The sequence below is a fragment of the Streptomyces sp. NPDC097617 genome, assembly GCF_044761485.1.
In the GTDB taxonomy this organism is placed as follows: Bacteria; Actinomycetota; Actinomycetes; order Streptomycetales; family Streptomycetaceae; genus Streptomyces.
Window position 1 is genome coordinate 1 of the sequence record NZ_JBIWCL010000016.1, and the last position, 115343, is coordinate 115343.

At 71.5% G+C, this 115343-nt stretch carries 83 protein-coding genes, 5 pseudogenes and 1 riboswitch; of the genes and pseudogenes, 45 read left to right on the plus strand and 43 right to left on the minus strand.

Going from position 1 to position 115343, the window contains the following annotated elements:
* From ACIQZO_RS24150 to pglX, 8 genes and pseudogenes are all read left to right on the plus strand, one after another.
* A pseudogene (locus tag ACIQZO_RS24150) lies at positions 1-2190 on the plus strand (hypothetical protein); the annotation flags it as partial.
* A gap of 31 nt (positions 2191-2221) precedes the next feature.
* Positions 2222-5191, plus strand: coding sequence for an RNaseH domain-containing protein (locus ACIQZO_RS24155; RefSeq protein WP_403629482.1), 2970 nt, complete (start codon positions 2222-2224; stop codon positions 5189-5191).
* 98 nt (positions 5192-5289) lie between these two features.
* Entirely contained in the window at positions 5290-5412 is a 123-nt protein-coding gene (locus ACIQZO_RS24160; RefSeq protein WP_403629484.1) for a hypothetical protein, read from the plus strand.
* Positions 5413-5777: 365 nt separating this feature from the next.
* Positions 5778-10223: a BREX system serine/threonine kinase PglW gene (gene pglW, locus ACIQZO_RS24165; RefSeq protein ID WP_403629486.1), complete on the plus strand. Its 4446-nt coding sequence runs from the start codon at positions 5778-5780 to the stop codon at positions 10221-10223.
* 133 nt (positions 10224-10356) lie between these two features.
* Positions 10357-10854 carry a hypothetical protein gene (locus ACIQZO_RS24170; RefSeq protein ID WP_403629488.1) on the plus strand — a complete coding sequence of 166 codons (498 nt, stop codon included), beginning with the start codon at positions 10357-10359 and terminating at the stop codon, positions 10852-10854.
* On the plus strand, positions 10851-12266 hold the full coding sequence (locus ACIQZO_RS24175) for a KGGVGR-motif variant AAA ATPase (protein ID WP_403629490.1): 1416 nt from the start codon (positions 10851-10853) through the stop codon (positions 12264-12266). The genes ACIQZO_RS24170 and ACIQZO_RS24175 overlap by 4 nt, the downstream gene beginning before the upstream one ends.
* A complete protein-coding gene (locus tag ACIQZO_RS24180) occupies positions 12263-13753 on the plus strand; it encodes a hypothetical protein (protein WP_403629492.1) in 1491 nt (496 codons plus the stop codon). Before ACIQZO_RS24175 ends, ACIQZO_RS24180 begins: the two co-directional genes overlap by 4 nt.
* A gap of 102 nt (positions 13754-13855) precedes the next feature.
* Complete coding sequence (pglX, locus tag ACIQZO_RS24185) at positions 13856-17662, plus strand: BREX-2 system adenine-specific DNA-methyltransferase PglX (protein WP_403629494.1); 3807 nt, start codon at positions 13856-13858, stop codon at positions 17660-17662.
* Between the two features lie 61 nt (positions 17663-17723).
* Here pglX and ACIQZO_RS24190 read toward each other — a convergent pair whose 3' ends face one another.
* Positions 17724-17921 carry a DUF397 domain-containing protein gene (locus ACIQZO_RS24190; RefSeq protein WP_403629497.1) on the minus strand — a complete coding sequence of 66 codons (198 nt, stop codon included), beginning with the start codon at positions 17919-17921 and terminating at the stop codon, positions 17724-17726.
* On the opposite strand from ACIQZO_RS24190, the gene ACIQZO_RS24195 reads away from it, so the two are divergent.
* The 6 genes and pseudogenes from ACIQZO_RS24195 to ACIQZO_RS24220 form a co-directional block, all read left to right on the plus strand.
* Positions 17914-18315: an ATP-binding protein gene (locus tag ACIQZO_RS24195; protein ID WP_403629499.1), complete on the plus strand. Its 402-nt coding sequence runs from the start codon at positions 17914-17916 to the stop codon at positions 18313-18315. The two genes, ACIQZO_RS24190 and ACIQZO_RS24195, sit on opposite strands and share 8 nt — an antisense overlap.
* A 121-nt stretch (positions 18316-18436) precedes the next feature.
* Positions 18437-22393, plus strand: coding sequence for a hypothetical protein (locus ACIQZO_RS24200; protein ID WP_403629501.1), 3957 nt, complete (start codon positions 18437-18439; stop codon positions 22391-22393).
* Positions 22390-25266 carry a BREX-2 system phosphatase PglZ gene (gene pglZ, locus ACIQZO_RS24205; RefSeq protein ID WP_403629504.1) on the plus strand — a complete coding sequence of 959 codons (2877 nt, stop codon included), beginning with the start codon at positions 22390-22392 and terminating at the stop codon, positions 25264-25266. Before ACIQZO_RS24200 ends, pglZ begins: the two co-directional genes overlap by 4 nt.
* The gene (gene brxD / locus ACIQZO_RS24210; protein WP_403629506.1) at positions 25263-26639 is read left to right on the plus strand and encodes a BREX system ATP-binding protein BrxD; all 1377 of its coding nucleotides are present in this window, start codon (positions 25263-25265) and stop codon (positions 26637-26639) included. Before pglZ ends, brxD begins: the two co-directional genes overlap by 4 nt.
* A complete protein-coding gene (locus ACIQZO_RS24215) occupies positions 26636-28792 on the plus strand; it encodes a DEAD/DEAH box helicase (protein WP_403629509.1) in 2157 nt (718 codons plus the stop codon). Before brxD ends, ACIQZO_RS24215 begins: the two co-directional genes overlap by 4 nt.
* An 88-nt stretch (positions 28793-28880) precedes the next feature.
* Positions 28881-29126, plus strand: a pseudogene (locus ACIQZO_RS24220) (DNA-binding protein); the annotation flags it as partial.
* A gap of 172 nt (positions 29127-29298) precedes the next feature.
* On the opposite strand, the pseudogene ACIQZO_RS24225 reads toward ACIQZO_RS24220, so the two are convergent.
* A pseudogene (locus ACIQZO_RS24225) lies at positions 29299-30119 on the minus strand (MFS transporter); the annotation flags it as partial.
* Between ACIQZO_RS24225 and ACIQZO_RS24230 the strand changes: the two are divergent.
* From ACIQZO_RS24230 to ACIQZO_RS24240, 3 genes and pseudogenes are all read left to right on the plus strand, one after another.
* Positions 30120-30365: pseudogene (locus ACIQZO_RS24230) on the plus strand (thioredoxin family protein); the annotation flags it as partial.
* Positions 30366-30624: 259 nt separating this feature from the next.
* Positions 30625-31737 carry an ImmA/IrrE family metallo-endopeptidase gene (locus tag ACIQZO_RS24235; protein WP_403629512.1) on the plus strand — a complete coding sequence of 371 codons (1113 nt, stop codon included), beginning with the start codon at positions 30625-30627 and terminating at the stop codon, positions 31735-31737.
* A 3-nt stretch (positions 31738-31740) separates the two neighbouring features.
* Positions 31741-32904 (plus strand): hypothetical protein, encoded by a 1164-nt coding sequence (locus tag ACIQZO_RS24240; protein WP_403629515.1) that lies wholly within the window; start codon positions 31741-31743, stop codon positions 32902-32904.
* A gap of 19 nt (positions 32905-32923) precedes the next feature.
* On the opposite strand, the gene ACIQZO_RS24245 is transcribed toward ACIQZO_RS24240, so the two are convergent.
* Positions 32924-33541 (minus strand): hypothetical protein, encoded by a 618-nt coding sequence (locus ACIQZO_RS24245; protein WP_403629517.1) that lies wholly within the window; start codon positions 33539-33541, stop codon positions 32924-32926.
* 1127 nt (positions 33542-34668) lie between these two features.
* Between ACIQZO_RS24245 and ACIQZO_RS24250 the strand changes: the two genes are divergently transcribed.
* Entirely contained in the window at positions 34669-35463 is a 795-nt protein-coding gene (locus tag ACIQZO_RS24250; protein WP_403629520.1) for a hypothetical protein, read from the plus strand.
* 275 nt (positions 35464-35738) lie between these two features.
* Here the strand turns inward: ACIQZO_RS24250 and ACIQZO_RS24255 are convergent, their stop codons facing one another.
* Positions 35739-37076 (minus strand): class I SAM-dependent RNA methyltransferase, encoded by a 1338-nt coding sequence (locus ACIQZO_RS24255; protein WP_403629522.1) that lies wholly within the window; start codon positions 37074-37076, stop codon positions 35739-35741.
* Positions 37077-37171: 95 nt separating this feature from the next.
* The gene (locus tag ACIQZO_RS24260; protein WP_403629525.1) at positions 37172-39250 is read right to left on the minus strand and encodes an APC family permease; all 2079 of its coding nucleotides are present in this window, start codon (positions 39248-39250) and stop codon (positions 37172-37174) included.
* A gap of 231 nt (positions 39251-39481) precedes the next feature.
* On the opposite strand from ACIQZO_RS24260, the gene ACIQZO_RS24265 reads away from it, so the two are divergent.
* Complete coding sequence (locus ACIQZO_RS24265; protein ID WP_403629823.1) at positions 39482-40150, plus strand: potassium channel family protein; 669 nt, start codon at positions 39482-39484, stop codon at positions 40148-40150.
* Positions 40147-40809 carry a TrkA family potassium uptake protein gene (locus tag ACIQZO_RS24270; protein ID WP_030016274.1) on the plus strand — a complete coding sequence of 221 codons (663 nt, stop codon included), beginning with the start codon at positions 40147-40149 and terminating at the stop codon, positions 40807-40809. Before ACIQZO_RS24265 ends, ACIQZO_RS24270 begins: the two co-directional genes overlap by 4 nt.
* A gap of 249 nt (positions 40810-41058) precedes the next feature.
* On the opposite strand, the gene ACIQZO_RS24275 is transcribed toward ACIQZO_RS24270, so the two are convergent.
* The 7 genes from ACIQZO_RS24275 to ACIQZO_RS24305 all read right to left on the minus strand — a co-directional run bounded on the left by ACIQZO_RS24275 (position 41059) and on the right by ACIQZO_RS24305 (position 47727).
* The gene (locus tag ACIQZO_RS24275) at positions 41059-41814 is read right to left on the minus strand and encodes a DUF3159 domain-containing protein (RefSeq protein WP_403629527.1); all 756 of its coding nucleotides are present in this window, start codon (positions 41812-41814) and stop codon (positions 41059-41061) included.
* Positions 41815-41817: 3 nt separating this feature from the next.
* The gene (locus tag ACIQZO_RS24280; RefSeq protein WP_403629529.1) at positions 41818-42237 is read right to left on the minus strand and encodes an OB-fold nucleic acid binding domain-containing protein; all 420 of its coding nucleotides are present in this window, start codon (positions 42235-42237) and stop codon (positions 41818-41820) included.
* A gap of 24 nt (positions 42238-42261) precedes the next feature.
* Positions 42262-42948 carry a response regulator gene (locus ACIQZO_RS24285; protein ID WP_403629531.1) on the minus strand — a complete coding sequence of 229 codons (687 nt, stop codon included), beginning with the start codon at positions 42946-42948 and terminating at the stop codon, positions 42262-42264.
* Positions 42945-45584, minus strand: coding sequence for a DUF4118 domain-containing protein (locus ACIQZO_RS24290; protein ID WP_403629533.1), 2640 nt, complete (start codon positions 45582-45584; stop codon positions 42945-42947). Before ACIQZO_RS24290 ends, ACIQZO_RS24285 begins: the two co-directional genes overlap by 4 nt.
* A gap of 229 nt (positions 45585-45813) precedes the next feature.
* Positions 45814-46596: a DUF3710 domain-containing protein gene (locus ACIQZO_RS24295; protein WP_403629534.1), complete on the minus strand. Its 783-nt coding sequence runs from the start codon at positions 46594-46596 to the stop codon at positions 45814-45816.
* Position 46597: 1 nt separating this feature from the next.
* A complete protein-coding gene (dut, locus tag ACIQZO_RS24300; RefSeq protein ID WP_403629537.1) occupies positions 46598-47143 on the minus strand; it encodes a dUTP diphosphatase in 546 nt (181 codons plus the stop codon).
* The gene (locus ACIQZO_RS24305) at positions 47143-47727 is read right to left on the minus strand and encodes a PaaI family thioesterase (protein WP_403629540.1); all 585 of its coding nucleotides are present in this window, start codon (positions 47725-47727) and stop codon (positions 47143-47145) included. The genes dut and ACIQZO_RS24305 overlap by 1 nt, the downstream gene beginning before the upstream one ends.
* 58 nt (positions 47728-47785) lie before the next feature.
* Between ACIQZO_RS24305 and ACIQZO_RS24310 the strand changes: the two genes are divergently transcribed.
* Positions 47786-48250: a DUF3093 domain-containing protein gene (locus ACIQZO_RS24310; RefSeq protein ID WP_403629543.1), complete on the plus strand. Its 465-nt coding sequence runs from the start codon at positions 47786-47788 to the stop codon at positions 48248-48250.
* A 53-nt stretch (positions 48251-48303) separates the two neighbouring features.
* On the opposite strand, the gene ACIQZO_RS24315 is transcribed toward ACIQZO_RS24310, so the two are convergent.
* The 4 genes from ACIQZO_RS24315 to ACIQZO_RS24330 form a co-directional block, all read right to left on the minus strand.
* On the minus strand, positions 48304-49236 hold the full coding sequence (locus ACIQZO_RS24315) for a hypothetical protein (protein ID WP_403629546.1): 933 nt from the start codon (positions 49234-49236) through the stop codon (positions 48304-48306).
* A 12-nt stretch (positions 49237-49248) separates the two neighbouring features.
* Complete coding sequence (locus ACIQZO_RS24320) at positions 49249-49545, minus strand: DUF4193 domain-containing protein (RefSeq protein ID WP_030008769.1); 297 nt, start codon at positions 49543-49545, stop codon at positions 49249-49251.
* 381 nt (positions 49546-49926) lie between these two features.
* Positions 49927-51171 carry a sensor histidine kinase gene (locus ACIQZO_RS24325; protein WP_403629549.1) on the minus strand — a complete coding sequence of 415 codons (1245 nt, stop codon included), beginning with the start codon at positions 51169-51171 and terminating at the stop codon, positions 49927-49929.
* A 5-nt stretch (positions 51172-51176) separates the two neighbouring features.
* Complete coding sequence (locus ACIQZO_RS24330) at positions 51177-51830, minus strand: response regulator transcription factor (protein WP_030008767.1); 654 nt, start codon at positions 51828-51830, stop codon at positions 51177-51179.
* Positions 51831-52076: 246 nt separating this feature from the next.
* On the opposite strand from ACIQZO_RS24330, the gene ACIQZO_RS24335 reads away from it, so the two are divergent.
* Entirely contained in the window at positions 52077-52256 is a 180-nt protein-coding gene (locus tag ACIQZO_RS24335) for a hypothetical protein (RefSeq protein WP_403629551.1), read from the plus strand.
* Positions 52257-52442: 186 nt separating this feature from the next.
* On the opposite strand, the gene ACIQZO_RS24340 is transcribed toward ACIQZO_RS24335, so the two are convergent.
* Both ACIQZO_RS24340 and ACIQZO_RS24345 read right to left on the minus strand, forming a co-directional pair.
* On the minus strand, positions 52443-53243 hold the full coding sequence (locus ACIQZO_RS24340) for an inositol monophosphatase family protein (protein ID WP_403629826.1): 801 nt from the start codon (positions 53241-53243) through the stop codon (positions 52443-52445).
* A 14-nt stretch (positions 53244-53257) separates the two neighbouring features.
* Entirely contained in the window at positions 53258-54415 is a 1158-nt protein-coding gene (locus ACIQZO_RS24345) for a ferrochelatase (protein ID WP_403629554.1), read from the minus strand.
* Positions 54416-54589: 174 nt separating this feature from the next.
* Here ACIQZO_RS24345 and ACIQZO_RS24350 point away from each other — a divergent pair, with 174 nt between their 5' ends.
* Complete coding sequence (locus ACIQZO_RS24350) at positions 54590-55846, plus strand: MFS transporter (RefSeq protein WP_403629557.1); 1257 nt, start codon at positions 54590-54592, stop codon at positions 55844-55846.
* Positions 55794-57125: a D-arabinono-1,4-lactone oxidase gene (locus tag ACIQZO_RS24355; RefSeq protein WP_403629560.1), complete on the plus strand. Its 1332-nt coding sequence runs from the start codon at positions 55794-55796 to the stop codon at positions 57123-57125. Before ACIQZO_RS24350 ends, ACIQZO_RS24355 begins: the two co-directional genes overlap by 53 nt.
* A gap of 39 nt (positions 57126-57164) precedes the next feature.
* On the opposite strand, the gene ACIQZO_RS24360 is transcribed toward ACIQZO_RS24355, so the two are convergent.
* Positions 57165-57968 (minus strand): hypothetical protein, encoded by an 804-nt coding sequence (locus ACIQZO_RS24360; RefSeq protein WP_403629563.1) that lies wholly within the window; start codon positions 57966-57968, stop codon positions 57165-57167.
* 521 nt (positions 57969-58489) lie between these two features.
* Here ACIQZO_RS24360 and sepH point away from each other — a divergent pair.
* Complete coding sequence (gene sepH, locus ACIQZO_RS24365; RefSeq protein WP_403629566.1) at positions 58490-59515, plus strand: septation protein SepH; 1026 nt, start codon at positions 58490-58492, stop codon at positions 59513-59515.
* 45 nt (positions 59516-59560) lie between these two features.
* Here sepH and ACIQZO_RS24370 read toward each other — a convergent pair whose 3' ends face one another.
* Positions 59561-60406: a sulfurtransferase gene (locus tag ACIQZO_RS24370; RefSeq protein ID WP_403629567.1), complete on the minus strand. Its 846-nt coding sequence runs from the start codon at positions 60404-60406 to the stop codon at positions 59561-59563.
* Between the two features lie 176 nt (positions 60407-60582).
* Here ACIQZO_RS24370 and ACIQZO_RS24375 point away from each other — a divergent pair, with 176 nt between their 5' ends.
* Positions 60583-61368, plus strand: coding sequence for a VOC family protein (locus ACIQZO_RS24375; RefSeq protein WP_403629569.1), 786 nt, complete (start codon positions 60583-60585; stop codon positions 61366-61368).
* A gap of 2 nt (positions 61369-61370) precedes the next feature.
* On the opposite strand, the gene ACIQZO_RS24380 is transcribed toward ACIQZO_RS24375, so the two are convergent.
* Positions 61371-62639 carry an MFS transporter gene (locus ACIQZO_RS24380; RefSeq protein ID WP_403629572.1) on the minus strand — a complete coding sequence of 423 codons (1269 nt, stop codon included), beginning with the start codon at positions 62637-62639 and terminating at the stop codon, positions 61371-61373.
* A 172-nt stretch (positions 62640-62811) separates the two neighbouring features.
* Here ACIQZO_RS24380 and ACIQZO_RS24385 point away from each other — a divergent pair, with 172 nt between their 5' ends.
* From ACIQZO_RS24385 to ACIQZO_RS24410, 6 genes are read left to right on the plus strand one after another with little or no spacing between them, the layout of a single operon-like run.
* Complete coding sequence (locus ACIQZO_RS24385; RefSeq protein WP_403629574.1) at positions 62812-63840, plus strand: ABC transporter substrate-binding protein; 1029 nt, start codon at positions 62812-62814, stop codon at positions 63838-63840.
* Positions 63830-64942, plus strand: coding sequence for a FecCD family ABC transporter permease (locus tag ACIQZO_RS24390; RefSeq protein WP_403629576.1), 1113 nt, complete (start codon positions 63830-63832; stop codon positions 64940-64942). The genes ACIQZO_RS24385 and ACIQZO_RS24390 overlap by 11 nt, the downstream gene beginning before the upstream one ends.
* Positions 64939-65805 (plus strand): ABC transporter ATP-binding protein, encoded by an 867-nt coding sequence (locus ACIQZO_RS24395; RefSeq protein ID WP_403629578.1) that lies wholly within the window; start codon positions 64939-64941, stop codon positions 65803-65805. The genes ACIQZO_RS24390 and ACIQZO_RS24395 overlap by 4 nt, the downstream gene beginning before the upstream one ends.
* The gene (locus tag ACIQZO_RS24400) at positions 65802-66638 is read left to right on the plus strand and encodes a Rossmann-like domain-containing protein (RefSeq protein ID WP_403629580.1); all 837 of its coding nucleotides are present in this window, start codon (positions 65802-65804) and stop codon (positions 66636-66638) included. The genes ACIQZO_RS24395 and ACIQZO_RS24400 overlap by 4 nt, the downstream gene beginning before the upstream one ends.
* Positions 66635-67651: a GHMP kinase gene (locus tag ACIQZO_RS24405; protein WP_403629582.1), complete on the plus strand. Its 1017-nt coding sequence runs from the start codon at positions 66635-66637 to the stop codon at positions 67649-67651. Before ACIQZO_RS24400 ends, ACIQZO_RS24405 begins: the two co-directional genes overlap by 4 nt.
* Positions 67572-68579: a pyridoxal-phosphate dependent enzyme gene (locus tag ACIQZO_RS24410; RefSeq protein WP_403629584.1), complete on the plus strand. Its 1008-nt coding sequence runs from the start codon at positions 67572-67574 to the stop codon at positions 68577-68579. The genes ACIQZO_RS24405 and ACIQZO_RS24410 overlap by 80 nt, the downstream gene beginning before the upstream one ends.
* An 88-nt stretch (positions 68580-68667) precedes the next feature.
* Here ACIQZO_RS24410 and ACIQZO_RS24415 read toward each other — a convergent pair whose 3' ends face one another.
* From ACIQZO_RS24415 to ACIQZO_RS24430, 4 genes are all read right to left on the minus strand, one after another.
* A complete protein-coding gene (locus tag ACIQZO_RS24415) occupies positions 68668-69318 on the minus strand; it encodes a thymidine kinase (RefSeq protein ID WP_403629587.1) in 651 nt (216 codons plus the stop codon).
* A 79-nt stretch (positions 69319-69397) separates the two neighbouring features.
* Entirely contained in the window at positions 69398-70600 is a 1203-nt protein-coding gene (locus ACIQZO_RS24420; RefSeq protein WP_403629590.1) for an alkaline phosphatase family protein, read from the minus strand.
* On the minus strand, positions 70600-71199 hold the full coding sequence (locus ACIQZO_RS24425) for a DUF5998 family protein (protein ID WP_402663809.1): 600 nt from the start codon (positions 71197-71199) through the stop codon (positions 70600-70602). The genes ACIQZO_RS24420 and ACIQZO_RS24425 overlap by 1 nt, the downstream gene beginning before the upstream one ends.
* Before the next feature lie 50 nt (positions 71200-71249).
* Positions 71250-74027 carry a GNAT family N-acetyltransferase gene (locus ACIQZO_RS24430; protein WP_403629592.1) on the minus strand — a complete coding sequence of 926 codons (2778 nt, stop codon included), beginning with the start codon at positions 74025-74027 and terminating at the stop codon, positions 71250-71252.
* 184 nt (positions 74028-74211) lie between these two features.
* Between ACIQZO_RS24430 and ACIQZO_RS24435 the strand changes: the two genes are divergently transcribed.
* Positions 74212-74493 carry an HPr family phosphocarrier protein gene (locus tag ACIQZO_RS24435; RefSeq protein ID WP_403629595.1) on the plus strand — a complete coding sequence of 94 codons (282 nt, stop codon included), beginning with the start codon at positions 74212-74214 and terminating at the stop codon, positions 74491-74493.
* Positions 74494-74838: 345 nt separating this feature from the next.
* Here the strand turns inward: ACIQZO_RS24435 and ACIQZO_RS24440 are convergent, their stop codons facing one another.
* The 4 genes from ACIQZO_RS24440 to ACIQZO_RS24455 form a co-directional block, all read right to left on the minus strand.
* The gene (locus ACIQZO_RS24440) at positions 74839-75522 is read right to left on the minus strand and encodes a GntR family transcriptional regulator (RefSeq protein ID WP_403629596.1); all 684 of its coding nucleotides are present in this window, start codon (positions 75520-75522) and stop codon (positions 74839-74841) included.
* A 202-nt stretch (positions 75523-75724) separates the two neighbouring features.
* The gene (locus ACIQZO_RS24445; RefSeq protein WP_403629599.1) at positions 75725-76528 is read right to left on the minus strand and encodes a M23 family metallopeptidase; all 804 of its coding nucleotides are present in this window, start codon (positions 76526-76528) and stop codon (positions 75725-75727) included.
* A 12-nt stretch (positions 76529-76540) separates the two neighbouring features.
* Positions 76541-76700, minus strand: a riboswitch (cyclic di-AMP (ydaO/yuaA leader).
* Positions 76701-76917: 217 nt separating this feature from the next.
* Positions 76918-78285: a M16 family metallopeptidase gene (locus tag ACIQZO_RS24450; RefSeq protein ID WP_403629829.1), complete on the minus strand. Its 1368-nt coding sequence runs from the start codon at positions 78283-78285 to the stop codon at positions 76918-76920.
* A 20-nt stretch (positions 78286-78305) separates the two neighbouring features.
* On the minus strand, positions 78306-79649 hold the full coding sequence (locus tag ACIQZO_RS24455) for a M16 family metallopeptidase (RefSeq protein WP_403629601.1): 1344 nt from the start codon (positions 79647-79649) through the stop codon (positions 78306-78308).
* Between the two features lie 264 nt (positions 79650-79913).
* Between ACIQZO_RS24455 and ACIQZO_RS24460 the strand changes: the two genes are divergently transcribed.
* From ACIQZO_RS24460 to ACIQZO_RS24470, 3 genes are all read left to right on the plus strand, one after another.
* Positions 79914-82370, plus strand: a complete 2457-nt coding sequence (locus ACIQZO_RS24460; protein WP_403629604.1) for a DNA topoisomerase (ATP-hydrolyzing) subunit A — start codon at positions 79914-79916, stop codon at positions 82368-82370.
* Between the two features lie 99 nt (positions 82371-82469).
* Complete coding sequence (locus tag ACIQZO_RS24465; RefSeq protein WP_403629606.1) at positions 82470-84533, plus strand: restriction endonuclease; 2064 nt, start codon at positions 82470-82472, stop codon at positions 84531-84533.
* Positions 84534-84599: 66 nt separating this feature from the next.
* Complete coding sequence (locus ACIQZO_RS24470) at positions 84600-86240, plus strand: IS1182 family transposase (protein ID WP_403629832.1); 1641 nt, start codon at positions 84600-84602, stop codon at positions 86238-86240.
* A 168-nt stretch (positions 86241-86408) separates the two neighbouring features.
* Here ACIQZO_RS24470 and ACIQZO_RS24475 read toward each other — a convergent pair whose 3' ends face one another.
* Complete coding sequence (locus ACIQZO_RS24475) at positions 86409-87545, minus strand: CobW family GTP-binding protein (RefSeq protein WP_403629609.1); 1137 nt, start codon at positions 87543-87545, stop codon at positions 86409-86411.
* Between the two features lie 24 nt (positions 87546-87569).
* Entirely contained in the window at positions 87570-88736 is a 1167-nt protein-coding gene (locus ACIQZO_RS24480; RefSeq protein ID WP_403629611.1) for a citrate synthase, read from the minus strand.
* 65 nt (positions 88737-88801) lie between these two features.
* Here ACIQZO_RS24480 and ACIQZO_RS24485 point away from each other — a divergent pair, with 65 nt between their 5' ends.
* Entirely contained in the window at positions 88802-90052 is a 1251-nt protein-coding gene (locus tag ACIQZO_RS24485; RefSeq protein ID WP_403629614.1) for a citrate/2-methylcitrate synthase, read from the plus strand.
* Here the strand turns inward: ACIQZO_RS24485 and ACIQZO_RS24490 are convergent.
* Together ACIQZO_RS24490 and ACIQZO_RS24495 are read right to left on the minus strand one after the other, a co-directional pair.
* Complete coding sequence (locus tag ACIQZO_RS24490; RefSeq protein ID WP_403629850.1) at positions 90049-90687, minus strand: hypothetical protein; 639 nt, start codon at positions 90685-90687, stop codon at positions 90049-90051. The genes ACIQZO_RS24485 and ACIQZO_RS24490 overlap by 4 nt on opposite strands.
* A 992-nt stretch (positions 90688-91679) precedes the next feature.
* A pseudogene (locus ACIQZO_RS24495) lies at positions 91680-92531 on the minus strand (BTAD domain-containing putative transcriptional regulator); the annotation flags it as partial.
* Here ACIQZO_RS24495 and ACIQZO_RS24500 point away from each other — a divergent pair.
* The 5 genes from ACIQZO_RS24500 to ACIQZO_RS24520 all read left to right on the plus strand — a co-directional run bounded on the left by ACIQZO_RS24500 (position 92530) and on the right by ACIQZO_RS24520 (position 96606).
* A complete protein-coding gene (locus tag ACIQZO_RS24500) occupies positions 92530-93201 on the plus strand; it encodes a hemerythrin domain-containing protein (protein WP_403629617.1) in 672 nt (223 codons plus the stop codon). The pseudogene ACIQZO_RS24495 and the gene ACIQZO_RS24500 sit on opposite strands and share 2 nt — an antisense overlap.
* A gap of 70 nt (positions 93202-93271) precedes the next feature.
* Positions 93272-93694: a DUF4267 domain-containing protein gene (locus ACIQZO_RS24505; protein ID WP_403629619.1), complete on the plus strand. Its 423-nt coding sequence runs from the start codon at positions 93272-93274 to the stop codon at positions 93692-93694.
* A 30-nt stretch (positions 93695-93724) separates the two neighbouring features.
* Positions 93725-94219 (plus strand): cupin domain-containing protein, encoded by a 495-nt coding sequence (locus ACIQZO_RS24510; protein WP_403629621.1) that lies wholly within the window; start codon positions 93725-93727, stop codon positions 94217-94219.
* Positions 94220-94306: 87 nt separating this feature from the next.
* Positions 94307-95908: an ATP-binding protein gene (locus tag ACIQZO_RS24515; protein ID WP_403629624.1), complete on the plus strand. Its 1602-nt coding sequence runs from the start codon at positions 94307-94309 to the stop codon at positions 95906-95908.
* On the plus strand, positions 95905-96606 hold the full coding sequence (locus tag ACIQZO_RS24520; protein WP_403629626.1) for a response regulator: 702 nt from the start codon (positions 95905-95907) through the stop codon (positions 96604-96606). Before ACIQZO_RS24515 ends, ACIQZO_RS24520 begins: the two co-directional genes overlap by 4 nt.
* Before the next feature lie 6 nt (positions 96607-96612).
* Here ACIQZO_RS24520 and ACIQZO_RS24525 read toward each other — a convergent pair whose 3' ends face one another.
* The 3 genes from ACIQZO_RS24525 to ACIQZO_RS24535 all read right to left on the minus strand — a co-directional run bounded on the left by ACIQZO_RS24525 (position 96613) and on the right by ACIQZO_RS24535 (position 100985).
* Positions 96613-98205, minus strand: coding sequence for a cation acetate symporter (locus tag ACIQZO_RS24525; protein ID WP_403629629.1), 1593 nt, complete (start codon positions 98203-98205; stop codon positions 96613-96615).
* Positions 98202-98690, minus strand: a complete 489-nt coding sequence (locus ACIQZO_RS24530) for a DUF485 domain-containing protein (protein WP_403629631.1) — start codon at positions 98688-98690, stop codon at positions 98202-98204. The genes ACIQZO_RS24525 and ACIQZO_RS24530 overlap by 4 nt, the downstream gene beginning before the upstream one ends.
* A 174-nt stretch (positions 98691-98864) precedes the next feature.
* Entirely contained in the window at positions 98865-100985 is a 2121-nt protein-coding gene (locus ACIQZO_RS24535) for a type IIA DNA topoisomerase subunit B (RefSeq protein WP_403629634.1), read from the minus strand.
* Positions 100986-101433: 448 nt separating this feature from the next.
* Here ACIQZO_RS24535 and ACIQZO_RS24540 point away from each other — a divergent pair, with 448 nt between their 5' ends.
* A complete protein-coding gene (locus ACIQZO_RS24540; protein WP_030016583.1) occupies positions 101434-101667 on the plus strand; it encodes a hypothetical protein in 234 nt (77 codons plus the stop codon).
* 109 nt (positions 101668-101776) lie between these two features.
* On the opposite strand, the gene ACIQZO_RS24545 is transcribed toward ACIQZO_RS24540, so the two are convergent.
* The 7 genes from ACIQZO_RS24545 to ACIQZO_RS24575 form a co-directional block, all read right to left on the minus strand.
* Positions 101777-102703, minus strand: a complete 927-nt coding sequence (locus ACIQZO_RS24545; protein WP_403629636.1) for a serine protease — start codon at positions 102701-102703, stop codon at positions 101777-101779.
* Between the two features lie 102 nt (positions 102704-102805).
* Entirely contained in the window at positions 102806-104389 is a 1584-nt protein-coding gene (locus tag ACIQZO_RS24550) for an RNA polymerase sigma factor (RefSeq protein WP_403629639.1), read from the minus strand.
* Positions 104390-104761: 372 nt separating this feature from the next.
* The gene (locus ACIQZO_RS24555; protein WP_403629642.1) at positions 104762-105703 is read right to left on the minus strand and encodes a FadR/GntR family transcriptional regulator; all 942 of its coding nucleotides are present in this window, start codon (positions 105701-105703) and stop codon (positions 104762-104764) included.
* 136 nt (positions 105704-105839) lie between these two features.
* Positions 105840-107621, minus strand: a complete 1782-nt coding sequence (locus ACIQZO_RS24560; RefSeq protein WP_403629644.1) for an ATP-binding cassette domain-containing protein — start codon at positions 107619-107621, stop codon at positions 105840-105842.
* 137 nt (positions 107622-107758) lie between these two features.
* On the minus strand, positions 107759-108505 hold the full coding sequence (locus tag ACIQZO_RS24565; RefSeq protein WP_403629646.1) for an NUDIX domain-containing protein: 747 nt from the start codon (positions 108503-108505) through the stop codon (positions 107759-107761).
* A gap of 120 nt (positions 108506-108625) precedes the next feature.
* Positions 108626-110614: a glycogen debranching N-terminal domain-containing protein gene (locus ACIQZO_RS24570; protein WP_403629649.1), complete on the minus strand. Its 1989-nt coding sequence runs from the start codon at positions 110612-110614 to the stop codon at positions 108626-108628.
* 209 nt (positions 110615-110823) lie between these two features.
* The gene (locus ACIQZO_RS24575) at positions 110824-112089 is read right to left on the minus strand and encodes a DUF4192 domain-containing protein (protein ID WP_403629650.1); all 1266 of its coding nucleotides are present in this window, start codon (positions 112087-112089) and stop codon (positions 110824-110826) included.
* Positions 112090-112209: 120 nt separating this feature from the next.
* Here ACIQZO_RS24575 and ACIQZO_RS24580 point away from each other — a divergent pair, with 120 nt between their 5' ends.
* Both ACIQZO_RS24580 and ACIQZO_RS24585 read left to right on the plus strand, forming a co-directional pair.
* Complete coding sequence (locus ACIQZO_RS24580; RefSeq protein ID WP_403629652.1) at positions 112210-114369, plus strand: RecQ family ATP-dependent DNA helicase; 2160 nt, start codon at positions 112210-112212, stop codon at positions 114367-114369.
* 214 nt (positions 114370-114583) lie between these two features.
* Positions 114584-115213: a hypothetical protein gene (locus ACIQZO_RS24585; protein ID WP_403629654.1), complete on the plus strand. Its 630-nt coding sequence runs from the start codon at positions 114584-114586 to the stop codon at positions 115211-115213.
* Positions 115214-115343 lie beyond the last annotated feature (130 nt).

Here is a 115343-nt window from a genome sequence, read left to right on the forward strand (position 1 = left end):
CTCACGAAACTCAGCCGTGAACACCCGACGCTTCTCCGCCATGACTCTCAACTTCCCCTGCAGTCACGGACTCCACGCTACGAGGGGAGACTCACACCCGCCTATCAGGCCGCTGACGCCACCGTCATCGTCACCAACCACCACAATTTCATCCAAGGCACCATGCGCGTGGGCATTCAGATTGATGGCCGCCCAGTCCGGTCCGTCAACGTCCGCGAGTTTGTGCTCCGCGCCAGCGACTTCGTCATTATTGACGAGATCGACGCTTTCCAGGCCGTGGCCGTCGACCGCTGTGCCTCCACGGTGGACCTGCACTCACGACGACCTTGGACCGCGGAGCCGCAGGTCCTCGACACTGCGGCCAAGCACCTTCCTCTGCGCTTCGAGGACCAACTCATCGAGCCGGTCAGCCACGTCCGGCTCATGGCCGAGTCATTGCTGACCGGCCTTTGCACCAAGGCATTCCGCCTCAACCACCACGACGATGCACGGGTCTCAAAGTTGCGGCACGAGTACGACTACGAGGGGTGGCGCCTTCCCCGGTCCAAGGATCGCGAGCTGATCAGCCTTCTGTTCCCCGAGTATCAGGTCAGCGATGGGCAGCCAATCCCCGCCGAAGCTGTTCACCGCCTGGATGCCCTCGTGCCGGCTCCCGATCTCGGCGAGGACGACGAGGCAATTTCTGCACCCATGAGGCTGGCCCCCGAATGGGAACGGGTCAGCAGCATCCTGGGGGCAGTCGTATCCCCTCGCGGCATCAACCAGCGAGACGCCATCAAGCTCCGTCTCCACGAAGCACTTGCTCCGAAGATCGATGACGGCCGCGCACGCAACCGCGCCATCGACCACCTCCTCATCCGCTCACTGATGAAGGAGCTGGACTCATCACTCTCGGTTCTGCGCGACACTGCCCAGTCCCTTCGCCATTCCGGACTGCTCACAGCAAATCGCATCATCGATGCGATGCGCGCTGGCGGTGTAGCCGACGTGCTCCCGCACGGAACGATCGGCAGACCGATCAACGGCTACCGGGTCACGGGCATGAAGAACCCGGAGAAGGATGCCAAGCTCTCCACCCAGCACATGGCTGGCGACCCTCACACCTACGTGTCGGAACTCGGCGGGCTGGTCTCGCTGATCACGGCTGGCGTGGAGCGGCCCGTCTTCGGGCTCTCCGCCACGGCGTACTTTCCCCAGGCGGTCAAGGAACACGTCCACGCACCCGTCATGTGGTGGATGACCGACGCGCAAGAAGAGTCCATCCTGGTCGAGTCGTCAGCTGTCACCTACGGAAGCGGACACCGTAGAGCTGGAGAACGCATTCCAATTGCGGGGCAGTTCCCCTCCGACAAACCCGAAGCCCTCCGCGAAGTCGGCGAACGTCTGTACGAGACGCAGCTGGCCAAGAAGCTCGCGCGCCTGGCCAAATCTGACCACGCCCGCGCTCGCGTGATCCTCACAGCGAACAGCTACGAGCAGTGTGGGCACATCGCCACCGGCCTCGCCAAAGCAAAGGGACTTTCGCACCGGGTGTGTGTCCTCGTTCGCGAGGAAGACCGCCTCAGCAACGTCCGCCATCTCCCCGACCCATCGCTGGTGCGCCGCATCACCGTCGAAGAGGTGGAGGAGTTCCCTCAATTCGGCGACATCCTCGTCGCCCCGCTGGCTAACATCGCCAGAGGACTGAACATCGTCGTCAATCTCCGCTCAGCCATCCACTCCATCTACCTATGTGTGAGGCCGCCGTTGATCATCGACGACCCCACCTGGATGTACGGAAGCGTCAACGCAGCAGGCATCAACGCTCTGCTTCTGCCTGGCGCTTCGGACCCCATGCAGGCTCTCCAAGCAGCCCGAACTGCATCACGCGAGCACCTGAGTACCATTCTGCGTTCGTCGCCGCAGCTGTCGACCATGGATCTCGTTCTCCAGGAGCAGATGGTCGCCGGAATGCTGGTATCCCTCATCCAGCTCGCGGGTCGCGCACGACGTGGCGGTACGAACATGGAACTGCACTTCGTGGACTACGCCTTCCAAGACGAGACCTGGAGCTCCGACCTGGCCAGCATCATCGGACGAATGAGCTCCCGGTGGCTGCCGGAAGAACGACGCCAGATGGCCGAACTGTACGGCGAAGCGGTCAATGCCTTCTTGACGTACGCGGGTGTCGACCTCGCCCTCTCCGCATAGCCCAACGCTTCTCCCGAAAGAGATCACAGCCTTGAGCGACAACACCGCCACCCTCCCGAGCACCCTCACCCTGCGCTGCACCCCTGAACTCGTCGAGGGCCAGAAGGTGTACGTACGGCTCTTCCCGCGCAGTGTCAGGGATGAATGGGAGAAGGTGAAAGACGACGGAGACGGTGAACAGAGGGGCCAGCAGCACCCGGACGAGCGCAAGAACCTGCCGTACTCAACGGCGCTGACCTACCTGAAGTTCAAGACCGGCGGGTACGTTCACTTGGACCGGTATCTCAACTTCCTGGTCTCGCTGGAGAAGATCGACGATGACACACTGCGTCACGTCTTCCGGTGCGTCGTCGGGTACAGCAAGGGACTCAACACCGACCAGGCAATTCTTCTCGACGTGCCGCCGGTGGCCGATGCCATCGCGAACACGCCCGAGCAGGAGTTCGAGATGGCACGCTTCCTCAAGCCTGTACAAGACAGGCAGCCGAAGTGTCCCGACTGGATGTACGTGGCCGTCCCCTGGGTAATCTCCAAGAAGCTTGCCGAGAAGAAGTTCACCATCTACGACCTCGTCCCGATCACCGAGCAAGTCGCCGCCAAGGAGAGGGACGGCTCCGCCAAGCTCGACGCCGACGGCAACCAGGTCTACAAGAACCGCACGACCGGCTGGAAGGCCAACCCGAACAAGAGGGAAATCACTTACCTGCCCGACAGCAGGGGCGGCCTAATTGCCTGGGACCATCCCTTCGGCCGCAAGTACAACCGCCGCGACGACGCCACCGAGGTCAACAAGGCCACCATGGCCCAGTACGCGATGTCGCGGCTGTCAGTGGTCATGAAGACCGAGCCCAACGTCGTCCACCCTGTCGTCTTCCTCGACGCCCACGTCACGCGCGTCCACAGCAACATGGTCCACGCCAAGTCCAGCCACATCTACCAGGGCAGCGACGGCCTTCCCATCCTGCACACCGAGCTCGTACGCAGCGGCAGTGTCCGAGCAGTCAACCAGCGCGCACTTGAACTGCTCGCGCGCGACGAGATGGACATCAGCCTCCTCCAAGCGCTGCAGACTCGCCTGGCGGAGGAACGGACCGTCCTGGAAAAGGCTGCCAAGGAAGGGGAATTCCCCTCCTTCATCACCCCGGATCCCGGCGTGCTCCGCCCTCTTATGGCTAAGAACGACAACTTCGCCGTCGGCACAGGGCCGGGAACCCTCCACCTTCGTCTCCTCGCAGAACACGTCTCCAAGATGCTGGGTAAGAAGGCCAGCTGGGTCGACTTCACCGTTGAACCGATGACGTTCGAGCCCCGCCCCACGGACAAGAACAAGATGGCCCCGCAGGAGCGTGCAAGCCGCATCGAAGCCGGCGAGCTTCTGCACACCATCGGCTTCCCCCCGCCCGAAGAGATCAGCGCCTCCGTGAAGGCCCAGGGCTTCGAGCATCTGCGGATCGTATGCCTGTGGTATCGCTGGAGCACCCGCCTGCGCCTCATTAACGCGCTGTCGCTGGCCTTCCCGGACGGCCCGCCCATCGGTGATCCGGAGCCAGGCGACGTGGTTCCTCTTGCTCCTGGCGTCAGCGTGGTCTTCCGCCAGGCCGAGCGCCTCCTGTCCCATGGCGACGACGTGAACCGGGCCGCGGAGCTGAAGTCCCTCGAGGACGACTTCGCTGGCGACCAAGCCCAGGTAATGGTCGGCGTGTGGTGCGAGACCGAGATCCCGACTCTGAAAAAGAAGGAAGGGGAGAAGCGCAACGCCTTCCTGCTGCGCAGGGAACGCCACGACGGAAAGTTTCAAGTCCGCCGCCTCCTGGCCAAGAACGGCCTCGTCTGTCAGTTCACCAAGGGGATGAAGCCGGGGGCCTTCGGAAACCCCGCAACGGAGATCAGCCCTCCGAAGCCTGGGAAGGACCACGCCGCCTACATGGCCCTCCTCGACCTGTACCGCTCACTGGGCGTCATCGACCAACGCCTCGCACGAGCCATCGCGAAGGACAAGAAGGGGAACGAGGCCGGCAGCCTCGTGTACTGCGGCATCCACGCCCGGCGACAGGCCAAGACGCCTGACGGCAAACACACCAAGCGGATCATCGTGGCCACGGCGCTGTTCCCGCCGGAGGATGAAAACGGCGCCTGGACCATGCGCGCGTGGACGCCCCACATCGGAGCATGGGTGCCCTACCGGGAAGCGATCGCCGCCTTCCATGCCAGTGACTACGCCCTTCACGTCGACGGCAAGGGCGAGACAGACAAGGAACGCTGGGCGGAGGCGGCAGCGCAGGTCGAGGACGCTCTCGCCAGCCTCGTCCGCGATGAGCTAGAGCCGGGCATGGGCTACGTCGTCATGGTCGACGGCCACGCCTGCCGCAGGATGTGGACAGGGCTCCACAACGAGAACCAGAGCTACCGGGAAGAGGACATCGCCGATCCCCGTACCTGGCTGCCGGGGTACGGCAAAGGCAGGAACGCCCCACGCAGGAAGCCGAGCGCAGTCATCCGAATGAACGTCGCCCCCACCGAGGTACCTCAGTACGTTCCCGTCCCTCGCGACAGCGACCCGGAAAGCGAAAAGGAATCCATCACGTTCGCTTCGGCGAAACTGCACCGCGCCAAGGTGGACTTCGGCAACCCCTTCTGGGTTCTGTTCAACATTCCACGCAACTACCAAGCCAAGGGCGGAGACCTCGGCAAGGGCATCACCCGCTGGGACGCTGATCCGGGCAGGGGAGGGGAGGAAGGTGAACGGGAAACGAACGAGCTAAAGTCCCCGTGGTGGGCCATCACAGCAACCGAGATCTACCCGGCCGGCGTCGCCGACGGAGTCGACCGGACGATGCTCGCTCGGGCGACCGCCCGCTTGTGCCACCAGACCATCTCCTGGTCAGACCGATCCCGCTACCCCATGCCCCTGCATGCCGCGAAACAGCTCGACCTCGACCACCCCCAGTACCGACGGTCAGCACCGCCAGAGGAGCAGGGGGATGAGGCCACCGACGAGTAGCGCCGCAACCGCACCTAGCTGGATTACACACCGGGCTTGCTTCGCTTTGACGGACATCCGAAATCAGGGGTTTGGGCCCCGGAAGCATGATGTTCATCATGGAGAGCATGGCGAAGAAGAAGGTGCGTCCTCGGCCCTCGTTCACGGCGGAGTTCAAGGCCGAGATCGTCGGTCTGTGCCAGCGCGGTGACCGCTCGGTCGGCCAGGTGGCCAAGTACTGACCTGACCGAGACTGCGGTCAGGGACTGAGTGAAGCAGGCCCAGGGCGACGTAGGCGAACGCGACGGCCTGACCAGCAGCGAGCCCGAGCGGCGACGGCGGGGACCGCCGACTCCTGCCACCGACCGCGACCGGCCACCGTGAGAACCCTCGCGATCCCTGAGCGACTTGGGCCGCCTCCTCATACGCCCCTGGGCCCGGACGAGAGCCCGCGAAGGAAGGTGATCGCGAACAGGACCAGCCGGTCAGCCCGCTGCGACTACGATTCCGTACAGGTCCGGGGCATGCGCCGGACCTGGCTCGCACCTCGGCGCCCGCCACCGTTCGTGAAGCCCGTCCCCGCCTGTCCCGTACCGGAGGTCCCCAGGTGTCGCCGACTCCCCGGCCGTCCGCTCCTCGCCCCGGTCCGCCGCTGGCCCGTGAGCACTGGTTCCAGCCACGGCGTTCCGGTTTCCGCTGGGAGCAGGAGGGTCTGGACCACATCCGGCGGCTGATGCCGGCGACCGAGCCGTACCGAGCCTGGGCCACCTTCCAGTTCACCGGCGTCACCGGCCGGGTCAACGAGTGCGATCTGCTGATCGCGGTGCCCGGTGGCGTGTATCTCCTGGAGCTCAAGGGACATCCGGGCCGGGTGGTGAACCACGGTGACACCTGGCAGTTCCACAGCGACCGGGTGCGCACGCTCCGTAATCCGCTGCACCTGACCGATCTCAAGGCCAAGGAACTCAAAGCCCAGCTGGAGCGGGCGGCCCGCGCCTCCGGTATCGATCCGCGCAAGGTGCCCTTCATCAAGCCGGCCGTGTTCCTGCACGACGCCGCCCTGGTGAGCGAGCTTGACGAGTTCCAGCGCACTGCCGTCTACGGGCTGAACGGCTCCGAGGGCGGGCTGTCGGGCATCTGGGACGGGCTGCTCGGGCTCCCTCCAGAGCGGGAGAGCTGGCGGGTCACCCCTCAGGACAGTGCCCGCCTCGAACAGCTGATGAAACGCGTCGGGATCAGCCACTCCACCGCTCATCTGCGGTACGGGGACGACTGGCGCCTCGAGCCGCGGGCCCTGGACGCGGGCCCTGGATGGGAGGACCGCCTCGCGGTCCGCGACGACAGCCTGGCCAAGGAGAGCGGCCGGGTCCGGATCTATCTGTCAGGGCAGGACTCGTCCGCCGAGCAGCGCAGCCGCCTCGACCGGGCGGCCCGTCGCGAGTACCAGGTCCTGCAGGGAATCAACCACCGCGGCATCGTCCAGGCCGTACAGATCCGCGAGCACCAGGGCGGCCCGGCGATCCTCTTCCGGCACCGCGAGGCCGATCTGCGGCTGGACGCCTACCTGAACGCCTATGGGGGCCTCCTCTCCCCCGCGATACGTCTGGATCTGGTACGCCAGCTCGCCGAGGCCGTGCGGTACGCGCACAATCGCTCGCTCTACCACCGGGCGCTGGCCGCCCGCTCGGTGTACGTCAGCGCCCGCGAGGACGGCACGGACCCGACCTTGCGGATCGCGGACTGGCAGACGGCCGCCCGGGACTTCGAATCCAGCTCCCATCTGTCGCTGGCCGACACTCCGCTGGACTCCGGTCTGGTGGCCGACACGGCCCAGGTGTATCTCGCCCCGGAGACCTCCCGGGAGTTCGCCGACCCGGTCGACCTGGACATCTTCGGCCTCGGCAGCCTCTCCTACCTCCTGCTCACCGGGAAGCCGCCCGCCGAAGCACGTAGCTCCCTGGTGGACCGGCTGGCCGCCGAGGGCGGACTGCATCCGTACGCGGTCTCCGACAGCGTCTCGGCCACCCTGGACGACCTGGTCTTCCGGGCCACCGCCTCCGATGTGCAGCACCGGCTCACCTCGGCCGAGGAGTTCCTGCGGCTTCTCGACGCCGCGGAGGCCGAGTTCGCGCAGACCGGACGGTCGGCGGCGGTGACGGTCGACCCGCTGACCGCCAAGGCCGGGCAGTATCTGGACCAGGAGTGGGAGGTCGTACGAGTCCTCGGCACCGGCGCCACCGCCCGCGCGATCCTGGTCGCCCGCCGCACCGAAGAGGGCGCCTACGACGAAGCCTCCCTGCGGGTGTTCAAGGTGGCCCTCGACCGTGAGAAAGACGCCCGTCTCTACGCCGAGGCGAAGGCGCTGCGCGAGGTCGGCGGCAGCCGCATCGTCAAGCTGCTCGCCGACCCGCGTGAGGTGGGCGGCCGCACCGTCCTGGAGATCGAGTACGCGGGCGGGTTCCGTTCCCCCCAGGACCGGGAGCCAGTCAGCCTGGGCTCGCGGCTGCGCGGTGAGGGGCGGCTTGGGTACGGGCAGCTGGAACGGTTCGGCACCGACCTCTTCGACGCTCTGGACACTCTCGCCGCCCGTGGGGTGCGGCACCGTGACATCAAGCCGGACAACCTCGGCCTGTTCAAACGCAACGACGGTTCCTGGCAGTTGATGTTGTTCGACTTCTCGCTGGCCGACGCACCCGACCAGGATCTGCGGGCCGGCACCCGCGGCTATCTCGATCCGTTCCTGGGCAGTAGCCGTCGTTCCCGTTACGACGATCACGCCGAGTGGTACGCGGCGGCGGTCACCCTGTACGAGATGGCAACGGGCGAACGACCGTTGTGGGGCGACGGCCAGGTGGATCCGCTGACCGTCGCGGACGCCGAGCTCCATGTAGCTGACGAGCTGTTCGAGTCCGCCCTGCGCGAGGGACTGACCAGTTTCTTCCACCGGGCGCTGCATCGAGATCTCGATCAGCGCTACGGCAGTCTGCGTCTGCTGCAGGATGCGTGGCGGGACGTCTTCCGCCGGGCGGACTCGGCCCGGCCCCCGACCACCCCGGCCACGGTGGACCGGCAGGCCGAGGACGTGGAGGACGCCCGGGAACAGGCGGCCGCGGCTGCCGGGCCGAAGACCTCGCTGGACGCGGCGGGGCTCTCGCCACGGGCCGTCTCGGTGGCGGCCGGTCTCGGGGCCTCCACCGTGGAGGCGCTCCTGGACGTTCCGGCGTACTCGATCTCCCGTGCCCGGGGCGCCGGGAACGTGATCCGCAAGGAGCTGAACCGGCGGCGCAAGCAGTGGCTCCAGGAGCTGCGGCAGCGCCCTGCGGGGAGAAAGCCCGTCTCGCTGCCCGCCGACGCCCCCGAGGAGGCGCTGGAGTCGGTGGAGACCCTGGCCGCCCGGCTCACCCCGGCGGCGACGACCGGCCGGCGCACCCGGCCGCGGCCGGACGTCGTCCTGGCCACCCTGGGGCTGCCCGGTGCCGCCCTGGCCGAGAGCTGGCCCTCCCAGCCGGCCATCGCCAGGGCCCTGAACATCAGCCAGCCGACCGTTTCGCAGCACCAGAGCGCCGCGATAGGGCAGTGGGCCGCACTGCCCTGGCTCGGCCGGGTCCGCGACGAGCTGGTGACCGCACTGTCCGAGCAGGGCCGGGTGATGACGGCCGCCGAGCTCGCGGCTGAGCTCCGGGTCAGGCACGCCCCGCAGGACGCGGACGACGACACGGACCGCGCGGACCTGCAGGCGCTGGCGCTGGCCGTGGTACGGGCCGCGGTCGAGGCCGAGTCGCGCCGGCCGGACGAGGCCCACGGGATCGAGCACGGAGACGGGGAGGGGGAGGACTCCGCTCCTCCGCCCCGGATCGCCGTGCTGCGACGCGGCGGCACGGTCCTGCTGGCGCTGGAGGACCTTCCCGGAAGCGACGACCCGACCCCGGTGGAGCTGGCCGATCACGCGACCGAGCTCGGCCACGCCGCCCAGGCCCTGGCGGCCCGCGATCCGCTGCCGGGCAAGGAGGCCGTCCTGCGCGAACTGCGCGCGGTCCCCGCACCGGAGGGGATGACCCCGCCGGCCGACACCCGTCTGGTGGCACTGGCCGCGTCGATGGCCGGCGGAGTCGCCGTCTCCCCGCGGTTCGAGCTGTTCCCCCTGGACCTCGGTCTGGACCGGGCACTGCGCGTCTCCCAGGCGGCGGCCGGGGTGCGGCGCGCCATCGGCATCGGGGCCGATGACCTGCTGGCCCGGCTCCGCTCCCGCTTCCCGGGCCTGGCGGTACTGGCCGACATCACGTACGTGGAGCTGGAGGAGGCCCTGGAGAAGGCCGGCTTCCCGCTGGAGTACGACCGGGACCGCTCGCTGTTCTTCCCTCCTGCGCGCGATCCCGACCGGAGCCGGCCCGCGTACACCGTGACGTCCGTGCCCGGCACCGGCACCCTCTACGGCGACGCACAGGCGGAGCTGGCCGAGGGGCGCGATCCGCGCCGGATCCTCGCGCTGCGCCTCGACGATGCGCTGCGCCGTGGCGGGTTCCTGGCGCTGACCGTCAGGGGCGCCTACCTTCCGGGCCTCGCCGAGCGGCTGGCCGAGCGCTGCGGTGTTCTCCCGATCGCCCTGGACGACCTGTTCCTCACCGCGCTGCGCGAACTGGCCGAGGAGCAGGGGGTGCCCTGGCGGGCCCTGCTGAAGGCGGACGCCGGGTTCACCGCCACCGGCCTCCTGGGCACCGCCCTGGGCTCCTACACCCGGTTCGCCGCCGAGCGCGTGGCACGGAGGTGCGCGGACCTGGCCGAGCAGGCGAGCCCGCGCACCGTCCTACTGCTGCACCGGGCCGGTCTGGTGGCCCGCTACTGGGAGGCCGGCGGCCGCGAACTCCTGGTCTCCCTGCAGCAGTCGGCCCGCCGCCCGGCCGACACCCCACACGGCTTGTGGCTGCTCACCCCGATGGACGACCCGCAGGCCACCCCGGCCCTGGAGGGACGCACAGTGGACGTGGTGGACCGGGTGAGCGAGTGGGTGGTCCTCGAAGGGCTGCCGTTGAGAGAACTTCTCGGCGAGGAGTGAGGGCGGAGGTGAGCGGGGGTGTCACGGCGCCGGGACCTCTTTCCTCACCCGCCGTCCCTGACGCAAGCCCAACCGCCCACGACCTGCGCGAATTCACCCCTTCGGAGCAGCCTCGCCACTTATGATCAGCGTCGTGCCGGATGAAGACGTGAGAGCCCAGGACGCGGTGATGGAGCAGCAGTACGCCCTCGCCGGAGCGCGGCATTACCACGATGCCGTCTATCTCTGCGACGACCAGCGGTGGCCTACCGCCGATCACCTCTTCGGGTTCGCCGCCGAGTGCGCGCTGAAGAGCCTGCTGCTGCGGTTCGCGGTGCACGACGTGTCCACGTACCGCAACGGGGATGCGATGAACCGGGCACGGTGGGTGAATCCCCGGACCGGGAAAGAGGACTGGCTGGGCCACATCAACCAGGTCCTGGGGGCGGCCCCTCTGCTGGCGTACGGCCGCGGAGGCCCCGCGTTCGTGGAGGCCGTCGACCGGCTGAACGTCTTCGCGTCCTGGGACCTGGCGGACCGCTACCGGGACGGCAGACAGGTCTCCGACTCGGTCGTGGCCGACCGCCAGGAGGCCGCGCGCCTCGCCCTCTCCTTGTACGAGCTGTACGAGCTCACCGGAAGGACCTCATGACCGCGTACGACTTCCCGGTCCGCTTCGACAATTCCCGCCCGATCGCGTTCGGGATCGCACGGGACGTGGCGGAGGAGGGGTACGACGTCGTACTGGTACGGGACGTGCTCGGCCGGTTCACTCTCATCGTCGATGACGACAGCAAAGGCGTGGATGGCGGACAGCGCGACCGCTGGTCGGCGACCCTGCACGACCGGCTCGGTCCGTACTGCGGCAAGCGGCGGATCCTGCTGAAGTCCCGGATGTTCTCGGCCGACGCCTTGCTCGGGTCTCCTCGTGCGATCGACGTCCCCGACGGGTCCACCTCCGTCGGCTCTGTCCGGTTCCTGGACAACACCGTGGTCGGCGAGAGCTGGACCCAGGTCTCCACGCCGTCCGCACCGAAGATCGGGCCCCGGACCCACCGCACCGCTCTGTACGGCTTCAAGGGCGGCGTCGGCCGTACCACAGCGACCTCGGTCCTTGCCCGCGCCCTCGCCGACACCGGCAAGATCGTGCTGGTGATCGACCTGGACCTGGAGTCGCCGGGTATCGGCCCGCTGCTTCTCGGGACGGGGCGGTTGTGCCGCCACGGTGTCGTCGACCACCTCGTGGAGGCGGCTCTCGGCAACGAAGAGGGCCTGGAGATCGTGGCCAGGTCGGGGTACGAGCCGCGCAACCGGGGTGAGTTGTGGATCGCCCCGGCTCGGGGGGCGGGCGACGACACGCCCAACGCCTACGTGGACAAGCTCAACCGTGTCTACGCCGATTCCCCGGGCGCGAGTTTCGCGGACCGCCTGGAGGCGACGGTCCGTGCCTGCGAGGAGGCGGTGGAGAAGGGCGACAGCGGGCGCCGCCCCGATGTGGTGCTGCTCGACAGCCGGGCCGGCATCCACGACGTCGCCGCCGTGACCATCTCCCGGCTGTGCGACCTCGCGCTGCTCTTCGGCGCGGACAACGCGCAGACCTGGTCGGGGTACCGGGACCTCTTCGAGGCGTGGGCGGCGTCCGGGCAGGGCCCGGACATCCGGCACAAGCTCCGCATGGTGGCCTCGATGGTGCCGGACTCGGTCCACCACCCGATGGAGATCTACCTGAGATCCTTCCGGCTGAACTCCTACGACTGCTTCTCCACGCTCTACGACGAGGTCATGGCCGAGGGCACGGCCGAGGATCCGCAGCGGTCGGATTCCGGTGAGGGGACCACAGGCGGTATCCCGTTCGCCCCGTCCCCGGAGGACGACTCCGCTCCTCATCACCCGGTCCCGATCCTCTTCGAGCCGGGCCTGGTCGGCATGAACGTCCCGGACTCCCCGCAGTGGCAGGAGCGTGTCTTCGTACGGGCCGCGTACCTTGAGTTCCTCGCGACGGTCGTTCCGCTGGTCCTGGCCGACCCGGTCGACGGGAACGACGACGAGGAAGAGACGGGATGACCGAGCCGCTGAGCGCCGACGCCTACCGCGATCTGCTGTCGAGGGCACTGGAGGGCACGGTCGACGCGGACACCCGGCGGCCGGACTCGCACTCGCTGTACATGCCGGATCCCCACCGGTCCGCCCTGTACGTGGACTCCACGGTGGTCGAGGGCGGCCGGGGTGACGGGAAGACCTTCTGGGCGCGGTCCCTCCTCGACCCGGTCCTGCGGACGGCGGCGGCGGCCGAGTACCGCATCAACCGGCTCAACAAGCTGCGGGTCTCCCCCGGTTACGGCCAGGACATACGATCGGACTCCTATCCCGGCCCGATGGCGCTGCCGCGCCTCGTGGACGGTGGTGCTCTGCCGGAGGAGATCTGGTACGCCGTGCTGCTCACCGCGCTCGGGCAGCCGGAGCTGTGTGCGCTCACCGAGTGGGGCGACAAGCTCTCCTGGCTCCGGGCGAATCCCGGTCCGGCCGACCGGACCATCGAGGAGGCGGACGCACGGGCCTTTGCCGAGGACGTGGTGCAGCTCCTGGTCTTCGACGGCCTGGAGCATCTGCACCCCGATCAGCGCATGGTGGACCGGCTGATCGCGGGACTGCTCAGGGTCGCCCAGCGGATGCGCTTCGGCACGCGCAACATCCGTTTCAAGGTGTTCCTGCGTCCCGACATGTTCGAGGCCGCCAAGCAGCTCTTCCCCGACGCGTCGAAGCTGTCGGGGAACGCGGCGGAGCTGACCTGGTCCCGTACCGATCTGTACGGGCTTCTCTTTCATCATCTGGGCAACGAGGGCGGCGCGGACGCCGAGCGGTTCCGCCGGATCACCGGCGGCTGGGAGAGCACCCAGGGGCCGGACGGGGCGTCCGCCCGGCACGTCCCGCCGATCGCCCTGCGCAACGACGCCAAGGCTCAGACAGAGCTGTTCGAGCAGATCGCCGACCCGTACATGGGCAGCAACGTCCGCCAGGGACGCCCTTACACCTGGCTGCCCAACCACCTCATGGACAGCAAAGACCGGATCAGCCCGCGCAGCTTCCTCAAGGCCCTGTCCGAGGCGGCCGAGGTCACCCGGCCCGGGCACGACCGTGCGCTGCACCACTCCGCCATCCACAGCGGGGTGCGCGCGGCGTCCAGGGTGCGGGTGGACCAGGTCAGCGAGGACACCCCGTGGGTCAGGACGGCGATAGAGCCGCTCTCCGGCTGCCAGGTGCCGATCACCCAGGGGAAGATCATCGAGATCTGGCAGGAACACGATCTGCCGAGTGAGCTGAGCCGGGACTCCGCCCGCTACACCCAGCACGACCGGCCCGAGCTGGTCATCACCGGCCCCCGCGACCCCGACGACCTGCCCCGCCTGATCCAGGAGCTGGTCGACCTGGGCGTGATGCGTCGGCGCGACAAGGAGCGGGACGAGCACGCGCTGCTCGACCTGCCCGACATCTACCGCCTCGCCTTCGGCCTCGGACGCAAGGGCGGCATCCCGCTGACCGGCCGCAGGTAGCCGCCGGCACCGGACCCCGACCTGGCAGGATGGACGGACCCGCGAGGACGAGCGACCTCGCGGGACGACGCTCCGGAGAACCAGGAAGACGAGGTGCCGCCCGTGCCCCCCGAGGACGCACGCACGCCCGAGACCACGGAGGCGGCCACCGCCTCGCTGGACCGTGACGTGCTGCTGAAGGATCTGCAGAAGCAGGTCGCCCTCCTGGTGGAGGACCTGCGGGAGCGCGAGGCGGAGGGCGGCGAGGCGAAAGCCGCCCTGATCGCCGAGTACCAGCGTGCCCTGGGCGCGGAACGCACCTCTCTGCGGTACGAGGGCTGGCTGGACGAGCGCCTGGTCCAGATCGCCTCCGCTTGGGTGCTCGCCTGCGTCTTCGTCCGGTTCTGCGAGGACAACCGCCTCGTACGGGAGGCCCGGCTGGCCGGTCCCGGCGAGCGGCTGGCCGAGGCCCAGGACAACCACGACGCGTTCTTCCGCCGCCACCCCGAGAAGAACGACCGTGACTGGCTGCAGGAGTCCTTCCGGGCGCTGGGCCGCGAGCACGAGATCACCGGGGGCCTCTTCGACCCCGCCCACAACCCGCTGTGGGAGCTGAATCCGTCCTACACGGCAGGTGCCCGGCTGCTCGCCTTCTGGCGCGAGCGGGGCGCCGACGGCACCCTGCGCCACGACTTCACCGACCCCGCGCTCGACACCCGCTTCCTCGGCGACCTCTACCAGGACCTGTCCGAGCACGCCCGCAAGACCTACGCCCTGCTCCAGACCCCGGACTTCGTCGAGGATTTCATCCTCGACCTCACCCTGGAGCCGGCGGTGGAGGAGTTCACCCTGGAGCCGGTGTGGAAGCACCGCCCGGTGAACTGGGACGGCGAGATGTACGACACCCACGACCCGGAGAATCCGGAGGTACGGGGTCTGCGCTGCATCGACCCGGCCTGCGGTTCCGGTCACTTCCTGCTCGGGCTGTTCCGCCGGATCCTCGCCAAGTGGCGCGAGGCGGCCCCCGGCGAGGAGGACTGGCTGCTGATCCGCCGCTCCCTGGAGGCGGTGCACGGGGCGGACAAGAATCCCTTCGCCGTCGCCATCGCCCGCTTCCGGATGCTGGTCGCCGTGGTCCAGGAGTGCGGGGTCAGGACGATCTCCGCCGCCCCCGGAGTGCCGATCAACATCGCGGTCGCCGACTCCCTGCTGCACGGGCGTGAGGCCGGCCGAAAGACGGACGCCACGCTGGACGACGCCGAGCGGAACGACGAGGTCTTCACGTACCGGACGGAGGACGTCCGGGACTACGTCAAGCGGGTGGACATGCTCGGGCGCGGCTCGTACCACGTGGTGGTGGCGAACCCGCCGTACATCACGGTGAAGGACCCACTGGAGAACGCGAATTACCGCAAGGCGTATTGGACTTGCTCCGGGAAGTACGCCCTGTCCGTGCCCTTCGCCCAGCGGATCTTCGAGCTGGCGGTCCGGGCGAGCGGATCGGGTCGTGACGGCGGGTTCACCGGGCAGATCACGGCGAACTCCTTCATGAAGCGGGAGTTCGGGTCGACGCTGATCCAGTCCTTCTTCCAGGGCGGCCCCTACAAGGACCCCGGCACCCGGCGCACCGACAACTACATGGGCGTCGACCTCACCCACGTCATCGACACCTCCGGCGCGTTCATCCCCGGCCACGGCACGCCGACCGTCATCCTGGCCGGCCGCCACCAGGTCGCCCAGCAGGCGCAGCCGATCCGGGCGGTCCTCGGCGTCCGGGGCGAGCCCGACCAGCCGAAGAAGGGGGAAGAGGCGAAGGGCAAAGTCTGGCAAGAGATCGTCTCGCAGTGGCGCAAGCCGGGGCACGAGTCGGAGTGGGTGAGCGTGGAGGACGCGGAGCGGGCCCGGTTCGCGGAGCACCCGTGGTCGCTGAGCGGGGGTGGGGCGGGGGATCTGCTGGAGCGGATCGAGGCAGCCGCCGTACGCAAACTCGATGCAGTGGCGACCTCTCTGGGGATCACCTCCGTAACAGGTGAGGACGATCTCTACCTCATGCCGCGCAACGGCGCTGCCTCACGGCGGAGAATCGCAGACACACGCCCCCTGGTGACGGGAGACGTGATTCGCGATTTCACACTCACACCCGCATTCGATGCACTGTGGGTGTACGACGACGATTTCAAGACGCTGCCTTGGGAAAAAATCGGCACCTCGCAGCAGATGCTGACTCCGTACAGGACGGCGATCTCCTCACGCAAACGATTCGGCGTACCGATGCTGGAACGAGGCATGGCGTGGCACGAGTGGCAGGAGGTATACCCGAGCAAGCTGCGGACGCCACTGTCGATCACGTACGGCGAGGTCTCCACGCACAATCACTTCGTGTTGGACCGGGGTGGAAAGGTGTTCAACAGGACCGCTCCGGTGATCAAGCTGCCTGAGGAGGCGAGCGAGGAGCAGCATCTTGAGCTGCTCGGGGTGCTGAACTCGTCGGTCTCCTGCTTCTGGCTCAAGCAGATGTGCCACGACAAGGGAATCCGAGGCGAAGGCGGCGGATTCACCAGCTCCGAATGGGAGCGCTTCTACCAGTTCAACTCAACGAAACTCCACCAGTTCCCGCTCCCTTCCGCATTTCCGCTCTCCATTGCCATCGAGCTCGACTCTCTGGCTCAGCAAATGAGCGCGCATGGACCGTCTTCCGTCTCGGCCACGGCCACCCCGACGCGCACCGCCCTCGACGAAGCCCGCTCCGAACAGAACCGCATCCGCGCCCGCATGATCCTGCTCCAGGAGGAACTGGACTGGACCGCGTACGGGCTGTACGGACTCCTCACCCCCGAGGAGGTCGAACGGACTACCCTGTCCGGCAGCCCCGACACGCTGACCGACGCAGACGTGCCCCAACTCGCCCTGGGCGAGCGCGCATTCGAGATCGCCCTCGCTCGCAGCGGCGCGGAGACCGCCTGGTTCGCCCGGCACCACTCCATCCCCACCACCGAGATCCCCGCCGACTGGCCCGAGTCCTACCGTCGCGTCGTCGAGGCCCGCCTCGACCTCATCGCGCACGACAAGGACATCCGCCTCCTTGAGCGCCCCGAGTTCAAGCGCCGCTGGTCCACCGAGCCGTGGGAGAAGCGGGAGGCCGCCGCCCTGCAGACCTGGCTGCTGGACGCCGCCGAGCGCAAGGACCTCTGGTACACCGACCGGGAGGGCTTCGACTCCGCCTGCCCTATGACCATCTATCAGCTCGCCGACCGGCTCCGCCACGACGAGGACGTACAGACCGTCGCCGCGCTCTACGCCGCCGACCATCTCGGCCAGCGCGAGGCCCGGCTGTCCACGGTCCTCGCCGCCGTCATCGAGACCGAGCACGTGCCGCACCTGGCCGTCCTGCGCTACAAGGAGTCCGGGCTGCGCAAGCGCGCACAGTGGGAGGAGGTCTGGGAGCGCCAGCGGGAAGAGGACAAGTCCGGCGAGCGCCTCGACATCAAGGTCCCGCCCAAGTACACCTCCGCGGACTTCCTCAGGCACAGCTACTGGTCGAACCGCGGCAAGCTCGACGTGCCCAAGGAACGGTTCATCTCCTACCCTGGTTCCGCCCCCGACGGCGACCCCTCACTCCTGATCGGCTGGGCCGGCTGGGACCACCGTGAACAGGCCGAGGCCCTCTCCGGTCTCATCACCGATCGCCTGGAGCAGAACGGCTGGCCCCGCGAGGACCCCCGATACGTGCCGCTCCTGGCCGGTCTCGCCGAGGTCCTGCCCTGGGTCGAGCAGTGGTACGACGCGTACGACGAAGACTGGGGCAGCAACGCGGCGGAGGAGTTCGGGACCGCCCTCAAGATCGCTCTGGAGGCTCGCGACCTCTCCCCCTCCGACCTGCGGGACTGGCGCCCCGAGCCGAAGCGGGGCGGGCGCCGGGCGGCGAAATAGCCCTAACAGCCTTAAGGGGCCGCGTACTTCACGATCGAAGTACGCGGCCCCTCCGCGTCCGTCAGCCGCACCCCGCGATGCGCAGGAAAGCGGCCCACTCCTCGGCGCCTACGGCGAAGGTCGGCCCTTCGGCCCGCTTGAAGTCCCGCAGGTGGACGGCATCGACGGTAGCGGCAACCTCGACGCAGTCCCCACCGTTGCCCGCGCTGTAACTGCTCTTGACCCAGACCAGTTCGCCTGCGGAAACCCGCGTGTTCATTGCTCTCCCAACAGGGGCCCGCCTCGCCCGCCGCCTGGCCACCCACCGGCTGCACGTCTGGGGACACCGCTACGGCTACGGCTCGGAGATGAACGACGCCGTCGCCCTGGTGGTCGCCGAGCTGGCGGCGAACTCCGTCACGCACGGGGCGGTGTGCGGGCGGGGCGCGCTGTTGCGCCTGAGCCGCGAGCGGGACGGCCTGATCCGGGTGGAGTTCAGCGACACCCGGGGCGAGCGCCTGCCCGCCCCGGCCGCCCCCGACGCCACCGCCGTGGCCGGCCGGGGCCTCATGATCGTCGCGGCGCTCGCCGAGGACTCGGGGGTGCGGCCCCGCGAGGGCGCGCCCGACAAGACCGTATGGGCCTGTCTCCGCCCTTCCGGAGCCTCTGGCTGATCCGCTCCGTCGCCCCGATCCGGGCTCCTCCACCCGGCTGAGCTGGCAGGATGGAAGGGACGCCCGGCCGTGGTGGTGCGGCAGTGCGGGGCGAGGACGCTGTGGGGAGCTGGAACTGCTGATGGCCAGGGGCAACGGGACCGTACTGAGGGACGTTCTCGACATCAAGGAGGACGCCCACGCCGGCGACTTCAAGATCGAGCTGTCGCAGGGCTTCTCCGGGAAGTCGGCCGGTTCCATCGCGGAGTACGTGGTCACTCCCCAGCTGGCGAAGGAGTTCGACAAGGCGTTGCGGCTGGTCCGCGACGCCCTGCGGAAGAACACCTCGTACGCCGCCTACCTGCACGGATCCTTCGGCGCCGGTAAGAGTCACTTCCTCACGGTGCTGCACGCCGTGCTCAACGGAGACCCGGCCGCCCAGACCAAGGAGCGCCTCGGCGATGTGGTGACCGGGCACCAGGACTGGCTGCGGGACAAGAAATTCCTGATGGTGCCGTTCCACCTGGTCGGCTACCCCAGCCTGGAAGGGGCGCTGCTCGGCGGCTATGCCGACGCCGTGCGCAAGCTTCACCCCGACGAGGCCACCCCCCTGGTCTTCCGGGCCGACTCCCTGCTCGCCGACGCCCGAAACCTGCGTGCTTCCATCGGCGACGAGGCGTTCCTCCGACTGCTCCCCGCGCCCAGGTCGCAGAAGGCCCCCGTGCCGCCCGCCGCCCCGGCCGACGGGGACGACGCCCCCGAGCTGCGGCCGATCGGCGCCGCCCCCGCCCAGGGCTGGACGGCCGCCGCACTCGACGCAGCGCTCGACGCCCCCGCCGGCGACCCGGGCCGCGACCAGCTGGTCACCGCGCTGTTCGACGGTCCCATGAAGTCGTACGCGGGCAGCACCGGCGGCGAGGAGGGGGCGTACGTCCCGCTGGACGACGGGCTGAGCGAGATCAGCAAGCACGCCAAAGGTCTCGGCTACCAGGGTGTGGTGCTGTTCCTGGACGAGCTGGTGCTGTGGCTGCAGGCCAAGATGTCCGACCGCACCTTCATCAACGAGCAGATCCAGAAGACCGTCAAGCTGATCGAGACCACCAACCCCGACCGGCCGGTGCCGATTATCTCCTTCGTCTCCCGGCAGCGTGACCTCTCCCAGCTCGTCGGCAAGGACGTCCTCGGCTCCGACGTGGAGAACCTCAACCAGGCTCTGCAGTACCTCGAGGAACGCTTCGAGGTGATCAACCTGGAGGACCGCAACCTCCCGGAGATCATCAAGGAGCGGGTCCTCAGGCCGCGCCCCGGCCAGGAGGCGGTCCTCGACGCCGCGTTCGCCGGGATCGACCGGACCAGCCAGATCGTGAAGGACGTGCTTCTCGACGGGGACGGCGCCACCGGCTCGCGCTGGGAGGACTTTCGGTCGGTGTACCCGCTCTCCCCGGCCCTGCTCAACGTGCTGGTCGCCCTGTCCGGCGCGCTCCAGCGCGAGCGCTCGGGCCTGAAGCTGGTGCAGCAGCTCATGGAGCTCAACGCCGACACCGAGCTCGGCAACCTAATCCCGCTCGGCGACCTGTGGGACGTACTGATCCACGACACCGGCACCGCCTTCACCGACAAGCTGAGCCAGGAATCGGAGTCCGCGACGCGGTTCCACGCCAAGGCCCGGGCACACCTCCTGGAGAAGTACGGCACCGCGGACCACATCGACTTCCGGGCCGACGAGCGCTTCGTCAAGACCCTGCTGCTCGCCGCGCTCGCCCCCGACGTGCCCGCGCTGCGACGACTGACCGGCACCCGGCTCGCCGCGCTCAACCACGGCTCGGTCCGATCCCGGACCGTCCCTGTCGGTGAGCGGGTGCGGGAGCGGATGAAGGCCCTGCAGCTGGAGTTCCCCGCCGAGCTGCGCGCCGAGGGCGGGGACGATCCCGTCTTCTCCATCCACCTGTCCGACCTCGATGTCGAGCCGATCCTGAATTCCGTGGTCCGCGAGGACAAGACGGGGGTCCGCCAGAGCTGGGCACGGGAGCGGATGCGGCAGGAACTCGGACTGGGACTGGGCAACGGTGAGGAGCAGCTCCTCGACACCAAGAAGATCATCTGGCGTGGTTCCGAACGCACCGTGGAGTTCTTCTTCGGGTCGGTCCACTCCCCCGTCAGCATCACCGACGAACAGTTCACTGTCTCCGAGCCGGGCCGCATCAGGATCATCTTCGACTACCCCTTCGACGAGAGTCACCGCCGCTCCCCCGACGACGCCTACCACCGGGTCCAGGGGCTGATCAACGGCGGTCACCACGCCCCCGTCCTGGTCTGGCTGAGCGACTACCTCTCCGAGCAGCGCAAGGCCCAGCTGGGGCGGCTGATGCGGATCAACTTCCTGCTCGAGCGCGACCGGCTCTCCGAGTACACACGCAACTTCCTGCCCGAGGAGCGGACCAAGGCCCGCAACCAGCTGGAGCGGGCCCGGGAGACGCTCACCGAGACCCTGGCCGGCGCGCTGAGCGAGGTCTACGGCCTCACTCAGGCCAAGGAGGGAACCGTCGGCGCGGAGGTGACCGACGGCCGGCACCTCCTGTCCCTGCAGCCCGAGCACCCGCGCCCGCAGCCCCCGGGGAGCAGGCAGTTCCCGCAGGCGGTGACGCAACTCGCCGACGGCCTGTTCTCGGCGATGTACGACAAGCACCCCGACTTCGGTCCCGGCGCCGGCTCCGTACCCAAGGCCGTCAGTCAGAACGAGCTGAACACCGCCTTGAAGTGGATCACCCTCGCGCTCGGCGAGAGCGACACCCGTATCGAGGTCGACTCCAAGGACCTGCGGGCCGTCAGGCGGGTCGTGGAGCCCCTGGGCCTCGGCACCGTCCACGAGGGGCCGCTGATCCTGAAGCGGGAGTGGTGGACCCGCATCAACCAGGTGGCCTCCCTCAACGGCCAGAAGGACGCCGCCGAGCTGAGCGCCGAGGACATCCGCCGCTGGATCACCCGTCCCGCCGAGGACAAGGGACTGGGGTACCGCGGCCTCGACAAGCAGATCACCAGCCTGCTGATCGCCGTCTACGCCCTGCTCGACAACCGCACCTGGGAGAAGTACGGAGCCGTCGAGGCGGCCCCCCCGCTGAACGAGATCGGCCCCGGGTGGTCGCTGCGCGCCAAGGAGATGCCCGGCGAGGAGGAGTACGCGGCGGCCCGGACCCGTGCCGGACGGCTGTTCGGCGTCCCCGCCAAGCCCGCCCTGTTCGCCCGCAACGTCCACGAGCTGGCCGCCGGCGTCCACGCGAAGGCGACCGCACACGAGAAGAGTGTGGGCGACGTCCGGTCCGTCCTCAAGCGCCACGCCGTGCTCCTCGGTCTCGACGCACCGGAGCAGGCCCCGCGCACCGAGAGCCTGCACACGGCCGCCGCGCTCCTCGCCCGGCTCGTCCGGCACGGCGACGACCCCACCGCCCTCGTCCGCGAACTGGCCGCTCTGTCGTACGAGACACCGGACCGCGATCTCTCACACACCATGGACAGCGCCGCGGAGCTCGCCGAGGCCCTGGACGGCACCGACTGGGCGCTCCTCGAACGCGTGCGCAAGCTCAGCGCGCGGGACGACACCGTTGGCGACCGGGCCCAGCGGTTCCTGGACCGGATCAGGGAGGCCGCCCGGGCCACGGAGCTGGAGCGGTCCCTGATTCCCGTGCTCAAGGAGGTCCGAGAGAGCGCCCACGCGCTGATGGACGCGGCCCTTCAACTGGAACCGCCCGCCCCCGCCCCCGGCCCGCAGCCGCCGGTGGACGCCGAGCAGGTCACCCTGTCCCAGCACGGCATCCCGCCGGTACCCTCGAAGCTGCCCGACCCCGGCCCCTCCCAGCAGCTCCGCATCCCGCCGGCCGACGAGCGCTCCGGTGACGACAGCAGGCCGGAAGACCGTCTTCCGGCCGCCCCGCACGTCGTGGACGCCGGCCCCTCCGGAGCCGCTGAGCTCCCCCGGAAGCTGACCGCCGTACGGGAGGAGATCGAGGCCTACCGTGCCGCGCACCCGGACGCGGCGGTGCGGATCGTCTGGCAGGTTGTCGGCGACGGCACCGTACAGACGGGGGAGGGCGAACAGGGATGAGCACCACCCGTCCCGTCGCCGGCCGCCGGGCCGTCGAGGTACTCCTGGAGACCGAGCTCGCCCGCGCTCCCGGCTGCCGGCTCGTCCTGGTCGACGCCGTCTGGGACAGCGCGGACAAGGACACGGAGTTCACCGTGCGGGTCGGGACCGGGCACCGCCGGGTCCTCGTCACCGACCAGGACTCCACGCTCGGCATCGCCGACGCCTGGAACCGCCACCTCGCGCAGGCTGAGGACGGCACCGGTGACGACAGTGTCCTCGTCGTCACCGGTACCGTCCCGCCCGACCAGCTCGGCTGGGACCTGCGCGCCCACGCGCCGCACCGGCGGCCGCTGCCTGTGAACCGGACCGAGATCGTCGCCCAGATCTTCGGGGCGGCCGACCTCGACCCCCGGATGCTCGGCGAGCACTGGCTGCTCGACGCCCTCCTGGCGGCCGAACCCCTCGACGGCTGGCCCCGCGCCAGTGGCGTCCTCACTCGCGACCGGGCCGTACGCGCCCTGCTCGCGGCCCGGCTCGGCCTCGGCGACACCGAAGCCGACACTCTGGACCTGGACGCCGACACCCTCTTCTCCTGGACCCGCGGCGCCTCGGGCCCCGCACGATTCGCCGCGCTGTCCGAGGACGAGCGGCGCGGTCTCGGCGAATGGCTCGGCCGGGCTGCCGGAGAAGCGGCCCCCATCCTCCTCACCCTGGCCGCCGAAGGACGGGGCGCCGACGCCCTGCCGCTCGGCGCACTGGCCTCCGCCGCCCTCGCCTCGTCCCGGTCCGAAGCCGCTGTCTTCGCCCTCGGCTCGCTCTTCGGCAGCGCGCTCACCGCCTTCGACCGGCTGAAGCCCTTCGCGGAAGCAGCCACCGGGGTCCTCACCCGCTGGACCGCGCAAGCGGAAGGCGGCGGGGCCCAGGCAGACCAGGCCCGGCACCGGCTCCTCGGCGTCCTCGAACGCGCCGACCGACTGGCCGCCGGAGCCCGGCTCGACACCCTGATCACCTCGGACCGCCTGCTGCCCTCCGGCTACCGCGGCCGGCTGCGCGCCCTGGCCACCGCCCTCACCGAGGGTGCGCACGCCGGGAGCGGCGATGCGGCCGGAGACGCCGAATCAGCACTGAACGACCTCGCCGCGCACCAACTGGCCGCCGTGTACGGCCACTCGACCGAGACCGCACACACCGCGGTCCGCCTGCTGCGCCGACTCGCCGTGCCAATGCCCGCCCTCTCCCACGTCGGCCAGGCCGTACAGGAACATCTCACCGACACCGGCTGGGTCGACCTGGCCGTCGGCATCCTCGCCGAGGGCGACGAATCACCCGACCCGGTCATCGGCGAGGCCTACCGGCGGCTCATAAGAGCCGTACGGGAGCGCCGGTCCGCCATCGACGAGGCGTTCACCGCGCTGCTCGCCCGCTGGACCGAGAACGCGGCCCAGCAGGCCGACGGGGGCGCCCTGCTCATCGAGGACGTGCTGGCCCGGGCCGCGGCCCCGCTGGCCCGCGACGGCGGCCGTCCGCTGATCGTCGTACTCGACGGAATGAGCGCGGATGTCGCCGTCCGGCTCGCTGGCGAGCTGGACCGGCGGGTATGGACCGAAATCGTCCCCTCCCCCGGCAGGGGTGCCCTCCCCGCCCGGCAGGCGGCGGTCTCGATGCTGCCCTCCATCACCCGGGTCAGCCGGGCCTCCCTGCTGTGCGGGCGGGCCTCCGAAGGCGGGCAGGACGCGGAGCGCTCGGGGTTCGCCGCCTTCTGGCGCAAGCGCCACCGGGAGGGCCGGCTCTTCCACAAGGGCAGCTTCGAAGGCGCGGCCGGGCACCGCCTCGCCCCCGAGTTCGTCGAGGCGCTCGCCTCGGACGAGGTGGTCGCGGTCGTGGTCAACACCATCGACGACGCGCTGTCCAGCGGCCGGGAGGGCACCAGTGGACGCTGGGGACTGCGCGACATCGGCAAACTGCCCGACCTGCTGAACGCGGCCCGCGACCACGGTCGCCCCGTCCTCCTGGTCTCCGACCACGGACATGTCATCGACCGTACCGACCGCGGGAACCTGCCCCTCCAGGTCACCGGCGTCAAGGGAACCCGCTGGCGTACCGGCACCCCCCAAGACGGGGAGGTGTCGCTGAGCGGGCCGCGCGTCCGGACCGACAGCGGCCACGCGACTCTGGCCTGGCGCGACGACGTCCGCTACACCGCACGGCAGGCGGGCTACCACGGCGGTGCCTCACTCGCCGAGGTCACCGTCCCCGTCATCACCCTGGTTCCGGCCGAAGGAGTCGTGCCGTCGGGATGGGTCCTACTGCCCTCCGAGGCGACCGAACCCGGATGGTGGAACTCCTCCTCGGGGGCAGGTCCCGCGCCGTGGCACACCCGAACCACGGATGCCGCCGTCTTGGCGAGGACCCCGGACCCAGGACTTGAGAAGACCGACAGCGTACCGAAGGCCGCCGGACGACAGAAGGCCGAGCGGGTTCCCGCCACGGCTGCCGCCGGATCCCCTGTTCCGGTCGCACTCCGGGCCGTCGACGTGGACGCCGCTCCCCGCCCGCTCCCCCGGACGAGCCTGGGCGAGCACGTCGTGCGCAGCCTCCCGTACAAGGCGCAGAAGGAGTTCGTACGTCTGGCTCCCGGTGAGAAAGCCGTCGCGGCCGTCCTCGACGCACTGGTCACAGCCGGCGGAAAGCTCTCGCCGGGTGCGGTCGCCGCAGCCGCCCAGGCCGCCACCGGCAAGTCTCAGCGCAACCCGGAGCGCTTCGCCACCGTCCTGGAGCGGCTGCTCAACATCGACGGCTATCCCGTGCTCCGGCTCATCGAGTCCGGCCGCACCGTCCAGCTCGACAAGGCCCTGCTCCAGGAGCAGTTCCTGGAAGGCGGCCCCGCATGACCCGGCCGACCCCCGACATCAGCACCGCGCGGCGCCAGGACGTCCTCGACGCACTGAGGCGCGGCACCGTGCCCCAAGCGGGACTCGGCCTGTTCGCCGTCGGCCTGACCCGCTTCGAGGCGGCACTCGACGACAACCTGAACACGGTCACCCGCGGCGGCTCCGCCTTCCACGCCCTGCGCGGCGAGTACGGCTCGGGCAAGACCTTCTTCGCCCGCTGGCTCGCCGAGAACGCCAAGCGGCGCGGGCTCGCCGTCAGCGAGGTGCAGATCTCCGAGACCGAGACCCCCCTGCACCGCCTGGAGACCGTCTACCGCAAGCTCACCGAACGCCTCACCACGGCCACCCACCAGCCCTCCGCGCTGCGGGCGGTGATCGACTCATGGCTGTACGCCCTGGAGGAGGAAGCCCTCGCGTCCGGTGAGATCGAGGACGACGACGAGGGCGGCCTCGCAGCCGCGGTGGACGAGCTCCTGGAACTCCGGCTCGCCGCCGTCGCCCGCACCACCCCGGCCTTCTCCGCCGCACTGCGCGGCTACCACCGGGCCGTGGCCTCGGGCGACGGGCCGCAGGCCGAAGCACTCATCGCCTGGCTCGGCGGACAGAAATCCGTGGCCGCCGCCGCCAAACGCTCCGCCGGAATCCGCGGCGACCTCGACCACTTCGGCGCCCTGGGATTCCTCCAGGGGCTGCTGACCGTCCTGCGCGACTGCGGGCATCCGGGCCTACTGCTCGTCCTCGACGAGGTGGAGACTCTGCAGCGGGTGCGGGGCGACGTACGGGAGAAGTCCCTCAACGCACTGCGCCAGCTCCTCGACGAGATCGACAGCGGCCGGTTCCCCGGGCTGTTCCTCGTCATCACCGGTACCCCCGCCTTCTACGACGGGCCGCAGGGCGTCCAGCGCCTCCCCCCGCTGGCCCAGCGCCTGGCCACCGACTTCACCACCGACCCCCGCTTCGACTCCCCGCGGGCCGTGCAGCTTCGCCTGCCCGGATTCGACCTGGCCTCGCTCGGCGAACTGGGCCGCAAGGTCCGCGAGATCTACGCGGCCGACGCCCGCCGGCCCGACCGTCTCGCCACCTACGCCGACGACACCTACCTGGAAGAGCTGGCCCGCTCGCTCACCGGATCGCTCGGTGGCAAGGTCGGCATCGCACCACGTCTGTACCTGCGCAAACTCGTCGCCGACGTGCTGGACCGGATCGACGAGTTCGACGACTTCGACCCTCGCAAGCACTACGCCCTCACCCTGGACAGCGCCGAACTCACTCCCACGGAACGCAACGCAGCCGGCGCCGACGACATCGAGCTGGAACTGGAACCATTCGTGGACACCGCTTCCGAGCCGAGTACGGAATCGAAGTCGTCATGACGGTCCCCCCGGACCCGGCCGACGTCTTCGACCTGCTCGACCCGATCCTCGGACACCACATCGTCAACACCCTCGGCTGGCGCGGGCTCCGCCCGCTGCAGGCGGAAGCCGTCACACCGCTGCTCGCCGGTGAGGACGCCCTCCTGCTCGCCCCCACCGCCGGAGGCAAGACCGAGGCCGCGGTGTTCCCCTTGCTGACGCGGATGAACCAGCAAAGCTGGACGGGCACAGGCGTGCTGTACCTCTGCCCGCTCAAGGCACTCCTGAACAACCTGGCGCCCCGGATCGACGGGTACGCCCAGTGGGTGGGACGCCGAGCCGCCCTGTGGCACGGGGACACCCCCGAGTCCGTACGCCGCCGTATCCGTACCGATTCCCCGGACTTCCTGCTCACCACACCCGAGTCCCTCGAAGCGATGCTCATCAGCGTCAAGACCGACCACACGCACACACTGGGCCGGGTGCGCGCCGTCGTCGTCGACGAGGTGCACGCCTTCGCCGGGGACGACCGCGGCTGGCACCTGCTCGCCGTACTCGAACGCCTGGAACGGCTGACCGGCCACCGCATCCAGCGCATCGGCCTCTCCGCCACCGTCGGTAACCCCGACGCCCTGCTCACCTGGCTCCAGGGCGCGAGCCCCACCGGCCGGTCGGGCCGGGTCATCGCCCCGGGTGTCACCCTCCCCGCAGGTGACAATACCTCTGGTTCCGGTGGTCTCCCCCGCCCCGACGGAGACGTCGAACTCGACTACGTCGGCTCGCTGGCCAACGCCGCCAAGGTGATCTCCGCCCTGCACCGCGGCGAGAAGCGGCTGGTCTTCTGCGACTCCCGCAAGCAGGTGGAGGAGCTCGGCGCGGCTCTGCGCGCCCGCGAGGTCACCGTCTTCCTGTCCCACGCCTCCCTCTCCACCGACGAACGCGCACGCTCCGAGCAGGCGTTCGCCGAGGCGCGCGACTGCGTCATCGTGTCCACCTCCACCCTGGAACTCGGCATCGATGTCGGCGACCTCGACCGAGTCGTCCAGATCGACTCCCCCGGCAGCGTCGCCTCGTTCCTGCAGCGCATCGGCCGCACCGGACGCCGCAGCGGCACCGCTCGCAACTGCCTCTTCCTCGCCACCCGGCCCAGCAGCCTGCTCCAGGCCGCCGGCCTGCTCACCCTGTGGTCCCGCGGCTGGGTGGAGGCCGTCACTCCGCCGCCCTCTCCCCGCCACCTCGTCGCCCAGCAACTCCTCGCCGTCACCTTGCAGGAGCACCGCATCGGTGATCGGCTGTGGCCCAGGCAGTGGAACGGCCTAGCCCCCTTCGACCGCTCCGCCGCGCCACTCCTCTCGCACCTCGTCTCCGAAGGTTTCCTCGACAACGACGGCGGCATGCTGTTCATCGGCCCCGAAGCCGAGAAGCACTTCGGGCGTCGGCACTTCATGGAACTGACCGCTTCCTTTACCGCGCCTCCCGAGTTCACCGTGCTCGCCGGACGTACCGAGATCGGCACCACCGACCCCGCTGTCCTCACCGAGGAACGACAGGGGCCACGCAGGCTCCTCCTGGCCGGCCGCAGCTGGCAGATCACGTTCATCGACTGGGCCCGGCGCCGCGCCTTCGTCGAACCCGTCGAGGACGGCGGCGTCGCCAAATGGCAAGGCAACGAAACCCGTGGCCTGTCGTACGCGCTCACCCGCTCCATGCGTGACGTCCTCCTCGGTACCGACCCCGACGTCCGCCTCACCCGCCGCGCCACCGTGATCCTCGCTGAACTCAGAACGGACCGCGCAACCCGGGAAGTTCACCCTGCGGGCTCCCTCCTGGTCCGCGACGCGGACGCCGCCCGGTGGTGGACCTGGGCCGGCTACCGCGCCAACGCCACCCTCGCCGCCTCCCTCGGCAACCTCGCCGACCCCGTGCAGCGCCCCACCGACACCCACGTCCGGCTCCGCCAAGACCTCTCCCCCGCCGACTGGAAAGCCGCCCGCGCCGAACTCCCCGACTCCCTCACACTGCCCACCGTCGACCCACGGGCCGTCCGCGGCCTAAAGTTCTCGGCAGCCCTCCCATCCCGTATCGCCACCACGACCCTCGCCGAACGCCTCGCCGACCTCGACGGTGCCCTTGCCGCGGCCCGTGAGCCCGTACGACTGGAATGGCACGCCTGACCCGTCACGGACGCCGCCGGCAACGGCGATGCCGAGGTCGGGCCAGGACGGAACGGCGGGGCCATGAGCATGCGCCGCACGCAGCCTGATGCGCGGGACAACCGCCGGACAGGCCAGTTTGCTCGGCGACAACCTCCGGGTCATCACCTCCGCAGCCACCCTCGTCGAGGTCATCCACCCCCCGGATCAACCGCCCCGCCCTGATGTGGATCCTCTCCCGGCTGGTCGCGGAACCTGTCGCCGACCCCCTCGCCCGGCACGCCGCTTCGACGCCACACTCGCCGCCCCCAGCCCCACCACCGTCCTCACCTCCGAACCGGAAAGAGATCTGACGGAGGCCTCCAGGCGACCACTGCGCAAGGCTGAGGAGGCAGTGCGCCACGGCCGCCGGCCGCGGTGTGCGCGCCGCCTAGGAGGACGCCTTCCCTCAGCTCCAACTCCACCCCACCGAGGCCGCCTCAGGTCACAGCCTTGCAGATCCGACTTTGCGACCTCCGCCATGTGCCCTACGGGCGCGACCCTGACGCTGGTTTGCCGCTCGGAGCCGACCTGGGCAGCGACCGGGTGTGGCTCTCCCTCGATGCCACTAGGGCGAGACATGCGGCCACGACGGAGAGAGCGGCAAGGGTCGCGAAAAGGTGGGGGTAGCCGCCGAGTGGGGCGGCGAGTGCGGCTCCGGCCCAGGGGGCCAGCGCCGCCACGATGCGGGCTGGTGCGCCGAGGAGTCCTGAGAGGCGGCCGTAGTGGGTGGTGCCCCAGCGGTCGGTGACGGCAGTGGCCTGGAGGAGGGTGAGGTTGCCTCGGACGATTCCGGTGACGATCGCAAGGGCGACCAGCAGGGGCATGGGGCCCGGGATGAGGGCGAGAGCCGCCGTGGTCATACCGCCGAGGGTGATGAGGGTGACCGTGCGGGTCGTGACGGACGTTCGGGCTGAGAGGCCCGTGTACAAGGTGCGGCCGAGGGTCTGGCCGGCGCCGCCGAGTCCGAGTGCCCAGGCGGCGGTTGTCGGGTTCGCGCCGCGTTCCGTGAGGAGTGGGATGAGACCCACGACGACGGCGTACATGGCGAAGCTGGACAGAGTGAAGGCCGCGGCCAGGAGGAGAAAGGGGCGATTGCGAGTGACCGGGGTGCGGTCGATGACGGGTGGCGCTGGCGGTGAGGGCGGTGCGGGCGGCCAGGGCGCGCGGAGTGCCAGGGCGTGCGCGGGGATGGTGACTACGGCGAGGATCAGGGCGAGGAGCGCGTATGTGGTGCGCCAGCTCAAGTGCTCGGCAAGAACCACGGTCAGGGTGCGAAGACCGTGGAGGCGAGTCCGCCGGCGAGGGTGCGGCCTGGTGCGGCCCCTGCCGCCAGCTGGCCCCGTCGCTGGAAGCCATCGCCGCAGAACATGGCGACCAGATCGAGATCGTCAAGCTCAACATCGACGAGAACCCGGAGACGGCCGCTGCGTACGGAGTCATGTCCATCCCGACGATGAATGTCTTCGTCGGCGGCCGGGTCACCAAGACCATCGTCGGCGCCAAGCCCAAGGCAGCCCTCCAGCGCGAACTGCGCGACTTCATCTCTCGCTGACAGCACACCGCGCCAACGCCCTTCGCGGCAGCTTCACCAGACCCCGGCCTCGCCAAGCTCCATGGCGGGACCGGGGCTTCTTGCTCTCCGACGCCTACTACCCGGCGACATGAGAGACCGCCTCGGGGCAGGGCTGGACTGTCAGTGGGCCCTGGTATATCTGGAACCACGACAACCTATGGATCAAGTGCGGAATATTTTTGGGCATAAACACGTGTACTCTCTGGGGAGTTGACTTCGCCAGGGCTGGAGGTGGACCGTGCGCGACCGGAGCAGCTTGGTGGCGGACCCCACCATGCTCACGCTGGCCCGCGACTCGCGTGGCTGGACGCAGTCCGACCTCGCTGGCGAGTTGTCACGTCTTGAAGGCACTCGTATCACCCAGGGGTACGTGAGCCGAGCCGAAGCCGGCCGGATCCCCGTCAGGGGTGAGCGCGTGCAACTGTTCGCCGACGCACTCCACTACACCGCCGACCTGCTGTGCAGCACTTCCGATACGGCCGGGACAGGCGTAGGGCTGATCCATCACCGTAAGCGCGCCTCCATGGGGGCGCCTGCCCTGCGTCGGATCCATGCGACGTTGGCGCTTACCCGCCTCCAGGTGGAATCCCTGACCCAGGCAGCAGACTTCCACCCCCGTATCCAGTTCCGGCGTATCGAGGTCAACGATTTCGACACCCCGGCCGACGCGGCGGAGACGGTCCGCGAGGAATGGAGCGTCCCCGCAGGCCCCGTCGATGACATGGTCGCCCTACTCGAAGGCGCCGGCGCACTGGTCGTAGTCCGCGACCTCTGCACTCCCGCGCTCGACGCGGTAAGCCAGTGGCCTACGGACAAGGCACCGCTGGTGCTCCTCAACTCCACCGCTCCCGCTGACCGCTCCCGCTTCAGTCTCGCGCACGAACTGGGGCACCTGGTGATGCACGGCGAACCCGGCGAAGGACGCGTGCAAGAAGATCAGGCCAATCGGTTCGCCGCCGAATTTCTCATGCCCCACGATGCCGTCCTGCCCGAACTGAAGCCAGGCATCGACGTGTCCCGCCTGCTGGACCTCAAGGCCCGGTGGGGGGTGTCGATGGCAGCTCTCATCAGACGAGCCATGGACCTGGGCGTTGTCAGCGAATGGCAGTACCGCACGCTCATGGTCGAGTTGTCCGCACTGGGCTATCGCACCAACGAGCCGACCACTATCCGGCGCGAAACCCCGCGTCATCTCGCTCAAGCCGTCACCCGGCTTGAGGAGCAGCTCCACCTCAGTCCGACCGAGACCGCCCACCTGGCGGGCCTGGGTCGGGAGGAGTTCCACGAGATCTACTTGTGCGCTTCTTCTCCGTCCGGACACAAGGATGTGCCGGACTCATCTGCGAGGTGATTCATGAGCAACACCCCCTCCCCGAGGCGGCGTCCGCCCGCCTTGAAGACGCTTGACCACACCGTTGCCGCCGTGCCCCTTCTGCAGGACCGGGTACTGCTCCATGAAAACGCCCTCAACCTTCCGCGGCCGCGCCCCGCGCTGGACGACGATTTCAGCGGCGTGGTGATGACCGGGGCGAAAGCCAACGAGCGGGCCTTCCACCTTCGCACCACGGCGGGTTACGAAGGCACGCTCCTGATCGACAGCGCCCCCTACACAAGCTACGTCGCGACGGCAGACGAGCCGTTCATGGTGCCCACCGATGAACTCTTTGCCTCGGTAGACACCTCACTGGCCTTCCAGAAGGTCCGAGGCGCGAGCGCTGCGCTGACTCCGACCGGCTACATTCCGCCGGCGGACTCCAAGACGCTCAAGGCCGTGATGCGCGAGGCCAACAAGATCGAACGCGCCGACACCATCGTGACGCTCCCCGTCGACGTCACGTGGCTGAACCGCGAGAACATCGGTCAACTCATAGCGGTCTGCACGAAGATCCGGCACCCAAAAGCCCTCATTCTCTTCCGCCAGTTCGACCCGCTGAAGCAGACCAAGGACATACCGGCCAACCTGCGCAGCCTGCTGGCCAGCGTCGAACACACGGCGCTTCTGCGCACGGATCTCGCAGCGCTCGACGCCATAGCACACGGAGCGTTCTGCGCGGGCATCGGCGTGCAGAGTTCACTCCGTCACGCGATCCCACCCAGCGAGAAGGCTCAGATCGGCAAACCACCTGGGGGCCCCATATACCCGCACGTGTTGATGCCGGAGCTCATGTGCTTCAAGGGCGCTGCGTCCCTCGCCAGACTGTACGGCAACGATGATCCCGCAACCTGCTCCTGCGAGGAGTGCGACGGGCGTGGCCTCGATCGCTTCTGCCTGCCTGACGGCGAAACCCGGCGCGAGGCCGACAACCACACCGTCCTCACGTGGAGCAACTGGGTCACCGAAATGGCCGGCTACCAGCCAGGCACTCCGCGCAAGACATGGTGGCGCGACAAGTGCGCGGCCGCGATCGACCGCTACGCGTTGGAGAACCAGCGCATCGGCCTGGGCGCCAGCCCCAGGTCCGGATTCCAGGAGCCCGCGCCGCTCAAAGCGTGGGCGACGCTTCCCATCGCCCCCTAGCAAGCCGCGGACGGGGCGCTCAGGGGAGCTGGCGGTGGAGATCTTCCAAGAACTTCCAGCCGGCGACGGTATGACGTCTGCGTACGAAGGGACGCGGCGGCACCACCACTTCCACCGTGTCCGCCTGAAGCGTGAGCAGGCCGATGCCGAAAAAGTCCGCGCGCATCACAGCATCATCCTTACGCCGCAATGCACCGTCCACCACTACCGCGCGCGAACAGAACGGAGTAAAGAGCTCGGCCATCTCCATCGCCGACTCCCAGCTTCGGCCAGGCACGAACGCCATGTCGATATGGACAGGCTGCGCCGCTCGACGGGTGATCGACCCGTCTCGGCGAACCGCCGCGCCCTTCGGCAGGGACTTCAGTACCCGCCCCTCCCTCACGCTCAAGGAGCCGATAGGAACCGGCTCGCCCAGGGGCAGCGACATGAGGAGATTCAGCACGTCAGGTCGTGTCAGCGGCGGCATCCCTTCAGCTGCCCGCCGCTCCCGCTCGAGCGCGTCATACCGATAGGCCACAACGGCTTCCGTCCCGAAGGCTTCGACGAGCGCGAGCTCCGCCTCGCGGGGCACAAGGTCGCAGGGAGCCAGCGCACCTGCGACGACCTCCATCTGCTCTCGCGCCACGACCGACATGAACCAACCCGCTCTCGTTTCGAACTGACACCCTCGTCTGCGGTGCGTCTGCACGCCCCTGCTTATCCCCAGGCACCCATCACCGGAAGCACGGGCGGCTGACGTTCACACGATCCACTCGCCAGTCCCCCTCCTGACGGCAGCCCAGCCGGACCGACACCCCTAACCAGCCTTCCCCTGCCCAAGACACGCGAACGCCTCAGCACGGATGGTCAGGCTAGTACGGGCCCTCGTACACCCGTCGGCCGCCTCCTCGGATGATCACGAAACGGCCAGCACCCGTCACAGGCCGACCAGCAAGCGTCCACGGCGGCCACCAACGAACGACTGCGAGCCTAGCCACCACAAGGGGCCATGCCTACATCTGTCCGAATCTTCATCGCCGCCTGCCAGCCTCCGTCCCCCTTCGACCGCGCCAGTCGGAGTGCGACTGAGAGCATGCCCGTAAGGCATTCGCACGGTGGGGAGTTCATGTGCCGCGAGAGCTAAACGAACGGCAGCACCAGGTGCTGCAATGGGTCGGCGAAGGCTGCCCTGACGGCGTATGGGAGGGGACCGCGCACAAACTCAGCTGCCAAGCCCTTCACAGCCGGGGACTGGTCAAAGTCACCAGGCGCCAGGGGCAGTGGTCCGTCGCACTCACCAAGGCCGGCCAGCAATACCTTGACCACGGAGCCCCTCCCCCCGATCAGCCCCGCAGCAGAGACACCGTGCCCACGCCACGGACTGGAATCCATTCGCCTGATGGGGCCGAGGACGAGAAGCCCAGTGTTAAGGCAGCCTCGCCTCCGCCATCGCCGGGAAGCAGGCCCCTCCCGCGAAAGAAGTCCAAGACCGTCACCGAGCAGCTTCTGGAAGAGCTTGCCGAAGCTGGCGGCCGAATCGTGAAACGCGAAGCCACCGGTCGGGAGACCGAGAAATGGCCTATCCGCGTTGCCGCAGCACGGCGCTCGGGAAAGATCCCCGCAACCAAGGAACTGCACGCAGGCTGGTGCCGCGACGGATACGAAATCCGGCTGGTCGACACCCCAGCCTGGCGCTTGGCCGTCCTGTCACCCGTTTCAGTACCGGCACGGCTCCCCACTCCACACCCCGTCGTCAGATCTCTGCAGGCTCACCCCCAGCCCATGGCACTGACCAAAGCCGTGCAGGGCAGAGCCTTCCGCCTCATCCACGCACTGCTCACCGCGACGCAGAAGCTGGGGTATGCCAGCGCGTTCGGTACGGCCGAGAGCGCCCCCGCAACGCATCGCCGGCGAGGCGGCTCGCCCCACTTCACCATCACAGCCCAGGGCCAGCGATGCGATTTCCTGATCCTGCAGGAACAGGACCGTGCCGACCACATCCCCACGAAGAAGGAGCTCTCGGACGCCGAAAAGCACTCCTGGGTCCGGATTCCTCGGTACGACCACTCCCCCGCTGAACGCCTGAGGATCTGCATCAGCGGCGGGCTACGGCACAGGACTGACGAGTGGGCCGACACGGCCGCGCGACCGCTGGAGGACCAGCTCGCCGAGATCGTGCAGGAGGTGGAACTCCGAGGGGAAGCTGCCGAACGCAAACGGCTGGCCGACCTGGAGGCAGCACGGGATAAGCGGCTCCGGTGGGAAGCCGCGATGAAACAGGCAAAGATCGACTACGCCGAGACAGTCCGCGTCCAGCGACTCGAAGCGCAAGAAAAGGCATGGCGTCACGCAGCGGGCCTCGCCGAGTACATCGACGCTCTCCACCTCCACGCACAGACCCTGCCGATTGGTCCAGAAAGAGACGAAGCCGAGGCATGGATCGCTTGGGCCTCGGGCCATGTGCAGCGCCTGAACCCACTCAACGGGACACTCCGTCTGCCGGATATCCCCGAACCGCGCGCCGATGATCTGCAGCCGTTCCTGCACGGATGGAGCCCCTACGGTCCCGGCTACTAGTCGCGAGCTTCCCTCGAATTGTCACAGAGCGTGTTCGGGAAGGTAAGGGGAGAGCGCGGGTCGGACAACGACCAACGCGGTCACCCACCATCGAGATGAGCGCCCCCCGCAGCAAGATCACGATCTCCCGCGAGAGGCGCCCACCACGCGCCTGACGGCTCGTCAAGCAACGTAGGCGGCGTGCGTCAAACGTGCGTCACGAGCGTCAAATCTGCGTCAAGATATCGCCCGTAACGCCCACAGCGCACATAACGCACACTGCCCTAACCTGCAGGTCAGAGGCCCTTTCCAACGGGTTCAAGGATCGCGACGCACTCGACATGATGGGTCATCGGGAAGAGGTCGAAGACGCGGAGCGTGCGGACCTTGTAGCCGTTGTCCTTGAAGTAGCCGAGGTCGCGCGCCAGTGCCGCCGGGTCGCACGCCACGTACGCGATGCGGCGCGGGGTGAGGCCGGCCACCTGGCCGACCGTCTGCTTGCCGGCGCCCGCGCGCGGCGGGTCGAGGACGACCAGGTCACACTCCGTGATCCCCGTCTTCGGGAGGATCTGCTCGACCTTGCCCTGCTCGATGCGGACCCGCGGGAAGTCCGCCAGGTTGTGGCGGGCGTCCTCCACCGCGCGCTTCGTCGACTCGATGCCGAGCACCGCGCCCGTCTCGCCCAGGCGCTCCGCGAGCGCGCCCGCGAAGATGCCGACGCCGCAGTAGAGGTCGAGGGCCATCTCGCCCTTACGCGGCATCAGGCCCTGCATGACGGCCTTGATCAGGGTGTCCGCGGCCTGCGGGTGGACCTGCCAGAAGCCGCCCATGCCCACGCGGTACGTACGGCCGTCCGCGCGCTCGCGGACGAAGGGGCGGCCGTGGACGCGGTGGACCCCGCCGTCCTTCTCCTCCACGCGCAGCACGGAGACCGGCTTGTCCAGCTCCACGAGCGGAAGACGGCCGCCGGGGCGCGGGGTCAGGACGACCTGGCGGTCCTGGGAGCCGGTCGCCGCGATGGCCTCGACCGTGGCCATCTGCGGCCAGTCCTGCTTCTCGATCCCCAGTTCGCTGACTCCCGGCGCCGCGATCATGCAGTGCTCGACCGCCTCGATCTCGTGCGAGCGGTGGCGGCGCAGGCCGACGGTGCCGTCCTCGTCGATGGCGAACTGCACGCGGGTGCGCCACTGCGGCACCTGCCCGGCCGGCAGCTTGTCGCCCTCGGCCGGCATGACGGTGCCGTCCCAGCCGGCCTCTTCCGGGGTGAGGCCGGCGAGCCGCTTCAGCTGCTCGGCGACGACCTCGCCCTTGAGCCGGCGCTGGGCGCCGGGCTTGGCGTGCTGCCAGTCGCAGCCGCCGCACTTGCCGGGGCCGGCGTACGGGCAGGGGGCTTCGACGCGGTCCTTGGAGGCGTCGAGCACGGTGATCGCGTCGGCGCGCAGGTAGCGGGAGTCGATGTCGCCCTCGGTGACCCTGGCGACGACCTTCTCACCGGGCAGGGTGTGGCGGACGAACAGGACGCGGCCGTCCTCGGTCCGGGCGATGCAGTGCCCGCCGTGCGCGACGGGGCCGACCTCGACCTCGTATTCCTCCCCGACCAGTGACTGCTTCTCGTTCTGCTCGACGCTCGTCATGGTGGGGAGACTCCAAAAAACTGGAACAACGGAAAACGGCCGGACGACCGACCCACCAGTTTACGTGGATCTCGTCCGGCCGTTCACCAACCTGCTCAGCGCTTCGGGGTGGCCTTCGTGGTGCCCTTGGAAGTGGGCTCCTTCGGCGGCCGCGGGGTGTCCACCGGGCCCCGGCGGACCGCGCCCGGCGCGTTCCAGTCCTGGCGCTTCTTCGCCCGCCGCTTGGCGAGCTCCGAGGACTCCAGCTGGTACGGCACCGAAGTGACCATCACACCGGGCGTGAACAGGAGCCGGCCCTTCAGGCGCAGCGCGCTCTGGTTGTGCAGCAGGTGTTCGTACCAGCGGCCGACGACGTACTCGGGGATGTAGACGCTGACGGCGTCGCGCGGGTTCTCGCTGCGCAGCCCCTTGACGTACTCGACCACCGGGCGGGTGATCTCGCGGTACGGCGAGTCCAGGATCTTGAGCGGGACGTTGATCCCACGCCGGTCCCATTCCTCGCGCAGCGCCTTGGTCTCGGCCGGGTCCACGCTGATGCTCAGCGCCTCCAGGGTGTCCGAGCGGGTCAGCTTGGCGAACGCCAGGGCGCGCAGCGTGGGCTTGTGCACCTTGGAGACCAGGACGATCGAGTGGACCCGGGAGGGCCGCACGCTGTCGTCGCTGGGGCCCTCGGCGGCGGCGATCTCGGCGGAGACGCGGTCGTAGTGCTTGCGGATCGCGCTCATGGTGCCGTAGAAGATCAGCATGCCGAGCAGGGCCACCCACGCACCGTGGGTGAACTTGGTGGCGAGGACGATGACCAGCACCATGCCGGTGAAGAAGGCGCCGAAGGCGTTGATCGCCCGGGAGCGGTGCATCCGGCGGCGGGCGGCGGCGTCGCGCTCCGTCCTCAGGTGGCGGTTCCAGTGCCGGACCATGCCGATCTGGCTCAGCGTGAAGGAGACGAACACGCCGACGATGTAGAGCTGGATCAGCTTGGTGGAGTCCGCGTCGTAGATCCAGACGAGCAGGATGGCCGCGCCGGCGAGGAGCACGATGCCGTTGGAGAAGGCGAGCCGGTCGCCCCGGGTGTGCAGCTGACGCGGCAGGTAGCGGTCCTGGGCGAGGATCGAGCCGAGCAGCGGGAAGCCGTTGTAAGCGGTGTTCGCCGCCAGGAAGAGCACCAGCGCGGTGGCGGCGGCCAGCAGGATGAAGAGGAAGCTGCCGTCACCGAAGACGGCCTCGGCCACCTGGGAGATCACCGGGTTCTGGATGTACTCGGGGCCGACCGGGACACCGTTCGCCAGCAGGTCCTCGGCGGGGTTCTCGGCCATCCTCACGTCGCTGGCCATGGCCAGGCCGATGATCCCGCAGAACATGGTGACCGCCAGGCCGCCCATGTAGGCGAGGGTGGACGCGGCGTTCTTGCTCTTCGGCTTGCGGAAGGCGGGTACGCCGTTGCTGATGGCCTCGACGCCGGTCAGGGCCGCACAGCCGGACGAGAAGGCCCTCAGCAGCAGGAAGACCATCGCGAAGCCGGCCAGCCCCTGCTGCTCGGGCTTGATTTCGAGGTCGGCGGTCGGCGCCGTCAGGGTCTCGCCGAGGACGAGGCCCTTCCAGGCACCCCAGCCGATCATGACGAATACGGCGGCGACGAAGACATAGGTCGGGATCGCGAAGAGCTTCCCGGATTCCTTCACACCGCGCAGGTTCATCAGCGTGAGCAGAAGGATCATGACGGTCGCCGAGAGCGTCTTGTGCTCGATGACGAAATGCACCGCGGAGCCGAGGTTCTCGACCCCGGAGGAGATCGAGACGGCGACGGTCAGGACGTAGTCGACGAGCAGGGCGCTCGCCACGGTCAGGCCGGCCCGGGGGCCGAGGTTGGTGTTCGCGACCTCGTAGTCGCCGCCACCGCTCGGATAGGCGTGGACGTTCTGGCGGTAGGAGGCCACGACGGTGAACATCAGCACGACGACCGCGAGTGCGATCCAGGGGCTGTAGTGGTACGCCGACACGCCCGCGATCGACAGGACCAGCAGGACCTCGCCAGGGGCATATGCCACGGACGACAGCGGGTCGGAGGCGAAGACGGGAAGGGCGATCCGCTTGGGAAGGAGTGTTTCTCCGAGGCGGTCGCTGCGTAGCGCCCGGCCGATCAGGATCCGTTTGGGCACGTCGGTCAGTTTGGACACGCAGAGGATCGTAAGCGTTCGAAATCAGACTGACGAACCCCCCACCCCCTCATACCGCAATCCCGCCGCAATTCCTCCCCGCCCGCAGCACGACTACGGCACGACTGCGGCGCAAGAGGCCCCACCGGTGACCGCCCGTGTGTAGCTTGGCCCATGGTCTGAGACCCTGTTAAACCAGAGCATGCAATGAGGCTGGGAATCAGCGAGTCGCTGACAGCCGGAAGGACGGCCGTGCACATCGTGATCATGGGTTGCGGAAGGGTGGGCTCCGCCCTCGCGCAAACCCTGGAACAGCAGGGTCATACGGTCGCTGTCGTCGACCAGGACCCCACCGCATTCCGCCGGCTCGGCGCCGGATTCGGCGGCCGCCGCGTCACCGGGGTCGGTTTCGACCAGGACACCCTGCGGGAGGCGGGGATCGAGGACGCGGGCGCCTTCGCCGCCGTCAGCAGTGGTGACAATTCCAACATCATCGCCGCCCGCGTGGCCCGTGAGATGTTCGGCGTCGAGAACGTCGCCGCCCGCATCTACGACCCCAAGCGCGCCGAGGTCTACCAGCGCCTCGGCATCCCCACCGTCGCCACCGTGCGCTGGACCGCCGACCAGATGCTGCGCCGGCTGCTGCCCTCGGGCGCCGAGCCGCTGTGGCGCGACCCCAGCGGTGGCGTGCAGCTCGCCGAGGTGCACACCTCCGCCGCCTGGATCGGGCACAAGGTCAGCGAGCTCCAGGAGGAGACGGGCGTCCGCGTGGCGTTCCTCACCCGCCTGGGCGAGGCCATGCTGCCCACGTCGGCGACGGTCCTGCAGGAGGGCGACCTCGTCCACGTGATGATGCGCACGGACGAGATCGACAAGGTCGAGGCGGCATTCGCCGAAGGCCCCGAGGAGGCACACGCATGAGGGTCGCGATCGCCGGGGCAGGCGCGGTGGGTCGCTCCATCGCGGGCGAACTGCTCGAGAACGGCCACGAGGTGCTCCTCGTCGACAAGGCCCCGACCGCCATCTCGGTGGAGCGGGTACCGCAGGCCGAGTGGCTGCTGGCCGACGCCTGCGAGATCACCTCGCTGGACGAGGCCGCGCTCCAGCGCTGCAACGTGGTCATCGCGGCCACCGGTGACGACAAGGTCAACCTGGTCGTCTCGCTGCTCGCCAAGACCGAGTACGGGGTCCCGCGCGTGGTGGCCCGCGTGAACAACCCGAAGAACGAGTGGCTCTTCAACGAGTCCTGGGGCGTCGACGTGGCCGTCTCCACGCCGCGCCTGATGTCGGCCCTGGTCGAGGAGGCCGTCAGCGTCGGCGACCTGGTACGGCTGCTGCGCTTCAGCCACGGCGACGCCAACCTCGTCGAGCTGACCCTGCCGGCCGACTCCTCGGTCGCGGGCACGCAGATCGGCGACATCGCCTGGCCCGAGGACACCTCGCTGGTCACGATCATCCGGGGCAACCGGGTCCTCACCCCGCACGGGGAGGAGACCCTGGAGCCGGGCGACGAGCTGCTCTTCGTGGCCGCCCAGGCCCGCGAGGAGCAGCTGGAGGACCTCCTCCAGGCCCGCCGCTAGCCCTGGGGGCACGCTCGACGACGAAGGGGGCGCCCCGTGCGGGGCGCCCCCTTCGGGCTTCCCCGGCCGCCCTGCTGCGGGGCCCGCCGGAGCCTCCGGCCCACGGCGCCGACGCCAGGGCCCGGCCCCGTAGGCCATCCCAGCGACGCCCGCCGGACGGCGGACCCCGCCGTCCGGCGGCCCGGCAGCGCGATGGGGCGGGACCGGCCTCGCAGGCCGGTCCCGCCCCATCGCGTCGGCTGCGGGCCGTCAGGCGTTGGGCCCCTTGGCGGCCGCCTCCGCGGCCTCCTTGGCCTCCCACTCCGCGATCACGTCGATCGGCGGCGGCGCCTTGGCCAGGAAGACCCAGGTGAAGTACACCGCGAGCACCATAGGCGGGAGCTTGAGCGCGATGAGCACCCAGCCCAGCTGCGTCGCGTCACCCCACCAGTACAGCGGGAAGAGGATCGCGTACTTGGCGAGGAAGATCAGGCCCCAGGCCAGGCTCGCCTTGACGTACGCCTTCTTGCGCCCGGGGTTACGGGTGCGCCAGGAGAGGTTTTCCTTGAACACCGGGCCGAGGATCACGCCCAGCAGCGGGAAGCCCACCAGCGCCGAGAGCGTGAAGGCCACGCCGAGGCCCACGCCGTAGATCATGCCCGGCAGGTAGAAGCCCTTCGCGCTGCCCGTGAAGAGGGCGAAGGCCACGCCGACACCCACGCCGAACACGCCGCTGAAGGCGTGCTTGACGGTGTCCTTGCGCAGCAGCCGCACGATCACGAGCAGGATCGCGACCGCGCCGGCCGCGATGGCGGACCACTTCACGTCCTTGTTGATCGTGTAGATCATGACGAAGAGCAGCCCGGGCAGCATCGTCTCCACGGTGCCCCGAATACCGCCGAAGGCGTCGAAGAGCGCCGCCTGGGTCACGGCCTTCTGGTCCTCGGCAGGCTCGGCAGCCTGTCCGGCCGCATGGCGCGGCCGCCTGGTCGGTTCCGGGGTGGACGGTTTGTCGAGTGACGTCACCGGTCAGTGCTCCTGTCCGAGCGGGCGGAGTTCGTACTTCGGGTTGAAGAGCACCCGACGGCCGTGGGTCATGGAGATGCGCCCTGAGGCAATCATGCGTCGGCCGGGCTCGATTCCCACGATCGAGCGACGGCCGAGCCAGACCACGTCCAGCGCGGCCGAGCCGTCGAAGAGCTCGGCCTCCAGGGCGGGAACGCCCGCGCGCGGCCGCAGGGTGACCGTACGCAGGGTTCCGGTCACCTTGACTATCTGACGGTCGTCGCAGTCGCAGATCCGCGTACACCCCGCGGCTTCTGCGTCCTCCTGCAGCTCCGCCGAATGCAGCTCCTCCTGCGAGGTGGACAGCCGCTCAATCATCCGGCGGAACCGGCCCGCAGGCCTGGCCGGCTTCGCGAGCTTCTCGGGACGCGGTTCAGCACTCATACAGGAAGCGTACCGGCGTGCCGACTACCGCTCGAAGCGGTATCCCATGCCGGGCTCGGTGATGAAGTGCCGCGGATGCGAGGGGTCGGCCTCCAGTTTCCGCCTCAATTGGGCCATGTAGACCCGCAGGTAGTTCGTCTCGGTGCCGTACGAGGGGCCCCAGACCTCCTGAAGCAGCTGCTTCTGGCTGACCAGCTTGCCGCGGTTGCGGACCAGGACCTCCAGCAGGTGCCATTCGGTGGGCGTGAGCCGTACGTCCCGGCCCTCGCGCACCGCCTTCTTCGCGGCCAGGTCCACCGTGAAGCCGGCGGTCTCCACGATCACCGCGTCCTCGCCGGCGCCACCGGCCGGCTCCGCCCGGCGGACGGCCGCGCGCAGCCGCGCCAGCAGCTCGTCCATGCCGAAGGGCTTGGTGACGTAGTCGTCGGCGCCCGCGTCCAGCGCCTCGACCTTCTCGTCGGAGCTGTGCCGGGCGGAGAGGACCAGGATCGGCACCCGGGTCCAGCCGCGCAGGCCCCTGATGACCTCGACCCCGTCCATGTCCGGCAGCCCGAGGTCGAGGACGACCACGTCGGGGTGGCGGGCCGCCGCGAGTTCCAGGGCGCTCGCGCCGTCGGCCGCGGCGTCGACCTCGTACCTGCGTGCCTTCAGGTTGATCACGAGGGCTCGGACGATCTGCGGCTCGTCTTCCACCACGAGCACACGGGTCATTGAGGTCCTGCCTTCTGTCGCGTCATCCGATCACGGTCGTGATCGAGTTCCATCGGTTGTACCGGTTCCACGGCCGGGCCCCCGCTCGCGGCGGCGTCCTCGCCGTCCACCGCGGCAGGGTCCGCCACCCGGCCGCCGCGCACCGCGCGCAGGGTGAGCACCATGGTCAGCCCGCCCCCGGGGGTGTCCTCGGCCGTCAGCGTGCCGTCCATGGCCTCGGCGAACCCGCGGGCGACCGCGAGCCCGAGGCCCACCCCGGCCCCGCGCGGGGCGTCCCCGTAGCGCTGGAAGGGGGCGAAGATCCGGTCCTTGGCCTCGTCGGGCACGCCCCGCCCGCGGTCGACGACCCGTACCTCGACCCGGTCGCCGAGGCAGCTGGCCGCCACCAGGACGGGATCCCCCGCCGGGCTGTACTTGACGGCGTTCTCCACCACGTTGGCCACGGTCCGCTCCAGTAGCCCCGGGTCCACGGCCACCATGGGCAGCGCCTCGGGCACGTCCAGCACCACGCTGTCCACCGGTACGCCGCCCAGCGCCATCGGGACCACCTCGTCGAGGTCGATCTCCCGGATCAGCGGGGTGACGGTGCCGGTCTGCAGCCTCGACATGTCGAGCAGGTTGCCCACCAGGTGGTCGAGGCGGTCGGCGCCGTCCTCGATGCCTTCGAGGAGCTCGGCCCGGTCCTCCTCGGACCACTCCACGTCGGCGGAGCGCAGGGAGCTGACGGACGCCTTGATGGAGGCCAGGGGCGTACGGAGGTCATGGCTGACGGCGGCCAGCAGCGCGGTGCGGATCCGGTTGCCCTCGGCCATCCGGCGGGCCTCCTCGGCCTCGCCGACCAGCCGCTGGCGGTCCAGGACCACGGCCGCCTGCGCCGCGAAGGCGCCGAGCACCCGGCGGTCCTCGGCGGGCAGCACCCGCCCGGACAGGGCCAGGGCCATGTGGTCCCCGATGGGCATGTCCACATCGGCGTCCTCGGGCCGGGCGGCGGGGCTCGGGCCGACGCTGCCGGCCGGTTTCCACGGCTCCACGCCGCCTGCCCGCTCCAGCAGGGCCACGGACTCCATCGCGAAGGTCTCGCGCACCCGCTCCAGCAGCGCGTCCAGGGTGGTCTCCCCGCGCAGCACGCTGCCGGCCAGGAAGGAGAGGATCTCGGACTCGGCGCGCAGCCGGGCCGCCTGGTGGGTGCGCCGGGCGGCCACGTCCACCACCGAGGCCACCGAGACGGCGACCCCGAAGAAGACGACGATGGCGACGATGTTCTTCGGGTCGGACACCGTGAACCGGTGCAGCGGCGGCGCGAAGAAGTAGTTGAGCAGCAGCGAGCCGAGGGCGGCGGAGGCCAGGGCCGGCCAGAGTCCGCCGAGCAGCGCGGCGGCCACCGTGAGCGCCAGGAAGAGCAGCATGTCGTTGGCGATGCCGAGGTCCGCGTCGATGTGCGTCAGCAGCAGGCACAGCAGGACGGGGAAGATCGTCCCCACCACCCAGCCGGCCATGATCCGGGTGCGGCCCAGCCGGGCGGCCGAGCGCACGACGGGCAGGCCGCGCCCCTTGGCGACGTGCTCGTGGGTGACGATGTGCACGTCGAGGTCCGGCCCCGAGTCGCGGGCGACGCTGGCGCCGACACCGGGCCCGAAGACGTACTGCCACGAGCGGCGGCGACTGGAGCCGAGCGCGATCTGGGTGGCGTTGACCCCGCGCGCGAAGGCGAGCAGGGCGTCGGGGATGCTGTCGCCGATCACATGGTGAAACGTTCCGCCCAGGTCCTCGACCAGGGTCCGCTGGACCGCCAGCTCCTTCGGCGAGGCTGCGGTCAGCCCGTCGCTGCGGGCGATGTAGACGGCGAGGATCTCGCTGCCGGAGCCCTTGGCGGCCATCCGCGCGGCGCGCCGGATCAGGGTGCGCCCCTCCGGTCCGCCGGTGAGCCCGACGACGATCCGCTCCCGTGCCTGCCAGGTCGAGTCGATGCCGTGCTCGCCGCGGTACTGCTGGAGGTACTCGTCCGCCCGGTCGGCCACCCACAGCAGCGCCAGCTCGCGCAGGGCGGTGAGGTTGCCCGGCCGGAAGTAGTTCGACAGGGCCGCGTCGACCTTCTCGGGTCGGTATATGTTCCCGTGCGCCATCCGCCGGCGCAGTGCCTGCGGGGACATGTCGACCAGCTCGACCTGATCGGCCCGGCGGACCACTTCGTCCGGCACGGTCTCCCGCTGCCGCACCCCGGTGATCGACTCGACCACGTCCCCGAGGGACTCCAGGTGCTGGATGTTCACGGTGGACACGACGTCGATGCCGGCCCGCAGCAGCTCCTCGACGTCCTGCCAGCGCTTGGCGTTGCGCGAGCCGGGCACATTGGTGTGCGCGAGCTCGTCCACCAGCGCTATGGCGGGCCTGCGGGCGAGGAGCGCGTCCACGTCCATCTCGGTGAACTCGGCGCCCCGGTAGGCCAGGGCCCTGCGCTCGACCTGCTCGAGGCCATGGAGCATGACCTCCGTGCGCGGCCGGCCGTGGTGCTCGACGAAGCCGACGACGCAGTCCGCGCCGCGCTCCACCCGGCGATGGCCCTCGGAGAGCATCGCGTAGGTCTTGCCCACACCGGGCGCCGCGCCGAGGTAGATCCTGAGCTTGCCGCGTCCCATGCGCCCCATTCTCCGGGACGTCCACGCCGTGCACGCACCGATCGGCGCCCGTGCGCCGATCCCTGACGGTTCCCTGACGCGGCGCGGGCCGAGCGCGCGCGAAGCCGTTCACCGGCCGGGACGAGGGCCCGGACCAGGCCCGGACAAGCCGGTGGGCCCCGCCCCGAAGGAGTAGGGCCCACCGGCCGAAACACGTGACGGTCCCCCTGTGCGAGGGGGCCGTCCGAGGTCAGCGGACCTCGGTGATCTCCGGGCCGCGTTCGAGCTGCCCCATGCCGCCGCCGAAGCGGGAGCCTTCCTGGTCGTCCGTCTGCACGCCGTCCGGCACCATCTGGGCGTCGTTCGGCAGCTTCAGGACGATCGGGTCGCGGGGAGCCATCGGGCCGTCACCGCGGACGACGACGGTGTCCCGGAAGATCTGCTCCAGTACACCCGCCGATTCGGGGCGCACCGCGCCCTGTCCGGAGATGACGCCGCGCAGGAACCAGCGCGGGCCGTCGACCCCGACGAAGCGGACCAGCTGGGCGCCGGTCTGTCCGTCCGGGAGCGGTACGGGCACCTGTGCGCGCAGCTCCCAGCCGAGCGTTCCCTGGGCCTCGTCGATGATGCCGCCCTGCTGGGTGATACCCGTGGCGATCTCCTCACGGACCTCGCCCCAGATGCCTTCCTTCTTGGGCGCGGCAAAGGCCTGCAGCTGCACGGCGCTGTCGCCGAGCACCACGGTCGCGGCCACGATCGCGTCACCGGCGACCTCGACGCGCAGCTCCATGCCCTCGACACCGGGTACGAGGATGCCGCCCAGGTCGACCCGGCCGTCGGCCGGGTTCCCGAGTACCTCGGAGACGTCCCAGGGGCCGTCGGGCCGCGGGGCCGGCGGCAGGTTCACCCGGCGCGGCTGGGCAGCGCCCTCCTGCCCGCCCGCGTCGTCCTGCTCAGCGCCGACGCCGTCCACGACCTGCTCGGCCGCGCCGCCGTCATGGGCGGAATCGTTCTTCTTGCGACGTCCGAACACGTCACTGTCCTTCCCGGTCGGTTACGACCGAAGCGTAGCCATTCCCACCCTGCTGACCAGCCCCGGATCCGGCCACAGCCGCATGACCGCCGGTGGAGCCGAAACCCCCCTCGGCCCGGGCCGAACCGGGAAGTTCCGCCACCTCATGGAAGCGCACCTTCTCGACCCGCTGGACAACCAGCTGGGCAATGCGGTCGAAACGCTCGAACCGGACGCTCTCGCGAGGGTCGAGATTGACCACGATCACCTTGATCTCCCCACGGTACCCGGCATCCACCGTCCCCGGGGCATTCACGAGCGCGAGCCCGCAGCGGGCGGCCAGGCCCGACCTCGGGTGCACGAAGGCCGCGTACCCGTCGGGCAGGGCGATCGAGACTCCGGTGGGCAGGACGGCGCGCTCGCCGGGCTCCAGCTCGGCGGCCTCGGTCGTGACGAGGTCGCAGCCGGCGTCGCCGGGGTGCCCGTACGCCGGAATCGGCACCTCCGGGTCGACGCGGCGGATCAGCACGTCGACCGGCCGGTGCGCGTCGTGGTTGGTCTGGGACATCAGGGGTTCACCTCAAAGGCGCGTGCGCGCCTGACCTGGTCCGGGTCGGCCATCGCCGCCCGGATCTCCTCGGGCCGTCCGTTGTCGATGAAGTGGTCGACCTTCACCTCGATGAAGAGGGCGTCGGCGCGCACGGCGACCGGGCCCTGCGGTCCGCCCGTCCGGCCGACGGCCGTGCAGTAGATCTTCCGGCCGGCGACGGCGGTGACCTCGGCCTCCAGGTACAGCACGGTGTCCACCGGCACCGGCCGCACGAAGTCGGTCTCCAGCCGCCCCGTCACGGCTATGACGCGCAGCAGCCAGTTCAGGGAACCGAGCGTCTCGTCCAGCGCGGTGGCGAGCACCCCGCCGTGGGCGAGGCCGGGTGCGCCCTGGTGCGCGGGCTTGACGGTGAACTCGGCGGAGACGCGCACGCCCTCGCCCGCCCGGGCCTCCAGGTGCAGCCCGTGGGGCTGGCCCCCGCCGCAGCCGAAGCAGTGCTCGTAGTGCGCACCGAGGAGTTCGCCGGGTGCGGGCGCGTCGGGATGCCGGACCGGTGCGGCGGCATCGTCCGGGGGCGTCAACGCTGTGTTTCGTCCACTCACAGCCGCAGACCTTACCCGCGCGGCTACCCACCGGTCGCCTCGTGGCAGGCTTGGCCGTATGCAGCTCTCCACCGCGCACCACGACGAACGCCTGACCGCCCCCCGCTCCTGGTGGGGCATCGCCGTACTGACCGGTCTCGCGTGCGCGCTGATGCTCCTGCCGCTGGGCACGATGGCCCTGCTGGCCGGTCTCGTCGGGGGCACCGCGCTGGCCGGGCTGGTGGTGAGTTCGTACGGCTCCGCGCGCGTGCGCGTGGTGAACGGTGCGCTTGCGGCCGGGGACGCGCGGATCCCGGTGGCGGCCCTGGGCGAGCCCGAGATCCTGGACGCCGAGGAGGCGCGCGCCTGGCGCACGTACAAGGCGGACACCCGCGCCTTCATGCTGATGCGCAGCTACGTGCCGACCGCGGTCCGCATCGAGATCGCCGACCCGGCCGACCCGACCCCGTACGTCTACGTCTCCACCCGCGAGCCGCAGGCCCTGGTCGCGGCGCTGCTCGCCGCCCGGACCCCGGCAGCCTGAACCGGTCCGCGCGGGCTGTCGTCCGCCGGGGCGGACCGCCCCGGCGGAGGGCCTCAGTCGTAGAGGGACGGATCCGAGACCTCGAGGGCGGCCCTGGTTGCCTCGGGAAGGGGCTGCACGGGCTGCTCCAGGGGCGGCAGGGAGCGAAGGGTCTCCCAGTCCACGGCGCGCCTCTGCAGGTCACTACGGACCTTCTCGGCGACTTTGCGGGTGTCGCGCCGGTTCATGACCGCGCCGACGGCGGCGCCCACCATGAACGGCATGAGGTTCGGGAGGTTGCGGAACATCCGCTTCATGATCTGCTGGCGCAGTTCGCGCTTCATCTGCCCGCCGAGCGCCGCGTTCAGCGTGGTCGGCTTGGTCAGGTCGACCCCGCGCTCCTCTGTCCAGGCGGTCAGGTAGGCGAGGCTGCGGTCCTTGAGGCTGCCGGGCGGCCGCTGGCCGTAGACCTCGTGGAGCTCGGCGATGAGCTTCAGCTCGATGGCCGCGACCGCGGTGATCTCGGCCGCCAGTTCCGCCGGCATCGCGGGCGGCACCGGCAGCATGGCCGCCGCGCCCACCCCCGCACCCACGGTCGAGGAGGCGTTGGCGGCTCCCGAAATCAGCTTGTCGGCAAGCTGCTCGGGGCCGAGGCCCGGGAACTGCGCGCGCAACGTCGCGAGGTCCCGAACCGGAACGCGTGGAGCGTTCTCGATGATCCTGTCGGTGATGTACAGGGTGATGGCCCTGACACCTTGGCCGCCCTTGCGCACACCGTTCTTGACGGCTTGCATCGGACGAGCCCCGAAGCCGTTCCGGGACCCCTCGTCGGGCTCGGTGGCCGACGGCACCGCCGGGGCGGTGTCGGACGGCACGGCGATCGCCGCACTGGCGGAGCCGCCGGAAGCTCCCGGACCCGTTTCCGGATCGATGGGTGCCACCTGCGTCTCCGCCGAATCACCGGTTTTCCGGAAGCGACGCTTCCGAAAGGGTGTCGAGCCAGCCACGGCCGACGCCTCTCAGTCGCAGTCGCGACAGATCGGCTGGCCGTTCTTCTCACGCGCCAGCTGGCTGCGGTGGTGCACCAGGAAGCAGCTCATGCAGGTGAACTCATCGGCCTGCTTGGGCAGGACCCGGACGGCCAGCTCCTCATTGGAGAGGTCCGCACCGGGAAGCTCCATGCTTTCGACAGAGTCGAATTCGTCCATGTCCGCGGACGAGGTGGACTTCTCGTTGCGCCGGGCCTTCAGCTCTTCAATGCTGTCGTTGTCGACGTCATCGTCGGTCTTGCGCGGGGTGTCGTAGTCCGTTGCCATTGTTCGCTCTCCCCCTCTGGGTGTTAGCGGTGTCTCAGCGCACGTAACGCACGAGAGGCCGGACTTGTGCCCGACCTGAGGCGGAGATTTTGCCTCACATCAAGGTCTGTTACTCAATCGACACCCAGCCGCCCGCCTGAAGGGCGATTGGCTGGGATGACGAGCGGGACCGTACACGGTCCGGGGGCCGTCATGCACAAACGCCACCCCGTGTATTTCCCGCCATCCGGGGGGCCGGAAACCCGGACTTCCCGGGCGTTCCGGCCGCGCCGGGGTCACCGAACGCACATGCCCCGACACCGGCCACTGTGATCGATCACACAGGGCCGGTTGATTTCACAGGGCAAGTATTCAGCCAAAAGCGAACACGGGGTGGGCGTCTCACAAGGGAAGAGTGACACGCATCACGAGGCCACCGCCTTCCCGGGGCATCGCCTGGATCCTGCCGCCGTGTGCGCGCGCCACGGAGCGCGCGATCGACAGACCCAGCCCGACACCCTTGTCACTGCCCGTGCGCTCCGTACGCAGCCGCCTGAAGGGCTCGAAGAGGTTGTCCACCTCGTACGCGGGAACAACGGGACCCGTGTTCGATACCAGGAGGACCGCCTGATCGTGCTGGGCCTCGGTGACGACCTCCACCCAGCCGCCCTCCGGCACGTTGTACCGGACGGCGTTCTGCACCAGGTTGAGCGCGATCCGCTCCAGCAGCACCCCGTTGCCCTGCACGACGGCCGGCGCGCGCTCGCCGCGGATCTCCACACCCTTCGCCTCGGCCTCGCCGCGCACCTGGTCGACGGCGCGCGAGGCGACCTCCGCCAGGTCCACGGGTTTGCGCTCGACGATCTGGTTCTCGCTCCGGGCCAGCAGCAGCAGGCCCTCGACCAGCTGCTCACTGCGCTCATTGGTGGCCAGCAGGGTCTTCCCGAGCTGCTGGAGCTCGACGGGGGCCCCGGGATCGGAGAGGTGGACCTCCAGCAGCGTCCGGTTGATCGCGAGCGGGGTCCGCAGCTCGTGCGAGGCGTTCGCCACGAACCTCTGCTGAGCCGTGAAGGCACGCTCCAGCCGGTCGAGCATCTCGTCGAAGGTGTCGGCGAGCTCCTTGAGCTCGTCGTCCGGCCCGTCCAGCTCGATCCGCCGGGTCAGGTCGGAGCCGACCACCCGGCGCGCGGTCCGGGTGATCTTGCCGAGCGGCGAGAGCACCCGGCCGGCCATCGCGTAGCCGAAGGCGAAGGCGATGATGCTCAGGCCCAGCAGGGCCATGAGCGACCGGCTGAGCAGGTCGTCCAGGGCGTGCCGGCGCTGCTCGAGGACGCACTGGTTGACCGCCGCGTTGAACTGCTCCGGCTCCAGCGGGCCGCCCATCACCCCCGGACAGTTGGTGCTGGAGACCTTGACCTGGCCGCCGACGATCTGGAACGGCAGCGCATTGCCCTGCCGCAGCGCCTGCGCCGCCAGCAGGTAGATGATCGACAGCAGCAGGATGCCCGCGATCAGGAACATCCCGCCGTACAGCAGGGTGAGGCGTATGCGGATGGTCGGCCGCAGCCATGGGAACGGACCCTCGACCTGGCCTGGGTCCCAGGTCGGTTTCGGTGGTGCGACCGGTGGCGCCGGGGTGACGGGCACGCGCTTCAAATCCGGTATCCGGAACCGGGCACGGTGACGATGACCGGCGGCTCGCCCAGCTTGCGGCGCAGGGTCATGACGGTGACCCGCACGACATTGGTGAAGGGGTCGGTGTTCTCGTCCCAGGCCTTCTCCAGCAGCTGCTCCGCCGAGACGACAGTGCCCTCGCTGCGCATGAGGACTTCGAGCACCGCGAACTCCTTCGGCGCCAGCTGGACCTCCTTGCCCTCGCGGAACACCTCTCTCCGGTTCGGGTCCAGCTTGATGCCGGCCCGCTCCAGTACGGGCGGCAGCGCGACCGTGGTGCGCCGGCCGAGCGCCCGCACGCGGGCGGTCAGCTCGGTGAAGGCGAAGGGCTTGGGCAGGTAGTCGTCCGCGCCCAGCTCCAGTCCCTCCACCCGGTCGCTCACATCGCCGGAGGCGGTCAGCATCAGCACGCGGGTGGGCATGCCGAGCTCGACGATCTTCCGGCACACGTCGTCACCGTGCACGAGCGGGAGGTCCCGGTCGAGCACGACCACGTCGTAGTCGTTGACCCCGACCCGTTCCAGGGCGGCGGCGCCGTCGTACACGACGTCCACGGCCATGGCCTCCCGGCGCAGGCCGGTGGCCACCGCATCGGCGAGCAGCTGCTCGTCCTCGACGACGAGTACGCGCACGTCGTTTCCTTCCTCCGAGCCCAGAAGGGCACACGTGTATTGCGTCGCCCATCCTGCCCGTTTCGGCCATAAACCGGCTGTAAGGCGGCCCGCGGTGGGGGCCGCCGGGGCGGAAGTGAGGATTACCGGGCCTTGCGAGGTTTCTGGGCGCAGGGTGCAGGGGAGGACGAGAGCACACCCCATCCACTCCCTGACGGCGGACAGCCACGTGCCGCCGCCGACCCACGAAGAGGGGGCGAACCCACCATGGACGCATTCACCGCGGGTCTCCTGCAGCGCATCAGGAACACGCAGTCGGACCTCAGGCACGCCCGCGAGACGGGCGACGACTTCCTCGCGGAAGTGGAGCAGGCCGAGCTGGAGGACCTCCAGCGCCTGGCCGCCGAACACGGCGTCCCGGTCTCGGCCGCCGTGCCCGCCTGCTGATCCCCCGATCTGCCGGACTGCTTCTTCCCGCACGACTTCCGCACGACCCCTGATTCCGCACGACCCCTGCACGACTTCCGCACGACCTCTGCTTCCGCACCACCTCCGCACGGCCCCTGCACGACGTGAACCCCGGACGCCCGAGCGGGCGTCCGGGGTTCCGTGCGTTCAGCGCGTTCCGTGCGTTCAGTCGTGCCAGGCCCCGTACTCCTCCAGCAGCGGCTGGAGCGAGGCGAAGACGGCCGGTGTGGCGGCCAGCGTCAGCTCGCCCGAGGCCGGCTCGGCCGGGCGGCCCCCCGTCAGGGCTCCGGCCTCCCGGGCGATCAGGTCGCCGGCCGCCAGGTCCCACGGGTTGAGTCCCCGCTCGTAGTACCCGTCCAGCCGCCCGGCCGCCACGTCGCACAGGTCCAGCGCCGCCGACCCGCCCCGCCGGATGTCCCGTACCAGCGGGATGATCCGCGCCGCGATCTCGGCCTGACGGGCCCGCCGGGTCTGCACGTAGGCGAAGCCGGTCCCGAGCAGCGCCTGGTCCAGGGGCGCCGCCGACCGGCAGGCGAGGCGGGTCGTACCCAGCCACGCCCCGCCGCCGAGGACCGCGTGGTAGGTCTCCCGGCGCATCGGCGCCGCCACGACGCCCACCACGGTCTCGCCCCCGTACTCGGCCGCGATGGACACACCCCAGCTCGGCAGCCCGTAGAGGTAGTTCACGGTGCCGTCCAGCGGGTCGACGACCCAGCGCACGCCGCTCGTACCCGGGATGTCCGCGCCCTCCTCGCCCAGCAGCCCGTCCTCGGGCCGCCGCTCGGCGAGGATGCCGGTGATCAGCTTCTCCGCCGCGATGTCCATCTCGGTCACCACGTCGATCGGGCTGCTCTTGGTCGCCGCCACCGCCAGGTCGGCCGGGCGGCCGTCGCGCAGCAGGGCCCCGGCCTGCCGGGCGGCCTCCAGGCCCACGTCCAGCAGTTCGGCCTTCAGCTCGTCAGTGATCACGGTCCTACTTCCTACGCGTACGGACTGTCCACGCCCGCGGCCGCCGGCCGGGAGCCCCGCGCCGGGCAGCAGCCCACCGCGCACAGGTCATGACTGCGGCCCAGGGTGCCCACCCAGCACTCCGCGGCCGGCTGCTCCCCGCGCTCCTTGGCGGCGCGCTCCAGCACCAGCTCCCGTACCGCCCCGGCGAAGCGCGGATCGGCGCCGACGGTCGCCGAGCGCCGGACGGGCAGGCCCAGCTCGGCCGCCTTCGCGGTGGCCTCGGTGTCCAGGTCGTAGAGGACTTCCATGTGGTCGGAGACGAAGCCGATCGGCACCATCACGACGGCGGGCGCACCGGCGGCGTGCAGGGCCTCCAGGTGGTCGCAGATGTCCGGCTCCAGCCACGGGATGTGCGGGGCGCCGCTGCGGGACTGGTAGACGAGCTCCCAGTTGTGCGCGACCCCGGTCCGGGCGGCGACCTCGTCCGCGATCACCCGGGCGACGTCCAGGTGCTGCTTGACGTACGCCCCGCCCTCACCGTTCTCGGTGTGGTCCGGGGCGGGGCCGGAGGTGTCCGCGGCGGCGGTCGGGATGGAGTGGGTGGTGAAGGCGAGGTGCGCGCCGGAGCGCACCTCCTCGGGGAGCTCGGCGAGCGAGGCCACCACGCCGTCGATCATGGGCTCCACGAAGCCGGGGTGGTTGAAGTAGTGGCGCAGCTTGTCGACCCGCGGCAGCTCCACCCCCTCCTCGGCCAGGGTGGCCAGCGCGTCGGCGAGGTTCTCGCGGTACTGGCGGCAGCCCGAGTACGAGGCGTAGGCGCTGGTCGCGAGCACCGCGATGCGGCGGCGCCCGTCGGCGGCCATCTCCCGCATCACGTCGGTCAGGTACGGGGCCCAGTTCCGGTTGCCCCAGTAGACCGGCAGGTCCAGCCCGTGCCCGGCGAAGTCCCCCCGGAGCGCCTCCAGCAGCTCACGGTTCTGCCCGTTGATCGGGCTGACCCCGCCGAACCCGAAGTAGTGCTGCCCGACCTCCTTGAGCCGCTCGCGCGGGATGCCGCGCCCGCGCGTGACGTTCTCCAGGAAGGGCACGACGTCGTCGGGTCCCTCGGGGCCGCCGAAGGACAGCAGGAGGAGGGCGTCGTAAGGGGCGGCGGAGCCGCCGTCGGGGGCACGGAGCTGGTCTGACATGCCTCGAATCCTGCCACCCGGCGCCCGCACCCGGGCAACGGACCCGGCCCGTCCCACACCTCGGACAACAGGTAAGGTCACCCTAACTTTCTGTCGGAATTTTCCCCATGCGGGCGCCTTGTCGGCAGCCGTAACCTGTCTGAGCCGAACCCATCCCTTACGGAGGGCACCACCTTGCCCAGTCCCTACCGCGCGATATTCGCGACCCCCGGCACCAAGGGGTTCACAGCCGCCGGCCTCCTGGGCCGGATGCCGCTGTCCATGGTGGGCATCGGCGTCCTCACGATGATCACGGAGCTGGGCGGCAGCTACGCCCTCGCCGGCGGCATCACCGCGACCATCGCCCTGTCCGCCGCGGCCGTGGGCCCCCAGGTCTCCCGGATGGTCGACCAGTACGGGCAGCGGCGGGTCCTGCGCCCCGCCACCCTGACCGCGGCGGCCGCAGTGACCGGACTGCTGGTGGCGGCGGCCAACGACTGGCCGGCCTGGACCCTCTTCGTCTTCGCCGTCGTCGCCGGCTGCGTACCCAGCGTCGGATCGATGGTCCGGGCCCGCTGGACGGCCCTGCTCCGCGACACCCCGCAGCTGCACACGGCCTACTCCTTCGAGTCCATCGTCGACGAGCTGTGCTTCATCATCGGCCCGCCGCTGGCCGCCACGCTGTCGGCCGGCTGGTTCCCCGAGGCCGGTCCGGTGGTCGCCCTCGTCTGCCTGGTGACCGGAGTGTGGTGGCTGACGTCACTGACCGCGACCGAGCCCGAGCCGCATCCGCACCAGGAGCACACGGACCGCTCGTCGGCGCTGCGCTCCCCCGGCCTCCAGGTCCTGGTGGCGACCTTCGTCGCGACCGGCGCGATCTTCGGCTCGGTGGATGTCGCCACCCTGGCCTTCGCCGAGGAGAACGGCAGCAAGTCCCTCGGCGGGGTGTTCCTGGCGATCTGGGCGTTCGGATCCTGCCTGGCGGGCATCGTCTTCGGCCTGATGCACTTCAAGGGCAAGGCCGAACCTCGCTGGGTACTGGGCATCAGTGCGATGGCCGTGAGTATGATCCCCCTCCTACTGGCCGGGAACCTTCCGTTTCTGGCCGTGGCGCTCTTCGTCTCGGGCCTCGCCATCGCTCCCACGATGATCACCACGATGGCCCTGATCGAGGCGCACGTGCCACACGCGAAGCTGACCGAGGGCATGACCTGGATCAGCACCGGCCTCGCGGTCGGAATCGCGCTCGGGTCCTCCGTGACCGGCTGGGTCGTCGACACAGCCGGGGCGCAGACCGGGTACGTCGTCTCCGTCTCGGCGGGAGTGGCCGCGGCGGCGGTCGCGTTCGCGGGATACCGCCGGCTGACGAGGCCGGCGCAAGGGGAGGAGCCAGCAACCGATGGGGACGGCGACAGCAGGGAAGAGCGGCGGGGCACGGACCGCGTGGCATAACTGGGCGGGCAACATCACCGCCACACCGACCCGTGTGGTCACCCCGGCCTCGGTCGGGGAGCTCCAGGAGGCGGTCCGCCGGGCCGCCGAGGACGGGCTGCGGGTGAAGGCGGTCGGCACCGGCCACTCCTTCACCGCGGCCGCCGCGACCGACGGGGTGCTCGTACGCCCGCAGGCGCTGGCCGGGATCCGGTCGATCGACCGGGCCGCCGGCACGGTCACGGTGGCGGCCGGCACGGTCCTGAAGGACCTCAACCGGGCCCTGGCCGCGGAAGGCCTCTCGCTCACCAACATGGGCGACATCATGGAGCAGACGGTCTCCGGCGCCGCCAGCACCGGCACCCACGGCACCGGCCGCGACTCGGCCTCCATCGCCGCCCAGATCAAGGGCCTGGAACTGGTCACGGCCGACGGCCGGCTGCTGACCTGCTCCGAGAAGGAGGAACCCGAGGTCTTCGCGGCGGCCCGGCTCGGCATCGGCGCACTCGGCATCGTCACCGCGATCACCTTCGCCGTGGAGCCGATCTTCTTCCTCACCGCCCGGGAGGAGCCGATGGGCTTCGACCGGGTGACGGCCGAGTTCGAGGAGCACTTCGCGGAGAACGAGCACTTCGAGTTCTACTGGTTCCCGCACACCGGCAACTGCAACACCAAGCGGAACAACCGCAGTCAGGGCCCCGCCGCCCCACCCGGACCGGTGAGCGCCTGGATCGAGGACGAGTTGCTCTCCAACGGCCTCTTCCAGGCCGTCAACTCGCTGGGCCGCGCGGTACCGGCGAGCATTCCCTCCATCGCCCGCGTGGCCAGCCGTGCCCTGTCGGCGCGCACCTACACGGACATCCCGTACAAGGTGTTCACCAGCCCGCGCCGGGTGCGCTTCGTGGAGATGGAGTACGCGCTTCCACGCGAGCGCGTGGTCGAGGCGCTGCGGGAGCTGCGGGCGATGGTCGACCGCTCCGGACTGCGGATCAGCTTCCCCGTGGAGGTGCGGACGGCCCCGGCGGACGACATCACGCTGTCGACGGCCTCCGGGCGCGACACGGCGTACATCGCGGTGCACATGTACAAGGGCACCCCGTACCAGGGCTACTTCACGGCGGCCGAGCGCATCTTCACCGCGCACGGCGGGCGTCCGCACTGGGGCAAGGTGCACACGCGGGACGCGGGGTACTTCGCCGAGGTCTACCCGCGGTTCGGTGAGTTCACCGCGCTGCGCGACCGGCTCGACCCGGACCGGGTCTTCGGCAACGACTACCTGCGGCGCGTCCTGGGGGACTGAGGCGGTCCCGGCCCCGGCGCCTCGCAACGGTCACGACGGTCACGGCTGCGGGGTGCTCTGCCGCGGCGCCGGGGCCGACGCGGCGGGACCGGTCGTCGGGGCCGGTGGCGCGGGGCTCGGGGACGAGCTCGGGCCCTGCTTCGACGGGGAGGTGCCGGGCGTCGGCTCCCCGGAGGCCCCCGGGTTCCCGGGGCTCGCGGAGCCCGAGGGGCTCGGCCCTGGGCTCGGGCTGTGGCCGCCCGGCGGGTTCGAGGGGCTCGGGGAGGTGCCGGGCCCGGGGGTCCGCCCGCGCTTCTCGTCGCCGCCCGGCTCCTCCCGGGGCGGGGCAGTCCGGTCCTGGCCCGCCGTACGGGTGCCGCCGGAGAAGAGGGTGCCGCCGCCGCTGCTGACGGAGGTGCCGGCCATCGCCTCGTAGGTGCCGAGGCCGCCCATGGCGATGGCGAAGGCCGCGCCGGAGGCCACCGCGGTGCGCTTCCAGCCCCGTACGCGGGTGCCGTGCACGGTGGCCTCGCCGAACTCCCCGGTGGCCGTCGGCTCCGGGGTGTCGTCGGCCTGCGACTCCTCGCGGGGCAGGGGTACCTGACGGGCACCCGGACGGGCGCTCTCGCGCAGCTGGTCTCCGGTGCGCCGGAAGAGGTGCTGGATGAGCGGCCCGCCCGCGGTGGCGACGACGCTGACCACACCGGCCCCGAGGATGGTCCCGTAGACGCCCATCTTCGAGGCGAGCAGGGCCGCCGCGACGGTGGCGAGGGAGGAGCCGGCGACCTGGGCCGCACTCAGGTCGAGCTTCTTCTTCTCCGGTGCGTCCTCGACTTCCCGCGCCGCCTTCTGACCCATCGCCATCCCCGGTCTGTCCCGCCTCTCGCGCTTCTCCTCTTTCAGGAGTTACCGACCGCTGGGCGAAGCAGATAGTTCCATTTCTGGTGATTATGTGAAGCAAGACACCCGAAACGGACCACGGGTGCAGGTCGGACCCGATCGAGGGCAGGCCAACTCCCGCCGTCCGGGAGAAGTTCGGCGGCGCGGCGGTCCACCCAGGTGGCCCGAATGGAGTACTGTGGCGAGCCCTGGGGCCGTCCTTCCTTTCGGATGTCCGGACTCGGGAGAGGGGGCCGACTGATGGAACACGGCACTCAAAGACCGGTGATGCCGCGGTATTGCACGGGCGCCTGCTGCGCACAGTAACCGTTCGGTCACTGTGCGTGCCCAACAGGTAACCGTGCCATAACGGCGATCAAGGGCGCATGCCCGACACGCCGGTTTAACTCGGCAAGGTTGTGGCAGGCTGCACCCGGGCAGGCCACACTCGACTAGCGGAAGCAGCGACGCACGTGACGTCGGCAGGCACCACCCGGGAGGTCCCCATGCCCGAACTGCGTGTCGTGGCCGTCTCCAATGACGGCACACGACTGGTGCTCAAGGCTGCGGACAGCACGGAGTACACGCTTCCGATCGATGAGCGGCTCCGCGCCGCCGTCCGCAACGATCGCGCGCGCCTGAACCAGATCGAGATCGAGGTGGAGAGCCACCTCCGCCCCCGCGACATCCAGGCCCGCATACGGGCCGGTGCCTCCGCGGAGGAGGTCGCTCAACTCGCCGGCATCCCCGTCGACCGCGTGCGCCGCTTCGAGGGTCCGGTGCTCGCCGAGCGCGCGTTCATGGCCGAGCGTGCCCGCAAGACTCCCGTGCGCCGTCCCGGCGAGAACACCGGCCCGCAGCTCGGCGAGGCCGTGCAGGAGCGGCTGAGCCTGCGCGGCGCCGAGAAGGAATCCGTCCAGTGGGACTCCTGGCGCCGCGACGACGGCACCTGGGAGGTCCTCCTCGTCTACCGGGTCGCGGGCGAACCGCACTCGGCGAGCTGGACCTACGATCCGCCGCGCCGGCTGGTCGTGGCCGTGGACGACGAGGCCCGTTCGCTGATCGGCGAGTCCGAGGACCTGCCGGCGGCGCCGGAGCCGAGCTTCCCCTTCGTACCGAGGATCGCGCGGCTGCCGCGCGACCGGCCACTGGATCGCGCCCTCGACCGGCAGCTGGACCGGGCCGACAGCCGGCCGGCGCCCACGCCGGAACCGGAGGAGGAGCGGGACACCCTGACCAGCCTGCTGGAAGCGGTCCCGAGCTTCCGCGGCGACATGGTGGTCCCGGAGCGCACCGAGGCCCCGGAGACCGAACCGGAGGCGGAGGAGCCGCCGGCCCCCGCCGCGTCGGCGGGTGCGGGCGCCGCGTATGCCGATGTCCTGATGCCCCGTACGGTGGCGGGCCACCGCGACCGCCTGACCGGCACCACCGACCGCCAGGCCGAGGCCGACGGGGTCCGCCCCGGTCGCCGGGCGGCGGTACCGAGCTGGGACGAGATCGTCTTCGGCACCCGCCGCAAGAAGCAGGAGTAGCGGCGCCGCCGCCGGGTCCTCCCGGCGGCGGCTTCGCCTGCCGTCCTACTGGGGGTCCGGACCCGTGGCGACGGGGCGGGCCGGGTCCGCGGACCAGTGCGACCAGCTGCCCGCGTAGAGGTCCGACTCGATGCCCGCCACGTTCAGGGCCAGTACCTCGTGCGCTCCGGAGACTCCCGAGCCGCAGTACACCCCCACCGCCGTCCCTTCGGACGCGCCGAGCTCCTCGAACCGGGCGCGCAGGGCGTCCGCGGGCAGGAACCGCCCGTCCGGACCCACGTTCTCCGTGGTCGGAGCCGACAGCGCACCCGGGATGTGGCCGCCGACCGGGTCGATCGGCTCGACCTCGCCGCGGTAACGCTCCCCCGCCCGGGCGTCCAGAAGGACCCCTTCCCGCGCGCGCAGCGCCGCCGCGTCCGCGTCCAGCAGCCCGACCGCTTCTGGAGTTGGCTTGAAATCGCCCTCCGCAACAGTCACCCGATCGGCCGTCACCGCGCCCCCGGCCGCCGTCCAGGCGGCCAGGCCGCCGTCCAGAACCCGCACGTTCGGGTGACCTGTCCAGCGCAGCAACCACCACGCGCGAGCGGCCGCCCAGCCCAGACCACCGTCGTACACAACGACCGGCCCCTCCGCCGGTACGCCCGCCCGCCGCATCGCCTCCCCGAAGGCCTCCGGGTCCGGCAGCGGGTGCCGGCCACCCGACCCGGGCGGACCTGCCAGTTCGTGGTCGAGGTCGACGTACACCGCCCCGGGCAGGTGTCCTGCCTCGTAGGCGGGCCGCTGGTCGGGTCCGCCGAGCTGCCAGCGGACGTCCAGCAGCACCGGCGGGCGGGAGCCCGCCAGCTCGGTCCTCAGTTCGGCGGCGGAGAGGATCGCAGATTTCGCAGTCATGCCGGCCATCTTCCTCCCCGCCCCGCACCCGCGTAACAAGCCCGTCATCGGCGGGCCGCACCGATCCGGTCAACTCCGCGCCGAGCCCCCTCGATGCGGCCCGGTCGGGGCGCGCCGAGTCCCCGGGAGTGGAAGCATCAGCACCGGTAAGCGCCACGACGGAGGAGACGGCTGACATGACCGAGGCAGCGGAACCAACCCGGCGCACGCCCGGTACCCCGTGCTGGGTGAGCCTCATGGTGCACGGGCTCGGGACCACCGAGGACTTCTACGCCGACCTGTTCGGCTGGGAGTACGAACCCGGTCCCGAGCAGCTCGGCCCGTACGTCCGCGCGGTGCTGGACGGCCACGAGGTGGCCGGCATCGGCGAGATGCCGCCGGACCGGCACCTGCCGGTGGCCTGGACGACGTACCTCGCCACGGACGACGCGGACGCGACCGCCGAAGCGGTACGCGCCTGCGGCGGCACGGTGGCGGTGGGTCCGCTGGACGCCGGGATCGCGGGGCGGGTGGCGATCTGCTCCGACCCGCTGGGCGCCATCTTCGGGCTGTGGCAGGCGCAGAGCCGCATGGGCACCCGGCTGCACGGCGGGCCGGGCACCCCCGTGTGGAACGAGCTGGTCACGCAGGACACGTCGACGGTCGGGAAGTTCTACGAGCACGTCTTCGGCCACGAGGCGCAGACGCACGCCACGGCCTCCGACGACTTCGACTACCTGACCCTGCACCTGGAGGGCCGCCCGGTGGCCGCCGTGCACGGCGTCGGCCGCTCGCTGCCGCACGACCGGGGGCCGCACTGGATGGCGTACTTCGAGGTGGAGGACACCGACGTGGCGGCGGCCCGGGTCGTCGAACTCGGCGGGCGCGTCGTCGACCCGCCCCACGAGGGCCCGCGCGGGCGGCAGGCCACGGTCGCGGACCCGGAGGGCGCGGTCTTCGCCATCGTCCCGGCGCGGCGCTGAGGTCAGTCCGCCCTCGGCCCGGGCGCCCGCCCGAAGTGGCGGGCGGTGGGCACGAGGGCGGCCGCGGCGGGTACCAGGAAGCAGGCCGCGGCGCACACCGCGAGGACCGGGGTGACGCCGAAGACGCCGATGGCCGGGGCGATCAGGGCGAGGCCCGCCGGTGCGAGGCCGTAGGACAGCAGGAAGTCCAGTGAGGAGACCCGGGCGAGCTTGTCCGGGGCGACCTCGCGCTGGGTGGCCGTGAACCACGGCACGTTGAACAGCTCGATCCCGATGCCGGCCACGGCGTACGCGGCGATCACCAGGGCCGGGTGGACCGGCAGCATCAAGCTCAGCGGCGCGAAGCCGTAGAGGGCCAGTCCGGCGAACGCGCTCCACCCCTGGGAGCGGGGCCGCCGCCGGGCGGTGACCAGCGCGCCGCCGAGGGCGCCCACGGTGTAGGCGGTCATGGCCGCGGCCAGTACCCACTCGGTGCCGTAGCGGTCGCGGCTGACCAGGGGCAGGGCCACGCTCGTGGCGGAGTAGCCCAGCGCGATCACGGCGGTCAAGGCGCCGAGTCCGGCGAGGAACCAGGGGTGCCGGCGGGCCTCGCGTATGCCGTCGACGAACTCGGCGCGCAGCGATGCGCGCGGGGCGGGTGCTCCTGACGCGGCGCAGGGGTGCGCGTCGGCGCCCCGGCCCGGCAGGAGTGCGGCGACCAGCCAGAGCAGCCCGATCCCCAGCAGCAGCGTCCCGGCGTCGACGAAGGCCGCGAGCAGCGCCGTCAGGGTGGGTCCCGCCAGCGTGGAGGTCCGTACCGCCAGGGTCATGGCGGCGTTGGCCTGCTGCCTGCGGTCGGCGGCGACGGTCTCGGCGGTGAGCGCCTGGAAGGCGGGGCGGCAGGCTCCCTGACCGGCGCCCGCGAGAGTGGCGGCGAGGGTCATCAGCACCAGCGAGCGGCCGAGGCCGAGAGCGAGCAGCGGGGCGGCGACCGCGGCCGCGAGGGCGGACCAGAACACGACGGCGCGGCGCGAGTGACGGTCCGCCAGTACCCCGCCGACCGCGACGGCGAGGAGGAAGCCGGCGGTCCGGGCGGCGAGGACCAGGCCCAGGCCGGCCGCGCCGAGCTCCCGGTGCAGGACCGCGAGGCCGAGCACGAAGGGCAGGGCCCAGGTCGCGAGTCCGGAGGCGGTGGTGCCCGCCCACAGGCGCAGGAACGCGGTGTCGCGCAGGAGGGAACGGGCGGGCGGTGGACCGGTCTCGGTCGTCGCGGGCAGGGGTGTGGTCGCCACGGTGCGGTGCTCCAAGTTCGTCGGCGGGAACCGGATCGCGGCTCGGTGGACCTCGACCCGGGGATCTTAATGAAAACGATAACCATTACAGTACCCTTCTGACGAGGCACTCCCGCCCGGTGCGCGACCACGCCCCGGCCCACACCCACGCCCTTCCCAGACCGGAGAACCCATGCGCCACCGCGCCCGAATCGGCCCTCCCCTCGCGCTCGCCCTGGCCCTCTCGACCGCAGGCTGCTCGACCCCCGCCACCGACGACCGCGCGTCGGCCGGCAAACCGTCCCCCGGGGCGGCCATCGGCAGTTGCGGTCGGCAGCTCCCCTTCGACCGGCCCCCGCAGCGCGCCGTCGCCCTGGACCAGACCTCGACCGAGACCCTGCTGGAACTGGGGCTCCAGGACCGGATGGCCGGCACGGCCAACCTCAAGACGAAGATCCCCGCGCGGTACCGGGACGCGTACGCCGAGGTGCCGGTCATCGCCCCCAAGATCGCCACCGGGGAGCAACTACGGTCCGCCACACCCGACTTCGTCGTGGCCGGCTCCGCCGACCTCTACACGAAGGACCGCGCCGGCACCCGCGAGGAACTGGCGGCCCTGAAGGTCCCGGCCTTCGTCAGCGCCGTGGACTGCCCGCAGCAGAACGAGGCCGGAAAGACCCCCTTCGAACTGCTCTTCTCCGACTACGAGCAGCTCGGCAAGGTCTTCGGCAGCGAGGAACGGGCAGCGGGCCTCGCCCGCGAGCAGCGCGCCGCCGTCGCCAAGGCCGGTGAGAACGCCGGCAGGGCCGCCGACCGGGACGGCGGGCAGCCCACCGTCGTCTACCTCTACTCCGTCCTCAACGGCATGCCGTACGTCGCGGGCCGGACCGGTCTGCCCAGCGAGATGAGCCGGATCGTCGGCGCGAGGAACGCCTTCGACGACGTGGCCGAGGACTGGCCGGAGGTCTCCTGGGAGGAAGTGGCCCGGCGGGAACCCGACTTCATCGTGATCGGCGATCTGTCCGAGCGCGGCAGGCCCGGCGACAGCGCCGCCGAGAAGCGCGCCTCGATGGCCGCGGACCCGGTGGTCTCCCGGCTGGCGGCGGTGCGCGAGAACAGGGTCGTCGAGGTGCCGGGCATCGAACTGGACCCTTCCGTACGCTCCGTGCACGCCCTGGGTCTGCTGGCGGACGCGATGAAGGACCTCGGGTATGTCCGCTGAGCCGGGGGCGGTGGACCTGCTGCTTCCGGCCGCCCGCGACGTCCGGGTGGGCGCGCCCGCGGGAGCGCCGTCCGCCCCGCACCGGGCGGGGCTGTTCCTCGCCGGGGTGCTCGTACTCGCCGTCTCCGTGGCGGCGGGCACCCGGATCGGCGCCGCCGACGTGGGATGGGCCGACCTCGGCCGGGCGCTCGGGGCCCGGCTGGGGCTCGGCGCCGAACCGCTGCCGCCGCTGCTGGACTCGCTCGTCTGGGACCTGCGGCTGCCGCGGGTCCTGATGGCGGCTCTGGTCGGCGCCTCACTCGCGGTGTGCGGCACCGTGCTGCAGGCCGTCACCCGCAACGCGCTGGCCGACCCGTACCTGCTCGGGGTCTCCTCCGGCGCCTCGGCCGGGGCCGTCACCGCGGCCGTCCTGCCCCTGCCCCTCTCGGCGGCCGGCTGGGGCGGCGGAACGCTCGGGATCACCGGCGGAGCCCTCGTCGGCGCCCTGCTCTCCTTCGGCCTGCTGCTGGCGCTGCTGCGCCGGACCGGCCTGGACTCGGTGCGCATCGTCCTCACCGGCGTGGTCGTCGGGCAGCTCTTCACCGCCCTGACCTCGCTGGTCCTGATGGCCTCGGCGGACGCCGACACCACGCGCGCCCTCACCCACTGGCTGCTGGGATCGATGGCCCCGGCCCGCTGGGGCGCCGTCGCGGTCTGCGCGGTCGTCACCCCGCTCGGGCTCGCGGCCGCCTGGCTGTGCGCGAACGCCCTCGACGGTCTCGCGTTCGGCGCGGACACCGCCGCCTCCCTGGGGATCGGCGTACGGCGCACCCGGATGCTGCTGCTCGTGATGACGGCCGTGCTGACCTCGGTGGCGGTGGCCACCGTCGGCGCCATCGGGTTCGTCGGGCTGATCGTGCCGCACGGGGTGCGGCTCCTCGTCGGCCCGCTGCACCGGGTCCTGCTCCCGCACGCGGCGCTCGCGGGCGCGGTGTTCCTGGTGGGGACCGACGCCCTGGCGCGGGTCGCCTTCACGCCGCGCGAGATCCCGGTGGGCGTGATCACGGCCCTGCTCGGGGTACCGCTGTTCCTGCTCGTCCTGCGCCGGAGGGGTGAGCTGTGAGGATCACCGCCGAAGGGCTGAACTGGTCGGCCTCGGGCACGCCCGTCGTCCGCGGGGTCGACCTGGACGTCGCGCCGGGCGAGACGGTCGGCCTGCTCGGCCCCAACGGCTCGGGCAAGTCTTCGCTGCTGCGCTGCCTGGCCGGGCTGCGCGTGCCCGACGCGGGCTCGGTGCACTACGACGGCCGGCCCGTACGGGACTGGAGCGCCCGCCGGATCGCCCGCCGGATCGCCTTCGTCGAGCAGGACCCGGGATTCGACACCGACCTGCGCGTCACCGACGTCGTCGGGCTGGGGCGGACGCCCTTCCGCGACCGCTGGCGCGGACCGGACGCCACCGACCGGGCGGTCGTCGCGGCCGCACTGGACCGCGTGGGCCTGACCGCGCTCGCCGGCCGCTCCTGGAAGGGGCTGTCGGGCGGCGAACGGCAGCGCGCCCATATCGCCCGCGCGCTCGCGCAGCAGCCGTACGGCCTGCTGCTCGACGAACCCACCAACCACCTGGACGTCAAACACCGGTTGGAGCTCATGGAGCTGCTCGCCGGCACCGGGCAGACGGTGCTGGTCGCACTGCACGACCTCTCCCTGGCCGCGCGCTACTGCGACCGGCTCCTGCTGATGCACCACGGCCGGCTGATCGCCTCCGGGACTCCCGCCGCCGTCCTCACCGCCGAGCACCTCGCCCGGATCTTCGAGGTGGACGCCGAACTGGCCGCCGACTCGCTGGGGCGGCCCGCGGTCTGCTTCCGGGGCCCGCTCCGCACCGCCGCGCCCGCGCCCGCGCCTGTGCCTGTGCCTGTGCCCTCACCCGTATCCGCACCCGCACCCGCACCCGCACCGACCCTTCGCGAAGGAACCCCATGACGATCCCCGCAACCACCACCGCCGCCGCACCGACCGTCGACTCCCTCGTCGCGGCCGTCCTGGCCGGTGAACACGGCCCGTTGCCCGCCGGACTCGTGGCGACCAGCGTGTTCTGGATCCACCACGGCACCCGGCTGGCCGGGGGCGACACCACCTACCTCAACCAGTACGTCCTGGTGCGCCTCGGCGGCTCCTTCGGCGGCTGCGCCTTCGAGGCCGGCGAGATCGACCCGGCGGTCTGCCGCGACGCCTCGGGCACCCCGCTCGACGTCCTGCTGCGCGAGGCACCGCGCCCGCTACGGATCGCCGCCCTCGACGCGTACCTGGCCGAGCGGCGCCCGCACCGCGACGCCGGGGCCGAGCCGGTCACCCTCCCCGCCGGCACCCCCGAAGTGCGCGCCCGGACCCGCGACGCGGCCATCGCCGGGCTGCTGGACATCGAAGCGGGCGCCCGGGTCGGCCTCATCGGCGTGGTCGACCCGCTGGTCGCGGCCATCCGCGAGCGAGGCGGCGTACCGCTGCCGTGCGACTTCAACCTCAGCGCCACCCGGTGGGGCGATCCCGTCACCACCGACATGCATGAGGTACTGGAGCGCGCCGACGCCGTCATCGCCACCGGCATGACCCTCGGCAACGGCTCCTTCGACACCGTGCTCGACCGCTGCCGCACCCGGGGCATCCCGCTGGTCGTGTACGCGCAGAGCGGCAGCGCGGTGGCGCGCGCCTTCCTCGGCTCCGGGGTGACTGCCCTGTCCGCGGAGCCCTTCCCCTTCTCCCAGTTCAGCGCCGACCCGACGACCCTCTACCGCTACCGGGCGGTGGAGCAGCCGTGATCGCGCCCGCCGTACGCCGCGGGGTCGGGCACGCCGCCTGCCACCACGGCGAGATCCTCCAGGGCGTCTTCCTCGACGCCACCGGGCGCCGGTGCGCCGGCCTGGTCACCCTGCCGATGACCGGGCCGGGCAGCCGGGCCGAGTTCACCCGGCGCCCCGGCACCCCGCCGGAGCGGCTCGGCGTCCTGCCGGGCGACCGTACGAAGGCCGCCCGCGCGGCGGCCCTCGCCGTGGCCGAGTGTGCGCGGCGGTGCCGGGAGGCGCCCTGCGGCGGGGAGTTGCGGATCGCCTCCGACATCCCGGTGGGCCTCGGCATGGGCAGCTCCACCGGCGATGTCATCGCCGTCGTACGCGCGGTCGCGGACTCCTACGGCGTGCGGCTGGCGCCCGACACCGTGGCCCGGCTCGCGGTACGCGCCGAGCTGGCCTGCGATCCGCTGATGCTCGATACCCGCCCGGTGCTCTTCGCGCAGCGCGAGGGGCGGGTCCTGGAGGTGCTCGGCCCCCGCCTGCCGCCGCTCGTCGTCGTGGGGTGCGCGCTGGGCGGGGGCGCGCCCGTGGACACGCTGTCCCTGCCGGTCCCCGCGCACGACGCGAGTGACGTACGCGCCTTCGAGCGGCTGCGCACCCTGCTGCGGCGGGCCGTGGCCACCGGGAACGCTGCCCTGCTGGGCCGGGTCGCGAGCGCCAGCGCGCGGCGGGGCCAAGAGCTGCTGCGTCACCCGGAGTTCGACACGCTCACCGACATCGCCCGACGGCTCGGGGCCGTGGGGGTGCAGATCGCGCACAGCGGCGCCGTGGCCGGTCTGCTCCTCGACCCAGGGGCCAGGGCGCTGCGCCACCGGGTCCGAGGCTGCGTACGAGCCCTGGAGAGCAACGGCATCGCCGTGACCCGCACCTTCACCACCCTTGCGACGACCCAGGAGTTCCAGAGTGGACCAGCACATCGCGGAGGCCATCGGCCGACCGGATCTGATACGCCTCGACGACCGGCTCGTCTGCCTGCGCTTTGAGACGATGAAGGTCGTCTCCGCCCTCACCGCGGTCCGCCACCTGCTCGACACCGGGGTCGTACGGCGCGGGGACACCCTGCTGGACAGCTCCAGCGGGATCTACGCGTACGCGCTCGCTCTGGCCTGCCACCGGCACGGCATGCGCTGCCACATCGTCGGCTCGACCACCGTCGATCGCACGCTCCGCACCCAACTCGCCGTCCTCGGCGCGACGCTGGAGCGGATGGAGCCGTGCAGCGACCTCAAGCTGGACCAGAAGCGGCGGGTGGAGCGCATCCACGAGATCCTGGCCGAGCACCCCGAGTACCACTGGATGCGCCAGTACCACGACGACATCCACTACCTGGGCTACCGCGCCGTGGCGGACCTGATCCGGAGGTCGACGGGCGGGGACGGGATCACCCTCGTCGGCGGGGTCGGGTCGGGCGCCTCCACCGGAGCCCTCGCCCGCTACCTGCGGGAGGACTCCTGCGACGTCGAACTCGTCGGCGTGCAGCCCTTCGGCAGCGTCACCTTCGGCGCCGGGCACGTCGCCGACCCCGAGATCATCATCGCCGGGATCGGCAGCTCCATCCCCTTCGGGAACGTCAGCCACGCCTCGTACGACACGCTGCACTGGATCTCCTTCGACGCCGCCCTGGCCGGCAGCGTCGATCTGCTGCGGCGGCACGCGGTGTTCGCCGGTCTGTCCACGGGAGCCGGCTACCTCGCGGCCCGCTGGGAGCGGTCCCGGGCCCCGGAGCGCACGGTCGTGTTCATCGCCGCCGACACGGGCCACCGCTACGTGGACACCGTGTACGCCCGCCACCGCGAGGCGGTCGCCGTGGACTGCCTGGCGCCGCGCCCGGTCACGGACCGGGCCGAACTCGCACTCCCCTGGTCCCGGATGCGCTGGAACGGGGCCGCGGGCAGAGAACCGACCGATTGAACCTGACCACCCATGAGCCATAAAGAACACCGCCGAGGTGACGGCCGACAGTCCGGGTTCTGCGCGCGGTCCCGGTACCGACCGGCGATCAGGCGTGGTTGACCGGGAGGACGTCCGGGGAGAGGGTGCCGGTGCGGGCGGCGGCCGAGGTGGTGCGGCGGAGGTGGTGACGGCGGCACAGCACCTCGTAGCCGATCTCCTCCGCCGGGCGGTTCACATCGCCCACGACGACCTGGGCGCCCTCGACGACCATCTCACCGCCCACCGTGCGGGCGTTGTGCGTGGCGCGGGCGCCGCACCAGCACAGGGCCTCCACCTGGAGCTGCTCCAGCCGGTCCGCCAGCTCGATCAGACGCTGCGAGCCCGGGAACAGCTTGGTGCGGAAGTCGGTGGTGATGCCGAAGGCGAAGACGTCCAGGCCCAGGTCGTCGACGATGCGGGCCAGCTGGTCGATCTGCTCGGGGGCCAGGAACTGGGCCTCGTCCACGATCACGTAGTCGGCCTTGCCGCCCTTGGAGAGCTGGGCGACCAGGTACGCGTACAGGTCCATGCCCTCCGGGGCCTCGACCGCCTCGGTCACCAGGCCCAGGCGCGAGGACAGCTTGCCCTCGCCCGCCCGGTCGTCCCGCGTGAAGATGACACCCTGCAGGCCCCGCGCATCGCGGTTGTGGGCGATCTGGAGAGCCAGAGTGCTCTTTCCGCAGTCCATCGTTCCGGAGAAGAACACCAGCTCGGGCATGGGAAGTAGGGGGCCTTTCGGATCGTGGGCAGGTGGCGGGCAGGCGGTCGGCGGCGCGGGGGCGGGGCGCCGACGCGGGTCAGGTGCGGATTTCGAGCAGCGGGACGAGCTGCTCCGCCGCCGTCATCGAGCCGTGCATTCCGGCGAGGGCGGATTCGTTCGGTTCCTTGCGCGAGGCGGTGATCGCGACATCGGCCTGGGCGGCCGCCACCACGTCGCCGATGCGGCCGAGGACGCGCTCGTCGCACTCCCCCGGCACGCCGAACCAGCCCCGTTCCAGGGCCTCTTCGCGGCTCGCGACCCAGAACCGGTCGCCGAGCACCTCGCGCCACACGGTCAGTACGTCCGCCTGCGCGCCCGGCACCGCGTACACGTGCCGGGCCCGGCCCTCGCCGCCCAGCAGGGCGACGCCCGCGCCCAGCTCCCAGTCCTCGTCGAAGTCGATCCGCGCGTCCTCGTCGAAGGGGATGTCGACCATGCCGTGGTCCGCGGTCACGTACAGGGCGGTGCGCGGCGGCAGCTGCTCCGCGAGCCGCTGGACGAGCCGGTCCACGTACATCAGCTGGCCGCGCCAGGCGTCGGAGTCCACGCCGTGGCGGTGGCCGGCCCCGTCGAGCTCGCTGTAGTACGTGTAGACGAGCGAGCGGTCACCGGCCGAGAGGCGCTCGGCCGCCAGGTCCATCCGCTCCTCGCCGGTCATCCGGCCGAGGAAGGTGCCGCCGCTCAGCGCGATCTTGGTGAGCGGGGTGGTCTGGAAGGCGGGCGAGGACACCTGGGCGGTCGCCACCCCGGCCTTGTCGGCCTGCTGGAAGACGGTCGGGTACGGCTGCCAGGGCTTCGGCGGGGTCCACGGGTGCCAGCGGAGCTGGTTCATCAGTTCGCCGGTGGCCGGGTTGCGGACGGCGTAGCCGGGCAGGCCGTGGCGGGCCGGCGGCAGGCCGGTGCCCACGGAGGCGAGCGAGGTGGCGGTGGTCGCCGGGAAGCCCGCGGTGATCGGACGGCCTGTGCCGCCGCGCGAGCTGCCGAGCAGGGAGGTGAGGTACGGGGCCTCGTCCGGGTGGGCCTTGATCTGCTCCCAGCCCATGCCGTCGACCAGGAACACGCAGTTCCGGTCGGCCGGGGTCAGCTCGGGGATCGCGGCGGTGAAGCCGGGGACGCCCTGTCCGGCCGCGAGCGTCGGCAGGAGGTCGGCGAGGGACCCGGTGCCGTACTCCGGGACGGGGGCGCCCGCCAGGTCCAGCAGCTCCGGCTCGGGCCACTCCTGTGCCGCGGCGTACGCCATCAGCGGGTGGGGGTGGCGGAGGTCGCCGCTGTCGCCTCGGAGAGCGCCTGCGCGAAGACCAGGGTCTGGCGCACCGCCTCCGGGCCGTCGCCGGCCTCGCTGACCCGCAGGCTGAGGTCGTCGGCGGTGGAGTTGCCGGTGTAGCCGTGGTCGGAGTCGCAGTTCGGGTCGCCGCAGGCGGCCGGCTCCAGGTCGATCCGGGAGACCGCGCCCCAGCCGATGGTCAGGACGACCTCACGGGGCAGGGTGCCGGGGGTGTAGGACTCCGGGTTGGCGACGACGCGGCTGAGCACCACCGAGGAGATGCTGGACAGCTTGACCGACTCGGTGGAGGTGGTCGCGTACGGGGAGGGGGACCCCGCGTCGGCGGCCTGCTCGTCGGTGTGGCTCACGATGAAGCGGTTGCCGGTCAGGACCAGCACGGTGACGTGGCGGCGCACCTCGTTGGAGTCGAAGGTCGTCTCCTGGTGGACCAGGTACGACGAAATCGGCTCGCCGCCCACCGCGGCCTCCACGGCCTCGGCCACGAGGGCCGGGTAGTAGCCGCTGCGCTCGATCGCCGTGCGCAGCCCCTGGGTCGTCGTACCGGATTTCGCCATGAGGTCCATCCTAAGGCCCGTACGGGGCCCTCAGGCCGCGCCGTACCCGGTCAGTAACTGGGGAGGGTCCGCGGGCCGAGATCGTCGCGGGCGGGCGGGTGGGCGACGCGGACGGCGGCGCTGAGCACGCGGACCCCCTCGGCGGCGACCACGACGGGCTCCAGCGAGACGCCGATCACCTCGGGATGGTCGTCCACCAGGCGGGACAGCCTCAGCAGCAGTTCCTCCAGGGCGGGCGTGTCCACGGGATCACTGCCGCGCCAGCCGAAGAGCAGGGGCGCGGTCCGGATGGACCGGATCAGTCCGGCGGCATCCCGGTCGGTGGCCGGGACCAGTCGGTGGGCGGTGTCGCCGAGCAGCTCGGAGGCGACGCCGGCGAGCCCGAAGGAGAGGACGGCGCCCGCGGCGGGGTCGATGACGGACCGGACGACGGTGTCGACACCGCGCGGCACCATGGCCTGCACGACGGGCTGGAGCTCGGCCGGCTTGCCGAGCGCGTCGGCGAGCTCCTCGTACGAGCGCCGCAGCTCGGCCTCGTTCGCGAGGTCGAGCCGTACGCCGCCCAGGTCCGCGCGGTGGCGCAGGTGCGGGGCGGTGGTCTTCAGGGCCACCGGGTAGCCCAGGACGTCGGCGGCCCGGACCGCCGCGTCGGCGCTCGGCGCGGGCAGGGTGGGCAGGACGCGGATTCCGTACCGCGCGAGCAGCTCGCGGGCGCCCCCTTCGGTCAGGGTCAGCACGGACTCGGTGTCGACGTCCGCCAGCAGCCCGGCCAGCTGCGCCGCGGCCCCGGCCTCGTCGATGTCCTCGTACTCGGGGACCCGGCCGTCGTCGTCGGCGGTGGCCCGGCGCCACTGGCCGTAGCGGACGGCTTCGGCGACGGCCTTGACCGCGCGCTCGGCGGCGGGGTAGCTGGGGATGCTGTCCCCCGCGGCGGTGTACAGCTGCGCGGGCGTCGGAGCCGGGGCGGGCTCGGTGGTCCGGCTGGGGGCGGGGCGCGGGCCGCGCACGGCGGACAGGGCCTCGACGAGCTCGCTCAGCTCGACGTGCACCACCGCCACCGGCTTGCCGGGGCACTCGGCCACGGCGTCGCGGAGCGCACCGGCCAGGTCGTCCGCGGGCGCCTCCTCGCTCACCCAGGGGATGGCCGTGACCACGACCGCGTCGCAGTCCTCGGAGCGGAGCGCTTCGGTCAGGGCGGCGCGGAAGTCCGCCGGCGAGGCGGCGGTCGTCAGGTCCCGGGGCGGCAGCGGCCGCAGCCCCTGGGTGAGGCAGGCGTCGTAGGTGAGGATCCCGAGGGATTCGGAGTTGCCGAGGATCGCGATCCTCGGCCCGGCAGGCAGCGGCTGCGCGGCCAGCAGGAGGCCGACGTCCACCAACTCGGTGACCGTGTCGACGCGGATGACGCCGGCCTGCCGCAGCAGGGCGGAGACGGTGGCCTCCGGCAGCCTGGTGTCGGGGACGACGTGCCCGGCCGGGCTGTGGCGGCCGCCCTTGGCGACGACCACCGGCTTGACGGCCGCCGTACGGCGGGCGAGGCGGGTGAACTTCCGCGGGTTGCCGAGGGTTTCGAGGTAGAGCAGGGCGACGTCGGTCGCCTCGTCGTCGTACCAGTACTGGAGGATGTCGTTGCCGGAGACGTCGGCCCGGTTGCCGGCGGAGACGAAGGAGGACAGGCCCTCGCCGCGCCGCAGCAGGGCGGAGAGCAGGGCGATCCCGATCGCCCCGGACTGGGTGAACAGGCCGATCCGGCCGCGCGTCGGCATCGGCGCGGGGGTGAGGGAGGCGTTGAGCTCCACCTCCGGGGCGGCGTTGATCACCCCGTAGGCGTTCGGCCCGATCAGCCGCATCCCGTACGAGCGCACCTGCCGCACCAGTTCGCGCTGGCGGGCGAGTCCGGCCGGGCCGCTCTCCCCGTAGCCGGCGGACAGGACGACGAGCCCCTGCACCCCGTGCTCTCCGCAGGCGGCCACGGCTTCGGGGACCCGGTCGGCCGGGACGGCGATCACCGCGAGGTCGACCGGGGCGCCGATGGCCCCGATCGCGGGGTAGGCGCGTACGCCGTCGAGCAGGTCGCGGGTGACGGCCTCGTTGACGGCGTAGAGGTGGCCGTGGAAGCCGCTGTCGCGCAGGTTGCGCAGTGCGGCGGCGCCCACGCCGGCGCCGGAGCGGCTGACTCCGACGACCGCGACCGAGCCGGGGGCCAGCAGCCGCTGCACCGAGTGGGCCTCGGCGCGCTGTTCGCGGGCGCGCTGGACGGCGAGGGACTCGGCGGTGGGTTCGAGATCGAGGGTGAGGTGGACGGAGCCGTCCTCGAAGCTGCGCTTCTGCTGGTACCCGGCGTCCGTGAACACCTTGATCATCTTGGAGTTGGCGGGCAGCACCTCGGCGGCGAACCGTCGGATGCCGCGCTCGCGGGCCACCGCGCCGATGTGTTCGAGGAGGGTGGAGGCGACGCCGCGGCCCTGGTGGGCGTCCTGGACGAGGAAGGCGACCTCCGCCTCGTCGGCGGGCCCGGAGGCCGGGCGGCCGTCGGGGCCGATGCGGTCGTAGCGGACGGTGCCGATGAACTCCCCGCCGATGGTCGCGGCGAGCCCGACCCGGTCCACGTAGTCGTGGTGCGTGAAGCGGTGCACGTCACGGTCGGAGAGCCGGGGGTAGGGAGCGAAGAAGCGGTAGTACTTCGACTCGTCCGAGACCTGCTCGTAGAAGCTGACGAGCCGGCCCGCGTCCTCGGTGGTGATGGGCCTGATCCGGGCGGTGCCGCCGTCACGCAGGACGACATCGGCTTCCCAGTGGGCCGGGTACGAGGGGTCCGACTCGATGGTCATGGGCCCACCTTACGGCCGGATCAGGCGGGGCAGCGCTCGCGCGGCGGATGAGGCGGGATGGGACAGATCAGTGCAAGCTGGGGAAGGTCGAGCGGCGAAAAATTCAGGCCGAAGGTCGGTCCGAGCATTCCGGGCGTCGTGAGAGACTGGTCTAGACAACCGTAAGAACCTGAAGGGCATCACCATGGCAGAGCGCCGCGTCAACGTCGGTTGGGCCGAGGGCCTGCACGCTCGTCCCGCCTCGATCTTCGTCCGTGCGACGACCGCTTCCGGCGTCCCGGTGACCATCGCGAAGTCCGGCGGCGACCCCGTCAACGCCGCCTCCATGCTGGCGGTTCTGGGCCTGGGCGCCCAGGGCGGCGAGGAGATCGTCCTCGCCTCCGAGGCCGAGGGTGCGGACGCCGCCCTCGACCGCCTGGCGAGGCTGGTCGCCGAGGGCCTCGAGGAGCTCCCCGAGACCGTCTGACCCTTCGGGCCTTCGGGTTCGACCCCGACCCCCCACGAAGCCGCGCTCCCCACCCGGGGACCGCGGCTTCGCCGTTCCCCGCGCGGACCCCCGTCGGGCGGCGCCGCACACGTACACGGGCCCGGCAGGGCGATGGCGCGCCCGGGCGAGCCGCTCCGGGGAGCGGGCCCCGGGGAGCGGGCCCCGGGGGAATCCGCCCGGCGGAGAAAGGACCGCCGAAATGCGGGCGCCGCCGAATTCGGCTCCGCATGAATTCGGCGCAGCGGAATATGGTGCGGCCGCATGAATCCGACCGCCCGCCGCGCAGCGAATTCGCGCGGTTCCATCCTTTCTATACGGCTCCTGTTAATGCCGGCCGCTCGACATGTTTACGGCAGGTTGCGAAGTCCTCACCGCCGCGCTCAGCCGCTGCCGCAGCCGGTGCGCCCCCGCCGCCCGGTCCGCGTGGACCGCGGTCAGGGCCCGCGCCCGTTCGGCGTCGCCGCGCGCCACCGCGTCCACGATCGCGCCGTGCTCCGCCCAGGACTCCACCGGCCTGGCCGGCGCCTCCACCACGTACATCCACGCCACCTTGTGCCGCATCTGCGTGAGCAGCGCGATCAGCCCGGGGCTGCCCGACGCCTGCGCGAGCGTCTCGTGGAACCAGCCGCCCAGGGACCGCAGATCCTCCCCCTGGCCCCGCCTGGCCCGCTCCTGCCCCAGCCTGACCAGCCCGCGCAGCACCTTGAGGTGCGCGTCGGTGCGCCGCCGGGCGGCTCTGGCGGCCGCCAGGGGCTCCAGCAGCATCCGCAGCTCCAGCAGGTCCGCGGCCTCCTGCCCGGTCGGCTCGGCCACACACGCCCCGGCATGGCGCCGCGTGGTCACGAAGCCCTCGGACTCCAGGGTCCGCAGGGCCTCGCGGACCGGGACGCGCGAGACCCCGTACCGGCGGGCCAGTACCTCCTCGGTCAGCCGGGCGCCCGGCTCGAACGCTCCGGAGACGATGTCGTCGCGGATTGCTGTGCATACCGCGTGCGCAGGAATACGCAAGACCGAACCTCCGCCTATTTCCGACTGCCAGCCTCATTGCACGCACATGCGCGTGCCGCGATTCTATTGCAACACACGATAATTTCCGAGAGCAGCCGAAAATGCGAAACATTTGCACAAGGGCGCAACACAAAGACCCCGGCTCGGGGAGCCGGGGTCTTCGGTGAAGCAGAAGGCGGAGCGGAAGCGCTGCGCCGCAGCGTCAGACTTCGACGCCGTGCGAGCGCAGGTACGCGAGCGGGTCGATGTCCGAGCCGTACTGCGAGCCGGTGCGGGCCTCGAAGTGCAGGTGCGGGCCGCTGGAGTTGCCGGTGGAGCCCGACAGCCCGATCTGCTGGCCGGCGGCAACCTGCTGGCCGACCGAGACGTTCAGCGAGGTCATGTGGCCGTACTGGGTGAACGTGCCGTCGTTGTGCTTGATGACGACGTTGTTTCCGTACGCGCCACCCCAGCCGGCCTCGACGACGGTGCCGACGCCGACGGCGTGGACCGAGGTACCGGAGGCGGCGTGGAAGTCGATGCCCGTGTGGCTGCCGGAGGACCACATGCCGCCGCCCGCGTGGTACTGCGTGCTGACGTACGAGCCGTCCACCGGGGCGACGAAGGTGTTGAGGCGCTTGCGCTCCTCCTCGCGGGCGGCGCGCTCGGCGGCCTCTCGCTCGGCCTTCGCCTTGACCTCGGCGAGGCGCTTGGCCTCCGAGGCCCGCTGCTTCGCATCGGCCTCGGCCTGCGCCTTGGCGGCGGCCTGCTCGGCGGCGCGGTGCTGGGCGTCGGCCTGGTCGGATATGTCGCCCGCGAGCTCATCGGCGACGACGACGGCACCGAGGCCGCTGTCCTGGCCGAGGTTGCTGCTGTGGTTGTCCGCGGCGAAGGCCGGGGCGGCGAGGGAGCCGACGACACCCGTGGTGGCGATCGCGGCGATACCGGCGTAACCGGCGGTCTTACGGCTCAGACGGCTGGAACCACGGTGCTTACCGGAACCAGCGGGACGACTGCCAAACGCCATGAAGGGTTTGATCCTTTCCTTCCTTCTCGCCTACCGGGTTAGCTGACGGGTTCGGAGCAGGAAGGTCTCCTACGGGCCTCCTCTTGCGAGGGGGTCCGATTCACCCCAGGGACTCATGTGGGTCCCCGGCTCCCCAGGCTCGCGCCTGACGGGGACTCGGCGATCGCTGCCCGGTGCCGCGGATGCGGCGGGCACAACTGACGGACAGCACGGACGACGCTAGGCGGATCATCAGTCAATCGCCAAACAGACACGGCTTTTTGTTGCGTACGCCACACCACATAAAAGCAACCTCACCACTAAACGGACAAAAGGGGTTCTGGTGAACAAGTCACCAGAACCCCTTGCCGAAATCTTCGGCCGGCCCTCAAGGAGCCGTTGCCCGAGCGTCAGTTGGAGACGACCGTGACCTCACCGATCCCCAGCGCCCGCACGGGCTCCTCGATGAGCGCCGCGTCGCCCACCAGGACGGTGACCAGCCGGTCCGCCGGGAAGGCCTTCACGACCGCCGAAGTGGCCTCCACCGTGCCGGTCTCGGCCAGCTGTGCGTACAACTGCGCCTGATAGTCGTCCGGCAGTTCCTGCTCGACCTGGTCGGCCAGGGTGCCCGCGACCGAGGCCGCCGTCTCGAACTTCAGCGGGGCCACGCCCACCAAGTTCTGCACGGCGACATCGCGTTCGGCGTCGGTAAGACCGCCCTCGGCGAGGGTGCGCAGCACCTTCCAGAGGTCCTCGAGCGCCGGTCCGGTGTTCGGGGTGTCCACCGAGCCGCTGATGGCCAGCATCGAGGCGCCCTTGCCGTCCTCGGTGGAGCGCAGCACCTGGCCGAAGGCGCGTACGCCGTAGGTGTACCCCTTCTCCTCGCGCAGCACCTTGTCCAGGCGGGAGGTCAGCGTGCCGCCCAGGCAGTACGTGCCGAGCACCTGGGCCGCCCACACCCGGTCGTGACGGTCCGCCCCGATCCGGCCGATGAGCAGCTGGGTCTGGACGGCGCCGGGCCGGTCCACGATGACCACGCGGCCGGTGTCGTCGGCGGTCACCGGCGGCACCGGCAGGGCCGCGGCGGTGTTGCCCGTCCAGGTGCCCAGGGTGTCCGCCAGCACGGCGTCCAGGTCGATGCCGGTCAGGTCGCCGACGACGACCGCGGTGGCCGTGGCGGGGCGTACATGGGCCTCGTAGAAGGCGCGTACGGAGGAGGAGTCGATCCGGGCGACCGTCTCCTCGGTGCCCTGGCGCGGCCGGGACATCCGCAGGGCGGCCGGGAAGAGCTCCTTGGAGAGCTGCTTGGCGGCGCGGCGCTGCGGGTTCGCCAGCTCGTGCGGGATCTCGTCGAGCCGGTTGCGCACCAGCCGGTCGATCTCGGCGTCGGCGAAGGCGGGAGCGCGCAGCGCCTCGGCGAGCAGGCCCAGCGCCTTGGGCAGCCGGGAGGCCGGGACCTCCAGGGAGACCCGGATGCCCGGGTGGTCGGCGTGCGCGTCGAGGGTGGCGCCGCAGCGCTCCAGCTCGGCCGCGAACTCCTCGGCGGAGTGCTTGTCGGTGCCCTCGGAGAGCGCCCGCGCCATGATGGTCGCCACGCCGTCCAGGCCCGCGGGCTCGGCGTCGAGCGGGGCGGCGAGGTTGACCTCGACCGCGACGACCTGCTGGCCCGGCCGGTGGCAGCGCAGCAGGGTCAGGCCGTTGGACAGCCGGCCGCGGTCGGGGGCCGGGAAGGCCCACGGCTGCGGCTCGCCGGCCTGCGGCTGCGGGTGGAAGGTCATCGTGACGGCTGCGGTGTCGCTCACTGCTCCGCCCCCTCGTTCTCGTCGGACTCGTCGGACTCGTCGGACTCGATCGGCTCGTAGACGAGCACCGCGCGGTTGTCCGGGCGCAGTCGGGCCGCGGCCACGGCCTGCACCTCTTCGGCGGTGATGTCCAGGACACGCTGGACGGCGGTCAGCGCCAGCTGCGGGTCGCCGAACAGCACCGCGAAGCGGCACAGTTCGTCGGCGCGCCCGGCCACCGTGCTCAGCCGGTCCAGCCACTCGCGCTCCAGCTGCGCCTGGGCGCGCTCCATTTCCTCGGCCGTCGGGCCCTCGGCGGCGAACCGCGCGAGCTCCTCGTCCACGGCCGCCTCGATGGCGGGGATCTCGACCCCGCTGGAGGTCTTGACGTCCAGCCAGCCCAGGGACGGCGCCCCGGCCAGGCGCAGCATGCCGAAGCCGGCCGCGACGGCGCTCTGGTCTCGGCGTACCAGCCGGTTGTGCAGCAGCGAGGACTCGCCGCCGCCCAGGATGGTCAGCGCCACGTCGGCGGCGTCGCACTCGCGGGTGCCGTCGTGCGGCAGCCGGTAGGCGGCCATCAGCGCACGCGCCGGGACCTCCTCCACGATCTCCTCGCGCAGCTGCTCCCCGATGGTGTCGGGCAGCGAGCCGTCCCGCGGCGGCTGCTTGCCGTCGTGCGCCGGGATGGTGCCGAAGTACTTCTCGACCCAGGCGAGCGTCCGCTCGGGGTCGATGTCCCCGACGACCGACAGCACCGCGTTGTTGGGCGCGTAGTACGTACGGAAGAAGGTGCGCGCGTCCTCCAGCGAGGCGGCGTCCAGGTCGGCCATGGAGCCGATCGGGGTGTGGTGGTACGGGTGGCCCTCGGGGTAGGCCAGGGCGGTGAGCCGCTCGAAGGCCGTGCCGTAGGGAACGTTGTCGTAGCGCTGGCGGCGCTCGTTCTTGACGACGTCGCGCTGGTTCTCCATGGACTCGTCGTCCAGGGAGGCCAGCAAGGACCCCATCCGGTCCGCCTCCAGCCAGAGCGCGAGCTCCAGCTGGTGGGTCGGCATCGTCTCGAAGTAGTTGGTGCGCTCGAAGCTGGTGGTGCCGTTCAGGGAACCGCCGGCGCCCTGGACCAGTTCGAAGTGGCCGTTGCCCGGTACGCTCGCCGACCCCTGGAACATCAGGTGCTCGAAGAGGTGAGCCAGGCCGGTGCGTCCCTTGACTTCGTGGCGGGAGCCGACGTCGTACCAGAGGCAGACCGCGGCGACCGGGGTCAGGTGGTCCTCGGAGAGCACCACGCGCAGGCCGTTGGCCAGCCGGTGCTCGGTCGCTGTCAGGCCGCCGGAGCCGGCCTGGGCTGTGGCCGTGTGACCCATGGGCATGTGGTCCTTTCGCTCGCGATGCAGAGATTTCTTATCGACCTGCCACTGTATGCAAGCGCGTCGGCCGCCGGATAAGTTCCCGGGTCACTCCCCCGCACTCCGTCCGGGGGACCCCTGGGGTCGGAGTCGGCGTTGTCGGTGCGTCGGGCCACAATGGTCCGCGTCGTACCCTCGCCGGACACCACAAGACCGTCAGACCGAGCAGACACCCCGCCAGCCACCCAGCACACCCCATTTTGGTTAAGGAGCCGCGCAGCGATGGCCCGCCGCAGCACGAAGACCCCGCCGCCGGAGGATTTCGAGGAGAAGATCCTCGACATCGACGTCGTCGACGAAATGCAGGGCTCCTTCCTCGAGTACGCGTACTCGGTGATCTACTCCCGCGCCCTGCCCGACGCCCGGGACGGCATGAAGCCGGTACACCGGCGCATCGTCTACCAGATGAACGAGATGGGCCTGCGCCCCGACCGCGGCTACGTGAAGTGCGCCCGTGTCGTGGGCGAGGTCATGGGCAAGCTCCACCCGCACGGCGACGCGTCGATCTACGACGCGCTCGTGCGCATGGCCCAGCCCTTCTCCATGCGACTGCCGCTGGTCGACGGCCACGGCAACTTCGGTTCGCTCGGCAACGACGACCCGCCGGCCGCCATGCGTTACACCGAGTGCAAGATGGCCGACGCCACGTCGCTGATGACGGAGTCGATCGACGAGGACACCGTCGACTTCACCGCCAACTACGACGGCCAGGAGCGGGAGCCGGTGGCCCTGCCCGCCGCGTATCCGAACCTGCTGGTCAACGGCGCGTCCGGGATCGCCGTCGGCATGGCCACCAACATGCCCCCGCACAACCTCGGCGAGGTCATCGCGGCCGCCCGCCACCTGATCCGCCACCCGCAGGCGGACCTGGAGGCGCTGATGCGCTTCGTGCCGGGTCCCGACCTGCCCACGGGCGGCCGGATCGTCGGCCTCTCGGGCATCAAGGACGCCTACGAGAACGGGCGCGGCACCTTCAAGATCCGCGCGACGGTGGCCGTGGAGGACGTGACGGCGCGCCGCAAGGGCCTGGTCGTCACCGAACTGCCCTTCGCGGTCGGCCCCGAGAAGGTCATCGCGAAGATCAAGGACCTGGTCGGCTCGAAGAAGCTCCAGGGCATCGCCGACGTCAAGGACCTCACCGACCGCTCGCACGGTCTGCGCCTGGTCATCGAGATCAAGAACGGCTTCCACCCGGAGGCCGTGCTGGAGCAGCTCTACAAGCTGACGCCGATGGAGGAGTCCTTCGGCATCAACAACGTGGCGCTGGTCGACGGGCAGCCCCTGACGCTGGGCCTCAAGGAGCTGCTGGAGGTCTATCTCGACCACCGCTTCGAGGTCGTCCGACGGCGCAGCGAGTTCCGCCGTACCAAGCGCCGCGACCGGCTGCACCTCGTCGAGGGCCTCCTGGTGGCCCTCATCGACATCGACGAGGTCATCCGGCTCATCCGGGACAGCGAGAACTCGGCCCAGGCCAAGGCCAGGCTGATCGAGCGGTTCTCGCTGAGCGAGATCCAGACCCAGTACATCCTGGACACCCCGCTGCGCCGGCTCACCAAGTTCGACCGCCTGGAGCTGGAGTCCGAGGCCGACCGGCTGACGGGCGAGATCGACGAGCTGACGGGGATCCTGGAGTCGGACAGCGAGCTGCGCAAGCTGGTCTCCGCGGAACTGGCGGCGGTGGCGAAGAAGTTCGCCACCGAGCGCCGTACGGTGCTGCTGGAGTCCGCGGGCACCGCGGTGACGGCGGTTCCGCTGGAGGTCGCTGACGACCCGTGCCGCGTGCTGCTGTCCTCGACGGGCCTGCTGGCGCGTACGGCGAACGGCGACGCGCTGCCGGAGGAGGAGGGTGGCGCCCGCGCCAAGCACGACCTGATCGTCTCGCAGGTAGCCGCGACGGCCCGGGCCGACGTAGGCGCGGTCACCTCGTACGGGCGGCTTCTGCGGCTGGCGGTGATCGACCTGCCGCAGCTGCCGGACACCCACGCCGCGCCGAACCTGGCGGGCGGCGCCCCGGTCTCGGAGTTCCTCTCCGGGCTGGAGGCGGACGAGAAGGTGATCTGCCTGACCTCGCTGGACGAGTCCTCGCAGGGGCTGGCGCTGGGCACCGAGCAGGGCGTGGTCAAACGCGTCGTGCCGGACTACCCGGCCAACAAGGACGAGCTGGAGGTCATCACCCTCAAGGAGGGCGACCGGATCGTCGGCGCGGTCGAGCTGCGCACGGGCGAGGAGGACCTGGTCTTCATCACCGACGACGCCCAGCTGCTGCGCTACCCGGCGGGCCAGGTACGCCCGCAGGGCCGTCCGGCGGGCGGTATGGCCGGCATCAAGCTCGCCGACAACGCCAAGGTGATCCACTTCTCGGCGGTGGACCCGGCGCGGGACGGCGTGATCTTCACGATCGCGGGCTCGCACGGCACCCTGGACGACTCGGTGACCTCCGGGAAGCTGACCCCCTTCGACCAGTACCCGCGCAAGGGCCGGGCCACGGGCGGCGTGCGCTGCCAGCGGTTCCTGAAGGGCGAGGACGTCCTGGTACTGGCCTGGGCGGGCGGCTCCCCCGTCCGCGCGGCGACGTCGAACGGCACTCCGGCCGAACTGCCCGCCGTGGACCCGCGCCGGGACGGCTCGGGGGCGGCGCTGCCGGCGGCCGTCGCGGCGCTGGCGGGAGCCGCGCTGTAGGACGTAGGAGGGCATTCGGGTGGTGCGACCGGGGGGACGTACCACCCGAATGCCGACTAGTGTTTTCCCCGTGGACGTGGTGGGGGGAGAACGCAGCTGATGAGCCGTCGAGCGGGCAGCGGACTGATCGGGAACTGGGCGGAGGCGCAGCGCCGGCAGCAGCAGACGCAGCAGCGGGAGGCCGAGCGCCGGCAGCGGGCCTACGAACGGGACGCGAACCGGAGCCACCGGCAGTACCGCGAGGCCGAGGCGCTGCGGCGCACCGCGCAGCTCGACGCCGAGGTCACCGCGCTCAAGGGCCTGCTCGTCGCGGGCTGCCGGGCGCCGGCGTTCCGGATATCCGACCTGGCCCGGCCCGACCGGCTGGAACCCTTCAACCCCGGAGCCCTGGCTCAGCCGGTACCGATGCCCCGCATCGAGGACTTCCAGCGGCAGAGCAGCGGTTGGACCCTCGGCTCCCACCACCGGGCGCAGGCGGAGCGGGAGGCCCACGCCCGGTACACGCAGGCCTGGCAGGCCGCGAACGCCGCGGAGGCGCAGCGGCAGCAGCAACTGTCCGCGTACCGGCAGCAGTACGACCGGTGGGCGGCGGAGCAGCTCTCCGGGGTCCGGGCGCACAACAGCGGGCTCACCGAGCTGGCCGACGCGCTGCGCGCGGGTGATGCCGAGGCAGCCGTGGAGTATTTCTCGGCAGCCCTGTACGCCTCGACGGCCTGGCCCGAGGCGCTGCCCAGGCAGGTGGCGGCCGCCTACGACCCCGCCGCGCGCCAGCTGGTGCTGGACTGGGAGCTGCCGGGGTACGCGGTGGTGCCGGAGGCCCGGGCCGTGCAGTACCTCCCGAGCACGGACCAGGACAGGGTGAAGCCCCGCTCGGTCACGGAACGGCGGGCCCTGTACCGGGACCTGCTGGCCCAGTGCGTCCTGCTGGTGGTGCGCGAGCTGTACGCGGCGGACGAGTTCGGCGCCCTGGACTCGGTCGTCGTCAACGGCTTCGTGGACTGCCACGATCCGGTGACGGGGCAGGAGGCCCGGTTCGTGCTCTCCACGGTGCCGGCGGAGCGCGGTGCCTTCGCCGGGCTGCGCCTGGAGCAGGTCAGCGCGGTGGACTGTCTGGTCTCGGGGTTGGGCGGGCAGTTGTCGACCCGGCCCGACCAGCTGACGGCGGTGCGCCCCGGGCGCCGGCCCGACGAGGTCGGCGGAGGCGTCGTCAGCCACGGCGGGCACGCGCGCGGCGCGGACGACGAGCCGGATCTCTTCGTGATGGACCCGATCGCCTTCGAGAACCTGGTCGCCGAGCTGTTCCGGGCGATGGGCATGGAGGCGGTGACCACGCAGCGGTCGGGCGACGGCGGGGTGGACGTGGAGGCGGTCGACCCGGCGCCGATCCGGGGCGGGCGGATCGTGGTGCAGGTCAAGCGCTACCGGAACACGGTGCCGCCGACGGCCGTGCGTGATCTGTACGGCACGGTCCAGGACAAGGGGGCGAACAAGGGGGTGCTGGTCACCACCGCGTCCTTCGGACCGGGTTCGTACACCTTTGCCAACGGCAAACCGTTGGAGTTGGTTCCCGGCGCGGACCTGGTCGAGCTGCTCCACCAGTACGGGCTGCGGGGCCGACTCGGCGGCGCCGCAGCGGCGCCCGTGCGGCGGGCGCCCGCGCCTGAGCCGGCTCCCCCGGCGGACCACAACGTGCTCGGCATGTCCTGGTCGGGTTCGGTCGCCCTGGACGTGTGCGCTCTCGTATGCACGGGCAACCGCGTGCTGAGCGAGGACCACTTCGTCTTCTTCAACAACCCGCGCACCCCGGACGGTTCGGTCCGCTCCCGTGAACACGCGATGCCGGACAAGGCGGCGCTGGAGGTCTCCTTCGACGCCCTGCCCTCACAGGCCGACCGGCTGGTCCTGGTGGCGGCGATAGATCCGGAGGTCGATCCCCGCGCCGACCTCGCCGGGTTCACCGACGCCCACATCCGCCTGCTGTCGGCCGGTGGCGAGGAACTCGGCCGGCTCGACGTCTCCGACGGGCGCGCGGGCGAGACGGCCCTGGTCCTCGGCTCGTTCCGGCGCCGCGCCAACGGTGACTGGGACTTCGTGATCGGCGGCAAGGGCTACCGCGGCGGCCTGGAGGCCCTGCTGGGCGAGTACGGGGTCGAGGTCGCCTAGAAGGCTGATGAAGATGTTGGGTTCTGGCCCCGCCGCGTCAGCGGTGGGGCCAGACTCGTTCTCGTGGTGCAAGGGGAGTGGGTCGGTGAGCTTGTCGGGCCGGATGTGTGGGTCACCTGCCGGGAGTTGATTCCGGCTGGGAGTGTGTTCGCATTCCTGGCCGAGCATCGCGGCGGGCTGTTCCCGGCGGTGATGTTCACGGACATGTATCCGTCGGCGAACGGGCGGCCGTCCATGCCGCCACAGGTCCTGGCCGCGGCCATCACGCTGCAGTCCCTGCACGGGCTGTCGGACTTCGAGACGGTCCAGGAATTACGGTGTGACCTGCGGTGGAAGGCCGCCTGCGGGCTCGGTCTGCACGATATGGCGTTCGATCCGTCGCTGCTGGCCTACTTCCGGCGCCGTCTGGCCCGCTCCGCCCGGCCGAACCGCGTCTTCGAGGCGGTCCGAGAGGTCGTGAAGGCCACCGGTGTCCTCAAAAACAAGCACCGGCGTGCGCTGGACTCCACCGTTCTGGACGACGCGGTCGCCACCCAGGACACCGTCACCCAGATCATCGCCGCGATCCGGGCAGTGATCAGGGAAGTTCCCGCAGGTTACGAGGCGGCCGCAGTCCAGTGCACCGCCCACGACTACACCGATCCGGGCAAGCCCCACATCGCGTGGAACGATCAACAGGCCCGCGCCGATCTGGTCGACGTGCTGGTCGGGGACGCGCTGCGGTTGCTGGGGCATCTGCCCGAGCAGCAGCTCGGTGAGAAGGCCGCGAACGCGGTCGGCCTTCTGGCCCTGGTCGCAGGTCAGGACGTGGAACCGGCCGAGGACTCCGACGGGCGCGACGGGCGTTGGCGGATCGCCCGGGGAACGGTCCATGACCGCACGGTGTCCACGGTCGATCCCGAGGCCAGGCACATCCACAAGAACCGCACCCGCCACCAGGAAGGCTTCCGTGCCCACGTGGCCTTCGAACCCGAGACCGGGCTGTTCACCGAGGTCGCCCTGACCGCCGGCAGCGGGGCCCACCATCACGAGGCCGCCGTCGCCCGCGATCTCCTCGCCGACGAAAACACTGCGGTCACCGCGTTGGGCGATACCGCCTACGGAACCGGTGACCTGCGCGAACACCTCCAAGCCCAAGGCCACGAACTGGTCCTCAAGCCGCCCCCGCTCAAATCCGCCGTCCCCGGCGGGTTCACAGCCGACGACTTCACCGTCGACACGACCGACGGCCAGGTCACCTGCCCCGCCGGGCACACCACCCGCCTGGGAAAGCCCGACGCGAAGGGCACACGCCAGGCCCAGCTCAAGAAGCTGTGCGCCGCCTGCCCGCTCAAGGACCGCTGCACCCGCTCCAGGACCGGCCGCGTCTTCAGCGTCCACGCCAAGTACGACCTGCTCAAAGCCGCCCGCGACCAGGCAGCCACCGACCCCGGCCGGCAGGCCGAGTACCGCCGCTGGCGCCCACCGGTCGAACGCGCCATCGCCTGGCTCGTCGCCAAAGGCAACCGCCGCGTCCCCTACCGAGGCGTCATCAAGAACAACACCTGGCTCCACAACCGCGCCGCCGCCCTCAACCTCCGCCGTGGCCGTGTTCGCCGAAGAGGACGTACATCGGGAGCACCACCACGAAGACCAGCGCCCCCCAGCCCACGCCCTGGAGTGTCGACCATCCGGAGTCGGGGCCCGTGCGGCTGTCCCACACCATGAACAGCCAGGCCGTTCCCACGATGAAGACGGCCAGGGCCGCCGCGACCGCCGCCGCCCATCCGGCCCACCGCACCCGGCTCACGTCCCGCTCGCACTCCGCAGCTGCCCCCACACCAGCAGCGTGACAGCAACACCAGCCCGAGGTAAGGGTGTCGGCTCCCTCGGGCCTCAGCCCTCGGCCGAGCCGGTCCCGGTCCCGGACTCGGACTCGGTACCGGTACCGGTACCGGTCCTGGCCACGTATCGCAGGACGCCCCACATGCTCTCGGGGCGCGCCTCGTGCGGGGCCGGCTCGCGGCAGGCCTCCAGGTCGCGCAGCAGCTCCGCCCCGTCGGTGCCCGCGCCGATCAGGACCAGCTGTGTCAGGCGGGCCTCGCCCCGCCCCCAGGGCCCGGGGGCGAAGCGGAGGAAGCGGCCGACGGCGTGGACCTCGTAGCGTTCCTCGTGCCCGGGTACGCCGAAGTGGACGAAGCCCTTGATCCGGTAGAGCCCGGCCGGGCGCCGGTCGAGGAAATCGATGAACCTGCGCGGGGACAGCGCCTGCTCGGAGGTGAACTCCGTGCTCTCGTACGCGGTGTGCGCGTGGCCGCAGTGGTCGCGGTCGTGACCCTGGCCGTGACCCTGGCCGTGGCCGTGGCCCTGACCGTCCGCCTCCGTGAGCAGGTCCTCGAAGGAGAGCTGTCCGCGGGTCTCGGTCCAGGGGCGCCGGTCGAAGAGCAGTTCCGGGTCGATCCGGCCGTGGTCGGCGCCCACGACCGGGATCCCCGGGGCGCAGAGCGCGGCGAGTTCCTGCTCGATCCGGGCCCGCTCGGCCGGGTCCACCCGGTCGGTCTTGTTGAGCACCACCAGGTCGGCGACGGCGAGGTGGCGGTCGGTCTCCGGGTGCCTGGCCCGGGTCGCGTCGAATTCGGCGGCGTCGACGATCTCCACCATGCCGCCGTACCGGACGGCCGGGTTCTCACTGGCCATGAGCATCCGGATCATCTCCTGGGGCTCGGCCAGTCCGCTCGCCTCGATGACGATCACGTCGATCCGGTGGACGGGGGCGGAGAGCTTCTCCAGGTAGGCGTCGAGTTCGCTGCCGTCGACGGCGCAGCACAGGCAGCCGCCGCCGAGGGAGACCATCGAGTCCCCGACCTGGCCGGCCACCGACATCGCGTCGACCTCGATCGATCCGAAGTCGTTGACGACGACCCCGATCCTCGTGCCCCCGCGACCGGCGAGGAGGTGGTTCAGCACAGTGGTCTTTCCGGATCCGAGGAAACCGGCGAGGACGACGACGGGGATGGGCTGCCTGCTGTTCACCCGGTCGATCGTAGCCAGGATCTCTCAGGGAAGGAGCGGCACCGGCTGGGGCGGGGTGGGGCCGGTGTACCGGGCGGCCGGACGGATGATCTTCGAGTCGGCGGCCTGTTCCATGATGTTCGCGCTCCAGCCGACCACCCGTGCCGCGCAGAAGGTGGGCGTGAACATCTCGCGCGGGAGCCCGCACAGCTCCATGACCACGCCCGCGTAGAACTCCACGTTGGTGTGCAGTTCCCGGCCCGGCTTCAGTTCGGCGAGGATCTCCTCGACCTGGCGCTCGACCTCGACGGCGAAGTCCACGAGGGGACCGCCGAACTGGAGGGCGATCTCGCGCAGCATGCGCGAGCGGGGGTCCTCGGTGCGGTACACGGGGTGGCCGAAGCCCATGATCCGGTCGCCCGCCAGGACCCGCTCGCGGATCCAGGGCCCGATCCGGTCCACGGTGCCGATGGCGTCGAGGGTGTCCAGGGCCCGGCTGGGGGCGCCCCCGTGCAGGGGGCCGGAGAGTGCGCCGATCGCGCCGGTCAGGCAAGCCGCGACATCGGCGCCGGTGGAGGCGATCACGCGGGCGGTGAAGGTCGAGGCGTTGAAGCCGTGGTCGACGGTCGAGATCAGGTACCGCTCGACCGCGCGGGCCCGCTCCGGGTCGGGTTCACTACCGGTCAGCATGTAGAGGTAGTTGGCGGCGTACGGGAGGCCGTCGCGCGGCTCCACCGGCTCCAGGCCCTGCCCCAGCCGGTGCAGGGCGGTCAGCAGCGTCGGTACGGCGGCGCAGGCGGCCAGCGCGTCGGCGGCCCGGCGGCCGGGATCGAGGTCGTAGACCGGGCGGAAGCCGGCACAGGCGCCGAGCAGCGAGAGCGCGGTGCGCAGACCGGCGAGGGGGCCGGAGAGCCGGGTGGCCCGGGCGATGTCCGGCAGGGCGTCCCGTACCTCCCCGGGCAGTCGGCGCAGGGGCGCGATCTCGGCCGAGAAGGCGGAGCGCTCGGCCGCGTCCGCCGGGAGCGTGCCGCGGAACATCAGGTGCCACACGTCCTCGAAGCCGCGTCCGGCGGCGAGCTCGACGGCCGAGTACTGGCGGTAGTGGTAGAAGCCCTCCCGGCCCCGGACGTCTCCCAGTCCGGTTTCGGTGACCACGACTCCCGCGAGACCGCGGGGTACTTCCAAGGCGATATCCATGGATCGACCATCCATGATGGATTCAATGCCTGTCAATATTGATCGAATCAACATCACCGTCCATCTGTAGGGTGTGCGTCATGAGTGACCAGACGGACGGCGGACGCAGGCTCAGCACGCAGGAGGCGGCGCGCGCCCTCGGGGTGAAACCGGCGACGGTGTACGCGTACGTCAGCCGTGGCCAGCTCACCAGCCGCCGCGATCCGGCCGGGCGGGGCAGCAGCTTCGACGCCGCCGAGGTGGAGGCGCTGGCCCGGCGGAGCCGGCGCGAGGCAGCCGCCCCCACCGGGGACCTCTCCGTCCGCACCGCCCTCACCCTCATCGAGGCCGACCGGTACTACTTCCGCGGCGTGGACGCCGTGGAGCTGGCCTCCCGCCACCGCTACGAGGAGGTCGCCGAGTGGCTCTGGACGGGCGCCCTCCCGCTCGGGGCCCGGTTCACCGCTCCCCCGCAGGCCCTGGCGGCCGCCCAACGGGCGGTGGCCGCACTGCCCGAACACAGCGGCCCCATCGACCGGTTGCGGGTGGCGGTCGCGGCCGCCGCCGTGGCGGATCCGCTGCGCTTCGACCTGTCCGAGGAGGCCGTACTCGGCTCCGCGCGCGCCCTGGTCCCCACCCTGGTCGGCGCGTTGCCCGCGGCGGGCCGGGACCGGTGGGCCGGAGACGGCCGGATCGCCCGGCAGCTGTGGTCGCGGCTGACGGCGCGGGAGCCCGACCCGGACGCTCTGGCCGTGCTGGACCTGGCGCTGGCGCTGCTGGTCGACCACGATCTGGCGGCCTCGACCCTGGCCGTACGGGTGGCCGCCTCGGCGCGGGCCCATCCGTACGCGGCGGTGTCCGCCGGGCTCGGCGCTCTGGAGGGCCCGCTGCACGGCGCGTCCGGGCGGCTCGCGCACCGGATGCTGGTGGAGGTGCTGGAACAGGGCGGGGCCGCGCCGGTGGTGGCGGAGTACCTGCGGGCGGGTCGCCGGGTCCCGGGGCTCGGCCACCGGCTGTACCAGGGCGAGGACCCGCGCGCCCGGGCTCTCTTCGCCCGGCTGGAGACGCTGGAGCAGGCCGGCCCGGCGCTGGGAGCGGCGCGCAAGGTGGCCGCGGTGATGGCCCGGCAGGGCGGGCTGCACGCCAATGTGGACCTGGCGCTGGCGGTGCTCACGGTGTCCTGCGGAATGCCGGCGGAGGCCGGGGAGACGGTCTTCGCGGTGGCCCGGACGGCCGGCTGGATGGCGCACGCCCTGGAGGAGTACCAGGAGCGGCCGCTGCGGATGCGGCCGAGCGGGCAGTACCACGGACCCCGCCCGCCGCAGCCGATGCCCGAGCCGGCGGTCCGCTAGGTCGGACCGCGGCCCCGGCGGGGGCCTCGGGCCTGGTCGTCGGGCCGCCCCAACGGACTGCCCCACTGCACGGCGATGGCCTCGGCGCGCGCGAAGTGGCCGGCGGCCTCCTCCTCCAGGCCCAGCAGCAGGGCCAGTTCGCCGAGGGTGCGGGCGACGGGGCGGACCGCCACGGTGAATCCGGAAGAGGGCGGCGGGGCGTCGCGGTAGGGCAGCAGGGCGGCGTACAGCTCGTCGACGCCCGCCCGCTCCCCCAGCATCACCAGGGTCATCGCCCGGAAGGTGGCGAAGACCTTGAAGAAGTAGTCCGTCCGCAGCGGTCCGGCCCGGTCGAGGATCTCGCGGGCCTCCCGCTCGTCTCCCGCGGCGGCCAACGCGACCGCGAGCAGGTCCCCCGCCTGCGGGCCGAAGGCCGTGTACACCTCGCGCAGCCGCGGTACCAGCTCCGGGAGCCGCCCCTGGCCCGCCCGCAGGGTCGTCAGTGCCACCACCATCATCCCCTCGGCGTGCGGCGAGCCGTGCCGGGCCATCCCGGCGGCCGCCTGCCGGTAGAGGCGTTCCGCTTCCTCGAAGCGGCCCCCGATATGGGCCAGGGTCGCCGCCGCGGTCTCGGCGACGGCGGCCGGGCCGGGCATCCGGTAGTCCTGCGCGAACGCGTCCACCGCGCCACCAGCCGGTGGACGCCGGCCACGTCGCCCTCGGCCGCCAGCGCGGTGGAGCGGATGAACATCCCGTACCAGCGGTGGCCGGGCAGGTCGTGGGCGGCGCCGAGCCGCTCCAGCTCCCCGCCTAGCTCCGCTCGTTCGCGCCCTTCGCGGTCGGCGTCGAGTTCCTTGGCCAGGGTCGCGAGCGCGCCCGCCCGCAGCGCGTGGTCCCCGATGTCCTCGGCGAGCGCGAGCGCCTCACGCGCGGCCGCCCGTACGGAGGCCACCTTGGCGTCGGACAGCTCGGCGGCGTAGGCACCCAGCAGCAGGCACCGTACTGCGGGTTCGTGGTCGGACCGCTCCAGCAGGCCTTCGAGCAGTTCCACCACCGGCGCGTCGACCGTCCCGTAGGGCCGGGTCTGCCAGGGCGTCGGCTCGGTCCACGCCGTGAACGCGCGGACCAGCAGGTCCTCCCGGCCCGCCCCGACCGCGTGGTCGCTCGCCGTACGCCGCGCGGCGCGGGCCGCCATCACCGCCCCGGCCCGGATCCGCGCCCGTACCAGTCGGCCCAGGAGCTCGGCCCGGTCGGCATCGCGGTCGTCTCCGGACCCTGCGGGTACGCGGTCGGCGCAGTCCACCGCCTCGGCGAGGAGGGTGGCGGCCACGTCGTACGCGAAGCGGCTCTCGGCGAGGCGCGCGGCGCGCAGGCAGTGCTCGACGGCCTTCGCCGCCGTCGCCGAGGAGGCCGGGCGGACGTAGTGGTGCGCCAGCGCGGAGACGTCGTGCGGACTCAGCCGCGAACGGCTCGGCCCCGCCGTGGGCCGCCGCCTCGGGCGGACGCGGCGCCGGCCCTCTCTCCGTCCCCGGCCCCAGCCCCGGCCCCGGCGACGGCATGTCGGCCCCGGTGCGCACAGCGGTACGCGCCGGCGCGTACCGCTGGTGGCTTCGCGCAGCATCCGCACGTCCTGGGCCAGCACCGCCCTCTCCAGCTCGACCAGGGCGGCGCCGGGATCCAGCCCCACCTCGTCGGCGAGCACCGCACGGGCCCGGCGCAGCGCGGTGAGCGCGTCGGCCTGCCGCCCGGCCGCCCACAGCCCGAGGGCGTGCAGCCGCCAGCCCTCCTCCCGCAGCGGCTCCTCACGGGTCAGCAGCGCCGCCTCCGCGACTGCCCCAGCGAGGTCGGCGCCGGCGCGGAGCCCAGCCGCGACGCAGAGTTCGCGGGCGGCCAGCCGCAGCTCCCCGAGGCGCATGATCTCCGGGTGGGTCCACGGCTCGTCGGCGGTGTCCGCGTAGGCGGGCCCCTGCCAGAGGGCGAGCGCATCGCCGAGCAGGACCCGGGCGGTGTCGGGTTCGGCGGGCAGGAGGTCGCGGGCCCGGCCGAGCAGCCGCTCGAAGCGCCAGGCGTCGACGGCGTCATCGGGCAGCCGCAGCGCGTACCCGGGGGCCGTGCTCACCAGCAGCCGGGCGGGGGTGCGCGGGGCCCGGCCCGGTTCGAGGAGCCGGCGCAGGTTGGAGACGTAGGCCTGGAGCGAGGTCACGGCCCGGGCGGGGGCGGCCCCCTGCCAGAGCTCCTCGATCATCCGGTCGACGGAGACGACCCTGCCGCGCGCGGACACCAGCAGGGCCAGGACGGAGCGCTGGCGGTGGCCGCCCAGCGGGACCGCCTCACCGTCCCGCTCAGCCGTGAGGGAGCCGGTACGCGTATGTGGACCATGACGGGTCCACGGTAGGCGACCGAGGTCAACTCCGCCCGGGACACAGCCGAATGACGGCGCGGGAAGCCTCCAAGTCCCTTCCAGGAACCTTCCATGTACCGGCGCCGAGTCTGTCGCCATGAGAACGACACAGGAACACACGGAGCGGCCGAACACCCAGGAGATGGTGGTGGTCCACCGCGGCCTGCGGCGCGAGGCCCGTCTTCTGGTCGAGCTGATCGCCGCGGTGGCCCCCGGCGACACGGCCCGGGCCCGGGAGCTCGCGGACCACTTCCGCGACTACCGGCTCGGCCTGACGAACCACCACCACGGCGAGGACGAGCACCTGTGGCCCCTGCTGCTGGCCCCGGTCGACCTCGAAGCGGACCTCGTCCTGCGGATGGAGATCCAGCACGAACGGGTCGCGGCGAGCCTCACGGCCGCCGAGGAGGCCCTGACCGCCTGGGAGCGCACCGCCGGGGAAGCCGAACGCGACGCGCTCGTCCCCTTCCTCGCCGAGCACCGTTCGGTCCTGGCCGAGCACCTCGACGACGAGGAGGCCGGGCTCCTGCCGCTCGCCGAGGGGCCTGTCCACGTACGAGTGGGAGCGGCTGGGCGAGCACTTCCTCGCGAGCACGCCAAGCCGAAGCTGCTGTTCTTCCTCGGGATGGTCCTCGAGGACGCGGACCCGGCCGAGCGCGCCTCGGTCCTCGCCGCTCTGCCCCTCGCCGGGCGCCTGCTCTGGCACACCGTGGGACGGCCCGCCTACGCCCGCAGGACCCGCGCCCTGCGTCGCACGGCGCGGGGCTGAACGCGGCCGCCGGCCTCCCCGCACCGACCGCTCCTCTGCCCCGCACACACCTTCCACACCAGGAGACGCCATGTCCCTCAAGCACCTCGCCACCGCCCTGGCCGGCATAGGCGCCGCGTTCATCCTCTACGTCGGCCTCAGCTATCTGCTGGCGCCGCAGGCCACCGCCGCCGACTTCGGGCTGCCGACCTGGCCCCGCCAGGAGGGCAGCGCCTTCCTCGCGGTCAAGGGTGTCCGGGACGTCGGGACCGGCCTGGTCATCCTGGCCCTCCTGGTGACCGGGCAGCGCCGGGCACTCGGCTGGGCGATGGCGGCGATCACCTTCGTCCCCGCCGGCGACATGGCGGTCGTCCTGGCCGACGGCGGATCCGCCGGCACGGCCTACGGCGTGCACGGGGCCACCGCCCTCGCCGTGGCACTGACCGCGGTACTCCTCCTGCGCGAGCGCCCGGCCCCCGGCGTCCGTGCCGCCACCGAGCCCGCCACCGTCTGAACCCGCGCGCTCCCACCGGAAGAGGTAGACATGTCCCTGATCACGCCCTCCTTCGACGACCCGGTGATCGTGCGCTCGGCCGCGGCCGAGACCATCGGCGCCGCCCCGACCACCATCCGTCTCCTCGCCGACGCGAGCTCCACCGGCGGCGCCCTGTCCACGCAGCGCGTCACCCTGCTGGACGGTGCGAACGGAGCGGCGCCCCACCGCCACACCCGGTCCGCTGAGCTGTTCTACCTGCTCGACGGCGCCGCGCAGCTCCTGTCGGGCGACCGCGTGGTCACGGCGGAACGCGGCGATCTCGTGATCGTGCCGCCCGGCCTCGACCACGCCTTCGCCGCCGCGCCCGGCGAGAACGCCGACATCCTCATCGTCATCACGCCCGGCATCGAGCGGTTCGAGTACTTCCGCCACCTGGAGCGCATCGCCTACGGCAAGGTGCCGCCGGAATCCCTGCTCGACGTCCAGGAGCTCTACGACACCCACTTCACCCGTAGTGAGCCCTGGACCACGGCCCGGACATGACCGAAGTGGCGAACCCGACAAGCCGGGCGTAAGCATTCCGCTTACGCCGGGGCGGACCTACCGTTGCTGCCCATGCGGTTCCCCCTCATGAGCGCTCGGCGCCTCGGGCTGCCCAGACGGGCCGTCTCCCAGATCCTGCTGACCCAGCTGGCCATCGCCGCCGGGGTCGTCATCCTGGCGACCGGACTGTTCCTGGCGCCCCTGAGTGCCCAGCTCGACGACCAGGCCATGCGGCGCGCCCTGGCCATCGCGCAGAGCGCCGCGGCCGACCCCGCGCTCGCCGCCGGGGTGCTGGACTCCGGGGCCTCGGCCGACAGCCCCGTACAGGCCTCGGCCGAGCGGATCCGCCGGGCCACCGGAGCCGAGTACGTGGTCGTGCTCGACCTGGACGGCATCCGCCGCTCGCACCCGAGTACCGACCGGATCGGGCTGCACGTCTCCACCGACCCGAGCGACGCCCTGGCGGGGCGCGAGGTGATGGAGATCGACGAGGGCACCCTGGGCCGCTCCGCCCGTGGCAAGGTCCCGCTCCTCGCGGCCGACGGGGAGATCGTCGGTGCCGTCTCGGTCGGCATCGCCTACGACAGCGTCCGCGAGCGGCTGCTCGGCGCGATCCCCGGTCTGCTCGCCTACGCGGGCGGCGCCCTGGCGGCGGGCGCGCTCGCCGCCTACCTGCTCTCCCGCAGGATCCAGCGGCAGACCCGCGACCTGGCCTTCTCCGACATCGCCGGCCTGCTCGCCGAGCGCGAGGCGATGCTGCACTCCATCCGCGAGGGCGTGATCGCCCTCGCCCCGGACGGCCGGGTCCGGCTCGTCAACGACGAGGCCGCCCGGCTGCTGGGCCTCGCCCCGGACGCCGCAGGCAGCAGTGCGGGGCGCCCGCTGGACGACCTGCTCGGGGCGGGCCGCACCGCGGACGTCCTGTCGGGCCGCGTCACCGGCCATGACCTGCTCACCGTCCAGGGCCCCCGGGTCCTGGTGGCCAACCGCATGCCCACCGAGGACGGCGGCGCCGTCGCCACCCTGCGCGACCGCACCGAGCTGGAGCACCTGGGCCGCGAACTCGACTCCACCCGGGGCCTGATAGATGCCCTGCGCGCCCAGGACCACGAGCACGCCAACCGCCTCCACACCCTCCTCGGCCTGCTGGAGCTGGGCCTGCACGAGGAGGCGGTGAAGTTCGTGACCGAGGTCGCCGGGGTGCACCGCACGACGGCCGAGCAGGTCACCGAGAAGGTCCACGACCCCCTGCTGGCCGCCCTTCTGGTGGGCAAGGCGACCGTCGCGGCCGAGCGCGGCGTCCCGTTGCGCCTGGCTGCGGCCACCCTCCTCCCCGACCGCCTGGTGGACCCGGGCGGCCTCGTCACGATCCTCGGCAACCTCCTGGACAACGCGCTCGACGCGGCTGCCGGTTCGGCGGCGCCCCTGGTCGAGGTGGAGCTGCGCGCCGAGGGCCGTACCGCCGTGCTGCGGGTGCGCGACAGCGGCCCCGGGGTGCCCGCCGCGCGCCGTGAGGAGATCTTCACGGAGGGCTGGTCGACCAAGCAGCCCAGAGCCCACCGCGAGCGCGGGCTGGGCCTCGCCCTCGTACGCCGCCTCGCGGAGCGGCAGGGCGGCAGCGCCCGGGCCGGTGAAGCAGCGGACGGAGGGGCGGAATTCTCCGTCGTACTCCCGGAGGCCCTGGCATGAACGAGACCCCGATCCACGTATTGGTCGTCGACGACGACATGCGTGTTGCCCTGATCAACGCGGCGTATGTCGCGAAGGTTCCCGGTTTCCGGGTGACGGCGCAGGCCCATTCCGCCGCCGAGGCACTGGAGTTCCTCACCGCGCATCCGGTGGACCTCGTCCTGCTCGACCACTACCTGCCCGACGAGAACGGCCTGGACCTGGTCCGGCGCCTGCGCCAACTCGGCCACCGCACCGACGTGATCATGGTCACCGCCGCCCGCGACCTCGCCACCGTGCAGGCGGCGATGCGCCTCGGCGCCCTGCAGTACCTGGTCAAGCCCTTCACCTTCGCCGGGCTGCGCACACGGCTGGAGGCGTACGCGTCGCTGCGCCGCGCCCTGGACACGGGCGGTGAGGCCGAGCAGGCCGAGGTGGACCGGATCTTCGGGGCCCTCGCCGCCGCGGGATCCTCGAACGAGCTCCCCAAGGGCCACTCCGCGACCACCGCGGAGCTGGTCCGCCAGGTCCTGTTGTCCGCCGAAGGCCCCCTGTCCACCCAGCAGATCGCCGATCGCGCCGGCATCAGCCGCCAGACTGCCCAGCGCTACGTCAAGCTCCTGGAACGCACGGGCCGGGTCAGCCTGGCCCTGCGCTACGGCGAGACCGGCCGCCCCGAGCACCGCTACACCTGGCTGCCCTCCCTGGGGCCGGCCTGACCGTACTCAGACGGCTCCGGCGCCGGTCAGGGAGCGGACCTCCGTCTCCGCGTGCTTCGCCTCGTCCGGTTCCTCGTGCGAGGTGACCGTGCCCAGCCAGCCCGCCAGGAAGCCCAGCGGGATCGAGATGATCCCCGGGTTCTGGAGCGGGAAGTACTGGAAGTCCACCCCGGGGAAGAGTGACTCCGGACTGCCCGACACCACCGGCGAGACCAGCACCAGCAGCACCGACGGGATCAGGCCGCCGTACACCGACCAGACCGCCCCGCGCGTGGTGAAGCCGCGCCAGAAGAGCGAGTACAGCAGTACCGGCAGATTGGCGGAGGCCGCCACCGCGAAGGCCAGCCCCACCAGGAACGCCACGTTGAGGTTCTGGGCGAGCAGCCCGAGGGCGATCGCGACCGCGCCGATGCCGACGGCCGCGGTCCTGGCCACCGCGACCTCGCTGCGCTGCTTGGCGTGCCGGCGCTTGAGGGAGGCGTACAGGTCGTGCGCCACGGAGGCCGAGGAGGCCAGGGTGATGCCGGCCACCACGGCCAGGATGGTGGCGAAGGCGATGGCGGCGACGAAGGCGAACAGCACCGCGCCCCCGGTGGAGCCCGCGCCCCCGCCGAGGAAGGCGGCCAGCAGCGGAACGGCCGTGTTCCCGGAGGCGTTGGAGGCCCGTACCTCGTCCGGCCCCACCAGGGCGGCCGCCCCGAAGCCGAGCACGATGGTCATCAGGTAGAAGCCGCCGATCAGCGCGATCGCCCACACCACCGAGCGGCGGGCCGCCCGCGCGGTGGGCACGGTGTAGAAGCGCGACAGGATGTGCGGCAGCCCGGCGGTCCCGAGGACCAGCGCGAGACCGAGGCTCATGAAGTCGATGCGGGCGGTCCAGTCCCCGCCGTACCTGAGGCCGGGGCTCAGGAACGCCCGGCCGTGCCCGCTGCGGTCGGCGGCGCTGGTGAGCAGCTGGTCGAAGTTCCCGTGGAAGCGCAGCAGCACGAGGACGGTCAGGGTGATCGCCCCGCCCATCAGCAGCACGGCCTTCACGATCTGGATCCAGGTGGTGGCCCGCATCCCGCCGAAGGACACGTAGACCACCATCAGCGCGCCCACGCCCACCACGGTGAGGGTCCGGGCGACGGCTCCCGAACTCCCGAGCAGCAGACCGACGAGACTGCCCGCGCCGACCATCTGCGCGATGAGGTAGAGCACGGAGACGACGACCGAGGAGGTGCCGGCCGCGATCCGGACCGGACGCTCGCTCATCCGGGCGGCGACCACGTCGGCGAGGGTGAAGCGCCCGCAGTTGCGGACGAGTTCGGCGACGAGGAACAACACCACCAGCCAGGCCACGAGGAAGCCCACGGAGTAGAGCAGCCCGTCGTAGCCGAAGAGGGCGATCAGACCGGAGATGCCGAGGAAGGACGCGGCGGACATGTAGTCGCCCGCGATGGCGAAACCGTTCTCCATCGGGGAGAACAACCGCCCGCCCGCGTAGAACTCCTCGGCCGACCCGTGCCGGTTGCGGCTGACCCAGGTGGTGATGCCGAGGGTCACCGCGATGAAGACGCTGAACAGGATCAGCGCGAGGGTCTGGTGCTCGGTGGTCACCGGCCCGCCCTCCTCGACCGGGTCCGCTCCTGGCCGCGCTCCTGCTCGAAGACGGTCCAGCGCAGGTCGAGCGCGGCCCGGTCCCGGCGCAGCCGCGCGTGCCGGGCGTAGGCCCAGGTCAGTAGGAAGGTGCTGAGGAACTGGCCGAGCCCCGCCAGCATGGCCACGTTGACCGCGCCCACCACGGGCCGGGCCATCAGGCCGGGCGCCGCGGTGGCGGCGACCACGTAGGCGACGTACCAGAGGAAGAACCCGGTGGTGGCGGGGACGACGAACCTGCGGTAGCGGCTTCGGACCTCCTGGAAGGCCGCGCTGCGCTGCACTTCGAGGTAGATGTCGGACGCGCCGGGAGCGGGGCGTCCGCCGCCGGGGGCCGTGACCGGCTGGGACGTTTCCTCACCCTCGCCCCACCCGACGGCCAGCGCGTCGTACCAGGGGTCGTCGAACCGGACCGTTCCGGTGTCACGACCTTCGTACTTGTCCACCGAACTCTCCTTGTCCGCTGCCGCATTGGCTGCGTGCCCACAAGGATGTACGGAATGCCGCTTTCCGGACTGGTGTACCGGCGCTCTTCACTCCAACAGGTGATGGAGTGAAGAGCGCCGGTATGCCGTGGAGCGTTCGGTGTCGGTCGCCGCCGGGCTGCGTCGGTACCCGGATCAGGCGTCGATGCGCGAGCGGTCCAGGGTCGCCGCGGAGCTCGTGATGAACTCCTTGCGGGGGGCCACCTCATTGCCCATGAGCAGGTCGAAGACCTGCTCGGCCGAGTCCAGGTCGCCGATGTTGATCCGGCGCAGGGTGCGGAAGCGGGGGTCCATGGTGGTCTCCGCCAGCTGGTCCGCGTCCATCTCGCCGAGGCCCTTGTAGCGCTGGATCGAGTCCTTGTACCGGATGTTCTTGCGCTGGTACTCCAGAAGGGTCTGGCGCAGCTCGTTGTCCGAGTACGTGTAGACGTACTTGTCCTGGCCCTTCTTCGGCTGGACCAGCTCGATCCGGTGCAGCGGCGGCACAGCCGCGAAGACCCGGCCGGCCTCGACCATCGGACGCATGTACCGCTGGAAGAGCGTGAGCAGCAGGCAGCGGATGTGCGCGCCGTCGACGTCGGCGTCCACGAGCAGCACGATCTTGCCGTACCGCGCGGCGTCGATGTCGAAGGTCCGGCCCGAGCCGGCTCCTATGACCTGGATGATCGCCCCGCACTCGGCGTTCTTGAGCATGTCCGAGATCGAGGACTTCTGGACGTTGAGGATCTTGCCGCGGATGGGCAGGAGCGCCTGGAACTCGGAGTTCCGGGCGAGCTTCGCCGTACCGAGGGCGGAGTCGCCCTCGACGATGAAGAGCTCACTGCGCTCCACGTCGTCGCTGCGGCAGTCGGCCAGCTTGGCGGGAAGCGAGGAGGTCTCCAGCGCGGTCTTGCGACGCTGCGCCTCCTTGTGCTGACGGGCCGCGATCCGGGTCCTGGCGGCCGCGACGATCTTCTCCATCACGGCGCGGGCCTGTTGCTTGTCGTCGCGCTTGGTGGAGGTCAGGAAGGCCTTGAGCTCCTTGGCAACCACGGCGGCGACGATCCGGGTGGCCGCGGAGGTGCCGAGCACCTCCTTGGTCTGACCCTCGAACTGGGGTTCGGCGAGCCGGACGGTGACGACGGCCGTCATGCCCTCCATCGCGTCGTCCTTGACCACGTCGTCCTCGGCGACGCGCAGCAGCTTGGCCGAGCGCAGGACCTCGTTCACGGTCTTGGCGACCGAGCGCTCGAAGCCGGAGACGTGGGTGCCGCCCTTGGGGGTGGCGATGATGTTCACGAAGGACTTGGCGTTGGTCTCGTACCCCGTGCCCCAGCGCAGGGCGATGTCCACGCCGAGCTCGCGGGTGACCTCGGTCGGGGTCATGTGGCCGCGGTCGTCGAGGACCGGGACGGTCTCCTTGAAGGTGCCGTTGCCGCTCAGGCGCAGGACGTCGCAGACGGCCTTGTCCTGGGCGAGGTACTCGCAGAACTCGCTGATCCCGCCGTCGAAGCGGAAGGTCTCCTCGGTCTTGCCGGCCCCGTCGACGCCGCGCTCGTCGCGGACGACCAGGGTCAGGCCGGGGACGAGGAAGGCGGTCTGGCGGGCGCGCTGGTAGAGGCCCTCCAGGTTGAGCCGGGCATCCTTGAGGAAGATCTGGCGGTCGGCCCAGTAGCGGACCCGGGTGCCGGTGCGGCCCTTGACGACCCGCTTGACCTTGCGGAGGCCGTTGGCGGGGTCGAAGGGGCTCTCGGCACCCTGCTCGGTGAACATGCCCGGGACGCCGCGGCGGAAGCTGATGGCGTGGGTCGCGCTGTTGCGGTCGACCTCGACGTCGAGACGGGCGGAGAGGGCGTTGACCACGGAGGCGCCGACGCCGTGCAGGCCGCCGGAGGCCGCGTAGGAGCCGCCGCCGAACTTGCCGCCGGCGTGCAGCTTGGTCATGACGACCTCGATGCCGGACAGGCCGGTCTTGGGCTCGACGTCCACGGGGATGCCGCGGCCGTTGTCCCGGACCTCGACGGAGGCGTCCTCGTGGAGGATCACCTCGATGTGGTCGCAGTAGCCGCCCAGGGCCTCGTCGACAGAGTTGTCGATGATCTCCCAGAGGCAGTGCATCAGGCCCCGGCTGTCGGTCGAGCCGATGTACATGCCCGGACGCTTACGGACGGCCTCCAGCCCCTCGAGGACAAGCAGGTGCCGCGCGGTGTAGTTGGAACCGTCCCGGTCTGCTCCGGACAGCAGCGCGCTGGAAGGCACGGACGTGTCGGCGGTCACGCAGTTCGCTCCTCGCTGAATTTCTTTTCTGGCCCGGTGGGGCGCAGGGGTGGCTAGGGTGCCGCTCGAAGGGTACCGAGGCCAGGTAGAGCCGATGCAACGCCACCCTCGCGCATTCTTCAGCCTAGTCCAGATCCGCACGGATGTTCGATCCCCCACGCGGGTGAAGGAAACATCACGTTCCCTTCCACGCATGAACCATTTAGGGTTCGGGCACGTCCTCATGAACAACCTGGCACTCGTGCCGGGGGAGGATGGAACTGCAAGAAGCGCACGACTGACAACGCGAAACCGTAAAGCAACGCAATACGGCTCCTTCGCCGCCAACCGGCAACAGCCGGCCAGCTTCGGAAGGAAGTTTCGAGGAAAAGCCGCGAGCGGGAACGTTTTCGGCCTGGTTGGATGTTGACCCTGGTACGACAGCTCGTCGAGCTAGAGAAGAGGCGACGTGACTACTGTTCTGACACCCGCGACCCCGCTGACGGCCGCTGACCGATGCGACCGTTGCGGCGCCCAGGCATATCTGCGCGTCGTCCTGCTGAGCGGCGGTGAACTGCTCTTCTGCGCCCACCACGGTCGCAAGTTCGAGCCGGAACTCAAGAAGATCGCCGCGGAAATACAGGATGAGACCGAGCGGCTCACGTCCGCTCCGGCTGCCAATGCCGAACCCGAGGACCGCTGACACAAGGCCTGCACCTCGCATCCGACGAGCCAGGACCGGCTAGGCCGGTCGACGGGCGGCACCCCTGAAACCCAGGGGTGCCGCCCGTCCTCACGTTCACAACCCTCCGCTAGGGCGTGCGATACCCCTGTACGGGCCCTGCGTCGGGCCCTGAGCCCCTGCGGGCCCCCCACCGGACGTCCTGGACCCGGCCGGGCTGCGCGCCCGCCTCCGGGGCCATCGCGAAGTCGACCAGCGGAGCAACCCGCGTGTAGACCCCCGGACTGTCGGCCCGCCCGCAGCCACGCCCCCACGAGACCAGCCCGATGAGCCGCCCCTGCGCCACCAGCGGCCCGCCGCTGTCGCCCTGGCAGGCGTCCTTGCCGCCGACGCTCTCCCCGGCGCACACCATGGATTGCGCGCGGTACTGCCCGTCCGCGTCCCCGGGGTAGGCGCGCTCGCAGACCGCGTCCGCCAGAACCGTCACGGCCGCGGCACGCAGCGCGTACGCGTAGTCACCGAAGCCGCTCGTGTCGCCCCAGCCGTAGACGGCCGCCTCGGTCCCCGCCCCGTAGGCGGCGTGCCCGGCCTCCGCCATGGGCAGCACGTGGTGCGCCGGCACCGCTTCGGCCAGTTCCAGGACGGCCAGGTCCCCGGCATTGCTCACGGGGTCGTAGGACGGGTTCACCCTCGCCCCGCGCACCGCGATCTCCCGGCCGTCGGCCGCCCGCAGCTCCGTACGCCCGGCGATCACCCGGAAGTCGGCCACGGACTCGACCGGGCCGCCCAGCACCTGGACTCCCAGGCAGTGCGCCGCCGTGAGCACCCTCGTCGGGGCCACGACGACACCTCCGCAGAACTGCCCGCCCCGCGTACCACCGAACCGGTCACGACTGGCGAGGGCGACGACCCAGGGGCTGTCGGCCACCTTCACCGGCTTCCCGCCGATCACCACGCTGTCCGCGGCCGCCTGCGGCACCTGGGCGAGCGGCGCCGCGGCCGCTCCCGCCGCCAGGGTCAGCGCTCCCGCCAGAGCACGGGCAAAGGGACGACGCATGAGGCCTCCTGACTCCGAGTGTGCATGACTCCACCCAGAGTGGGATGCCCGGTGGCCGAGCGCACCCGCGCGGCCACCGTCGCACCGTGGAAGGCCGTCCGGTCAGTCCAGGTAGTCGCGCAGCACCTGGGAGCGGGACGGGTGCCGGAGCTTCGACATCGTCTTCGACTCGATCTGGCGGATCCGCTCGCGCGTGACTCCGTAGACCTTGCCGATCTCGTCGAGGGTCTTGGGCTGGCCGTCCGTGAGGCCGAAGCGCATCGAGACCACGCCCGCCTCGCGCTCGCTCAGAGTGTCGAGGACCGAGTGCAGCTGCTCCTGCAGCAGGGTGAAGCTCACTGCATCGGCCGGGACGACCGCCTCGGAGTCCTCGATCAGGTCACCGAACTCGCTGTCCCCGTCCTCGCCCAGCGGCGTGTGGAGGGAGATCGGCTCGCGGCCGTACTTCTGGACCTCGATGACCTTCTCGGGGGTCATGTCGAGTTCCTTGGCCAGCTCCTCCGGGGTGGGCTCGCGGCCCAGGTCCTGGAGCATCTGGCGCTGCACGCGGGCGAGCTTGTTGATGACCTCGACCATGTGCACCGGGATGCGGATGGTGCGTGCCTGGTCGGCCATGGCGCGCGTGATCGCCTGGCGGATCCACCACGTGGCATAGGTGGAGAACTTGTAGCCCTTGGTGTAGTCGAACTTCTCGACCGCGCGGATCAGGCCCAGGTTGCCCTCCTGGATCAGGTCCAGGAAGAGCATGCCGCGGCCGGTGTAGCGCTTGGCGAGGGAGACCACGAGGCGGAGGTTGGCCTCCAGCAGGTGGTTCTTCGCGCGGCGGCCGTCCTCGGCGATGATCTCCAGCTCGCGCTTGAGCTTGGGCGCCAGCTTGTCCGCGTTCGCCAGCTTGTCCTCGGCGAACAGACCCGCCTCGATGCGCTTGGCGAGCTCGACCTCCTGCTCGGCGTTGAGGAGGGGGACCTTGCCGATCTGCTTGAGGTAATCCTTGACCGGGTCGGCGGTGGCGCCGGCTACCACGACCTGCTGGGCGGGGGCGTCGTCCTCGTCGTCGGAGATGACGAAGCCCTTGTTCTCCCCGCCCTCCTCCTCTTCCTCGGTCTCGGCCTTGGCTGCGTCCGGGCCCTCGCCCGAGGTCTCGTCCTCGGCGCCCTCGTCCGCGCCCTTCTTGGAGGCGGTCTTCTTGGCCGCCGTCTTCTTGGCCGCGGTCTTCTTGGCGGGCGCGGTCTTCTTGGCCGCCGTCTTCTTCGCCGCCGTCTTCTTGGCGGCGGGCTCCGTTCCGGGCTCTCCCACGAGGGCGTCCGCGGTCTCCGGGTCCGCCGACGCGGCTGCCGGGGCCGCGGTGGCCGCGGGCTGCGCTGCCGTCGTCCCGGCCACGGTCTTCTTGACGGACTCGGTGGCCGTCCGCTTGGCCGGGCTCTTGGCTGCGACGCTCTTGCGGGTGGTGCGCTTGGGCGACTCCGCGGCACTGACCATCAGCGTCACACCCTCTTCCTCGAGGATCTGGTTGAGGCTGCGCAGAACATTCTTCCACTGGGTCGCAGGAATCTGGTCAGCCTCGAAGGCCCGACGCACGTCATCGCCGGCGATCTGCCCCTCGGCCTTGCCCCGCTCGATGAGCGCCATCACAGACTCGGAATCGGCGATCTCCGGCGGGAGCGTACGGGATGTGCTGGCCGACACGAACAACCTCTCGGAACGATGGGAACGGCTTCCGACCCCGGGCCTGGTGGTGCTGGACCGGAGCCGACGACCACCGACCGGGGATGGGCCGGCGGCGCGGGCAGGGGCCGGGGAGCTGCACAGCACCCCCAAGGGCTGCTGTCTTCCCTCCGTCGGCCATCACCTCTTAAGTCATCGCGTGACCTCGCAGAGCGTTACGCCCAATCTTCGTGGCCCGAGTCACACCCCGTGCGCACCGTGCCGGTCATAGCCTCGCACCCGATGCCCCGCCGGGGCGGAACCGCCGCGAAAGAGGGCCTCACGCCGGTGTCGCCGGACCCGACCGGGCCCGGCGACACGTCCTGCACCCCCGCGCCCCCGCGCGTCCGCCCGTCAGTGCTCGCGCGGGGCGGGGACCACGCGCTCGACCTCCGGATGAACCGTCAGGAGCTGCCGCATGGCGTTCTCGGCGCCGATCGCGTCACCTGCGGCGATGGCCTCGACCATCCGCGCGTGGTGCGCGACGCAGGTCTCGCTCGGCCGGTCGCAGGCGGTGATCGGGCTGCCGGAGACCTGGAGGGCGGAGGAAACGATGCCGGAGAGGTGCTCCAGCATGCGGTTCCCGGCGACCTGGATGAGGAGGGCGTGGAACTCGTTGTCGGCGCGCGCGAAGGTGATCGCGTCCCCCTGGCCGAGGGCATGTCCCATGATCTCGACCATGTCGGCGAGGCGCTGCTGGATGTCCGGCCGGCCGTGGCCGGCGGCGAGCCGGGCGGCGAGCGGCTCGATCGTCCAGCGGAGCTCACCCAGCTCGCGGCGCTGGTCGTCGCGCTGGGGACCGAAGGCGCGCCATTCGATGATGTCGGGGTCGAGCAGGTTCCAGTCGGCGACGGGGCGGACCCGGGTTCCGACGTTGGGGCGGGCGCTGACGAGGCCCTTGGCCTCCAGGACCCGCAGCGATTCGCGGACGACCGTACGGGAGACCTCGAAACGCTGGCCGATCTCCTCGGGGACGAGGGGGCGGTCCGCGCCGAGGTCACCGGAAACGATCATCTGGCCGAGCTGCTGGACGAGTTGGCCGTGCAGTCCGCGTCCGCGGCTACCTGCCGCCCGGCGGCCGACACGGCTCAACTCGATGTCGCCGCCGTCCCAGTGGGGTACGCCGACGCGGTCGGACCCGGGGGTCTGCGCGTAGGGGTAGCGGTCGAGTTCGCCCGGGCCGGCGAGGCCGGAGTCGGCGTGGCGGGCGGCGGTCATCATGGTGTGCGCAAGGGTACTCACGAATCCTTTGTCGGCCGTGCCTCCACGACCCTTGAGGTCTTTGGTGAAAAGCACACGAAAGGGTGATCGGCGCCACCCACGCAATTGACGACTTATCGTAAAGAAACGGGCCTTTTGCGGGGAGTTGCGGTCGCTTGACGCGACACGGACCGCAACAGTCCCCGCGACGACTTCTCCCGACCCTGAACGATCACCAACGGACCCGGCTGCGCAGTCCGGTGAACCCATAGGCGCACAACAGGACCATCAGCGACAACACGAGTGCAGTCCCGACGGGTTGGGCCATCACCCGCAGGGCCCCCACGAGCAGCCGGTCCACCTCCGGCGGCCACTGACCCCAGGTCAGGCCGCGCAACCGGGGCCCGAGTCCGGTCGAGGGGTACGCCGACGTACCCTCCAGCGCCTTGCGCACCAGCGGAACCACCATCACCGGTACGGCGAGCACCGCGGCCAGTCCGGCGGCGGCGGATCGGAAAACGCCGGAGGCCAGTACACCTGCCCAGGCGCAGCCGATCAGCAGCCCCGCCCAACTCACGGCCGGGGAGATCCACTCCGCCGGGGAGCGCAGCGGGCCGCTGTCGAAGACGAGCGCGAGCGCGGCGGCGTCGGCGACCACGGCCAGGGCGCCCAGCAGCAGGGCCAGGGCGGCGCAGATACCCAGCTTGGCGGTGAGCAGCCCCATCCGACGGGGCACCGTGCCGCGGTCGGCGGCGAGTGCGGGGTAGCGGTACTCCTCGCCGAAGGCCAGCGCGCCGAGCAGTCCCGCCCCCAGGGCGGCGGGCGGCAGGGGCAGCAGCTCGGGCCAGGCGGCGAGCAGCCGGTTCTGCGGGGTCTGCCCGAGCCGGGCCAGCACCAGGGCGGTGAGTACCGATACGGCGACCACGAGGGCGGCGGTCAGGACGGGGGTGGCGGTCCCGAAGACCCGGAGCAGCTCGTAACGCAGGGGGCGCAGCGGGCCGCCCACGCGGCGCACGGCCGAGGCCGGGCGCCCGGAGCGGACCTGCCGGGGGTGCTCGTAGGGGGGCTCGGCCTCGGCCGCGCCGGACTCCGGCGGGGTTCCGGCCTCGGTGCGGGCGGCCGGGACCGGCGCCACTGGCGTACCGGCATCGCCCGTCTCGTCGGCGAGCTGGTGGACCAGCACGCCGTGCCGGAACGCCGCCTCGCCGACCTCGGCACAGTTGCTGCCGTACACCGACAGACGGCTGCCGCTCTCCGCGACGATCTCCACCGAGCGCCGGGCGGCCCGGGCCTCCCGGCCCAGCACGTCGGCCAGCCGGGCCGCGTGCGGGGTGCGCACGGCGACCCGCGGCCGCAGCCTGGTCCGGGCGAATTCGGCCGCGTCCTGGTCGGCCACGAGCCGGCCCGCCTCGATGCTGACGACGCGGTCGGCGCTGCTTGCGGCCTCCTTGGCGTCGTCGGTGGTGAAGAGCACCGCTCCGCCGAGGGAGGCGTGGCCGCGCAGCAGCCCGTGCAGCCAGCCGCGTTCGCGGGGGGAGAGTCCGGCTCCGGGCTCGTCGAGCAGCAGGGTGCACGGATCGGCGAGCAGCGCCGAGGCCAGTGCGACCCTGCGCTCCATTCCGAGGGAGAGGGAGCCGAGCCGCTGGTCCCGCAGTCCCCCGATGCCGACGACCTCCAGCATGGCGTCGGCCCGGGAGGCCGGTACCCCGGCAGCGGCGCAGAGCATCCGCAGCTGATTGCGGACGGTCCGCGCGGGGTTGCCGGGGACGTCTCCGAGGAGCACGCCGACCTCACGGCCGGGGTGCGGGATCCGGTGCAGCGCGCGGCCGCGGAAGTAGGTGACGCCGCGGCCCGGTTCGAGTTCGAGCATGAGCCGCAGCGCGGTGGTCTTGCCCGATCCCGGCTCGCCGAGCAGGGCGGTCACGTGCCCCGGGCGGGCCTCGAAGCTGAGGTCGTCCACGAGGGGCTGGGCGTCGGGGCGGGTCTTGCTGGTGAGTCCGATGGCCTGGAGCATCGCTTCTCTCGCGGGGGGTGAGACCGCTCAGCGGCAGGGTGGGTACCGCAAGCAAGATAACGCGATATGTCCGATTTACGGCGCAACCGGTCCGATGGGATGCCGATACTGCCGCCGTCGCCGCGTGTGGCGCGCTGTCAGACTTCCGGACGCAGCATCGGCGGGTTGAGCAGGGTGGCTCCGCCCGCTCGGAACAGCTGGGCCGGGCGCCCGCCCTGACGGGTCGTCGTTCCCCCGGCCGGCACCAGGAACCCGGGGGTCCCGGTGACCTTGCGGTGGAAGTTGCGCGGGTCGAGGGAGACCCCCCAGACGGCCTCATAGACCCGGCGCAGCTCGCCGACGGTGAACTCGGGCGGGCAGAAGGCGGTGGCCAGCGAGGAGTACTCGATCTTCGAGCGGGCCCGCTCCACACCGTCGGCGAGGATCCGGGCGTGGTCGAAGGCGAGCCCCGCGGAGTCCTCGTCCGTGTCGGCCAGCACCTCGTCCACCGGGGCCCAGCGCGCGCTGTTGGCGTCGCCCCCGGCGCGGGGCGCGGGCAGGTCCGGAGCCAGCACCAGGTGCGCCACGCTGACGACGCGCATCCGCGGATCCCGCTTCGGATCACCGTAGGTGGCCAGCTGTTCGAGGTGCGCCCCGTTGCCCGCGCCGGGCAGGGCCGGGTCGTGCGCGCACAGGCCTGTCTCCTCGGCGAGCTCCCTGGCGGCGGCCCCCGCCAGGTCCTCGTCCCCGCGGACGAATCCTCCGGGCAGCGCCCAGCGCCCCTGGAACGGCTGCTCACCTCTGCGGACGACCAGCGCGCACAGCGCGTGGCGCCGCACGGTGAGCACGACCAGGTCGACGGTGACGGCAAAGGGCGGATAGGCCGACGGGTCGTAGGGCGACATGCCGCGATCATAGTCGTCTGCCTGACGATAAACAGCGCTTTGGTGACCTTGAAGACACTGCCCCGAAGGTGGGGGGTGCCGGACCGGGCGCCCGATCCGGCCGGATCGGGGCGAGTGTGCTCAGCCGCCCAATTGGAGCGCATCGGCAGCCTCCTCCACCATGCCGAGGCCGAGCCGGCTGATCCGGACGGCGAAGGGCTCCCCCGCCACGCGCAGGCCCGAGAGCCGGAGCGCTCCCAGGGGCGCACCGGGGAGAGGCACGAGAACGACGGTGCCCGCGGGGGCATCGGGGCGGATGCCGGCGAGGGCCGTCAGCGCGTGGATGCCCGCCGCCGCGGCCACGGCGGCCGGGCGGCAGGCCGCCGGGTGCGGCACGGGGGCGCTGCCCGTGGTGCGCTGCTCGGCCGCGAACATCTCCGGCAACCGGTACCCGAAGCGCTCCGCCGCGTCCAGCAGCCCCCTGAGCAGGCCGGTGGCCTCCTTCTCGAAGCCCGCCTGGGCCAGGCCGGCCACGGCCACCGCGCTCTCGTACGCCCTCACGGACCCCGAGCGGTGGCCGAACGGGTTGTGCCCCGGCTCTTTGAGGGCCATGCTCCGCAGTCCCCATCCGGAGTCCATGGCGGGGGCTCCGAGGAGCCGGGCCAGCTGCTCGGCGCGGGTCCCGTCCAGGAGCCCCGGGGCGAGGCGGCCGCCGCTGAGCAGTCCGGTGTCGAGGAGGTGGGCGGCGGCCCCCGTGAGCCGGGGCAGCGGCCGTCCGTCGGGGTGCAGGGCGGACGCGGGCCGCCCGCCGGCCGGACCGTCGATCCAGAACCCGGCCCGGAACCGCTCCCGCAGCGCGGCCGCCCGCTCCCGCCACTCGTCCGCGCCGGGCCGCCCGCAGGCGGCGAGCAGGTCGGCGCCGAGCACGGCGGCCCGGTGGGCGTGGGCCTGGGTCTCGCAACGCCGCGGCCCCGGATCGGGGTCGGCGAGGAAGCCGTCCGCCCCCAGTGCGCCGCGCAGCCATTCGAGGCACCGCTCGGCGGCCGGCAGCAGCCGGGCCACCTCTTCGTCGGGCATGCCCCAGAGCCGGGCCTCGGCCAGCACGGCGGGGAAGGCGAGGGTCGCCTCCGTTCCCGTGCACCCCGGGGGGAGCTGGGCGCCCGCTCCTCGGAGCGGGCCCGGGATCTTCCCGAGGTCGGGCCCCCGCTCCTCGGTCTGGGTCCGGGCGAGGATGCGCAGGGTGGCCGCGGCGAGACCGGTACCGAGCGGCAGCGCCATCCGGGCGGCCCAGAGCGATTCCGCCGGGGCCAGTCCCAGCCGCCACGGCGCCCCGGCCGCGGCGAAGGCGTCGCCCGGCTCCTCGGGGTCCCTCAGGAGCAGCGCCCCCAGGTCGTCGACGCTGGTCCGCAGCCACGCCTCGGCCCTCGGGTCGTCCCCTTCGGCCCGCGCGTCGGCCAGCGGGTTCGCCACCTGTCCGGCGGAGGCCCGCGCCACCCGGTGATGCGTGGTCCGCAGCTCGATGGTGCGGGATTCACCAGGCGCCAGTTCGAGCTGCCAGCGCAGCAGCCCCGCCGAGGCCAGCGCATCGTCCGGAGGGGGATCGGCGGCGGTCACGGCCTGCGCCTCGCCGGTGCTCCAGCGCAGGCCGGCCGCGTGCACCCCGGCGGGCAGCTCCGGCCCGGTCCGGCCGGCGGCCACCGCGGCCAGCTCCGCCAGGTCGGTGCCGAGGAGCACCTCCACGGGCAGGCGCAGGGGCCGGGCCGTGAAACTGCGCAGGGTGATCCGCTCGGTGCCGTCCGCGTGCCGGACCCGTTCCACCCCGATGTCGGGGTCGGGACCGGGCTCGGCACCTGTGCGCACCGTCGCGGTGAAGGCCGCCCGGTCCGCACCGAGACTGCGCCCCTGCACGGCGACCGGGTCCCGGCCGCCGACCCGCAGTACGCAGCGGGAGAGCAGACGGCGCCCGGACCGGTAGATCCCGTCGATCCCCCGCCCGGTCAGCTGGCCGTGATCCGGGGAGATGACCAGGCAGGGCGCGGCGACGCAGATGAGGGCGCCGTGCACGGGCGGCAGTTCGGACCGGCGGGCAGTGGACACGCCGGCCGGGCGGGTAGGTGCGAGGTGAGACATGTGTCGCCTTGTCTGCGCGCCGGTCGGTTCAGCTGGGCGGCGGCGTGGCCGGGCCCCCACCACCCCCCAGCAGAACGCCCCCGCCCCCGCCCGGGTCACGGGCCCGGGCCTCGGGCGGGCGTGCCGGGGTTGGGGCCTGCGCTTGGGGAGCAGGCCCGGAAGGCACCGGAGCAGCCGCCCCGGGCCGCCGCGCGAGGGCCGACCGGCGCTCACTGCTCACTCCCCGCGGTGCGGCGGGACCTGCGGCGGGAGGTCGCCCTGCCGCGCCGGCCGGGCGGGCGGGTGACCGCCGAGGAGCGCTCTCGCCGGGGCTCCCGACGGCACCGCTCGTCCCGCAGGCACTGCCGCAGCCCCTCGGGGTCGATCCCCTCGTTGCAGGCGTGGTGGAGCAGCTGGGCGAAGCGGTACTCGGCATCCGCGCGCAGGGCCAGACCGAAGGCGATCCGGGCGGTCGGCTCGTCGCCCGTGGACCAGCAGACCCAGCCGGCGAGGGTGAGCGGGGCGGCAGCGTGCTCGGCGTACGCACCGACGCAGCGGCGGGCCAGGGCCCGCCACAGCCGCAGGGCCGGGGCCGCCTCCTCATCCTCCATCCACTCCGCCGCGATGTCCCGGATCTCGCGGTCCTGGAGTCCGAGGATCAGCGAGGCGGCCTCGTCGTGGCCGAGCAGCGCGTCGTCCCAGTCGTCGGCCTGGGCACCGCCCTCGAGGGGCGGGGCCAGGGTCAGCCGCCGCATCAGGGTCCGCGCCAGGGCGATGGTCTCGGCGCCGACCTCCTCGCGGGTGGCCCCGTCGAGGATCCTCGGCATCAGCGCGGAGGCGGCCCGGTCGAGGGCCCGTTCCGCCTCGTCGGCCACGGCCCCGCGCCGCGGCGCCAGCCTGCCCTCGATCTCCTTGAGGGAGCCCCGGACCTGAAGCCCGGCGAAGGTGGCCGTCGCGGCCAGCACCGAGGTGCCGACGGCGGCGAGTCGGCTGCCCTCGGCCGGGCAGCACCGCTCGTCGGGGCAGACGTAGGACCAGAACCGCCCCGTGGACAGGCACAGGGCCTCCAGCACCGGCACGTCCAGTGCGCCGCAGGCCAGCCGGATGCGCTGGGCTAGCGGCCGCAGGCGGTTCATCACTTCCCGGCCGCCCTCCTCCGGCCCCGGCTCCTGGCAGAGGTAGACGACGATGCCGTCGGGCTTGCCGGCGCGCCGTTCGCTGCCCCTGATCAGGCAGTCGGCGACCTGTCGGGCGGTGTCCTCCCACTCCGCGGGCGTGCTCGGGATACCGACGCGGAGCCGGCCGCCGAAGCGTCCGCCTGCGCCGTGCACGGCGACCATCACGAGGGAGTCGGTCGGGTGGAAGCCGAGCATGTAGGGCAGCGCATCGGCCAGCTCGGCCGGGCTGCGCAGGGTGATCTGCGGTCCGGTGGGCGCCCCGGCCGGGACGATGGAGGGCCGGTCGGACGGGGTGCGTGATTCGTGGTTGTTCGTCATGTCACGAAGGTCCCGCGCATGATCCGATCCCGAAAGCCCTGTGGATAACTCCCGGTGCCACTGTCCACAGGCCCGGGGCGGCATTGGCGCGATGTCGGAGGCATCAGGTTGCATGGGGGCATGAACGCAGACCTGAGGTCCTCGGCCGACTCCGTACTCGCCCGTCTCGTGGGCGACCCCACGGGCGCCGCCAAGCTGCGCGAAGACCAGTGGCGGGCGATCGAGGCCCTCGTCGCGCACAAGCGCCGGGCGCTGGTGGTGCAGCGCACGGGCTGGGGCAAGTCCGCGGTGTACTTCGTCGCCACCTCGCTGCTGCGGGCGGGCGGCGCCGGCCCCACCGTGATCGTCTCCCCCCTCCTCGCGCTGATGCGCAATCAGGTCGAAGCCGCGGCCCGGGCCGGGATCCGCGCCCGCACCATCAACTCCGCCAACCCCGAGGAGTGGGAAGGGATCCAGGCCGAGGTCGCGGCCGGCGAGGTCGACGTCCTGCTGGTGAGTCCCGAGCGGCTCAACAACCCCGATTTCCGGGACCAGGTCCTCCCCAAGCTGTCCGCCGCCACCGGCCTGCTCGTGGTGGACGAGGCGCACTGCATCTCCGACTGGGGGCACGACTTCCGCCCCGACTACCGCCGGCTGCGGACCATGCTGGCCGACCTGCCGCCGGGCGTCCCGGTGCTCGCCACGACCGCTACGGCCAACGCCCGGGTGACCGCCGACGTCGCCGAACAGCTGGGTACCGGGGCCGGCACCGACGCGCTGGTGCTGCGCGGCCCGCTGGACCGGGAGAGCCTGAGCCTGGCGGTGCTGACCCTGCCCGACGCGGCGCACCGGCTGGCCTGGCTCGCCGACCACCTCGGGGACCTCCCCGGCTCCGGAATCATCTACACGCTGACCGTGGCGGCCGCCGAGGAGGTCACCACGTACCTGCGCCACCGCGGCCACACCGTGTCCTCGTACACCGGCAAGACGGAGAACGCCGATCGCCAGCAGGCCGAGGACGACCTCCAGGCGAACCGGGTCAAGGCGCTCGTGGCCACCTCCGCCCTCGGGATGGGCTTCGACAAGCCCGACCTCGGCTTCGTGGTGCACCTCGGCTCGCCCTCCTCCCCCATCGCCTACTACCAGCAGGTCGGCCGCGCCGGCCGTGGTGTGGAGCACGCGGAGGTCCTGCTGCTGCCCGGCCGGGAGGACGAGGCGATCTGGCAGTACTTCGCCTCGGTGGCCTTCCCCCCGGAGGAGCAGGTGCGCCGCACCCTCGACGTCCTGGCCCAGGCCGGCCGACCGCTGTCGCTGCCCGCGCTGGAGCCGCTGGTCGATCTGCGCCGCACCCGGCTGGAGACCATGCTCAAGGTGCTCGACGTCGACGGCGCGGTGCACCGCGTCAAGGGCGGCTGGACCTCGACGGGCGAGCCCTGGGCCTACGACGCCGAGCGCTACGCGTGGGTCGCCCGCCAGCGGGCCATGGAGCAGCAGGCCATGCGGGACTACGCCGCCGCCACCGGCTGCCGGATGGAATTCCTGCGCCGCCAGCTCGACGACGAGGAGGCCGCCTCCTGCGGCCGCTGCGACAACTGCGCCGGGGCCCGGTTCACCGCGGAGGTCTCCACCACCGCGCTGGACACCGCTCGCGGCGAGCTCGGCCGGCCGGGCGTGGAGCTGGAACCGCGCAAGATGTGGCCGACCGGGCTCGCGGCGGTCGGCGTCGACCTCAAGGGGCGTATCTCCGCCGGGGAGCAGGCCTCGACCGGCCGGGCTCTCGGCCGGCTGTCCGACATCGGATGGGGCAACCGGCTGCGCCCGATGCTCGCCCCGCAGGCTCCGGACCAGCCCATTCCGGACGATGTCGCGCAGGCCGTGGTCGCGGTGCTGGCCGACTGGGCCCGGGGCCCCGGCGGCTGGGCCTCGGGGGCGCCGGACGCCCCGGCCCGGCCGGTGGGCGTGGTCGCCCTGCCCTCGCGCAGCCACCCGCAGCTGATCGGTTCGCTGGCCGCGCGGATCGCGGAGATCGGACGGATGCCACTGCTCGGCACGGTCGCGTACACGGACCAGGCCCCGGAGTTCGGCTCGGTGTCCTCGAACAGCGCACAGCGCGTGAGGGGACTCCACCAGTCCCTCACCGTGCCCCCGGCTCTGGCCAAGGCGCTGGCCGAGGCCGCGGGCCCGGTGCTCCTCGTGGACGACCGCGCGGAGAGCGGGTGGACCCTCGCGGTGACTGCCCGGCTGCTGCGGCGGGCAGGCGCGAATGAGGTGTACCCGCTGGTGCTGGCGCTTCAGGGATAGCCGAATGCGTCATCTTCGGCGTGGCGGGGCAAGGATATGAACGGCATACCGGCGAATTCCGGTCGGCGGCGTCAATTGCTCGTTGCCGCACGCTCAGAAGCCACGCGAGAATTGGGGTGCTCCCGCTCGGCTCCTCGGCACCCTCCTGGGCCGCGCTGCGGCGCGCCCTGACTCCACCGTGCCCGTCCGCGGGCGTGTACCCGAAGGGAGGACCGTGACCTTCGGATTCGCGCATCGCCCGACCACGTCCCTGGCATCAACCACCGGCGGCACCAGCCGCCACGGCCGACTGCTGGAACCGGCGGAATGGACAGCGGCGGGCATCCCGCTGCTGCGTGATCCGCGCGAGGTCGTCAGCGGGCTGCACTCCCGGCACAGCCCGGTGCCCTCGACCGCCGTGATCGCCGTCCTCGGCCCGGAGGAGCAGCTCGTCGCGAGCGCCTCCTTCGTGCAGCGGTCCTCCTCGGCGGACGGCTGGGAGTACCGCAACGCCCTGCTGTCCCGACTGCGCCGAGTCCTCCCGCACGACCTGCGGCGGCGGACCCCGGTACGGACGGCCGTCCTGCTCTACTGCCGTGACGGCGACGAGCGGTGGACCGAGGAGGACGGGGCGTGGATGTGGGGGCTGCGGGACGCCTGCACCCTGCACGGTCTGCGCTGCGGCGCCTACATCACGCTGACCCGCGGGGGCTGGCAGGTGCTCGGCGAGGGCCGCGGCGGCCGGCAGCCGAGCTCCGACTCACGGCCGCAGCGCCTCGGCGACACCGTGGCCGAGTTCTCCCCGCTGGCCCTGCACACCGGGGGCGGCGGGGTCGAGGTCCTGCGGCGGACCGCCGCACGCTGATCACCGTAAGCCGACCCCCGTAGGCCGAGCCGGCCCGACCCGGGCCAGGCCGAGCCAGGGCGACCCCTTGAGGGCCGACCGCGGCGCAGCCGGACCAGCCTGCGGGCATGCCTCACGGCCGTACACCCGG

Excerpts from the sequence above, each read along its gene's own strand:
- ACIQZO_RS24160 (WP_403629484.1), top strand. The coding sequence starts at position 5,290 with ATGGAGAGCATGGCGAAGAAGAAGGTGCGTCCTCGGCCCTCGTTCACG.
- ACIQZO_RS24175 (WP_403629490.1), top strand. The coding sequence starts at position 10,851 with ATGACCGCGTACGACTTCCCGGTCCGCTTCGACAATTCCCGCCCGATC.
- ACIQZO_RS24180 (WP_403629492.1), top strand. The coding sequence starts at position 12,263 with ATGACCGAGCCGCTGAGCGCCGACGCCTACCGCGATCTGCTGTCGAGG.
- ACIQZO_RS24190 (WP_403629497.1), bottom strand. The coding sequence starts at position 17,921 with ATGAACACGCGGGTTTCCGCAGGCGAACTGGTCTGGGTCAAGAGCAGT.
- ACIQZO_RS24200 (WP_403629501.1), top strand. The coding sequence starts at position 18,437 with ATGGCCAGGGGCAACGGGACCGTACTGAGGGACGTTCTCGACATCAAG.
- pglZ (WP_403629504.1), top strand. The coding sequence starts at position 22,390 with ATGAGCACCACCCGTCCCGTCGCCGGCCGCCGGGCCGTCGAGGTACTC.
- brxD (WP_403629506.1), top strand. The coding sequence starts at position 25,263 with ATGACCCGGCCGACCCCCGACATCAGCACCGCGCGGCGCCAGGACGTC.
- ACIQZO_RS24215 (WP_403629509.1), top strand. The coding sequence starts at position 26,636 with ATGACGGTCCCCCCGGACCCGGCCGACGTCTTCGACCTGCTCGACCCG.
- ACIQZO_RS24240 (WP_403629515.1), top strand. The coding sequence starts at position 31,741 with ATGAGCAACACCCCCTCCCCGAGGCGGCGTCCGCCCGCCTTGAAGACG.
- ACIQZO_RS24245 (WP_403629517.1), bottom strand. The coding sequence starts at position 33,541 with ATGTCGGTCGTGGCGCGAGAGCAGATGGAGGTCGTCGCAGGTGCGCTG.
- ACIQZO_RS24250 (WP_403629520.1), top strand. The coding sequence starts at position 34,669 with ATGGCACTGACCAAAGCCGTGCAGGGCAGAGCCTTCCGCCTCATCCAC.
- ACIQZO_RS24255 (WP_403629522.1), bottom strand. The coding sequence starts at position 37,076 with ATGACGAGCGTCGAGCAGAACGAGAAGCAGTCACTGGTCGGGGAGGAA.
- ACIQZO_RS24270 (WP_030016274.1), top strand. The coding sequence starts at position 40,147 with ATGAGGGTCGCGATCGCCGGGGCAGGCGCGGTGGGTCGCTCCATCGCG.
- ACIQZO_RS24280 (WP_403629529.1), bottom strand. The coding sequence starts at position 42,237 with ATGAGTGCTGAACCGCGTCCCGAGAAGCTCGCGAAGCCGGCCAGGCCT.
- ACIQZO_RS24285 (WP_403629531.1), bottom strand. The coding sequence starts at position 42,948 with ATGACCCGTGTGCTCGTGGTGGAAGACGAGCCGCAGATCGTCCGAGCC.
- ACIQZO_RS24290 (WP_403629533.1), bottom strand. The coding sequence starts at position 45,584 with ATGGGACGCGGCAAGCTCAGGATCTACCTCGGCGCGGCGCCCGGTGTG.
- dut (WP_403629537.1), bottom strand. The coding sequence starts at position 47,143 with ATGTCCCAGACCAACCACGACGCGCACCGGCCGGTCGACGTGCTGATC.
- ACIQZO_RS24310 (WP_403629543.1), top strand. The coding sequence starts at position 47,786 with ATGCAGCTCTCCACCGCGCACCACGACGAACGCCTGACCGCCCCCCGC.
- ACIQZO_RS24320 (WP_030008769.1), bottom strand. The coding sequence starts at position 49,545 with ATGGCAACGGACTACGACACCCCGCGCAAGACCGACGATGACGTCGAC.
- ACIQZO_RS24335 (WP_403629551.1), top strand. The coding sequence starts at position 52,077 with ATGGACGCATTCACCGCGGGTCTCCTGCAGCGCATCAGGAACACGCAG.
- ACIQZO_RS24345 (WP_403629554.1), bottom strand. The coding sequence starts at position 54,415 with ATGTCAGACCAGCTCCGTGCCCCCGACGGCGGCTCCGCCGCCCCTTAC.
- ACIQZO_RS24355 (WP_403629560.1), top strand. The coding sequence starts at position 55,794 with ATGGGGACGGCGACAGCAGGGAAGAGCGGCGGGGCACGGACCGCGTGG.
- ACIQZO_RS24360 (WP_403629563.1), bottom strand. The coding sequence starts at position 57,968 with ATGGCGATGGGTCAGAAGGCGGCGCGGGAAGTCGAGGACGCACCGGAG.
- sepH (WP_403629566.1), top strand. The coding sequence starts at position 58,490 with ATGCCCGAACTGCGTGTCGTGGCCGTCTCCAATGACGGCACACGACTG.
- ACIQZO_RS24370 (WP_403629567.1), bottom strand. The coding sequence starts at position 60,406 with ATGACTGCGAAATCTGCGATCCTCTCCGCCGCCGAACTGAGGACCGAG.
- ACIQZO_RS24375 (WP_403629569.1), top strand. The coding sequence starts at position 60,583 with ATGACCGAGGCAGCGGAACCAACCCGGCGCACGCCCGGTACCCCGTGC.
- ACIQZO_RS24385 (WP_403629574.1), top strand. The coding sequence starts at position 62,812 with ATGCGCCACCGCGCCCGAATCGGCCCTCCCCTCGCGCTCGCCCTGGCC.
- ACIQZO_RS24390 (WP_403629576.1), top strand. The coding sequence starts at position 63,830 with ATGTCCGCTGAGCCGGGGGCGGTGGACCTGCTGCTTCCGGCCGCCCGC.
- ACIQZO_RS24400 (WP_403629580.1), top strand. The coding sequence starts at position 65,802 with ATGACGATCCCCGCAACCACCACCGCCGCCGCACCGACCGTCGACTCC.
- ACIQZO_RS24415 (WP_403629587.1), bottom strand. The coding sequence starts at position 69,318 with ATGCCCGAGCTGGTGTTCTTCTCCGGAACGATGGACTGCGGAAAGAGC.
- ACIQZO_RS24420 (WP_403629590.1), bottom strand. The coding sequence starts at position 70,600 with ATGGCGTACGCCGCGGCACAGGAGTGGCCCGAGCCGGAGCTGCTGGAC.
- ACIQZO_RS24425 (WP_402663809.1), bottom strand. The coding sequence starts at position 71,199 with ATGGCGAAATCCGGTACGACGACCCAGGGGCTGCGCACGGCGATCGAG.
- ACIQZO_RS24430 (WP_403629592.1), bottom strand. The coding sequence starts at position 74,027 with ATGACCATCGAGTCGGACCCCTCGTACCCGGCCCACTGGGAAGCCGAT.
- ACIQZO_RS24435 (WP_403629595.1), top strand. The coding sequence starts at position 74,212 with ATGGCAGAGCGCCGCGTCAACGTCGGTTGGGCCGAGGGCCTGCACGCT.
- ACIQZO_RS24445 (WP_403629599.1), bottom strand. The coding sequence starts at position 76,528 with ATGGCGTTTGGCAGTCGTCCCGCTGGTTCCGGTAAGCACCGTGGTTCC.
- ACIQZO_RS24450 (WP_403629829.1), bottom strand. The coding sequence starts at position 78,285 with ATGACCTTCCACCCGCAGCCGCAGGCCGGCGAGCCGCAGCCGTGGGCC.
- ACIQZO_RS24455 (WP_403629601.1), bottom strand. The coding sequence starts at position 79,649 with ATGGGTCACACGGCCACAGCCCAGGCCGGCTCCGGCGGCCTGACAGCG.
- ACIQZO_RS24460 (WP_403629604.1), top strand. The coding sequence starts at position 79,914 with ATGGCCCGCCGCAGCACGAAGACCCCGCCGCCGGAGGATTTCGAGGAG.
- ACIQZO_RS24465 (WP_403629606.1), top strand. The coding sequence starts at position 82,470 with ATGAGCCGTCGAGCGGGCAGCGGACTGATCGGGAACTGGGCGGAGGCG.
- ACIQZO_RS24480 (WP_403629611.1), bottom strand. The coding sequence starts at position 88,736 with ATGGATGGTCGATCCATGGATATCGCCTTGGAAGTACCCCGCGGTCTC.
- ACIQZO_RS24485 (WP_403629614.1), top strand. The coding sequence starts at position 88,802 with ATGAGTGACCAGACGGACGGCGGACGCAGGCTCAGCACGCAGGAGGCG.
- ACIQZO_RS24490 (WP_403629850.1), bottom strand. The coding sequence starts at position 90,687 with ATGCCCGGCCCGGCCGCCGTCGCCGAGACCGCGGCGGCGACCCTGGCC.
- ACIQZO_RS24500 (WP_403629617.1), top strand. The coding sequence starts at position 92,530 with ATGAGAACGACACAGGAACACACGGAGCGGCCGAACACCCAGGAGATG.
- ACIQZO_RS24505 (WP_403629619.1), top strand. The coding sequence starts at position 93,272 with ATGTCCCTCAAGCACCTCGCCACCGCCCTGGCCGGCATAGGCGCCGCG.
- ACIQZO_RS24510 (WP_403629621.1), top strand. The coding sequence starts at position 93,725 with ATGTCCCTGATCACGCCCTCCTTCGACGACCCGGTGATCGTGCGCTCG.
- ACIQZO_RS24515 (WP_403629624.1), top strand. The coding sequence starts at position 94,307 with ATGAGCGCTCGGCGCCTCGGGCTGCCCAGACGGGCCGTCTCCCAGATC.
- ACIQZO_RS24520 (WP_403629626.1), top strand. The coding sequence starts at position 95,905 with ATGAACGAGACCCCGATCCACGTATTGGTCGTCGACGACGACATGCGT.
- ACIQZO_RS24545 (WP_403629636.1), bottom strand. The coding sequence starts at position 102,703 with ATGCGTCGTCCCTTTGCCCGTGCTCTGGCGGGAGCGCTGACCCTGGCG.
- ACIQZO_RS24560 (WP_403629644.1), bottom strand. The coding sequence starts at position 107,621 with ATGCTCCAGGCCATCGGACTCACCAGCAAGACCCGCCCCGACGCCCAG.
- ACIQZO_RS24565 (WP_403629646.1), bottom strand. The coding sequence starts at position 108,505 with ATGTCGCCCTACGACCCGTCGGCCTATCCGCCCTTTGCCGTCACCGTC.
- ACIQZO_RS24570 (WP_403629649.1), bottom strand. The coding sequence starts at position 110,614 with ATGTCTCACCTCGCACCTACCCGCCCGGCCGGCGTGTCCACTGCCCGC.
- ACIQZO_RS24575 (WP_403629650.1), bottom strand. The coding sequence starts at position 112,089 with ATGACGAACAACCACGAATCACGCACCCCGTCCGACCGGCCCTCCATC.
- ACIQZO_RS24580 (WP_403629652.1), top strand. The coding sequence starts at position 112,210 with ATGAACGCAGACCTGAGGTCCTCGGCCGACTCCGTACTCGCCCGTCTC.